Raw genomic sequence first — 115,343 nt, 5'->3', positions numbered from 1 at the left:
CCATCGAGAAAGGGGCGGGGTGCCATCCTAAACCTTGCTGCAATCCCTCCCGTGGACGGGAGCTCCACTGCGACATGGGTCGATCCGGCGATCGGTCGGCATGCTGTTTGATGCTCAGTAAGCCTTCAATATCGAACGGGCTCAGGAAGCCACACGAGGCGGATCGTCCGGCCTTGGCGATCAAGCAGGGCTGAAGATTACATAAAGGAGAATTGCCACGACGATGGCTGTCCAGCCCACCGATGATAGGAAAAGTGCTACTCGCGTCGGCATGTGTCGGTCTCTCATGTATCAGTCGACGAGGAGGCCGCCAGTGTTGGAACCGCAGCCTCGTCGAATTTGTGTTGAGCTCACGTGCGCCGCATAAAGCGGCACTAATGCGTAAGGACATCGTGATCACCGATCGGAGAGGAACGATTTGCACGCGCCAGAGCATCCCTCGGATATCGTTTACCGATCCGGATATCGGCCTCACGTCATGATTTTGCGACGTCACCGTACCCCTCACCCCAAGTCTCTTCGACCAACGCATCAATCATATCGGATACATCATCTTGCCCGACATTAAGCGTCAGCGAGATCCGCAACCTTGCCGTTCCCACAGGCACTGTTGGTGGCCGTATGCCGCGGATATCAAAGCCGCGCGCCTGCAGTGCAGCGGCGAGCCGCATCGCGCGGGCGTTGTCACCCACGATGTAAGGAACGATCTGTGAGCTCGAACGGATCGGGCGGCCGCACATGGCGAACTGCCGATGCGCAAAATCGACAAGATCGGTCAGGCGTTGCTGCCGATCAGGCTCCTCCTGTAGGATCAAGAGCGCTTCCCGAGCAGCGACAGCCATCAGGGGCGATGGCGCGGTGGCGAAAATGAATGGACGGCACCGATTGACCATGAAATCGCGCAATACGCCGGAAGCGGTAACAAGCGCGCCCTCCGTCCCCAACGCCTTCCCGCAGGTGTGGACCACCAGGATATCTTCGCGACCCTCATAGGGCGCGGTGAGCCCCCGTCCCTGGTCGCCGTAAACACCTGTGGCATGAGCCTCGTCCACGACCAAGAACGCCTCGTAGCGCTCGGCGATTGCGACCAGATCCTTGAGGGGCGCGAAGTCGCCGTCCATACTGTACAGGCTCTCCACCACGATCCACACGCGTCCCCTTCCGCCCTTGGCGCGCCAGTCGCCAATCGTATCGTCGACCGACTGCAGGTCATTATGAGCGCTTATCCGGAACTCGGCTCGGCCCGCTCGTACGCCTTCATGAATACTGGCGTGCACGAGCGAATCGAGAATAAGCAGATCGCCCCGCTGCGGCAGCGTTGTCAAAAGAGCGAAATTTGCGATGTAACCGCCGCCGAAGAACAGCGCTGTCTCAGCGTGGAAGAACCGCGCCGCCTCCGCTTCAAGAGCTTCGTGCTCCTCACAATTGCCGCGCAGGAGCCGTGACCCACCAGCACCGATCGGCGTGCCGGCATCGAGCGCCGTGAGCAGCGCCTTCTTCATACGCGGCGGGCTCGCCAGCGCCAGATAATCGTTCGAAGCAAAATCAGTTCCTGCGCGCGGCTTCAGGCCGCGCAGCCGATCGTCTTCTTTCAAGGCTTGCAGGGCCGCGACATAGCCATTAAGCGGCGTGTTCATTGATCAATTTCCTGCCGCCCCGCAGCAGGGCTGCGATCAATCGGTTCTTCGTGGCACAGATCTCGGCTTTTGTCACCGACACGCGAGTCGATTCGCAAGCAGATCGAGGCGCGCAGGCCGAAGAAGCACCGCGCCTCCAGCCCGCCGGTCACGGACTGCCGTCCAGAGAAAACAAGCCTCATACTTGGCTCAATCACGACTCTGACCGTCGCGACCAAGTGCACCAGGATCGCTCAGCGGCGCCCCCAATCGCACGCCCTTGACTTTGTTCCACAACATGAGTCAGCAAGCAGGACGAGCATGGCGACCCGATTCTCAACATGCCCGCTCTTGCCGGTGATGCCGACGCTGCTCACTTGGATGCCAAAGTCACGCGGAGACATCTGCGCCCTTCCGTTTGTCCGCACCTAAAGGTCCTCCCCGAACGGCCGCTGAGAGAGTGCATACGGACATTCTGCCCTCGCGTAGCTATTTGGCAGATTGGGCACCCTCATGCGCGCGCAAAGTCTGTACAGAACGGACAAACTCGCGCGCGTTCAGCGAGCGTGATCTAATTGCATCATAAGCGCACGCTCCGTACCCCCCCCCCAACGATCGCGACATCACTCCCAATTTCGGCGCATCAAGTGACGACCTCCTTTGCGCGCCTCGCGGCACCCGCACCAGCGTTGCGGCGCGGCCAATCTCACGATAGTTATTTGACCGATTTGCAACACAAGCTTCGGGTCATCCATGATTCGTCACATCGTCTTGTTCTCAGCCATAGATGCGACTCACATCGATGAGATCATCGAAGGCCTGGCGGTTCTTACCACAATTCCACATGCGCGCCGGCTCGAGATCGCGCGCAATCGCAAGACCGACCGCTTCGATAACGATATCGATATCGTGGTCTATGCCGAGTTTGACAACGAGACGGAACTCGCAGCTTACAAGGCGCATGGCCTGTACCAGGAGGCAATCAGGCTGGTACGGCCACTTCGGGAGCTGCGCTTTGCGGCCGACTACGATGTGTCCACAGATTTGCGCTTCGCCGCGATTGGAGGAGTGATTCAGCTTAGCCGGCGTGCCGCGTCCACGTGCGGGCGTTAACCCGACAGTCGATAGCAAGAGCCTGCGGAATCCAAGGGAGCGGCTCTCTCATTGGAACGGAGATCATCATCGGAGCGCACGCGAGGCCAATAATCGTTCGGTGACTAATCGTTCAATGCACGTATGGAACGGGTCGAGCCTGTCACTGCATTGTCAGTCTGGCGGATCGACCGCATCTTACGTTTCTCGATAGACCAGAGCAGCAAGAGAATATCGCCTAGCTGAACGTACGTTTCATACCGTGGCCTGCCTTGCGTGCGATCGAACGGGCTGTCGTCGCCGTCATGATGCTTACCCCTATTGTCTCACCGGCTCAAACGCCTGACCTCTGGCGGAGCTTGCTTTCGCCACCGCCCTCCCCAGTTGGAGATGAACCCGAACATACGCATTTGAACTGGATCGAGTCACGCCAGATCAGCGGATCGATGCGATCTGGCAGCGGACGGCTGTCTCAAGTTCGATAAACTTGCTTGATGATTTCGTTTCGCGCCTATGTTCTGCACCGCACTTAACCGGAACTCGCCGCGCTCTATGGCTTGCACAGCGTCGATGGACGACTCCTCCACATAGGGGAGCCCGACGATTTCGCCGCCACCAGCGTCTGCCGACAGTGGTGATATTCCGTGTGATTATCCGCGAGCGTCTTCTTGATTTCGTATCGCGAAACAGTGGACGGACTTCTGAAGGCGAAGGCGCCCATCGCGGTTCAAGCCGCCATCAGTCGCGACCTTCGTGGCTCCACTGGCGTCGTAGCCCGCCAAATATCTGCGATCCTCGGCATTCGGGTTAGATAAAGAACACGCGCGCGCCAACCGGCCACGCCCGTTGTTCTCCAATCGGACTTGCTCCAATTTCCCAACCCGCACCTCCCGAAAGGATATCAACCACTCCGAGGACGCCCATAACATCACGGACAAAGAATATGTTGGGAGCAGAGTTGGTCTGCAATGCGCCGCTTTCACCGTTGGCCTGCCGTCTTAAGATGCGCCAGATATCTGCCAACACCGTGGCGTAGATCGAAATTTCTTCTTGCGGCTTTACCTCGTGAACCACCGCTCCCTTGGGATGAGCTCCATCAAAAACAGGCACTCAAAGGCCGATTTCAAGCGACCCGTGGGGACAACTTGCATTTAAACATCGCGCTCAGTGAAGATAATGATGCGATCAAATGCGTCTCGTTGGCTCGTTGGCGAAAATCGACGAAAATCGAGCAGGAACAGGAACATGGTCAGTCATTTCTACCGACTGCTTTACCGATTCCGCATGCGCGCGTATACCGAAGCACTGTTTCGGCGTAGCAGGCACGAGAAGCAGGAAAAACTCTGGCTGCAGTGCAGCCTGATGCGCCTTGGGAGCGAACTACGGCAATCCGAGCACTGGTCCAGTGCAGCGGTTCGGCCAGTCCAGGACGCGGCCGAAGCTATCGGTAGCTCCATCTGAGGACGCGGCAACTCGCCCTGCCGAGAACAGCGCGTTACGGCAGCAACAAGCGGCGCTGATGGCCGTGGATCAACGTGCACAACAGCATGAACAGACGCGACCAGCACCGACAGGAGGAAGTCATCGTTGAGATGGTCGTGCTGTTGGACGGAGCGGGCGCGTCGCGGGTATCACGGCCACTTGCCATCAACCTGCACCGCATCACCGCATGCGCTATTCCGCGCTGACCGGCTCTCGCTTGCCAACACCGGTCGCGGGCCCGAGCCGTACGGTCGGATCGCGCCCCAGCTTCGGCTTCAGCTGCGCTAGTTCAATAAAGTCGTCCGCTTGCCGCCGAAGCTCGTCTGCGATCATCGCCGGCTGGATCGCAATGGTGGAGATGACGGTGACACTGACGCCGCGGCGCTGCACCGCTTCAACCAACGAGCGGAAGTCGCCGTCACCAGAGAATCGGACCATCTGATCGATATGCTCCGCGAGTTCCATGGCATCGACTACAAGCTCGATGTTCATGTTGCCCTTCACCTTACGCCGGCCGCTGGTATCGAGGAATTCCTTGGTTGCCTTGGTGACGACAGTGTAGCCGTTGTAGTCCAGCCAATCGATGAGCGGCCGGATCGACGAATACTCCTGATCCTCAGCAATCGTCGTGTAATAGAACGCCCGCAGCAGCGGGCCCCGCCTCCGATACTCCTCGAGCAGGCGCTTGTAGTCGATCTCGAAGCCAAGCGCCTTGGAGGTAGCGTGGAGGTTTGGACCGTCGATAAAGAGGGCAAGCTTTTCGACTCGGGACATTCCTGCTCCAACCTCCAAAATGGATGCGCGGGGCAGCGCAGGCCATGGACTGTCCGTCTGCAAGGAAAGCTGGAGGGTTGGCAGCCAAGGGCTGCCTTCCAATAACCCGGAACGAGCTTTATGTCGAACTCATGCACCGCGGCTCTCCTGTTTCATCCACTTCATGTCATCGGTTCAAGGATCAAGCGGAGGCACCCCAGCTCTGGCCGGCCAAAACCGCAGCAAAGCAGATGGTCTCATGACAATGTCATGTCTGGCGCCTCCCCCCGCTTGGAATTCTGACCCAGCAATTACGTTCACTCTCAGCACTTTTCGCCAGGTCACGTGCGGTTATCTCAGATCGCGGTGGCGATTTCCGTTCCGCTTATCCTTACGCTCAACGGCCTTCGTACAAGCCGCAGCGTGGATTGCAATTCTGCACCTGCGCCCAGCGTTTCGACCTATCCGCTAGACAAGCTGGATCTCGCACGTGAGCCCGGTGCAGGCAAGCATCAGAGGCCGGCTGGTCCGCGGCTGAGGTCTATTTCAGCTCGTTCGCCTCGCGCCGTGTCCGCTTGATGACACAGTGACTGGAACCAGACACAGAGCGCGAACGCATTCTGCTGACGCAGTTCGTGCCATGCGATCTCGCCCCGTGCAAACACAGCCGGCGGACCATGTTTGATGGCACGTCGATTGCTGGGGAAGTGGTAAGGGATCCGCGGGTTCGACCGCGCCAAGTCAGGAATTGACGACGTGGGCTGGAGTGGCCCGCCGCCAAGTGTGAAAAATCGCCAGTCGAGAAGACATGCCAAGATATGCGCTGACGTCAGCGCTCGCAGTGCAGCTGAGTTGGATGGATCTCGCCGCCGCATATGGTTTGATTTGCCGCTTCGGCTTCAATGACAATGCCGAGGCCACATCTTGGCCAGCTTTCACGGCCCTCAAGACCGCCTTAGACCCAATCCGTTCGGGATGTCGCTTGGAGAGGAGACTGCCTGCAATTCGATCACGATCGATATCAACGCAATCGACGATCTTCTCCGGCTGGAATCAATCCGGCCCCCCCATGCGTGCGCAATCCGCATCAATCACGCTGGTGCGCCCCTGATCGTCTCAAGACACCGAGGACAAAAATGAACACGCCGCCAGAGATGATCGCGCCAGAAACCGATGTTTCGGCAGCGACGAGGGATAATCTGTCGCCGCTGCTGGCCGATATCCGCGCGCGTCGGAACGAGTTCGCCCGCGCGCAGAAGCTTCCAGACGACATCATCGACGCTTTCAAGCGCGCTGGCGTCTACAGGGCTATGGCCGCCAAGCGCTTCGGCGGCGAGGAGCGAACGCCGGCCGATTTTTGTCGCCTGATCGAGCGCATTTCCGAAGCGGACGGATCGGCAGGTTGGGTCGCCAGCTTCGGTGACGGAGCTTGCTATCTCTCCGCTCTTCCAGACGACACGCTTTGCGAAGTATACGCAAATGGACCTGACGTGGTGTACGCAGGTGCGGTTTTCCCGCTCCAGACCGCCAAGCGAAGCGCCGACGGGTTTGTCGTGAACGGCGTGTGGCCATTCGCCAGCGGCTCACCGGGAGCGGAGCTGATAGGCGTTGGGATCACTGTGGAGGATGATCCAACAGGTGGTCTTGCACGTGTAGCCGTGATGCCGGCCGAGAAGGTGAAAATCCGTCCCAATTGGGACGTCATCGGCCTGCAAGGCACCGGCAGCCATGACGTCGTTGTCGACGATGTCATTGTGCCGGAGAAGTGGACCCTCATCCGCGGCGGTCCGCCGACACTCGACGGGCCGATCTACCGTTATCCGCCGGTGGCTTTCGCTGCGCAGGCGCATGCGATTGTCGGCATCGGTATTGCGCGCTCCGCGCTAGACGAGGTAGTCGCCATGGCCCGAAGCCGCGCCTCGATTACTGGAGCGCCCGTGATGGCGGAGCGCGGCTACATCCAACTGGAGGTGGCCAGAGCCGAAGCCATGCTGCGCTCCGCTCGCTCTTTCTTCTATGATGCAACCGAGGAGCTATGGAAGGAAGCGTTGAAGGGAGCGGTCCGAGCGAACACGACGACGCTGATGCGGCTCGCCGCGACCAACGCCGCCCGACAGAGCGCTGAGGTCTGCAAGATCGCGAGCGGTCTCGCCGGAACCGGGTCGCTCTATACGACGAGCAACCTGGCGCGCGCGATGTGCGACAGTTTCGTGGTTGCCCAGCACGCCGCTTTAAACGAAGGCACGCTTCAGAGCGCCGGCCGCCTCTTGCTCGGAAGTCCAGCACCGCCGGGCTTTCCATGAAGTCGTATTCACGGGAATCCGCACGGCCCGCATCAACGGATCGTCGGACCCGCGTCATGATGCGGGAACGCACAGCATCGATCCCGCGCGATCGCGCCAAATCTAGCCGCCTCTGCGCTTGGCCACTGCTATACAGATCAAAGTGGATCAGAACGCCCATGCGAGCGAGTAGATACCAAATCGAAGACACGTCAACAGGCTACGGGAACAGTCCGCGTGTCTCCTTTGCACCGCGTACCCGCTCCACACCAATGGCCATAGCAGCAGTGCGATTGGAAACCCCGTCCCGCTTGCTTCGCGACAACACCCGATCAAACGCCCGGTCCAATATCTGATACTCCCGACGCATGACCTCTTCCTCCTCCCAGAACAATTGCTGAAGGTCCTGCACCCATTCGAAATAACTAACCACCACACCTCCAGCGTTGCACAGAATATCCGGGATCACAAACAACTCTTTCTGGCGTTTTTCGAGAACTCGATCGGCTTCTGGCGTGGTCGGACCATTGGCTCCTTCAGCTAGTATTCGGCAACGCAGGTTGCCTGCCAATTTGTCGTTGATCACCCGTTCAACCGCGGCCGGAACAAGTATGTCGCAATGCAATGCGAGCATCTCCATCGAATCGAAAGCGAGCTCACTGGAATAACCGATCAAGCTGCCGTGCCAGGCGGTATGCCTGACCAGCTCGGGAATATCGAGACCCGAGGGCCGGTAGAGCGCGCCGGGTGTGATCACTTACTGCGATCACTTTAACTCCCATATTGTGCAGCTCGAGTGCAGCGATCGAGCCGACGTTTCCGAATCCCTGTACAATCGCAGTTGCGCCATCGAGACGGATGTTGCGCTCATCTGCAGCACGACGGGCCAGATGAGCAACACCTCTGCCTGTGGCTTCCCGATGCCCCAGGGTTCCGCCGGCGCTGATAGGCTTTCCCGTCACGATTTCCGTAACCCTTCGTCCCTGATACATGGAGTACGTATCCATGAACCAGGCCATGATCTGCTCGTTGGTTCCCATATCGGGCGCCATCACGTCTGTGTGGGGCCCGACGAACGGGATCATCTCCTGCATATTTCGACGAGAAAGCACCTCGAGTTCGCGCCTAGACAAGCTCGCCGGATCGACGTCGATTCCTCCCTTCGCGCCGCCATACGGCAGTCCGACCAATGCGCACTTCCAGCTCATCGAGACGGCCAGTGCCGCGACTTCGCCGAGATCAACGCTTGCTGCGAACCGTGTGCCCCCTTCGTGGGGCCAAGCGTCAGGTGATGCTGCACGCGATAGCCTTCGAACACGGCGGTCGTGCCGTCATCGCGATGAATCGGACAAGAGACCGTGACCGCGCGCTTCGGCATCAGAATCCTGGCTCTCGCGTCCTGCGGTATGGATAGATAGTCTGCGATGACCTCGAATTGCCTTACGGCCATGTCAAAGACTGGCCCATGGTATGCCGTCACGTTCGCTTCCCTGGTTCGCGGTTAGATGCTGGATCAGGTGGTGGATTCGGTATTGTCGCTTTGTAATATTTCATCCGGTCTGCGACAGACCCACTCCTGTGAAATAACAATTGTTGGCCCGGGCCCGGATGGCCCATCTGTTGCCCCACATTGCTTCTCGATGGAAATCCTTGGCCGCAGCATCCGCCGCGCGGGACGGGGACAGACCGGGCGCCCTACAACGACGGGCATCAATTTGCCGACCGAAAGCAAGTTCTGCCAAACGCCGTATCGCTATGTGCGCTATCGATAGTCCGTGATATGGACTTTCGGCCCCCCAGCAGTGAAGGAGCGTTCACCGTATCTCGCGACGAGTGATTCCGCACTCGTGGACTTCGCCCATTTGTCCGTTACGTACAAAGTTTGCGTTCAAAGCCATGTATCGTCTGTCAATGTGGCCATGCAAGCGACGCACTGGAGCGAATAGGCACGAAGCGGACCTCACTCATCCGATCGACAGCGCCCCGTAAGTCAGGAAAGCGTTCTTACTGAAATTGAGAGATCGGAAAGCGAGCCGAGCACCGCCATGCGAGCGATATCGCGCCAGGAACATCCTTGTGATCCGCATCAGAATCAAATCATGGTAGATCATCACGATCTGACATGACCGACCCAACCACAGTCCAGTCGCGTAGCGCCGACGGCATCACGGCGCCTCTGCGGCACACGACGTTTCGCCGTATCTGGCTTGCGAGCCTCCTGTCCAATATCGGCAGCTTGATTCAAGGTGTCGGTGCAGCCTGGGCGATGACGCAGATGACGTCCTCGGCTGACAAAGTCGCGTTGGTGCAGACCGCGCTATTGCTGCCAGTGATGCTGATTTCGATGCCAGCCGGCGCGATCGCCGATATGTACGATCGCCGCATCGTGGCGCTGGTTTCGCTTGGCATCGCGCTCGCCGGCGCAACCGGCCTGACGGTGGCCGCCTGGCTTGGCTTGGCCACACCGAACGTCTTGCTCGTACTCTGCTTCGTGGTCGGCAGCGGCATGGCACTTATGGGACCGGCGTGGCAATCGTCCGTAAGCGAACAAGTGCCGTTGGAAGCGCAGCTGCCTGCGGCGGTTGCGCTGAATGGCATCAGCTACAATATCGCACGGAGCGTCGGCCCGGCGATCGGCGGCGTGGTGGTAGCTAGCGCCGGTGCAGTGGCCGCATTCGCGCTCAACACGCTGCTCTATCTGCCGTTGATGACCGCGTTGTTCCTTTGGAAGCGCGTCAGCGCCCCCTCACGCCTGCCGCCTGAAAGATTGAGCCGCGCAATGGTGTCTGGCGTGCGCTACATCAGCAATTCGCCATCGATCAAAGTCGTATTGCTTCGCACCCTTGTAACCGGCGTCGGAAGCGGCGCGATTACTGCGCTGATGCCTCTGGTGGTGCGGGATGTGTTGCATGGCGATGCCCAGACCTACGGCATCATGCTCGGCGCCTTCGGCCTGGGTGCCGTGGTCGGCGCGCTGAACATCGCCGAGATCCGCAAACGAATGAGCGGCGAGGCTGCGATTCGTGCCTGCGCGTTGTCCATGGGCGCGGCGATGGCTGCGGTCGCGCTCAGCCGCCAACCGGTGTTGACTGCGGCGGCACTCGCCCTGGCTGGAGCCGTGTGGATGATGACATGGGCGGTGTTCAACATCGGGGTGCAGCTGTCGGCGCCACGCTGGGTGACCGGACGCTCGCTTGCGGCCTATCAAGCGGCGAGCTCAGGTGGGATCGCCGTCGGCAGCTGGGGTTGGGGCCATCTGACCGACGCGGCCGGCGTTGAAACCGCGCTGCTGGTGTCGGCCGCCCTGATGCTCGCCTCACCACTCATCGGCCGTTGGCTACCCATGCCCCGTGTTGGCGCGCGCGGCGAAGAGCCCGAGCTGCTCGCCGATCCCGAAATACGGCTCGCCTTGACCGGACGCAGCGGGCCGCTCGTCGTCGAGATCGAATACCGAATTGCACAAGAGAATGCCCGCGCGTTTCACAACGTCATGCAAGATGTGCAATTGTCCCGCCAGCGCAACGGCGCCTATGGCTGGTCGATTGCGCGCGACATCGCCGATCCCGAGCTCTGGACCGAGCGTTATCACTTTCCGACGTGGTTCGATTATTTGCGCTGGCGCAACCGCCCGACCCAGTCGGAACGTGCCCTGGAACGGCGGGCCATTCACTTCCACATCGGTCCCGCGCCGGTACGTGTTCGGCGCATGCTGGAGAGGCCATTCGGCTCGGTACGCTGGAAGGACGACACGCCCGGGCACGCTAGCCCGTCTTGTTCATGATTGCCGGGCGGGGGCAGCTGGAACATTTCCGGTCGGGGTGAAGGCGCGCGCGAACGCTTCGGCTTTTTCGCCGCTTTTCGACCCGACTTCGTGAATGCGTTGGAGGACGGCAGCGGGGTGACCGGGGGCTCATGCCCCGCGCGTCAGGGTGCTTGCGGGACCAGAGCGTTTGCCAAGCCGCGGAACAGGTCGGCGTCGGGGCACGCCGCAGCGAAGGCGAGACGGACGCGGGTGGCGGTCTCGATGACGCGGGCTGCGATCTTGAGAAGCCTGAGCCTGATCGTGTTGAACTCGGCCGTTGCCAGATCGCGCGGCTTTGGGATGGCATCGCGCACGGCGAGGATGAGCCAATAGGCGGCGGTGTGGAAGACGAGGCGGACCTGGTTGGCGAGCGCCGAGCGGCAACTGGTGCGATCGGAGGCGAGCTGGGTCTTGCGCAGCTTGATCGGGTTCTCGGCCTGTCCGCGAGCGCAATAGAGGCTGTCATAGATCCACTCAGCCGAGCCGATATGCAGGCTGGTGACGACGTAGCGGACGTCGAGCCCTTGTTGGGTTGCCTCGATGCGGGCGACGACGCGGCGCTCACGATGCCAGGAGCCGGCCGCGTGGCGGGTCTCGGTGTAGCCGCGAGCCACGATCTTGTTCTCGATCGCACGTTCGGTTCGAACTGCATCACAGACCTCGTCGAGCTTTCTAGCTACTTCGTGCCGGCTAGCGCGAAGATGTAATCGACGCCGTCTTGCTCGCAAAAAGTCATCGCCTCGAGGCCGGCGTAATGGCTGTCGCCGCGGAAGGTGATACGCGTATCGGGCCGGCGCCGGCGAATGCGCCGAACCAGGCGGCGCAGGTGTGCCCGCACCTCGCGGCCGCTCGGCGTCGTGCCGGGGCGCAGCATGACCGCAACGGCCGGCTGTGCTCGGTGTCGTAGACGTGGATCGGCAGGAAGCAGTGTTCGTCATGATGGGCGTTGAACAGCGAGAGTTGCTGACGGCCATGCACCACGTCGACCGTGTCGTCGATGTCGAGCGTGATTGCGCTTGGCGCTCGCGCGTAGCTGTCCATCCATAGGTCAACCAGCACAGAGCTCAGCCGGATCACCTCGCGCAGGTGTGGTGCATTCTCCAGGCGCGATAGGGTCGGCTGCGAACACAGATCCCGGCCAGTGTCCGGCAGTCGGCAGCAAGCCAGCTTGAACGCCGAATCGCCGCGTAAACGATCGAGATCATTGCCATCTTCGTAGCCACACGCGATGGCGAAGATGCGGGCGCGGATCATATCCGCAAAGCCGTGCACGATGCGTCCCGGATCGCGCCGCTCGGGGAATCCGCAGGACAACTTCGCGGCCAAGCCGAGGCCGCCGGTCCGCCATGGCCAGAAGCATGACGCCGTCATCCGACGTCAGCTTGCCGCCGTCGAACGAGGCTGTGATCTTCTTGCGGGAAACGGCTGGAAATGACAACGGCAGACTCGTATCGCCCGTCATGGCGAGTGTGGCGGCCCGGATGCGCGGACGGTGGGTGTCAGCAACCAACTCCTACGCCACCTCAGCGGCTTACGCCACGCTCGCCAGCCTCTCAACAATCCGCTGATGAATAAGACGGGCTAGGTCGTGTGGACACTTACCGCATCCAAAGGACGATGGCTGCGAGAGTGACGACGGCGCGATAATTTCGAGCGGTCTTTTCGAAGCGGGTTGCAACGCGGCGGAACTGCTTGAGCTTTGAGAAGCAGCATTCGACGAGGTGACGCTGGGTATAGAGGTGCTTGTCCAGCGGGTATTTGAGTGCGCGTGACGGGTTGTTGGGGATGACGGCGAGCGCGCCCTTGGCGGCGATGGCTTGACGCAAATGATCGGCGTCATAGGCCGTATCGGCCATGACGACCTCGGCAGGTAGTCCCTCGATCAATGCGGCAGCTTGCGGTGCATCGCCCTTCTGGCCTGCGGTCAGCGCGAACCGTACGGGACATCCCAAGCCACGAACGGCCATATGTATCTTGGTGCTCAGCCCCCCGCGCGAGCGGCCGATCGCCTGATCTTCAGACCCCCTTTTTTGGCGCCGGCGGCGTGCTGATGCGCCCGGACGATGGTTGAATCGACGATCAGATATTCGAAGTCCGGATCATCGGACATCGCCTCGAAGATCCGCCACCAGACGCCCTTGATGCTCCATCGACTGAAGCGCCGGAACACGCTGTTCCAATCCCCGAACGCCTCCGGGAGATCACGCCAGGGAGAGCCCGTGCGAACAATCCAAAGCACACCTTCCACGAACATCCGATTGTCGCGCCCAGTGGAGCCCTTCTGGTCGGGGCGACCTATAATCAGCGGTGCCATCCGCTCCCAAGCCGCGTCGCTCAATACCAAACGGTCCATCACACCCAAGACTGCCTCCCCAAAAGCAGTCTTGAATCTGATTTGCGCTTAAAAGGGAATCCTTAGAGTCCACACCACCTAGGGAGTCAGTGCCACGTCGTTGCTTCTGCGCGGTGGTCAAATGCAACGATCCGATTTGGGCATCCTAACTGTTTCACGCGCATGTGCCGCTGGCTCACATCCCCCTCAAGGACTCCGACTAGAAATTGGTGGCCCCGCACCCGCCCCATGGAGACGAAGGCGGGGCCTGCCCCCTTCCGCTGAGAGCGGTAAGCCACGCTATGCCAGAGACTCACGCGAGTTCCGCTATTTGGGCCAGCGCGTTTTACGACGTCGCGTTTTGAGTGCTTCGACAAACACTGTACGCAAGGAACGAATAATTTCAATTCTCGCCCTGTGTGTGTCATCTCGGGCTCAGATTGAATCGTTTCGTACAAAAGGTCCTCGCGTTGGGCGCTCTCGATTGTGCTAATTGTTGCCAACGCAGGCTTTGGCGCCCTGCGGTTTTTGATCGCAACTGTTCTGATGGCCGGTCATACAGTTCGTACGTTCAAGGTGCTTCTTGCACCACTCAGCGCATGATATTTCCCTTCGGGGCACATAACCTTGGCTTTTTTGGCTGCGTCCGATGATTGTATTGACGTTGCGAGAATGGCCAAACCTAAACTTGCAATTAAGGGGATTAGCCTCATTCGTTTTCCCTCCAAATTTGCCCGTCCGCATGATGAGGAAGAACTACTTAGCTTTCTAGCTGCTACGCAGGCACCAAGTCCCAAGTCCGGTAGTCCAGTCGCTACATTCGTTAATCCGCGCCGTGAGAGAAAACGCGAGTGCCAGGAGGCCATGTCCGTTGGTTTCCGATCGGACTAGCTCCAATTTCCCAGCCCGCGCCTCCCCATAGGACATCAACCACACCAACGTCGCCCGCACCGTCACGAACAAAGAATAAATTGGGAATAGAATTGGTCTGCAGTGCCCCGCCTTCTCCATTAGCCTGCAGCCTTAAGAGGCACCACACATTCGCGAGCGTGGTCACATCGCGAGCGCCTAATTCTCTGCTGATGTCGACCGCACTGGACGCGCTTCTCAAGGTGTACGGTTGCAGAGATGGCTCGCCCTCGGCTTCGACCTTGATTGCGTACCGGCGCACAAAAGTCGCGCCAAGCCACGAGATCCTGACTTGGGCCGTTGGCGCTCCGATACTTCAGGGCGGCTGCTGTTACTGTCTGCCATGATCCGTAATCAGATACCTGATTCGCCGGTTTGCGCTCCGACCAACTAGGGAAGGAATGGCCGGCGATCGCGTTCTTCTTCACGTAGCCGACGCCGTTCTCCGTCTTGCCCTTCGTGCGCGCCCGATATGGCGCGCACGCGCGAGGACGGAAGCCCCAATGTTTTGCGAAGGCTATCAGCTTGTCGTTGAACTGAACCGGCTCACCGCGTCGTGGCGCACGACAAGCGCGCGTGGATTGTCCATCAGCACTTCCTCCGGCACACCGCTGAAGGTCGTGAACGTGCTCTCGAGCCCGGCTAACCAATGCTCCTGCCTCTCGGCCCGGAACGCACGCGCATGGAGCCGTCGTGAGTGTCAAAGCGTTGCCACGAACACGAATGCCTCGACTTTCGACCCTCCGATCTCGACCAGACGCTCCCCGAAGTCGATCTGCAGCTCCCGTCCGGCGGCGTCTCAAACCGCGTCGTCGCCAGCGCCTCCGCCTTCAGCGCCTGGCGATAGGGCTGCACGGCGCGTTGCAGTGTCCGCCGGCTGACGGCCACGCCTTTCTCGGCCAACAGGTCCTGGCGCACCACGTCGGCATTGCCGCGATGCCGAATGAGCCTCTCGCGCAGCCAGCCCTCAAGGCCGTCGAGACGCTTCGGCCGCTCAGGCGACTTGAACGGCTTCACCCCGCCCGCCGGCACGTAGTCCTTCACCGTGTGATGGCTGCAGCCCAGCTGCCGCGCAATTCGCTTCACGCCCCACCCGCACGCTCTCAGGCGCATCATTTCCGCCACGTCATCCGGCGTCTTCATCACCTGCCCCCGTGGATCATTCCACGGCGAGCCTTCAGTCATTCGTTCCCGCTTCATTCACTCTCTCCTCAGCTATCCGAGGAGGGGGCAATTCCTCGTGACGCTGAGGGGGCAGTTTTCCATGGCGCGCGACAGCCCGGCCGTATCGCCCCTGCCTAGCTCGCCTGCAGGCACCTCCGAGCGTCACGCTCCAACACAAGGCAGCTCAAGCGACCACTCGCAAAAGCACCCGTATCTATGTTAATTCGGTTGGGACGTATCTCGGGCTGAGTGACAGGATTGTGCCCGTGAATGACAATCCTTCCAAAGTCCGCTTTGCTGTTGAGGAACTCGTCGCGAATCCAGAGCAAATCGGTAGGTCGCTGCCATTCGAGTGGGATGCCCGGCCGCACGCCTGCGTGGCATAAAAAATATTTACCGACGGAGATCGAAAGCTTCAATGATGCGAGAAACGCACTATGCTCATCGGGGAACGCGGCACGAAAGGCGTAAGATACCCGCTCGATTTCCTTTCCGACCATGAGCGTGCCGACTCCTACGCCATAGGACTGAATCGTCTCCAGCCCACCCCAGCGTCTCCAGTCGGCACCGATCTCCGGGTCCATCAGGAACAGCTGCAGCAGTTCCTCATGATTGCCTTTGAGCGGGATGTACGGGGTGGGAAACACGTTTCGCGCAAGCCGGTCGAGGACGCCCCGCGAATCCGGACCCCGGTCCACGTAATCGCCTAACGTCACCGTGAGCGCTTCGGCGACCGGACGCTCGGCAAGATCCTGTCTGATGAGATCGGCAATCCTGTCGAGCAAATCCGAACGACCGTGGATGTCGCCCACGACATAAACCCTGACATCGTCGGTTAATGTAACAGAACCATCGCCTACCATCGCTCTCTCGGACTTTCCGACCCCGCTGCCGCGGAGAGTGCGAGGCGGTTGGCATAACGAGTTGACGTTCGAGCCGAACCGGTATTGCGCCACCTGTATTTCCCCCAAGACGTGAACGCGACCTGCGTCCTCGCAGTCAGTCCGAGATTCTTCGACGCCTCACCAAACGCTCGGCGGCGAAGCTTACCTATGATTCATCAAGCCTTGATTCGTGCTGATCGGCCTCGAAACGCCACATGCGTTCCACCGCATGCGGGAAACCTCCTCGCCGCCCCGACAAAATGCTAAATCAAGGGGCAGTCTATTTTTGAAATCCCAATCAGCACTCGCTTCGCACAGATTTTACTACCCACGACCGACAGCTTCTCTGACTGCAAGAGGGCTACGCACATTCGGCAGCATTTGATCGTGCAAAGACAGCACAAATTGTATGAAAGCGCTCCGGCTCAATAGGGTGTGTCTTCCCGGCAGCAGATCGGTTCGTTATGAACAAAAAATATGTTGTACCGTTATCAGTTCCAGAGCGGGCATTCTTTCGCTTTGCTCCCGGCGGAAATCGTCAAGCTCTCTCTGCGGCGTGCCTTATGATCCTGGCCTTCGCAGCATTGGCGCGTCGCGGAAATCATCCGGTAAGCAGGACGGCGACGGGGGGTGAGTAGAGAAGCCACGAAGCGGGTTAGTTCAACAAGTATTCAGTTGTAGTCGGAGGCCGGCGTAGAATGGAGAGAAAGTAGTTGCTGTATCGAAGACCTGCTGATCAAACCCCTGACGACAACTTTCTGCACAGGGAATGTGGCACATGCGTATTCGGCTTAAGCATCCGGTGAGGCTTCACCGGACGGATACCGCGCCAAGCACTGCTTCGCGTTTAGGGCGATGTGTACTGCAACGCGAAGGCCCACCTTAATGTCAACGCAACGGTGACGTGAGCAGATTCAACCAATGCATCTGGATCGAGCCAAGAGTCAGCCAGTAGCGATAGAACTGTACTATCGTATCATCGACCGCGATCGATCCCCCTCACTGGTGGACCGCTCTGCCGAAGCATGCTTCTTTGTCCTGTAAGCATTGAAATCGATGACTATTGCTGACTTCCCGGCCACTTTAGTACCTCCGTGCTATACGTTGGAGTACCAGATTCAAAGAGCTGCAAGCATCGGCTAGCGTTTGCTGTCTGCTTTCGTATTCCGAAGGATAACCTGGTGCCACGACCTGCGCCGCTAATGTCCGACGAAGCCATCTTTGATCAGCCTCCCGGCGAGCCTTGAACTGATCTAGGCATTTCTTTGAGCAAAGGGCTGTTCGCCAACAATAATGGCGGATTAGGCCAAATTTTCCGGTGCACATGGCGCAGCACTTAGTCGAGTTGTTGCGGGACGGATGGGAGTTTTTGAACATTCTCGCCTCCTGTCGGCATTGGTGATGAGACCTGCCTCTTGCATTGCCGGCCGCCAACGCGCAGCGCCCAGGCGAACGGCGCCTGTCTACATTCTCGCGACATGCTTGGGTACCAGGCGCAATCGAATATGCGCCTCCTTGGCGATCCAGAGCGCTACATCAGAGCGCGTCGTCAAGATTCTTCCACGATAGTGGATTGTTGATCTGTTTATATGCGTTGATCGGACTATGCCGGTCAAATCCTGCGTTCTGGCGCCGCCCCTGAAGAATTTCAATCTTCGAGGCGCCTCCGACTGTTCTTCCCATTATTGCCGCTTCGCTGAGCTGTCAGATGTAACGGCGCTCGTTGCGCGACACAGCACAGGGCACTATGGATGGGTAACGCGGATCCGATCCCAAGTTTGGGCTGCTCCACCCTCGTACACAATCCCAAGGCCTTCCATGGTTCGTCACATCGTCTTCTTCATCTGCAAGGACAGGTCCTGACCTGCTCCCCAATTTGCCCCCGTTTATAAGTAGAGTCTGTTCTGGGTTTGGCCCCTGTCGGGGTGGGTTGCAAACTCGGTTGGCGTGAGCCCGTTGAGGCTCGTGTGCGGTCGGTTGGTGTTGTACAACGACGTTTGAGAACGCCCACAGGACCGTTCTTCGCGAGGTTCTTTATCGGCATCATCCCTGGTTTGGTCGCCGAGTTTGCGTTCATGGGGCGGTCGACAAGGCTGACGATGTCGTTTTTCGCTGCACCCTGGACGGATCGCAAGCAGACCGTTGGCTGGAAGTTCCAGCATGGATGTTCGACCGGACGGCCTGCCCTGACGCCGAGCTTCTGACAGCTCAGCCGTTTGTTAGCATCGATGCACTTGCGGCGCTCGCTGCGCTTCTCGATCTGGCATTGAAGGATCGAACGCCATCAGCTGCCCCGCTTTCTGGCGCATCCAGAGGCTCTCACGACCAGAATCGGGGAGCGACTCATGTCACGCGAGACGGCAATGCCAGGGTGCGGATACCGACACAATCGACAGCAACAGATGGATTTGTTCGGGAGCGGCCTATCGAACGGCACCCTCGGCGCGCCGGCATGGTCGGAGCTGCCGGCGGAAGCGCGGGAGGCGCTGACCAGTCTGATGACGCAGTTGATCCTCGGCCATGCTGCGACGACAGCGACGCCGCGCGCGAAGGAGGTCGGCCATGATCTCTGACAAGGTCAGGCCTCATCATCTCGAGCGCAAGGCAATTCTTTACGTGCGTCAGTCCTCGGCGCATCAGGTGTTGCACAATCGCGAGAGCAGCGCGTTGCAATACGCCATGCGGGACCGGCTGACGGCGCTCGGGTGGTCAGAGATCGACGTGATTGACGATGATCTCGGTCGTTCGGCCGCCGGCGGGGTCCAACGCGCCGGCTTCGAGCGGATGGTCGCGGAGGTTTGCCTCGGTAAGGTTGGTGCGGTTTGCGCCCGCGAGGTCTCGCGCTTCGCTCGCAACAGCCGGGATTGGCAGCAACTCATCGAGATGTGCCGCGTGGTCGATACCGTTCTCGTCGATCAGGAGACCATCTATGCGCCAAGGCACGGCAACGATCGCCTGTTGCTCGGGCTCAAGGGCAGCCTCAACGAGTACGAACTGGATCTGTTGCGCCAGCGCTCGCTCTCGGCCCGCTACGAGAAGGCGCGCCGGGGCGAGCTGGTTGTGGCGGCGCCGGTCGGATTCGTGAAGTCCGGGGACCGTTATGAGAAAGATCCGGATCGGCGGGTCCAGGAAGCGATCAAGCTGGTGTTCGACAAGGTCGAGGAGCTGGGCAGCGCGCGACAGGCGCTCTGCTGGCTCCACGAGTACAATCTCGATCTGCCGGTAAAGCGGATCAATGGCGACACGGCCTGGCGGCGACCGAGCTACTCAGCCATCCACCGGATCATTGAGAACCCGGTCTACGGCGGCGCCTATGCCTATGGTAAGACGGCTGTCGCGGCGGGATACGGTGCCGAGGGCGTGAGCGTGAAGATCCGCCGCAAGGCGCGGAACGAATGGTTGGCGCTGAAGCCCAACACCCACGATGGGTACGTGAGCTGGGAGAGGTTCGAGTCGATCCGCACCATGGTCAGCAGCAACGTTCCCACCGGTCGGCATCACGGCGCGCCCAAGCATGGTGACGCGCTGCTGGCCGGTCTGATCCGCTGCAGGCGCTGTGGCCGCAAGCTCACACTTCGGTACTCCGGCATGAAGCGCCATATTCCGCGCTACAGCTGCAGCCGCGCCTGGATGGACAATGGCGGTCCTCATTGCATCGGCTTCGGCGGACTGCGCGTCGATGATGCAATCGAGGAGGCACTGCTCGTCGTCGTCGGTCCGGGCGCTATCGCCGCGGCGACCGCTGCCGCCAGGGAAGCCGGGGAACGGCGGGATCAGGTGCGCGAGGCCGTCAGTCGCGACCTCGAAGCGGCGCGCTATGCCGTCGACCGGGCCTTCCGGCAATACGATGCCGCTGACCCCGCGAACCGGCTGGTGGCGGGCGAGCTTGAAGCGCGCTGGAACAGGGCGCTCGCCCACGTGGCGGAGGTCGAGGGCAAGCTCGCCATGCATGAGGCGGCGATGCCCGCCCCCATTGCCGATCCAGCCTCGCTTGGCGTTCTGGCCTCGAACCTCAAAACGGTCTGGGATGCGCCGACGACGGATGCGCGCCTCAAGAAGCGGGTTGTACGCACCGTCATCCATGAGGTCGTGGCCGATATCGACGATGCGGCCTCCGAGATCGTCCTCATCGTCCACTGGGTCGGCGGCGTTCACAGCGAGATACGCCTGCCCAAGCGCCGGCGCGGGCAGCGCAACAGCACCTCCGCCAACATCATCGAAGCTGTGCGCCAACTGGTGCTGATCGCCAGCGACGATCTGATCGCCGGCCTCCTCAACCGCAACGGCCTCAAGACCGGTAACGGCAATCGCTGGACGCGCGAGCGTGTCACCTCGATGCGCTCGAACTATCGCATTCCGGTGTTCAAGCCCGCCGAGGACGGGATCGAGCCCTGGCTCAACCTCAGCAACGCCGCAAAGCTCCTCAAGATCGCGCCCAAGACGCTCCGGCTCGCCGCCGAAACCGGCGAGATCGCAGCCATCCACCCGCTATCGGACGGCCCGTGGATCTTTGCTCGCGCCTCGCTGATAACAGCTGCCGCTCAATCTATCGCTGAACGAGCGCGACAGAACCCAAGATACCCCACAGGATCGCATCCCGATCAGCAAACTCTCTTCTCTTCAACAACATAGACAGATGGGTGTTCTGATGCGCGGTTGTAGTATCTGCGCCAAGTCTCTACCTTTTCCTGGGCGTCCGCAAGGGACGGGAACCAGTGCGTGTTGAGGCATTCGGCCCGGAAGCGAGCGTTGAAGGCTCCGATGAACGCGTTGTCGGTTGGCTTGCCGGCACGTGAGAAGTCCAGTGTGACGCCGCGCTGGTAGGCCCAGAGGTCGACGTCACGCGACACGAACTCGCTGCCTTGGTCGACGCGGATCGTCGCCGGGAAGCCCACTTCGTTGCAAACCCTTTCCAGAACGTCCACGACATCGGTGCCGCGGAAGGTGAAACGCACTTTCCTGTCGAGCCGCGCGCGCGTCGCCGCGCCACGGAGAACCTGATAATCGTCCTTGCTCATCGCTATGAGCGCATCACTCGTGATGCTGTGTATCGATGCAAGGTCAACTACCCCGACGCGCTATCGATCATTAACCGCCCTTCGGCGAAGAACCGATTCTTTCCGGTGCGGACACCTGACGGCCGCCATGCCAGGCTAACAATCGGTGGCGCCGCGAGTTGCGGCTTCGGCCCCGCCGTCGGTCATGCCGTCGGCTCGGACTTCCGTGAGGCGCCAAGCGATCTTCCATGGCACGCGTCCCGCAAATGCTCAATGATCACGCCGGAGAAAGGGAGCTTCGGTAGATGGTCGAGGTGCTTCTCCGAAGGACTCTCAAGAGGGCGCGGTGAAGACGCGGTTGCGCGCATAGCCGGTACGCTCGTTCAAGATTTTATGCTCGACCAGTTGTTCTACCGCTTGCGAGGCTGCAGGCACCGTAATGCTGAGAAGCGAGGCCAGACGCTTGACGGTCAGCACCGGATAGTGCGGCAGAACATCGAGTGCGCACAGGCTGGCTGAGCCCTGGCGAAACTTCCGCCGCTTCCGCCATAGATCGCCAAGTGCAGATAAGGCGTCGCGAGTCTTCAGGAGCTCATTAATCGTTCCCGCACGGCGTGAGTGAGATGATCGCGGTTCAATGGAAACCAGGCGCTCCTCCTGTCATGCATTTCCCCTACAAGTCGCCGCGCAATGGATTGATGATCTGAAGTCCAGCAAAGTCTTTTTCGTTGTCCGTCACCACCACGCAGTCATTGGCATCCGCGACAGCGGCAATGATCATATCGAGTCCGCTGCGAGGCCGTCCGACGGCCTTCCCTTCCGCCATCAGCCGCGCCCAAACCAGGCCTGCTTTGTCGTCGAACGACAAAATACGCCCCGCAAACAGCGCTTGCGGTCCCTCTTGACCAACGAACCAGGCGTCGAGCGCATCGCGCTTCTTGCCGTGCGGCTTCTCCAGAATACCGCGTCGGATTTCGGCGACTGTCAGCGAAGCAATGAACAAATCCTCATCGCGCTGCTGGCCCATCCAGGCCAACAGTGACTCTGACGGCTTTGGCTTGACGATGTCGCTGATGATGTTGGTGTCGAGAAGATAACGCGTCACAGATCGGCCTTACGCCCTTCTTCACGGGGGCGCGTCAGGTCGAGATCGGCACCAACGAGCGGCGAGCGACGCAACGCACTCAAGATGCCACCGGGCTTCGGTGGCTCGCCAGAAACGGCCTGTTGCACGGCGCGTCGGAGATGCCCGGCTTCCGGCCCTTCCTCGGTCAACTTCCGGGCGAGCGTTCTGATGAGATCACGATCGGTCGCGAGGGCTTGGAGCTCAAACCGCACGATACCGCGCTTGGTCAGCCGGGATCGGTAATTTTCGATCGCCCTTTTCTGCGCATCATTGCTCACGGATCGCCTCACTGGTATATCTGGATATATAGCCGAACCTTCGGCTAGCCGCAAGACTGCGACGGTCTCTTGTGACGTCAGCAGCAGTAATAAAGGTCGGTGTGTTGTCCGGCGTGGCCATCAAACAGATTGCATCTAGCAGAGGCAATCACGAGAATATCTTCCGTGCGCTCGAATTTGCGATTTCCCGATCCGGTACGCTTCGCATCTCGGATCAGCGCACGACCACCACACAAGATACTGATATCGCTGGATATTTTCCCTCGCGTTGCGGCCGCAACTCGCTTCACGATGCGGAGCGATACGCGCAACGACAGGGGCGCCGCGGTGGCCCGACCAAGAGGAACAACAGCCGAAAAACTTCGCGTGGTCGCCGATACGGCGCCCGGAGCCCCGGCTGTAACCGTGGCCACATCGAAATCCGATCCGCGCCTGGTCAATCTGGTGCGCCTGCTTGCTCGGCAGGCCGCATGGGACTTTGTCCAAGCGGAAACAGTCAGACGGAAGCGTGACCGTCTCCCGGAATAGGGAGACGTCATGAAGGTCGCGCTCTACGCCCGTTACTCATCAGGCAACCAGCGCGACGCTTCGATCGAGGATTCAATTGCGTCTATGCCGCCTCCACGCCGAGAAGCAAGATTGGACTGTCGTCAACAGCTATACAGACCGGGCCATCTCTGGTGCATTGCTGCTTCGCCCCGGCATCCAGGAACTGATCAGCGACGCTTTTCGCGCCGTAGAATGATGGCAATGCGCCCGGGATAGTGCGGGGCCGGGACTTCGCACCATCTTCAGGTACTTGGAAAATGAGTCGGCAACGATGGCCGTCTGCTCTCCGAGATTGTTATCGATTGCCTTCAGGTGGTCTCGGAATTCGCCTTCGCTCAGGGAAAGAAAAGCGGGCTCGGACGAGGCTTGATTCCAGCTTTTGCCGCTCGCCAGTCTTTGCCGTTAAAGCAGCAATTGCGGGCGGTCTTCTGCGAACCGCACGGACAGGGGCCGTTTAAAACCGCTTCCCGCCTTCGCTTCCGCTCGCCCATCACGTACCCGCATGTTACGCCCCCTCAAACTTGTTTGTCTCATCTTCTCAGCACTACGGGTCAAATGCCGCACCCATCTTGGGTAGGGGACGGGCGATAGTTGGCGTCAAGCCACTTCATGCTGTACGCCGATCAGACCGGGCCTTCCTGCGGCGCCGCCGCGACCTGCGACGACGATCGCAGGGAGCAGCATTTGGCTTAGCGGCATCCAACGCATGCGCATGAAGTTCGTTGGACGAGGGATCGATGGTTGATTGGGGCCGCTCTCTTTGATCGGCGACCGCTCTTTCGAGCGCAGAGAGGAATTGCCTCCCCTCTTGCGTGATTTCCCAGCCGAGAGCGTCACGAATGACAAACTTCGCCGAAAAGATATTCAGATCCGGGGCATGTTCGGCCAACCGCTTCATGCGATCGGTCCAGTCGCGGCCGCTGTTCATCAGGATCTCCACGGCGCGTCGGACTTCACCAACAGAGGCCCGCCCGGTGGGCTGACCGGCCAGCACTTTCAGGACGGTCAGCTGGAAGGACACTTGCCGTGTCTCCGATGGGCTGTGTGTGCAGTTCCCGTCCAATGGGACAAGATCAGGAAAACGTCGTCAACAACATGCCGCCGTTAACCTCAACTATATTGGCTAACTACGAGCGCCGGCGTCCTGGGATTGCTCGCCAGCTGATGCGCGAGGAGTCCTCGAGCGGGCACGCTATCAGCATGCCGCAGGCTCGTATCGTCCATAACGTACGAACTCGCCTCGGTGAGCTCCTTCAGAACAAGCTTTGCGTCGGCCGGTGCAGCAAGTTGCTACAAGGACATGCGCGGCGTACACCTCCTGGCCCGCTGGGCGGGAGTGTACGGTTCGGACCATTCATGGCACCGAGGATATTGTGTCAGGTCCATACTGCTCCAAGGCGGGCAGAATCCGGAACTGCTGTGGCATCGGCGATGCAATGCCTTGATTGAAGCCGCCACGGGGCTTGCGGCAAAGCCTCAGTTGGAAGCGACGGTCGTGAAGGACCGCCCGGCTCACCAGATACAAGGCATCGCCGGACAGGTGCGAGATCACAAGTTGCAGAGGGCAGCCCGGAGGTGCGCTTCAATCAGCCAACCCGAAGATCCTCAGCTGACGTCTTGCCCGAGCGCCCGGCCTTGAGTTCGTAGCTGACCCGAGCCCCCTCCTCAAGGGTGGTGTAACCGGCCTTTTCCACGGCACTGATGTGCACGAAGACATCGGCACTTCCGTCCTCCGGCCGAATAAAGCCATAACCTTTACTGGAATTGAACCACTTCACAATACCCATTGCCACGGCGGCATCTCCATCAGTGAACCTTCGTGATCTAGCGAAGAGTCTCGCAGCCATCAAGATGGGCGGCAAAACGACGCTCGTCCGCCGCGGCAGTCACGTCCGCAACTTTCTTGCCCGATGACTGAGATGCTGACTCTTTTGTGCAGCCGCCGACAGCAACACCCTGACGTCGGAGATCCTCCCTTCAGGGGAGCGGGATTCGGATAGCCGTTCGGCCTGCGGCTCAATCATCGCGCGCCACCTTCTTACAGGAGAGCTGCAGGGCCGACGACGTCGCATGCGCATCCGGAGCCGAGCTAGAGTGAATGCTGCGGTCTCCGTTGCAGAACCAGGCGACGGCAAACTCCTTTGCGCAACCCGGCGCAGGATCGGCAATCCGTGCCGCCTCTGTACGAAAGGTACACTCGCTCTTACCATTACACGCTTCTGCAAGCGCATCCGTGGCGTTGCCGCGCGCTGACATCCAGCGGCAATTGCCGCCATACGTACCGGAAACAACCGAAATACCCGATTGCGTGATGGCATTCCCGCCCGCACCCCGCAGTGCATACACGGCCGCCGCACCAACAAGTGCGGCAAAGCCGACAGTTGCCAATCGCATCAGGAGCCTGCGCTGTTCCGTCGAGGCCGCCTGATAGGCGCCGCGAATTCGCCTGCGGGCCGGCACCTCGAAGCCGAAATGCAACAGGATCGCGGCGCAAGTTGCCAGGCCGAAAGCAAGAGCGAGTGCACCGAGATGGCCAACCAGTTGACTCGCCGTTTCCCAACGCACCACCGGAAAACGCCGGAAGATGATGACGTGTATAAGATAGAGGGCAAAGCTGGCCTCGCCCAGAAAGACAAGCCACCTTGCTGACAACAGCCGTCCTGCAGTGCTGGCGGGCTGAGCCGCCGCGACAACGATAAGCGCCACCGGCGCCGCCAGGGCGATATTGTTGCGTGCGATATCGAACAGGCTCATGGTAGCCCCAAATGGCGACTTGTGGGCGGTAAACCAGAACACCCAGCTAATCGCTCCGACGCCAACAATTGTCGCGACGTCGAGCAGAGCGCGAGACGGTCTAAAATCTTGCGCCGACCACACTTCATGGAGCCGCGCCAGGCAACAGCCCAGAACAAACTCCCACACCCTGCAAAACGGTGAAAAGTAGACGATCCAGAGGATCAGCGTGTTCTTCCAGTTCGGCAGAGCCGCCTCCGTTCCATAGGCATGAAGCGCAAACAGGTTGATGCGGCCCTGCAGCATGAGCACCGCAAGGTCGATGCCAAGCTCGATTGCGACGGCTCCGACGGCGCAAACAACCGCGGCGGGCATAGTTCTGATCCGCGCAAGCAGAGGGCAAACGAGCGGAAAAACGAGATAGAAAAACCACTCGGTGCTCACCGACCAGGAGACGATGCCGACCTCCTCGTACTGCCAGACGGGAGCTACACCGGCGATATTTGCGAAAAACCAAGTTTGAACCAGCCCGAGTTGAAACGGGACAAGATGCGTTGAGAATCCTTCGGCCGGCGCCTCGGTTCCGAGGAGCCGCGGCCAGACCATCGGTCCGGTCAGTAATTCGACGAGAAACAGAACAACAAAAAGAGGGTAGATTCGCGCTATGCGCGCCACGAGAAAGTCCGGGATCGCTTTCCGCGGGCTGCTCACAATCGAGCTGCCATAGTTGTATTGAATGACAAAGCCACTCAGCGTGAAGAAGACCGACATCCCGAGCAGGCCGAGTGTCCCGACGCTGATGTCGAGCCCGAGGCTGGGCCCCTGCAAGAACAGGCTGCCGCCGTGAGATATCGCGACCGCTGCTGCCGCGACAAACCGGATACCGGTCAGTGCGGGTATCTGCTTAACCATCGATGTCGCTCGTCATTTGCGAGTGGGTACAAATCCTGGGCGATCGATGGCACCAAAAGCACGCAGTTGGACACGTGCTAAAGGCAGGGAAGACTGATCGCATCACGCGAGCGTGCCTTGCGATCAGTCAAACTTCTTCGGAAGCTCAAATCGGTTATCGGAGCGCCCTCGCACCTTATTGGGAAGCCGGGCAGCGCTGAAACTCTGACTTCTGGTAGGGCGGCTCGGATTCGAGGTCCATATTCCGACCGGTTCTGGCCCATGCCACGTTCCCTGACGTCATATTTGAACCGCGCCATTGTCTCACCGGAAGCCTTCCTGAATGGGTTGGCGCCAGCTGCTCCCTCTGCGAAGGGAGCTTGGGGCGCAGGTACCCGATGAAAGCCCAGATCGAAGCACATGCTGTCGTAACTGGCAGCCTCACAACGGATACATGCACCAGTTCACGTCCTGTGTGGGGACCGCGAGGCTATCATCAGCCAGCCACACTAGGAGATTCACGTGCATCAGCGGAGCGTACAAGGTGCCTATCCTCGTGACACTCCTTGCGACGAGGCTCATCCTTACGCCCCCGCCACCAGCCGGCGCATGGCTGCCGATCCTGAGATCGCGATACCTGAACGCATCGCAAACGGAATGGGCAGCCAATCCGAGCCGCGCGTTCAATCTTTTTGACAGCGACTGCCAAGGAATCTCGCTGCGGATTGATGCAGAAATTTACTATTCTTGTCCGGCACGGCTGGCCGCGCTTTCGCTTGGGTCTGGCGTGCGAGAGAAGGAAAGGAACACGTGATGAAAAAGAAGATCGCTGAGATCAAGACCACGATCCGCACCACCACTCCGTACACGGGTACGCTCTAGGTTGGTGCGGCAGATGCCTTGGATGCATCTACCTGATGAGAGCATAGCGGCATCGGAGGGTGGTCGTTTCGGCCACCCTCTTTTGCGATAATTCGGGAGAGTAAAATGGTTGATCTGATCCAGCAGCGCGTGGTTTCAGCCATATCAGCATCCGTCGAGCTCAGTGCGATCACGATTTTGAAGGCGGAAGCGGGCATGGCACCGCTGCCGACGATCAAATCGGCACTCACAAGCTCCAATTCTAACTTCTCGATCACTGACGGCGACTGGCGGACCGGCGGCTATCTTGCCGGGCTGCAAGCGCTCATTGACGCCGAACTAAGGTGGGCCAAAGAAAATAGGCCCAAACTGGTTGAGGCGGCACAACAATCCTTGAAGCGGCTATTCCCTCTCCTAAACAGCGACGCCTTTACCGTGCCGAAGGATCTCACCAATACCTCGAGCAAAGAGGAGCGTACCCGATTCTATCATCATGAATATCAAAACAAGCTCCTGGTCGGACTAGCCGAATTCCTGATCAACTGCGCCCGACAGCTCAACGAGCGTCACATCATCGTCATCGATCGGGCGGCTGCCCTGTCCGGTTCGGCCAAGAACCTGATCAAACTGCTCGTCAGACTGGACGACGATGCGCGGCTGTTTCGGTTCATTCTGATCGATTATGAACAACGGCTCTATTTCCCGGACGCCAGCGAGGTTCATTTCGGCAGATATAGCTCGCAAGAGCTGGGGCCAACCTTTGATCCGGATCTTCCCGCGGAAAAGCACCGGCAGATCTATGAGGCAAGTGGCGGCAATCCGTTGATTGCAGAGGCTTTGAGCAAATGCACAGCGGCAGGGCTACCAGTTGTCGGCTATCTCGACCCGACCGCGACCGTGGACCTCCATCTGGCCAGTCTCAATACCGGGGAACGCCACAGCCTTCTCAAATCATACATCGAATCCAACTGCACGACGCCTGACCTGATCGCGCAACGAAACTATGCAACCTTCGATCCGGCGACGGCAGATCATCTACACGAGCAGCTGCACCACGCGTGCCTGGAGCGTTATCTGGCGGGCAAGGCGCCTCTCGTGATGCTTCATGCGCTATCGATACGGAACAAGTACAAGCGCTTGGAGTTGCTTGCGGAACCAAGTCAGATCCTCCAGAGCATTGGCCTGTACGATCTCTGGTTTGGATACTTCGGGGAAATTTTCGCCGACCCTGCGCTTCGCACCTACGGCTCCGGGGATGCCAGCGTGAATGCCGCCTTCATCAACGCGGCTTTTGTGCTGTACTCACTCGGCTGCGGGCGGGTGTCGGTTCCCTATTTGGACGAATTCTACAAAACGTTCCCAAAGAGCCGATACACGCCAACGGTTCTGTATGCCCAATCAATGACCTATGGACGCTACCAGCAGCCGGTCAACCTCACGCTGGCCGAAGAGTACGCGTTAAGGAACCTGGAGACCATTGAGCGGGATTTCAGGGGGCACGACAAGTATGATTACATCAAGGTGTTTGCAGAGAACGCCTATGCTTACATCAAGGCCAAACAGCAGAAGTACGGCGAAGCCCTCGCGCTTTGCGCCGAGGGCCTTGGCAAGATGCTCAAGGCGTATGGCGACGAGCGATTCAAGCTTCACCAATCGATTCTGGTCTACAACACCAGCCAGGTCTATGAACTCATCGACGAACTTCCTCGGGCCGAGAAGCAGTTGCGTGAGGCCATTGCGTATGATCCCTACTATGGAGAGTATCACAACGACCTGGGGAACCTGCTTTCGAAAGTGGCTGGAAGGGAAGCTGAGGCTCTGGAGGTCTATGCGCGCGCCATTGAACTTTGCCCACCCTATTATGAGGCTCACCTGAACAGGGCCGCACTTCGCAGCAGAATGGGGGATGCCGTTGGCGCGCTGGCCGATCTCGACAGGACACTTGTCATCAAGCCAAACGAATGGCGAGCTCATTTCGAGAAGGGCAACATCTTGATGCGGCAGGACAGGCCTAAAGCCGCTCTGGAGTCCTATATAGCGGCGGCCGAGATCAGTCCCAAAAACCCCGACCTACAGAGCAATCTCGGCCTCGCCTATTCCGAGCTTGGCAAGGCGCACGAGAGCATCGCACACTATCTTCGAGCCCTGGAACTCAACCCTCGGCATGCGCCGACCCACAACAATCTCGCCATCGAGTACTTCAACGAGGGCCGGCCAGATATGTCACTGAACCACGCGACTGTCGCTGTCGAGATCGGGGGAGATCCAGACTACCTCCTCACCCGTGAGCACATCGAGAAAAGCCTGCAAGCTGACCTGGCTTCGCGGCGGGACCGAGCTTCTGCACGTTCCGCGAAGGCGACGTGAGCTAGCGGCTCAGAGCACTCTTGCCATCGAGCCCGAGCGACGTGAGACAGGATCGCTAAGGACATGGGTGTTGCACCTCAAAGCTCCGGCGGGTCTAGCGGATGCTGTTGCGGCAAGCGCTGCAACTCAGGCTGACCGGCAAACAAGCGCACCTCGGCCGGCATAGTTGCGAATGGGCCGAACGCCACATGAGGTAAAGGGAGGTATATAGGTAAATAAGATGCCTTTTGCCAAGCCGTCATATTGCGAGAACGTTCGTCGTGGCTTGCGGGCTCGTCACACCGATGTCGCGTCACAAGACCTATGCCATCCACCTTCCCTTCCGAGTCAAGCGATATCCGCTCGATGATCCTCGATGAGTTAAGTCGACAATGAGCGGGGCGAGCACACGGCAGTTTGTCTACCTCTCGCATTTGATCATTCAGATCGGCGGCTGGGCGTTCCGTATCGGCATCCTGATCGGCCTTCTGCAATCCGGCATGAGCGCCGCGGGTCTCGGCATTGCGGTCACTTTTGCGCCGATCATGCTTGGCAGCCTCTTCCTGTCGCCCTTGGTCGACAGAGGCGATCCGATCTCAGCCATGATGATCGTCAATGCTGTTCGCATATGCGCGCTGCTCGCCATCTTCGGCAGCGACGGAGCCGATTCCTTTCAGAGCTATGCCGCAATGGCCGTCCTGAGCCTGGTCCAGCCGGTCTATTTGTCTGCGGAGGTTGCTTTCTTTCGTCGTATTACATCGGAAGATGGCATGATCTCGGTGCTGCGCAATATCGCCAATATCGACTGGCTGACCTATCTCTTGGGAATGTTTGCAGGCGCCATGCTGTCCGACCAATTGCACTTGCCCGGCGTTTTGGCCTTCAACATATCCGCTATCATCCTGTCCTTGATCGTGCTGCTTGGCATCAAGCAGCAGTTCAGAAGGACGCCAGCAGTGCTTGAGGCGCGCCCCTCCGGAACGGTGCTGGACTTGGCACCCCTCTATCCCGCATTCTTGGCTGTCTTTCTGCTCAACCTCGGCGCCGGCATCATCAACGTCTATCCTGCGATACATGCCACAGCTGACGGGGCTCTCGACAAAAGCGTACTACTGACGATCGTCATGGCTAATGGCGTATTGGCCTTGCTGGGCGCGCTGGCCGTCAAGCCGATTTACGACCTGCTAGGCGCTTTGCCAACTATTGCCGGAGCCGCGATGCTGCTTGCGGCATGCCTTGCAATGATGTCACTCGATGCCGGCCTGGCCTTGGTGATCGCGTCCAGCAGCGCGATGCTTGGTTTCGGCCAGATATTTGCGGCTGCCGCTCACGCGCACATGGTGTCTTCAGTGGCTCCGGACCGCGCCGGTCGCCTCTCCGGGTTATTTCAATGTTGCACCTATAGCGGCGTTGCAGGAAATGGCATTGCCTTGTCGCTTCTAGGTGATCGGCTTGCTCTCGGAACGATCGTTCTCCTATGTGCGGCGAGCGCATTTGTTGCCTTCGCCGTTGCGACCTTCGCGGTGGTCAGATCAAGGGATTCTCAAGCTTCATGCCCAGCCGATCGCTAGATCAGGGATCCACACCATGCCATGGGATCAGCTGTTCCTGTTAGAACACCCTTTTGAGGATCCGGCCTTGCCGGGACGACAATTCTATTGCTGGCAATGCTTGCTATTGGACGGGTTGCTGTCCGCGTTTCCAAGCCGCGCTGCGAGGCTCGACGTTCGTCGGATTTCCTGGGCGAGGCCACGAGCCGCGCTCATCGAGAGGCTTGGGCGGGATCATCAGTCCGCGCCGGTTCTGATTTTGGAAAAGGAAGGCCCTTTACCAGAGCATGCGAAGTACGCAAACGGGCTCGCCTATGTCGACGATGTGTTTGCAATCCTTGATCTTCTGGCTGCGCGCCACGGATTTCCGGCGCCTTGCGCTCGAACAGTCGGCACCTTGTAGGCCATGGTGGTCATCAACGACTTGATGCCAGCAGGAACCGATCGGGAATCTTCAATCGAGCGGCTTGCTTGATCTGCCGGGTTGTAGCTTCAAAAGCCGATGGCTGATGATCCCGGCCCAGTAGTTCTGACAGCGCCCAGCGCTCAAACTGTTTGATAGCCGCGCTATTGCGGGCTTGCGCGTTGACAAACATGTAGATTGAGCGATTTACCGGCACGAAGCCGAATGGAGCCACCAGCTCTCCTTTCTCAAGGTTGCTTCTGACCAGAATCTGCGAGGATATTGCGGCTCCCAGCCCACTTTTTGCCGCCTCCATAGTCAAAGAAAATGTATCGAAGACGACCTTGCGCGATTCTTGCAAGCATATTGCAGCTGCGCTGGCCCATTCGCTCCAGGCGTCCAGCCTGTCGGCCTCGTGCAACAGAGAGAGCGACAGAATATCTTCCGGGCTTTTGATGGCCTCGAGCGCAGCTGGCGCACAGACCGGGCCAATCATCTCATTTGAAGCGTGCACCTCGCGGTCGGGAAACGGCCGCTTCAGTGGGCCGGCGACAAACAATATGTCCAACGCACCAACAGCGAGCGCGTCAAGATCGGTTTCGGTTTCAAAGACAAGGTCAATGTCCGGATAGAGTTTGCGGAATCGACCGATACGGGGCAACAGGCCGTGCGACAAAAACGTGGTCGAGCACCCGACCACGACGGAGGGCCCTGCATGGCGCCTTCGTAGCTCGTAGCATCCCTTCTCGAGCATGGTGAACGCGCTCGCGCAGCTGCGCTTGAGCTGTTCGCCGTCGGATGTCAGCCGCACGCCCGAACTATGGCGCACGAATAGTTTCCTGCCGAACCAATCCTCAAGCAGGCGCATTTGGTAGCTTACCGCGCCTGTCGTCATATTTAACCGCTCGGCCGCCCTTGAGAAGCTTGGAAACTCGCTGACTGCCTCAAACAGATGGAGGCTTTTCAGGATCGGTAGCTTGCGCATCTTTCTTTCCTGCCTCTCACTGGGATAGCTGTTGTGGAGCCCTGCAGTGCACCGATTTCTCCCGCACCGCCACCGCCATCGCTGACTGCCGGGACCGCGCGCGACCGAGACTTCTTTCGGATCGGCCTGTCACGGCGAACTCAACGGCCTGGCTCCCTGCCCAGCCGGTCGACCAGCTATCGGTCGAGGCACATAACCCATGAGATCCGGTGCCCCTGAGGCGCAGTTAGATTCCATATTCATTTGGTACAGGGTTCATCCCTGCGCGATTTCTCCAGAAAAGCCAGAACGGAGCTTGAGATTTAGAATGCCAACTCGTGGGTCAATTTGGCTCAGCAAAACGTCGACCTTTCGTTGGGAGACGCCTTGCCAGCCATATTGCATGACGAGTTGGAAATTGCGGGCTCGTGTTCGAACACCTCTAGCGCTGCGGGAAATTCGTCCAGTCCCCTTGAAATCTGCAGCATCCGGTCCGTCGATTGGCTGGTTCTGTGTATCGCCTCGCATCTCGCCTCGATGATTCAGCTGACGGACGGGGTGACTAGGGATCATGAATGGTCTGGAGCCTGGTTCGATTAGCCCGTCCGCCGGTTTATTCAGAACAAAGCCGCCTCGATGCGTAGGTGTATTCAAGGGCTAGTCGACGCGCCACTTCGATGAGGTTGGCCGCCGCGCTGTGTCCCCCATCGATGTTCTCGTAATAGAAGTAAGGCTGGCCCAGGGCGGCGAGCTTTGCTGCGGCCTTGCGGCCGTGCGCGGGATGCACACGATCGTCCTTGGTGGAGGTAAGAATTAAAGGCGCAGGGTATGGCTTGCCCGGCACCAGTTTCTGATAGGGCGAGTAGGCTTCGATCCACGCGCGCTGCTCGGGAAGAGCGGGATCGCCGTACTCGCCGATCCAGGAGGCGCCGGCGCCCAATTTGGTGTATCGAAGCATGTCAAACAGCGGCACCTGAATGATGGCCGCGTTGAAGAGCTCGGGGCGTTGGGTGATTGCGGTGCCAACGAGTAGCCCGCCCTGGCTGCCGCCAATGACTCCGAGCCGGCGCGGACTTGTGATCTTGCGGCGGATCAGGTCCTCGGCAACGGCGATGAAATCATCCCACGTCGTCTGCTTCGTTGCCCCCTGGGCCGCTTGATGCCATTGCGGGCCAAACTCGCCCCCCCCGCGCAGATTTGCAACGACATAGGCATTGCCCTGTTCAAGCCACAGCCGCCCCACAGGGCCTAGATAAGTGGGCAGAAGCGAAGCCTGGAACCCGCCATAGCCATAAAGAAGTGTCGGAATGGCGCCGTCAAACCTTGCGCTTTTCGGTCTCACCAAGGAATAGGGAATTGTGGTGCCATCACGCGAAGTCGCGTCGAACTGCTCTACGACATGCTTGGAGGCATCGAACGCAGTAGGTGTCGTCTTCAATTCTTCGAGTTTTTGAGTTTCGGCATCAAAATACCAGACTGACGTTGGCCTGAGATAGTTTTCGACCGAGAACATGGCCTGGTCCGCTTCGTCGGAGGTGGCTGTCACGTTGACATTTGTATGTTCCGGCAGCTCGATCGGCGTCGCCGACCAGGCTCCCTGATCGTACTTGTAGACGAACGCTTTACTCTGAACGTTCTCAAGGATTGTCAAGATCAGCAAGTTCCTGGTCGGACAGACCTCGCTTAGCGCCTGGCGGGGTCCGGGCTTAAAGACAAGTGATGCTTTGGCGCGCAGCGGATCCTGTTTCCATTCGGCCAGATCATAGGAGATCAGCGAGCCGGCACTGAAGCTGACATCGTTGGACGGCCTCCATTCCTCATCGAGCGTCACTAATAGACGGCCACTCACGAGGCCTATGATCTCCGCTTTCTTCGGCAGATCGAGCTTGACGGGCCCATCCGGCCGGAAGACCACGTACTCGTGCTCGAAAAACCCGATCGCGCGAATGGCCCCCGTCGCATGAACATGACCTTCACTGTCTCGAAGTACCAAGGGGTCCGCCCGAACATCGTTGGGGTCGCAGCGAAAGATCTCGCGCGCCTCGCTGAGTGGTTGAGCGCGTTTGAGCTCCTTGACCACAAAGGGGTAGCCGGCCTGCGTCAAGGAGCCCTCGCCCCAGTCCCGTGCAACTAGGAGCGTGTCACGATCGACCCAGCTGACGTTCTGCTTGCCCTCTGGAAGATAAAAGCCGTCAACGAAGGTCTTTGCCTCGCAGTCGAACTCGCGTATGGACGCAGCATCCTTGCCGCCATCGGAAAGACTAATCAGGCAAAGCCGTTCTTCAGGCGGAAGGCAGCTGGCGCCTTGAAAGATCCAGTTCTTGTTCTCGGCAACCGCCAAGGCATCCACGTCAAGGATGGTTTCCCACTGTGGGTCTTGGCGACGATAGCTCTCAAACGTGGTGCGCCGCCAGATGCCGCGCACATGGGCCTCATCTTTCCAAAAATTCCCCAACCCGAGACGCCCCAGCGAAACGTATGGAATTCGATCCTTGGCTTGCATGATAGAGAGCGCCTGTTCGTAGAAGACCCGATAGCGGGAATCTGCCTGGAGTACCCCGAGTGTCTTCTCGTTCTCGGCACGCGCCCATGCCAATGCGCCCTGTCCTTCGATCTCCTCGAGCCACAGGAATGGATCGTCAGTGACCGCCGCAGCCTTTGGCTCCTGTGAAAGCGAACGTCGCTGTGAAAGCGCAGTGGAGGTGAAGCAGGCAATCGAAAGCAGCGCTGCGGAGAGGACTGAGGTGTTCATGGACTTGCTCCGGCTGAGGTCGAGCGGCCACGCGGGCCTGGCGCGTCACGCAGGAGCCGCGGAAAGTACGCAACGCATGACATGGCTCGGCTCGCGCTCCCTCGCGGACCGTTCACTGCAAGCTGCATGCCGACCAAGGCACCGCAAGTTTCCGCCGCTTAGGGTGCACCACGATGTCCGCTTGCCGACATTGGTTGCCAAGCAGACAGGGCGATGTCGGCAGGACCGAGTGTCAGACAGCACGTCTGATCTTTGCGGCCAAGTACCGGAACAGAGGACCGCTCGCCGCCCGGCGTCGGAACGCTTACCTCCAAATGCGAGGTACAATCTTCCGAGCTATTTCATCGGGCAGACTTATCGACGCGCGTCAGCATGACATAGAGCAGTACGTTGATCAGCAGCCAGATCGCGATCAAGCTGAGGGCAGTGCGCATGGCGATCTCCGTTTCGTGACTGCAAGGATCCGCTGAGACGTTCCGTTCATCATGCGGGCCAGCCCGGGCCGAAAGCACCGCGCCAGCCGCCAGTCCTGTATTGTGCCTCTCGCCTGCTACAGAAAAGCAATCCGCCGTGTGCTGTTCGCCCCGTCGGTCCCTCTTCGGCACCGGACTGTTAGGCGACCAGCACTAGGTCAAGCTGTCCGGTTCCGGCAGGACCCAGAGTCTGTCCTGCGTATGCCTCAGTGCAGTCAAAGTCTCGGCATCTGTCCTGTACAGTGGCACTTGAGCTTCGTTGGTCCAGCCAAGGCCAAGATGGTGGAACTGATCAGCCGGAACAGTGACGCGGCTTTTGTCCAGTTCGCTAACGTAGTCCGCCGCCCAGTCGTGGATAGTATAGGATTCAATCTTGTCCATCATCGAGCGCCAGCGGGTGACACGCTCCTCAAGCGGCATGTGAATCGCCCTCGAAATAGCGGCTGCGATTTCTTCAGGGTGGTTCGGATCCACCAGAAGCGCTTCGTTCTCGTTGAAGTCTTCAGCTGCGCCCGCAAACTTGGATAGGACCAGCACGCCGGGGTCCTTCGGGTCTTGTGCCGCAACATATTCTTTCGCCACGAGATTCATGCCGTCGCGCAACGGGGTCACGACGCCGACATGGGCGGCGCGGTAAAACCGCGCGAGTGCCGCCTGGCTGAACGAATCGTTCTTGTAGTGGATCGGGCTCCACCGGTCTGAGCCATGCTCGGCATTGACCCGATTGATCGCGCTCTCCACGTCTTCTTTGCTGATACTGCTCGACATCGGCGCGTGAGGACGGTGCGATCTGCAACAGCGAGATGCTGTGGGGTTCCATCCTTAGAAGCTGATTGAACCCTTCGACCCGCTTGTCGATACCCTTGGTGTAATCAAGCCGGTCCACGCCGATCGCAAACTTGGATCCCTCGAAGCTTTTCAATATTGACGAGACTGTTTCTTGCTCTGCAGAAGAGAGATCTGCAGCGAGATAGTCTGCGAACTGCTCAGGATCGATCCCGATTGGGAACTTTTTCAGTCGCGTCTGACCGCGCTCCGTGGTGACGACGCCATCCTTGGTTTCCAATCCGAAATGAGTTCGGAGATACGCCGAGTAGTTGTTCAGATCCCGGTTCGTCTGGAATCCGAGCAGGTCATACTTCAGCGTCGATTTCATCAGTTCGCGATGATTGGGCACGCGCTCAACCATGTCGGGCTCGGACCACGGCGTGTGAAGGAAGAAACCGGTCGGCCGGTCGATGCCGAGTTCATGCAGTCGGGCTCCGAGCGGGAGCAAATGATAGTCATGCACCCAGAATGCGTCCCGATCCCGTACGTCGTTGACCGCACCCGCAATATAACTGTTGGTCCTTTGATAGCATTCATAATCGTCTTCCGAGACCGACATCCGGTCCGGCAGGGAGTGCAATGCCGGCCACAGCGTCGAATTCGAAAAACCACGATAATAGCCAGCATGGTCAGCGGCCGGCAGATCGAGCCTGGCGACAAATCCCGCACCAGTCTCGACCAGTGGCAGGGGCACCTGGGTCCCGTCGCCGTGGTTTTCCGAGGAGCCGACCCACACAGCGCCGGACCGTTGCACGACCGGCTCGAGGGCGGCGGCAAGGCCGCCGGTCTGGGGTTTACTGGGGTCGAAGGGCGCAACGCGGTTCGAAATGACGACAAGCTTCAAATCAGGTTGCTGGTTGACCGCACCCGCCACCTCGTCCGAGGCAATAGAATGGGCGGGACCTGCACCAGTTGGTTCATGCAGCTCCGGCGATATCTCGTCCAGTTGCTGGTCAAAGGCGTGCTGGTTTATGGTTTCATCTTGCTGGGCAGCGCCTGATGTACTGCCATAAGCCAACGTTGCCGTGTCGAGCGCATCATGAATTCGAACCATCTCAAAACTCCGTTTGACGATGTTTGCGTTTGATTCAGTCGCAGATCAGCCCCGGATATCCCCACCACGCCAGGATGGCAGGTCCAGCTTTCCGGAAGCTGACCAGTCGGGAGCCAAATAGCCGCACCGATGCCCTTATCCAGGACTTCGGCGCGATGGTTGCGCATGAGACACCGGCATCGAAGTCAGATGAAGACGTTCAGCTTCATTGCGTTGATAAGCGCACGCAGGACCTGCCCGTCAACTCGCCCCCACACGGTCGCCCTCGAAGCCACGATGTGCTCAGGTGCTCTGAGTAAGAACATATTCGCTCCCTTCGGGCTGTTGATTGGGGCATGGCACGCAGCTGACATCATCCAGAGCTCAACTGGTATCATCACTGCCCTTGCTCTTGTGACGAAGCAAATCACGATAGCCGCCGCGAACGAGGCGCAGTCCCATCTGGACCAGGCGAATGGTTCGGCTGCGCAGATCATGTGTCTTCCAGCCTCGATCCGGCATGCGAGACTTGCCGAACAGGCCTTCAGCGATCGTGCGGTAGCTGTTGCCTTCGAGCCAGCCATCTACGGCACGCAGGCCAAGTATGTGCCTGTCCCGGGTGCCACTCGACTGGGCGAGAGGGGGCCAACCGACGCGGCGCTGTTCCAGCGCCAGCCAAAATCGATGAGCAGCCCGCAAACGGACATCGAAGTTGCGGTCGAGCGGCAAGTCCATGGCAACGGGTGATCTATCTGGCGAAAGCTCACTTAGCCACAGCCGATGTTTCGCTCCTCCGAGCGGCACGATGGCATGCCAACCATCCGCCGCTTGCCGGAGCTCGCAGCCGGCCAGTTCGGCGAAATCCAGCCTGTATCGAAGCGAGTCGTCCAAACCGCTCGCCATGCCGATGGTCAGCACGGTCGGCAAGGCCTCAGGCGCCCAGAAAACAGCCTGTTCGTAGAACGGCTTTCTCGGATCAGCTGCGAAACGTCAGTCCCCACTTCCGCCGGAAGTGATCCGCACCGGACCGTCCCTTCCTGCTCAATGCCTTGAAGTGCTTTTGATACTCGCGATCGCGCCGCAGCCACTCCCAGGCTATGTCGGCAGCTTCTGCTTTTCTCAGATCCTGATATGCGCTTTCTGATCTCCAGTCGGCACCTGACATCACTGTTCCCCGCAAGCTCTGGAATGCAAAGCCAAGGAAACGGCCTGGTTGTGACGATTTGTAGTTGCACGCGCTCAGCAAATCGACATTTCGCGCATTTTGGTGATGGAACAATCAACTTTTGCGATCCCATGAAGCTCTGGTCCGCCCTCGATACCTTTGCTCTTCGTTTTTGCAGGTTCGGCCCTGCGATCGTGCCCGCCGCGACGTGCTCACCGGCGGTACCCAAACAAGCGAATGCTGGTGTGCTGATAAGGGGGGCGCTAGGAACAATCGAAACGACGGCAACTCGCCCAATATTCGCGACGCCTGCACGGCATCGCACTTGCCGGAGAGAGAGCACGAGCAGCTGTGTATAGGCCATCAGCGTTGCCCAGTCCTGCTCTGGCCTTGTTCAGAACCTTCATCCAGGGAACGGGGCTACTCCGATGCTACACCCGCTCCGATGGCCCGGGCCGCGTTTTCAGCCGCTGTGGCGATTACCACGCTTGCCCGTTCATTATATGGTTGTAGCAAACGCGACAAAACGTCCAGCGCCATCGGTTCGTGAACGAGCTTCGCCCTGAGTTCATAAGCGAGCCCCTCCAGAGCGTCGCAGGCTGCGACCACTGCTGAAGCATCAGCGTCAGTCGGCTCATTCTCGGCCAATGCCGGCGCAAGGTGAAGAAGCCATTCTACCGCGCAGGCGCGCGCCTTTTCCTGCTTGCTCGGCGGAAACAACTCGTCCCAACGCGCCTCCACCATGATTCGCAACTTGCCGAGACCGACGGCAAGCCCCTCATATCCCTCCGCTCGGAACAAGCCATAAGAGAGCCAGGAGCCAACCAGGATGTCCTGTGATCTCTTCGACAGAATATCGAGCGCCAGCATATTGACCTTGCCCCAGTCGACGGCGGTCGGTCCCTCCAGGTCCATGCGCCGGATCTCGGCTTCGAGCCGCCTGAAGATGGCAGCTCCACGAATATTATTGCCGGTAGGCACAGCCGTAGCGCCGCTACCTAAACGAGCAGCGATATTATCGCGGACTGCGAGCCAGTAATCGATCATGCCGGCAAGAAGGTTTTGATGGTGCGATCGGTCGCCTCATCGAAACAGCCGACCGCGTGACCAGCGCGGGCAATCCGCAAATGCTTGACGGCTGTGCGAGTCACCACTGCCTCTCCTTTAGCCGGTGATGCTGCTGACGTGTTTCAATCAAGAATCATGCCAACAGGCCTGGCCCGATCGTAAACGCGTTTAACGACGATATGAGGACTCTCACGTCGCTCATTCGACATCGGAACCTCGCCAGCGCTCTGGGTGCGCTTCGTCGTTTCGCTTCAGGCGCACCATGTCTACGCTCGTGCCAGAAGGCGCGACGTACGAGGGCGGGAGTCGCATTTGTGCGGCACAAAGCGAAACAAGATTCGTGCGCAGACGCGCTCTAAATCTCTTGCGGGGCTGCAAATTTCACCGGGCCGGATCGAACGCGCCAGCATCGGCCGGCACCTCCATTTTCGAGATCAGGTCAACTACCAACACTCGTCATTGATCCAGATGACGCCCACATGTCACCGTCGATCGCGAGCGACGGCCGGTCAGGCGCACCCGGCCGTTCAGATGCACAAGGGTTCGCATGCAGGTCCGAGCACGTACCGTCTCCGCAAATCGTCCTATTCCGTCCGCAAGAGAATCGTTTGCGGACATGATGCGCGTCCAGATCGGCTGCACCAGTGAAATATCGTTTCTCATGGAAGCGCACGATGGCCTCTCCGCCGCGATCGCCGGACGCGCAGGTTTCAAAGGGCTGTGGGCATCCGGCCTCTCGATCGCGTCCTGTCTTGGCTATCGCGACGCAAATGAAGCGTCCTGGAATCAGCTTGTCGGCGCAGTCGAGCGGATCGTGGACGCGAGCCAGTTGCCGGTTCTGGTCGACGGCGACGGAGGCTTCGGCAACTACAACAATGCTCGCCTGCTGGCCCGGAAGCTCCGTCAATGCGGCGCTGCCGGAGTCACGCTGGAAGACAGCTGTTTTCCGAAAACCAACTCGCTCATCGGCGATCGACACCCGCTCGCCGACATCAACGAGTTTTCGGGGCGGCTGCGCGCTGTAAGGACGCGGTCGCGGACGAGCTGGTCCTCGTTGCCCGTATCGAATCGTTCATCGCGGGGCATGACATCCAGGAAGCGATTTCGCGCGCCCACGCCTATGCGGACGCCGGATCCGACGCGATCCTCATTCACTCGCGCAGAAGCGCCGCCGACGAGATCCTCGCGTTCGCGGGAGCGAGGCGGAACAAACTGCCGGTCGTGATCGTGCCAACGAAGTACTATCGAACACCGGTCTCGGTGTACCGCAGAGCGGGCATCTCCACCGTGATCTGGGCCAATCACTCCATGCGAGCCGCGATGGCTGCGATGCGCCAGGTCTGCAGTCGCATCATCGCGGAGGAGAATACCGCCAGTGTCGAGCCCAATATCGCGACCCTCGACGAAGTCTTCGAATTGCTCGGGTATGACGAGCTCGCCCGCGCCGAAGCGAAATACTTTCATTCTCCGCACCATGATCAATGAGCCTCATCCATGCGGGCGAAAGGCCGTCTTGGGGCTCATCACGAGGCAAGAGGTGGCATGCCGCAGCGGTCGCACGCCTCCACGTCGCCGATCGGAGAGAACTCCCGGAGCCCGCGAGGGAAGTAGTTCTGCACTTCGCGACACCTGCGGCTGGGCGAAGCCGCCACCTGAAACCCTGCGCGCATCGGACGAACTGAAGGAGCTTCCGGATGACTGACATCGCTCCGAAAGATGCGATCATACTTGCCGCTGGGTCCGGCTCCCGCCTGCGGCCGCTCACGGATCTGCGACCAAAGCCCCTTGTCGAGGTCAATGGAACGCCGATCATTCTCAACGCCTTGCGACATCTGGAGGCCGTCGGCGTGGAACGCGCCGCGATCGTGGTCGGCTACCGCAAAGACGCCATCCAGTACGCTTGCGGGGCCCGGTTCGGCTCCGTCCGTATCGACTACATCGAGTCTTCTCTTTTCGACCAGACCGGCAGCGCGTATTCGCTCTGGCTGGCGCGCGACGTCCTGCTCCGCGGCGATCATTACCTGCTGGAGGGGGACGTCTTTTTCGAGCAGGCCGTCCTCGATCGTTTCGATCAAAGCGAGGCGTCCGCGGTCGCGGCGGTCGCGCCATTTGATGCGAGGATGCAGGGCTCCGCGGTTCTGCTCTCCGAAGCTGGTTTTATTTCGGGCTTTCGTCTGCAACAGTCTGGCGCCGACCTTTCGCGGAATCCAGCGCTTTTCAAGACGCTGAATCTGTTTCGCTTCTCGGCGTTCGCTCTGCGGACAACGATTGTTCCAGGCCTGGACGACATTATCAGATCAGGAGCCACCAGGTCCTACACGGAAGAACTTCTCGCATATTTGATCGAACGACGGGGCCTGCAACTCGCGGCAGCGCGATGTGACCATGAGCGCTGGTGGGAGATCGACACGGCTGACGATCTTCGAATAGCGAACGAGCTGTTCGCGGAACAGCATTCTCCCCAGCACCCCAGCCCCCGGACTTGAATTCACCAGCGAGCGAAGACGATGCTCCGCTATTTGCTTGACCCGGCCAACGCGATAACGGCATCCGGACTGATATTGTCGGGCATCGCCCTGTCTCTTGCGATCGACCGTCGCATTGAACTTGCTGTCGCGATAGCCCTGTGGGCGATGCTCGCAGATCACCTCGACGGGATTGTCGCGGGCCGGCTTCGGAATCGTTCGGAAACGGCCGGGAAGATGGGCAAGAATCTGGACGGCTTCTCCGATCTCGTTTACGGCGCGGTATTTCCCTCGATCACGTTGCTGCAGTTGCAAGGCGTAAGCCCCCTGTCTGCCGCTCTTGGCACGATGCTGCTTGTCGCAGGCGCGCTTCGTCTGAGCTATTTCGGGGTGTTTGGCCTGTCGGCAGATCGATACTTTTCGGGTTTGCCCCTGTCTTACGACGTTCCACAAGAACCGGACAATTGACCTCCTTGAACGTATCGCCCAAACGCTAGATGTTCATGTGTCTGAATTCTTTGTTGAACCTCCGGAAGGTGCGACACCTCCCAAGGCCTTGCCTAAAGGTCGAAAGCCGACGCGTCCACGTTGGAAGAAGAGATAGTGCGCTTCACATGAGAAGCACTTCATAGAGGCCTTATGGCACGGGTCCCCTGACGACATGGGGCGACGGTTCTGCTTGAGTTGAACGTTGCGCAACTCGCAGGGTCTGCCGCGCGGCAATCAGGATGGATGGAAGCGCTTCCCAGCCAGATTATTGCCCTATGCAGGGTCAAAAGTCGCAGAGCTACAGGAGCAGAACGGTTCGCGTGGAGCAGACCTTCCGGAGACATCGACCTTACTCGGCAACGAGATCAGCGAATTGAATCTGGTCGGCGTACCTTGGTATGGGGACGATGGGTCTGATCTACTCGAACTGCGGCTTTCCAATGCCAGGTGACCATTGCCGATCAGGACAATTGTCAGCAGGAGAGAGACACTTGGACGTCTTAGCGCCAGATACATATCGGTTGGTCGCCGGTTCGCAAGCTGGAGAAGGTTGTTAGCATCGTGGTTGAGCTTTCGAACTCAGTGAATTCCAAGCCCCACAGCCTCACGAGATCCATCTGTACCTGACGTACAGAACCGCACGTCATTTCGTCCAAAACGTACGGAAGATTTTATCATAGGTCACTCGCTCCACCAGGCCGCCCCGGCTGACATCACTCTTGATGTCGCGCCGTCGAGAATTAGCCCCGCACGAGGATGTCGCTCACACCGGAGCTCACCTCACTGCCGATCGACATTCCATGTCCCCAGCCGAAATAGTTATCGACGATGGAGACATAGCGAGTGGGACCGTTATTGCCGGCCTTGATTGCCACATTGTCGTCTCCGGTACGGATGACGCTATGGGTAATGGTCACATCCTGGCTGGCGCCAGGATCGATGCCGTCGGTGTTGCGGGCGTCGGCAGGTGTAGATGCCGCCACCGCGTTCTAGAAAAGCTGATGAACGGGCGGCAGCCGTCACCTTTACCTGCGATGCGACCGCAATGTCCCGAGCCCCTGTCATACGCGTTCGGGTCGGACATCGCAAAAAGCGTGGCACCTCGCTCGATCCATAGCGTGACGTCCGATTTCATCTCGAGTGGACCTGACAGGAACTCGCCATGCGCCAAATAGACCGCTGCACCGGCGGGGCAATGGGCAATGGCGGCCTGCAACGAGGCGGTGTCGTTCGTTCCAGAGGCCATCGGGCGGGCGCAAACATCACGCGGCGCAATTGGTTTAGCGACAATGCTGCGGTCTTTCGCCTGGGCGGCTAGGCAAAAAGCCATAGATCGCGATGAACAGTAGAGCCCGTTAGCGGGAAAGGTTTGTCATCTAACATTCTCATGCATTATTGCGGGCACTTTGCCGCGCGAACTGTTTCCGAGCCGAACGCGAGCTCGAGTAGCGCCGCCCTTATCCGTGGCGCGCGCAAGGTGTCCCTAATAAGACAACACCAGGATAGCGCTCCCGCCCAGTTAAGACTGCGGATGAGTCGGATACGGTTCGAGGCGCTGGCGACGAGTGTCGCAGCGGCCGGCGAACCGGTGGTCCAGCCAGCGTTCTCGCCACTATCATCCGAAGTGCACCCCTGAGGCGAATTGTCTTCAGCCGCGCCTTGCTGGCTTTCGTACGCTATTCAGCTGCGTCTCGAATATTGCCGAGCAAGTCAAAATCATGGACCGCGTTGGCCAGGACGTTCTTCCTTGCAAATTTGAGTGGTTGCGGAGTTCGCAATCACCGACACCGACATTCCCTGGCCACATCTAGGGCCATCATCGGAAAACGAACCCATCACGGCTCCAGCGCGACCTGCAAGCCCTCATTCCCCTCAACGTGAACAAAACGTGGCCCGATCGGCCGTCCCCTGCCGCTGGCGACGGTGACAATGTCTTCCAGTGGGTTGGCGCGCGCGTCCGCCTCGGGTCGGGACAAGATCAGATCGGCGTGAAACAGCCCTTCCGATTCAAGGCCGGTGGCATCGACGCCAAGCCTCGCCAAAGTAGCCAAACAACTTTCAAACTCTTCAGCATCGCGAAAGCGACGCTGAATGAACGTTGCGCCGGTAAGACGTTCAGTCACAAGGCCATACTTCGCGAACGTCGCAGCCAAGGAGTCAAATGGGAACATTCTTAGCACGAAGGAGATGATCCATGGACGCTTCTCCGTCGCATCGAGAATCTTGCTGAACGTCTTCTCGGTAACGTAGCCGATGCAGCCCGTCGACATGATGACATCCGCGGATCTAACAACAGGCGCGCTGTCGGTCGATAGCGCCTCCGTTTCAAGATCGGCGACAATTCCTTGCTCAATCAGACCAACACCCGTTGCATAGCCGATCGCCGGTGCCGATACATCCAGGCCGATGAATCGTGCCAAGCCGACATCAGGCCAAGCTGCATAGAAATTGCGATCGAGACGCACCAGTGTCTCAGAACTAATCGCCCTCATCTCGCGTCGGGCATAGCGGTGACGCAAGCCCCCGAAGGTCAGTGGAAACCGATGCACCGCGGCGTTGATGCCGTATGAACAGCCAACATCAAGCACGACCGGCTTACGGCCGGTTGCCGAGGTTTTCGCTGCCAGAATCTGGCGCACAACCGGCTCAGCCACGTCCGGGATCATATAATCCAAGTCTCCCAGGACAGAGAAATATGCTCTCGGATCATCCAAAGCGTAAATATCATCGAAGATAGCTTTAGACTGGTTGATACGCGCAAAATCTGTTCGCAACTCAACGTCCCCCATTTCATTTTACAGGCCGCTCGACGGTTGCGGCCTTCAGTCACCCGGTGCCTTATCGCAGAGATCAGCCGACGCTTAAATCCCATCTGGCCGATACGGATCTACTCCGAGCGATCAGGACCATCAAGAGGCCCATCATCATCGATGCGCAACCGCGAACCCAAGGCAAATGACTAGATTTCCGTACCGCGCTGACGTGTTCGCGCGTGACTCCATGCCGCTCTTGCAATCGGCGGTGCTGCGACGGCGCGGCTTGGCTCACTCGGTAACTCCCCTGATACTTTTCAACGCTGGGCTCACGGAACCCCAAGCCATCGCGCGTCTCGCAGCTGACCTCGCGAAAGATCAGATTTCGCGCGCGAGTCCTATTGATGTCGGGGGTTGGAGCAACTCATACCTTGGTTTAGACATCCGAGGCGGATATCTGCCGCATTTTGCTGATGATTTGATCGCTCAAAGCTCACACATTTTGGCCGGACGGAGACGGGCGGACGCGCTTTAGAGCATGATGTGTTTATACGGAAACGTACCCTGAATTTTTGAGATAGTTGGCGCACTCCTCCTTGGAGAAGACGTCGAGGAGTTCGCCGACCTTGCGCCAAGTCGCTTCGACATCACGCGGCTGCGCGGCTCGCATCAGGTGTTTGAGCTTGGCGAAGACCTGCTCGATCGGATTGAGGTCGGGGCTATAGGGCGGCAGGAAGAGCAGATGGGCTCCTGTGGCGCGGATGGCGTTGCGCGCCGCCTTGCCCTTGTGACTGCCGAGATTGTCGAGAATGACGAGTTCACCCTTTGCGAGGGTCGGCGCCAGCACCTGCTCGACATAGAGGGTGAAGAGCTCGCCATTGATGGGGCCGTCGATGACCCATGGCGCGCTGATCCGGTCGTGGCACAGCGCCGCGATGAAGGTCATGGTCTTCCAATGGCCGAAAGGCGCAGACGCCTGGAGACGTTGCCCACTCGGTCCCCAGCCTCGCAGCGGCGCCATGTTGGTTTTGATCCAGGTCTCGTCGATAAAGACCAGGCGCGAAGCGTCGATCCTGCCCTGATGGGTCTTCCAGCGCGTCCGTTTACGCGCGATATCGGGGCGATCTTGTTCGGCCGGCAGGATCGTTTTTTTTGAAGCTCAGCCCTTCGGCATGGACGAACGTCCACACTGCCCGCACGTCGGTCTTGATCCCGCGCGCAGCCAGTTCCTGCGTCAGCTTCCGCAAAGTGAATGGGCCGGAGCGAATGCGTTTGCGCAGCCAGTCGGCATTGGTGCCGGACAGAACCGGCTTCTTGTGACCGCCGATCTTGCCGGGAGAAACGCCTCCGGTCTCCCGCCGCAGATTCTTCCACTTCGTCACACAGGAAGGACTGATCTGAAGCGCTTCTGCAATCGAACGAACGGTCTCGCCCGCGTCAGCCCGCGCCAGAGCGAGTTCACGAAGATCTTCCGAATAGGGTCGCGTCATCCATGCTGGCCCCCGTTCCAGCATGGAGTTTGAATCAGAAATTGTCCCTTCTGGGAATCCCGATTCCGGCAAAAAACAACATGCACTAGCGATCGATCAGGCCTCGTAGGATGGCTTCCGCGCGCATCGAGACGGCCGTGTAAAGCTGCGCGGCCTTGATGGATTTGAGCCTTCCTGGGTCATTCTGAGCGATGTTGGGATCAGATAGAAGGCGCTGGAAGCGAGCTCTGCGCCACGCTTGCACGCGGCGAAGGCGCGGCAGTATCGCCGACTGCTCCTCAATATTGACCCGCTTCTCACTCGCCACGCGGCCGCTCCTCTTGAGGTTGCAAGCGTAGCGCAACCTCGGCGCGCGTGGAAGCGGTTTCCGGAATCCTACGGGTAGGCGCACTCCACGCCTTTTTGCCATGTAGCTAACCAGCGTTAGGTAAGACGCGGGATCGTGCGAGAGCATCGTCGTGTCGTCATATCCGCCAGTCGTCCGAACGCAGATCGGTAAAGCTGGGCGATCGGTGGCCGGCGGATATTCTGGCAGGTTTTGTGCCGGCAAGAGCCGTTCTGGTGCGCTCCATCAGCCCGAGTTCTTATGGAGTTCGGCGTTACCAGAGCGATCTCAAAATCGTCCGCGTTAAAGTCACTGCGCGCGATACCGCTGTCGTGCGCATGCCTTGCGTCAGAGCAGCAGCGACACATAGTTCGATTCAAAAATCCGTTGTTCGGATTCGATCACCAACCGCAAATGGCAATAGAGCGCCCAGTATTTGCGCCACACCGGATCGGTCGACGGCATATACGTGATCGTCAGACCCATCTCGTTGGCGGTCTCCCATCCGATCATCTGGCCGTGCGACTGATATTTGTTAATGTCCATCAGTTCGCTGGCGATCTTCGAGAAATTCTTGCCACGGCGCTTGAGCAGATTCTCGGCGAACGAGCGCGCCCGGTCCCTTACCGACTGGAACTTACGCACAATCGTCGGATCGAATTTTTCGAAGGTAATCCGCGCCGCGAGATCGTCTGGCGTGTCGCGCAGCGTCGTTCGCGCGGCGTCATAGGCGTTGAGGTAGGTCAGCACGGAATAGACGACGTCTGAGCCGTTCCCGTCCCGGGACGACACCTGCGGGTCGATCGGACCGAGCTCGGACGAGTCGCTCATCACGATCGCATTGGCGCCGAGCGCCATCAGCGTGCCGGCGCTCTTGGCGTAGTCCGGAATGATGACCCTAAGTTGCCCCTCCTCGCCCGTCGCACTACGGACCAGCCCGATCAACTTCTCAGCCGCATCGACATCGCCGCCCGGCGTGTGCAGCAGGAGATCGATCGGATCGCCGGGGTTGACGTTGTGGAGCATGTCGACGAAGCCCAGCGTGTCGATGCGGTCGACCTGTGCCTTGTTGCCGGCGACATAGCATAGCAATTTGGGATGCTCAGTCTCAATGTCCTTGATGAGCGTCTGGCGCTGATAGCGCGCCGCGTTCATCGCGGTGAACATCGGAGTCTTCTCAATCGCTCGCGGCGGCTGCGGCGCGATCGACTGCGGTTCTTCTATTCCCTCTTCACTGTCATTCATCGATCACTGTCCCTGGCCCATTCGATCCGACCGCGGCTAATAGAGTAATGGCAGCGCCGCTCGCTCCCGCGATAGTCAATGCTTGGAGAGATGGTTAGTCGCTGGACTTGATTCAACGTCCAATGCGGCCTCCGCGCCAGGTCGGTGTTGAGCATAATCCGGTGGCCGGTCCGGCACGGGCAGTCGAAGACGATCCACTTGGTGCGGCCGGCGTCGCCGACGAGCGCGACCGCGTTGCGCGGCAGCTGATCGGGCACCTCGTCGACCGAGCCGGCCTGACCGATCACGCGCCAGCGCCAAAAGGGAAGCCATTCCCACAAGGAGATCTTCATTGCGTGCCCCAGAGCTGGCCGAGAAACGGCTCCTCGTCGCCAGCGCCCCATTTTCCCGCGCCCGGATGACAATAATGCCCGCTGCGGGGCGCTGCGCGGTTGGTGGAGATCTCGCGCTCGTGCAGCCTCAGCAGCGTCTCGGTCGGCCGCTCGGGCGGGCCATAGCCGATCAGGCGGTCGAGCAGCTCGTTGACGGCGGCGGCCGCCACAGCGGTGGTGAAGGCCACGACCGCGGGCTCCACCTGACCGAGCGCCGGCGCATAGCCTTCGTCGGCCAGCTTCTGGCGCTCCTCTGGCGTTCGAATCTCCGCCGCCGCGCGCGCCATGTCGACCCGGTTGCGGCAGACCAGGCAACCGGCGCCGGGCGTCAGGGTTGTGATTCGGCCGTCGATGCCGGTCAGAGCGCCGCTGCGGTCGCTGCTCAGGAGGACGCCGACATCGATCACCGGCGTCAGCAGGAAGGTTGATAGGCGCGACAGGATGAGACGCCCGGCATTGTCGTCAGTGCAGCCGAATACCAGATCGACCGCACGCAGCGCCTTGGCAACCGACTTGACCGTCGTCATCCCCTCTATCGTCGAGCCGACGAGGTCGGGCGCGATCCGCCTCAAATGGGCGTGTAGCAGGTCGACCTTGGCTTGCCCGACATCGCCCGGCGTCGAGCCATAGACACGGGTCACATTGCTGGCCGAGAGCTTATCATTATCGATCAGCAGGAGATGGCGCACCCCGAGCCGCACCAGCTGTTCGGCGACTGCCGATCCGGTGCCGCCAGACCCGACGATTGCGACCCGCAGATCGCCGATCACACTCTGAATATCCGGGCCGAAGGCGCGCACATTGCGGTCGAAGATCGCATCCGGCGCCGACGACTCGCGCGCGAAATTCTGGATCAGTCGCCAGCGTTCGCCGACGATCCAAACGCGATCGATTGATGTCGTGGCCTCGTCCTCGGGCGTCAGCTCGCCACTGAACACGAAGCTTTCGCCGCGGGGCGAGGCGATCAGCGACGCGTAGATGCCGGAGCCGCTGCGCAACTGGAAGAGATCGGCGATATCACGATCGACTTGCCGGTCGAGCTTGCTCGGCAACGGCACGCCGCCTTCGCCGGGATGGGTATGGAACCAGATCGGCACGGCGCCGTCGGCTTCCGCCGCGCTGAGCGCGCCGACATAGCCTCCGGAGCCGATCAGCATGTGATGGGGGCTCTGCTCGATATAGGCCCCCTGCGACACCCAATGCAGCGACCGCCCGAGGAGACGGAGCTCAGCGCCGACATCGACGCGACGCGCAAGCAGCACGCCGGCACATTCGAGCGGGTTGCGGGTAGCAGAGGCAATCTCGTCGGCGAGCGGACCGGGAAGGACGAGGGTCGTGATCATGCGGCGCGCGCCCTTGCGGCGGCCTCGAGCTCCTTCCGGACCAGTGCCAGAAAGCTTTCGAGCGAGTCGATGCCGGACCGCCACTGGCCGGGATTGAGATGACGCGACCAGCGCTGCCAGGTGCGGCCGAGATAGACCTCCTGCAATTCAGTCGCGGCGATCACGTGACCGTCCGCGCGCCGGATCGCCGGCGCGAACCACCACATGTCCGGCTGCATGTCGGGATAGCCGGGCGCGAGCCGAAGCAGGAGATCCGCGGCTGTGCCAGCAAACCCGTTCGGCAGCGGAAAGGATGGAATGACGATCGCGATCATGCCGCCATCAAGCGACACGGCATGTCCGGGCGCCCGCGCCTGCAAATACTCGTGGTCAATGGGCGGCAGCATCGGCCCCTCCCCTCAAGCGCGGCCCGGGTTGATTTGCGCCGGCGCGGTGAAAAAGCGCAAGCCATTGCGCATCTCGACCATGGCGTCGGCCTCGATCTTCAGATCGGAGCCGCCCGGCACGACCTCGAACAAGTCGCGATCCGGGCCGATGTCGGGTTCCGGCAAACGCCGCAGCTGCGCGCCGGTGAGAACCGGCTCCGAGACCTTGTGGGTCGTGCGATCGATCTTGATCTCAAAGGTCTTTGAGCGGTCGGGCCGCTCCTTGTCGTCGTTGTCGACGTGCTTGTCGTCCATAGCCACCTCCGCATATTGCCACCGTGATACCACGGAACCATGCCGATTGACAAGGGCGGCGATATGGTGCAAAAAAGCGCTATGAAACAAGCTAAAGCCATGACCGTCCGTCTCTCCGAAGAGCAGGCGCAAGCTCTAGAGATGGTCGCCAGTGTCGAGAATCTGCCCGTCTCCGACATCATCCGCGCCGCAATCACGACCCATATCGAGACCCGCCGGCGTGACCCTGGGTTCCAAGCGGGCCTAAAGGACCGGATCTCCCAGGCGCGCAAGCTGCTCGACCGTTAGACTTCGGCCGGCGAGGTTCGACACGACAAGGACTCATGAAAAAGACCACCAAGGGGCTGAAGCCCAGCACGACCGGCCATGTCCTCGGCCAGCGCACCTTCGCTGCGATCACCGCAGTTGAGGGGATTAGCCTGAGCGCCGCCAGCCGCAAGCGGCTCGCCGACATGAGCAAGCGGAAGCTCTCGCCCGACGATCAGCGCTCCGAGGTGATCCGGGCCTATCGGGACGCCAAGTCGCGCGGCTGATGGCGGCCGGCTACGACGCCTTCGATGACCCCTACGCCTACAAGGGCACGACCACCCTCAAGAACAAGCTCGGCCTGCGCGACGCGGCGCAGCTCGAAGCGTTTGAACTCGAAATGACCACGCTGCGCGCCCGCGAGCCGCTGCCGCGCGGCAAGCTAAACGCTCGCCATTATTGCAGCGTGCACCGCCATCTCTTCCAGGATGTCTACAGCTGGGCCGGCAAATATCGCAGGGTACGCACCGCAAAGGGCGGCAATCCCTTCTGCTATCCTGAGTATATTGACGGCGAGATGACCAAGCTCTTCGCCACCCTGCCCGCAGCGCTCGGCGCGGACGGCCCCGAGGACTTCATCGCGGAGGCCTCGCGGTTCCTCGGCGAGCTCAACGCCATTCACCCCTTTCGTGAAGGCAATGGCCGCTCGCAGCTCGCATTTATGGCGATGCTCGGCGAGACTGCGGGTTTTGCGTTCGACTTCGCGCGCGTCCGGCGCGACAGCTTCATGCCGGCTATGATCGCGAGCTACGCAGGCAATCTGGTGCCGCTTTCGGCCGAGCTGAGGTCCCTGCTGTGCTGATGTTTCGATGCGCATCAGTTCGGCCGTCGTCCAAAAAGGTCAAGTGGCCCTTCCCGCGCTCCTGGACTCCATTGCAAAAGGCGGGACGCACTTGAAGCCACTCGGCGCGAAAAGGCGGCAGCGGACCGTGAACCAGCGGCTGTCTTTCGATTATTTGCACTTGTCGAAGCTTCAAACTTGAAAAATGCCCAAGCCCGCGACCGGTTACTTCAGCTCGCGGTTGCGATCCCGGAAGCACAATCTGCAGTCAAGCGTCCCAGTTCGGACTAAGCGAACGAAAATCAAAGCTTGCCGGCGTTCGAGACGCGGTTACTGAGAGGCATAGTAAAGTTCTAGACCCATCATTACTATAGGTCGCGATCCGTTCTTGTCGCTCGGCGAGCGGAATGTGCCGTCGTTCTCCGTGGTGAACGGAGCTTATCGCGGCACAAATCGCACTAGCAGTCTGCTGAAAAACCTTGAAATGGAGAGCTTTCTTGTTGTTGTGGCCGTTGTTGGGGCCGCGCGGTGGAGTTGGTTATAGTTTTCCAGGCTGGTGTTGGGTGTACCCTGACGCGGGGTGGCTACGCGGCAAGCAGTTTGGGAATGCGGATCAGGTTATAGGCGATCAGATTGAGCAGGAAATCGGCGGCGACGCGGCCGATGCCACGATGTTTGGTCTTGCGCATGGTGCCGTGCTGCTTGCCCCATCCGAAGATGCACTCGACCATCGCCCGGCGTGATTGCGACATGCCATATCCCGGATGCCGCGTGGTTCGTTCGTCGATGGCGCTGTTGCGGGTCTTGCCGGTTTTGGTGACGGCCTGGTTCTGCGTCACATGCGGCGTCACGCCGATGGCGCGAAGATTGTCGACATGATCGACGGTATCGTACGCCTTGTCCTCACCGGCGGTGATACGGCGGCCTGCGGCTTTGCGTCTCGCCCTCAGCATGGTCTCCGAAGCCCGGCGTTCGGCGGTGCCATCGGCATGTGTGACCCTGCCGGCCACCGCCAGCCCATGCCGATTCTCCATGGTGACGTGGCCCATATAGCAAAGCTTGGCCTCCCGTCCGGCCGCCTTGCGATAAAGCCTGCTGTCCGGATCGCTGGTGCTCGCATGGGTGTCGTTCTTGCGCTTCTGGCCGTGGAAGTTGGCGCCGTCCTCATCGTCGCCGCTGCCGTCCTTGGGGCGAAAGCTCTTCTGTGAAGCCCAGGCTTCGATCAGCGTTCCATCCACCGAGAAGTGCTCGTCCGACAGCAGCGGTTTGACCTGCGGATGGTTCAGAAGCCTGGTCATGAACTTCGTGAACACATCGCCGTTCTGCAGCCGCTCCCGGTTCTTGGTGAAGGTGGTCGGGTCCCACACCGGATCGTCCGGCGACAGTCCCACGAACCAGCGGTACAAAAGATTGTAGTCCAGTTGCTCCATCAACTGGCGTTCCGAGCGGATGCCGTAGAACACCTGCAGCAGCAAGGCGCTCAACAATTGCTCTGGAGGGATCGAAGGGCGTCCCTCGCTGGCGTAGAGCCTCCCAAGGCTGCGGTTCAAATCACTCAAAACGTCCCGGACAAGTTCCCGAACCTGCCGCAGCGGATGGTTCGCTGGCACACGCTTATCCGGCGCAATGTACGAAAACAGGCCGCCCTGATCCGTAAACCTGCCGCGCATCATCATCTCCACCGAATCGAGATGATAAAGTGAATCATCAAGCCCCCTCCGTGGCGAGGGGTTCTTCAGCAGACTGCTAGAGCGTTTTCCGATCACGTTGCGTCGTAACCAGCCGCGACGAGATAATTTTGACATTCCTCGGGTGAGAAGCGTTTGAGAGCGTTGGCGATTGCTTGCCAGAGATCGGGCATGGTGCGCGCTGCGGCGGCCCGCAACAGCGCTTTCAGTTTGGAGAAGGCCATTTCGATCGTCTCAGAGAAGAAGCAAGCCCGCGAGTCTAAGAACCACTCTTTTTCATCGCGCCTGGAACACTCGCTTTTTCATATTCGCGCCTTGTTCTTTGAACTCTCTCACTCACGAAGATCTTCGCGACTCAAGGCCAAAAAAGATCACGATAGTTATTCCTTTCGTGAGACAGCGATTACAAGAGACATTTTCCTTCACAAGGCACTTGAGCATTCTGCTTCCGCGCGAGCCCGGTCCAACCCCAAACATTGCATTGCCCCCCTCATCCCGTGTGCCGCCCCATAATCGTTGCCAGCTGTCATCGCGACTGCAAGCCTTCAGACGAGATGCGCCCGCTCAACTACCAATCCAAGTCGTTGATCCAGGGGACGCAACGATGTCACACCTATCGACGACAAACATCGGCCGGCCACACAAGCCGGCAAGGACTCTGCATGCAAAATCAATTACAACAATCTGCTCTTGCTAATGGCTCTTATCCTCGCGCCGGCTCCTCACTTCCCGAAATGTTGCGCGATCAAATTTGCTCCAGCAGCGAGCTCACCTTTCTCATGGAGGCGCACGACGGGCTCTCCGCCGCGATCGCCGACCGCGCCGGCTTCAAGGGTCTCTGGGCGTCGGGCTTGTCCATTGCCTGCTCGCTCGGATACCGCGACGCCAATGAAGCCTCATGGAGCCAACTCGTCGACGCAGTCGAGCGGATCGTTGACTCGACCGAACTGCCTGTTTTGGTTGATGGGGATGGAGGCTTTGGGAACTTCAACAATGCACGTCTCTTAGCTCGGAAACTGCGTCAGCGTGGCGCGGCCGGCGTCGCGCTGGAGGACAGCTGCTTTCCCAAGATGAACTCGCTTATAGGCGACCGGCATCCCCTCGCCGATATCGACGAATTCTCCGGTCGTTTGCGTGCCGTAAAGGACACGGTCGCGGACGATCTGATCCTCGTGGCACGTATCGAGGCGTTGATTGCCGGCCACGACATGGATGAAGCCATTCTGCGCGCTCACGCTTACGCCGATGCGGGAGCCGATGCGATCCTCATTCACTCGCGAAGAACTGCCGCGGACGAGATCGTTGCGTTCATGCGCGCCTGGCAAACCAGATTGCCAGTCGTGATCGTTCCAACGAAATACTATCGAACTCCGGTCTCCGTTTATCGTAAAGCCCGCATCTCGACGGTAATCTGGGCCAACCAGTCCCTTCGCGCGGCAATGATGGCGATGCGACAAGTCTGCGCTCGCATCTTCGCAGAAGAGAACACCGCAGGAATAGAACCCAATATTGCGACGCTCGACGAGATCTTCGAAATGTTCAAATACAATGAACTCGCACGCGCGGAATTGCGATACCAATCTCCCGATAACCCACGGCAATAGCTTTCCACCCATACAACAGCTTATCGAAAGACCGCTCGTCATGCGACCCTCCGCCTTACTGTCACACTTCAGGAGATTTTTGCGCGGAACATATGTTCTCCGCGCTGATACTGAACATAGGATCAAATGGCGCGACGAAATGATCGACCTGTGCACTGCTGCGTATCTCGGCTCGATCCCCCACATATCTCGATGACCAGTCACGAGGGCCACCAGGTCATGTCTCCCCTGGAGAGAAGTCAACGCGGACAGTGGTAGCAGCCCTCTTGAATGGCGAAGTCTCCTTTCCAAGGAACCCGTAGACCTTACGTCAGTAGCGACCATAAGCCAGAGTTTCGATCACGGAGGGCGCTCATTTGGCGCAATGGACCTCTTCAGCACTTCGTGCGGCGACGAAACGGTGCTCAATGACAAATGATGACCTGCTGAGCACGGAGAGTCCTGAAGCTAGGCGCCAACGGATTTTCGACGCCTCAGAACAAAGGAACATTGAGATGTCCCTCGGTGGTAGAGCGAACTGAAATGGTTATCAATGTGCCCAAGAAAGCCGTCATGCTCGCCGCGGGCATCGGCTCTCGCCTGCGACCGCTGACGGATCTGCGGCCGAAGCCCCTGGTCGAGGTCAACGGCACGCCGATCCTCCATAATGCGCTGCGACATTTGGAGGCAGTCGGCGTCGAAGAGGTGACGATCGTCGTCGGCTATCGCAAGGATGCCATTCAATACGCATGCGGTCGCCGCTTCGGCGCGCTCAAGGTCAACTATGTCGAGTCGACGGTCTTTGACCGAACCGGCAGTGCTTATTCGCTATGGCTAGCGCGCGATACTCTGCTTTCTGGCGACTGTTATCTTCTCGAGGGTGACGTTTTCTTCGAGGAGGATGCATTGCGCATTCTGATGGCTGTCCCAGCGAATGATGCCGCAGCAGTTGCCCCCTTCACTGAATTGATGGAAGGTTCGGCAGTTCTGTTATCGGATACCGGACTCATTTCCGGATTCCGGATGAAGCAATCCGCGGCAAACCTTCTTGAGGCCGGACCACGCCTCTTCAAAACGATCAACTTGTTGCGATTCTCTGCTCCGACCCCCAGATCAACGATCGTTCCGGCACTCGATGATATCATCGGCGTCTGGTGCAATGCAGGCATACACGGAGGAACTCCTTGCCTACCTAGTGCAGCAACGTGGACTGCAGCTTGCGGCCGCTCGGTGTGACCGCCTCAAGTGGTATGAAATCGATAGCAGCAATGATTTGTTGATCGCGGAGGACATCTTCGCAACTTGGCGAGTGCCAACGTCTGCTGTCAATGCTGCACAATAGCCAGGAGGATCAAATGCTTCGATATCTCCTCGACCCAGCCAACGCCATCACGAGTCTCGGCATTTTGTTCTCGGGACTCGCGCTCCATGCGGTGGTTAGTGGACAACTAGAACTGGCTGTAGCGATTGGCCTATGGTCGATGCTGGCCGACCAACTGGACGGGATCGTTGCGAAGAGAACCCCGAGCCGAGGCTTAGACGCAGCTGAAATCGGGAAGAGCCTCGATAGCCTCGGCGACGTGATCTACGGAGCGGTGCTACCGGCTGTCGTGATCATGGCGCTCGGAAAAGGAGGCCTCCTCGCAACCTCGCTCGGCGTTTGCATGATTTGCGCTGGCGCTTTGCGGCTGAGCCACTTTAGTCGCTCCGGCTTGACGGGAGGATACTTTACCGGCGTACCGCTTTCCTACGACGTGCCGCTTCTCGCCATTTTCTTTCTGACAAGGGGCTGGATTCCAGAAGAAGTCTTCAATCCGGCGGTCATTATTTCGTTCTTCTCGCTCACGTGCCTGCACGTGAGCTCAATACGGGTGCCTGCTCCCAGGCGCGCGATGTATTTTGTCATTGCCGCGTTCAGCGCAGTTTCATCTGCCGTGCTCGTTAGCCAAGCTCTTAATTCTGATTGATACCGGTCCTGCGTGGGAGGATTTGCTATGAACGAAGTTGCGATTGAGCCTGCGGTTCGTTGGGGGGATTTCTCCCTCAACGCCGCTGATTATGGTCAGAATCCACCCTATTCGCATGCTGTGCTTTCATCTCTCCTGAGAACTATGCGCGCTCATTTCGATATCGTGCGGATTGTTGAGCTCGGCGCGGGGACTGGGAATTTGCTACGATCTTTCACTGACGACGATATCCGCGGATTTGCGGTCGAGCCAAACAAAGAAATGCGAGCGGTTGCGCGCTCGCTGGCCCCTGATGATACGCGGTTCGAATGGCTCGAAGGAGCGGCCGAAGAGACTAATTTGCCCCCAAGGTCAGCCAACTGGGTACTGCTCGGAAACGCGTATCAGTTCGTTCAACCTCCAGCAATGTTCAAGGAAGTAAGCCGGATTCTTGTACCCGGTGGATTCCTAACGATCATTTGGAACGTCCGACACCTTAAGAGAGATACCCTGCAGCGCTCTATCGAAGAGATGGTCCAGCGAACGGTCGGCGCTCTGAAACGAACAGGAAGCTCGGTTGTTGAGCTCATGGAAACCGTGGACACCAATGGTTGCTTCAATGAATATATATATATGGAAAGTAGTCACAAACAGGTGTTTTCGCCCGAACGACTTCTTGCAAGCTGGAAAGCAGGCCATGACATTCCCAGCCAAGTCTCAGCCGAAATCTGGCAACACGTCATCAGCGAAATAGCTCGCGCGATCCCAAAGCAAGATTCTATCGAGACAACTTGGCTCACCCGGGCGTGGACCTTTCAGGCCGCCTAACTCTCAGGTGATGAACGTCTCACAGCCGTGATCAGTCAGAACTGTCGATCACCGTCATGGAGACGACGGAATGGAGTCCAGCTCCGCTCATCGTTGCGGCTCTGATGTCTGTGTTGGCACGACTCTTGAAGTTAGCCGGATATCGCGTTGGCGAAGCCGGCGCCGTAACATCATCAGACTGTTTTCAGCTCGGATTTGCGGTTTTGATAGATTTGCCAATATTCGACAGAACGCCCCGGCACCCAACATTATTTGGCGTCGGGCTAATTCGCGGCTTCCGCTTACGCTCTTTATTTTGAACGGAAAGCAGCCAATACACCTGTCAAGTTGAGCGGCGGACGACCGCCAGGAAGATAGAGATGTTGCTCGGATGACTGTTTCGTATCGCGCTAGATCGGGAGGACATATGGGTACGACGATCATTGAGCGGGTTACGCTGAGGGACGTCGTGAAAGTGCGCCATGAAGTGCTGCGCCCGAACCAAGATCGAGCGGCCACTGTAACCAAGGTAGACCATCATCCGCGCACCGTTCACTTCGGGGCTGTGATCGCAGATGAAATTGTTGGCGTTGTCTCAAGCGGTCCGGAAGCGTTTCCCGTTGACAATTCCACTATAGGTTGGCGCTTGCGCGGTTTTGCCGTTTATCCGCAGTATAGATGCAAGGGAATTGGCACCGCGTTATTGAACGCTCTAAAACTGCACCTCAGTGGGACTGAATGCGAGCTCTTATGGGCTTATGCGCGATGTACCGCTCTCACAACTTATTTAAGATCTGGATTTGAATGTTTTGGTCCGCAATTCGACATTCCACCGACTGGTCTCCACAACATCATCCGAATGAAGGATTTAGGTCGGGAGAACGACGGCATGAATAGCAATCGCTAACAGCCACGTTTACGTTACCACGTGCGCTCCGTGTGCACACGAAACCGGCCAAATACAGGAGACTCTAGCGCTCGAAATGGCGTTCTGTCCCAAGCGAAACACATCTGAAAGGATCAGACGATGCCGACGACATCAAGTAACACAAAGCGGCTCGCTGAAGCACGATCGCCAATAGACATGACGAGAACAATGGCACCGGCAGTGCCAGGCTTTCGTGAGTACGTCATTGAGGGACTGAGAAAAATAGAAGCTCTTCCGGAATTGTCAGACATAATTCAACGGCATCGCTTCCATGGAACCGCACATGATAAAACAGTTGCGGCTCAATGGCTCGGCAAGCGGCTTGGTTTTGTGCCTGACTCGTCACGGCTGCTTCTGACGGGCGGCACTCAAAACGTCCTAATGATTTTGCTCTCTCGTCTCGTGCCTAAAGGATCAGTAATAGCAGCGGAGAGGCTCACATATGCTGCGATCGGGCAGCTTGCGATGCTGGCAGGCGTGTCGGTGTTGCCAGTCGATATAGATAGCGACGGCATGCGGGCAGATGCGCTCGAAGAGATCTGCGGGTCACACAGCGTCGCTGCAGTTTATACCAACCCGACGGGTCACAACCCGACAACGTCTATCATGTCCAATGAACGTCGCCAACGCGTCGCCGAAGTGGCTCGCAGGCATGGCTTGGCTATCATTGAGGACGACGTCCACGGGTTTATCACAAAGCACGCCCCCCCTCCTATTGCGACGATCGCACCTGAGCTCACCTGGTATGTGATGACGGTCTCGAAATGTTTGGGAATTGGGCTTAGAGCCGCATATCTCATTGCCCCAAATGCAGAAATGCTTACGCAGCTTGTAGCTGCCATTCCGAGCATCTCGGCATGGTTTGTCCCTGGGCTCTCGGCGGCGCTCATCACGAATTTGATTGAAACGGGCGCAGCAGATGAAATCGCCAATCGTATCTCTGCTGAAATAGGCTTTCGGCAGGAGATTGCCCAAGAGATTCTGGGACCGTTGGCGGGTATGCACACAAACATCTCTTCGTTGCATGTATGGCTGGATTTGCCGAATGCATGGACAATTGAGGATTTTGTCGACGCGGCCGCCGTAGCAGGCGTCGCCCTTCGTCATCCCAATATTTTCGCAGTGCCGGGGACTGAGATCAAAAGAAACATTCGCCTCTCCTTGATCGCCCCCGCGACACACTCAGATTTGCGAGAGGGTCTCTACAGAATCGAGGCTCTACTTCGATCGCGGATGTAATTTGGCGCATTATGTCAAGAACAAGGGAATCCCAAATGTGTTCTGCAGAGTTCGCATATTTGAACGGAGAGATTCTGCCGTGGAGTGACGCCAAGATTCATGTATTTTCGCCCGCCGCAAAGTACGGCATTGGCATCTTTGAGGGGGTACGTGGTTATTGGAATGAACACGAGAAGCAACTTTTCTTGTTCCGGCTCAACGAGCATCTAGATAGGTACGCTTTCTCGCAGAAGGCGATGCGATTCGACGAGGGGGGACCATCTAGCGAGGAATTGACGCAAGCTCTTATCGCTCTTTGTCGCGCAAACCAATTCTGCACCACCGTTCATATTCGGATGATGGCTTTCGTGGACGGCTCGGGAGAGATGGGTGCGACTGGACCTGTTGGAACAGCTATTACTGCACTTCCCCGGCCGACGACACGAGAAGTCGCCAGAGGCGCTTCTGCTCAGATCAGCTCCTGGATGCGAATGCCGGACAACGTCATGCCGGCGCGAATTAAGTGCAACGCTAACTACCACAATTCCCGACTAGCCGTAATGCAAGCTAGATGCGATGGATATGACATCGCGTTTCTTCTGAATTCGAGAAGTAAGCTTGCTGAAGCGCCGGCAATGTGCATTTTTCTGGTGCGCCATGGACATCTTGTAACTCCGAGCGGAACCAACGATATTCTGGAGTCGATCACACGAGGGACGGTAATTGAGATAGCCGAGGAATATCTGCAACTAGAGACGGTTGAGCGCGACGTGGACCGCACTGAACTTCTTCTTGCAGATGAAGTATTTTATTGCGGTACAGGCGCTGAAATAACTCCCGTGACCTCGGTTGACAGGATCTCTGTCGGTGATGGCAAACCTGGGCCGGTGACAAGCAAGCTACGCGAGCTTTACCTCGCTATCGTTACGGGCGAGACGAAAGATCATTCCGAATGGAGAACAGCAGCGTATTGAGATCAGCTGGGAGAAGCGCTGGTCGATTCATCGTATAGGGCGGTGGGTAAGCGACTTAAGGCGCTTAACCAATGACGAGCTGTCCTTCGGAATTCGACACGCAGCTCGCTTCACTAGCTCTGACGAGCCTCTGCATCACATGCTTCGATACTCAAAATCACTATCGAACCAGCTGCGATCAGCATGTCCGACCACTATTTGGACCTCTTGCCTCTCCGGGCCATTTCCACTCGAGCTCCCAGCCAATCGTGTCTTGGCAGTGACATTGTGTTGCCGGTCCGCGGGTAGTGCACCAGCTTATTGAGCAAGCTGCTTCAGCCGGCGCACCTTCGTCGCTAACAGATCGTGATGCCTTCTTCTTCCAATTGAATAGGTCGTCCAGCTGATCTCGGCGTTCCGGCAAATCTCGAGAACAAGCACGCCTCATCACCTGCTGCGAGTTGATGCCTTCTAAACAGGGTATCCCTCCGGCGGAGGCCGCCTTGTGTAGTTTGCGAGGCGGGCTGAGGATTTGACCTTAAGTCTAGCTGTAAGGTCACGTCGGGAATGCAGGTCAATGTGTTAGGCGCCGAGCGTCGGCGGCGATGGAGTTACGACGAGAAGGTTCGCCTTGTCGAGGAGACCTTGCAGCCAGGGGAGACGGTCTGCGGCGTGGCGTCGGCACGGGGTAGCTCACAGCCTGCTGTTCACCTGGCGTCGACAAGCGCGCCAGGGGCGACTTGGCGGAGATGCCCCATCTGCTCTTGTGCCCGTCGAGATCACGCCCGTGGCGGCTCCGATCTCAAGCAGTGCGTCACAACCGGCGTCTTCTCCGCCAGCGCAGCGCGCAAGGGCTGGAATCATCGAGATTGAGCTCGGGGGCGGATGTCGTGTTCGCGTTGACCGTGACGTGGATGTTGAGGCGCTGCAGCAGGTTCTTGAGCTCTTGCGACGACGATGATCCCGATTCCGAACGGCGTCAGGGTCTGGATCGCGACCGGCCACACCGATATGCGTCGCGGCATGCGAAGCTTGGCTCTCACGGTTCAGGAAAGCCTGAAGCGCGATCCCCATGCCGGCGATCTCTACATCTTCCGGGGCCGCAGCGGCGGTCTGATCAAGATACTTTGGCATGATGGGTTGGGCATGTCGCTCTATGCGAAGCGCCTCGACCGCGGCAAGTTCATCTGGCCTTCGGCGTCGGACGGCGCGGTATCGATCTCTGCGGCGCAGATGGCCTATATGCTGGAAGGGATCGACTGGCGTAATCCGCAATTGAGCTGGCGGCCATTGAGCGCTGGCTGAGCGCAGGAATCTGCGGCTTTTGGCGTTTTGGGGAATCACAACTCGTCTAATCTGTGATTCACTGCGCCGCATGAACGCTGATCGCGACGCTGCTCCGGATGAGGTTGCCGCCTTGAAAGAGGCGCTGGCAGCCGAGCGCGCGAAGGGTTTGGAGGTCGCCGCTGAACTCGCGGTTGCCCGTGCCAAGGCCTCGGAAGACGGCGCCCTGATCGCCCAGCAGAAGCTTAGGATCGCCAAGCTTGAGCGTCAGATCTATGGCCGGCGGTCGGAGCGTTCGTCGCACCTGATCGAGCAGTTGGCCTTGACGTTCGAAGAGTTGGAAAGTGACGCCACTGAAGACGACCTGGCGGCAGAGCGCGCTGTGGCCAAGGCGACGACGGTGCACGGATTTGCGCGCAAACGCCGCGAACGCCAGACGTTCCCTGAGCATTTACCGCGCGAACGAGTGGTGATCGACCCGCCGACGGCCTGCGAGTGCTGTGGCAGCAACCATCTGCGCAAGCTTGGCGAGGACGTGACTCGGACACTGGAAGTGGTGCCGCGCCAGTGGAAAGTGATCGAGACGGTGCGGGAGAAGTTCTCTTGCCGCGACTGCGAGAAGGTCAGCCAGGCGCCGGCGCCGTTCCATGCCGTCGCCCGGGGATGGGCCGGCCCGAGCCTGTTGGCCATGATCATGTTCGAGAAGTTCGGCCAACATCAGCCCTTAAACCGACAGGCTGAGCGCTACGCCCTGGAAGGCGTGCCGATCGCGCTGTCGACCATGGCGGATGCCGTGGGATCGGTCTGTTCGTCGCTGGATCCCCTCCTGCGCCTAGTCGAAGCCCATGTCATGGCCGCCGAGCGCCTGCATGCCGATGATACGACCGTGCCAGTGCTGGCCAAGGGCAAAACCGATACGGCTCGATGCTGGATCTACGTCCGGGATGACCGGCCGTTTGGTGGCTCGGATCCACCGGCGGCGATGTTCTACTACTCCCGCAACCGCAGGGGCGAGCATCCCCAGGCGCATCTAGCTCGATATGCCGGCATCCTGCAGGCCGACGCCTATGACGGGTACAACCACCTCTATCTGGCGGGGCGCCAGCCCGGACCGATCCGGGAGGCGGCGTGTTGGGTCCATGCGCGGCGCCCATTCTTCGCCATGGCTGACATCGAAGAGAATGCGCGTCGCAAGGCCGTCGGCAAGAAGGAGATCCCGCTCTCGCCCATCGCGGTCGAGGTTGTGCGGCGGATCGATGCGCTGTTCGAGATCGAACGGTCCATCAATGGCAGGAGTGCCGAGGAACGCGTTCAGGTTCGGCAGACCCTGAGCCGGCCTCTGATCGAGGACCTTCAGGTCTATATGCGGGAGCAGCTCGCCAAGCTGTCCCGTGGGCACGACCTAGCCAAGGCGCTCAACTACATCCTGAAGCGCTGGGCGAGCTTCACTCTCTTCCTGGAGGATGGCCGCGTCTGTCTCTCGAACAATGCTGCCGAGCGAGGGTTAAGAGGTATAGCTCTTGGACGAAAATCCTGGTTGTTCTGCGGCTCTGATCGCGGTGGACGGCGCGCCGCTTCCATGTACAGCTTGATCGTTACCTGCCTATGCCGAGCGCGGCATAGGCAGGTTTATGCCGGCCGCCGAACTATGCCGAGTTGGGTCGTTTTCCCCAGATTTCTCGCTGACCGGCGTTTGGTCCGTTCGGCATAGTTCGTTCTGTGCCTCCGCTTTCAACAGCGGAGAACAGGAAGATGGAAGTTGAAGAGTACTTGGGCAGCACAGCCGGCTGTACCGGCGTCTCAGAAGCGGGCCGCACGGACAACTCGTCGAGCGCTACGCCGCTCGTCTCGTCGAAGAGAGGCTCGTTCGGCATGGCGCGTGGCGTTGCCTCAACGTGGTCAGCGGGCTCCTGAGTTGGATCGCCGGCCGTCGCTACAAGCTGGTCGATCTCGATGAACAGGTCGTTGAGCGGTACCTCCGACATCGAGGCGGGAGGCAGTCTATCCAACCCGGCGACCGAGCCGCGCTCAAGCGATGGCTGTCGGTGCTGCGCGCGGAAGGCGCGATCGCGCCGTTGGTGCTACTGCCTCTCACCCCGCACAAACGGATCTTCAAGGAGTTCGATGCCTACCTACGATCAGAGCGCGGCTTGGCCCCGAGGTCCATCGTCCGCCATCTCCCGGTCATCCGCAGGTTCCTGCACGAGGTGTGCCCCGGTGGCGCCGCCGCCCTCTGCAAGATCAGCCAAGAAGACGTGATCCGCTACATTGAGCGCCACGCCCAGGATTGGAGCCCGGGAACAGGCAAGGCGATGCGCTGGTCGTTGCGCGCCTTTCTTCGTTACCTCCACCATCGGGGGCTGAATGCGCGCCCGTTGGCGGATTGCGTTCCATCGATGCGGCGATGGAAGCTCGCAACTCTGCCGACCTATCTGCCTGCTGCACAGGTGCGGAAGGCTCTCGACGGTTGCGACCGAGAGACGGTGATGGGACGGCGGGACTACGCCATTCTGTTGTTGCTGGCCAAGCTCGGCCTGCGGGCCGACGAGGTCGCGACGCTCACCCTTGATGATATCGACTGGCGCGCCAGCGAGATACTCGTTCGCGCCAAGGGCCGACAGCGTGCACGGATGCCGATACCGCCAGACGTTGGCGCGGCCATCGTTGCATATCTCCGCAATGGCCGCCCAAAGTCGTCGTGCCGACGGTTGTTCGTCCGTACGCTCGCGTCACACGTCGGCTTTGCTTCCGGATGTGCGATCACCATGATCGCCAAGGCCGCTCTCGATCGCGTTGGAATCGAAGGTTGCGCACATCGCGGCGCCCATATCTTCCGACACAGTCTCGCTACCGAGCTTCTCCGATCTGGCGCGACCTTGTCGGAGATCGGACAGTTGCTGCGGCACGAGAACCACGACACTACCCGGATTTACGCGAAGGTCGACATCGATGCGCTGAGAACATTGAGCCTGCCCTGGCCGGGAGGCGTGCAATGACCAATCTGCGCGCCGCACTCGATAAGTACCTGAGCATGCGCAAGGGGTTTGGATACAAGTACGAGCACCAGACCCGTCGGCTCGCCGACTTCGTCGCCTTCATGGAGAAGCGCAAGGCCAGGAGCATCACGACGAAGCTGGCCATGGAATGGGCAACGCTGCCGCCTGATCGTCATGCATCCTGGGCGCTGCGATTGAGCGGCGTGCGCGGGTTCGCGCGCCATGTCGCCAACTTCGACCCGAGAACGGAGGTGCCGCCCGTCGGCATGCTGCCCGGATGGAAGCGCGCCAAGCCCTATGTTTACAGCGACGCGGAGATCGATGCGTTGCTGACGGCAGCGCTGGCTCTGCCACCAGCGGACGGGCTGCGCCGATGGACCTACCATGCCTTGTTCGGGCTGATCGCGGTGACGGGCAAGCGTATATCCGAGGCGATGGGCCTGGAGCGTGATGACGTCGACCTCGACGCCGGCGTGCTGACGGTCCGGCTGACCAAGTTCGGCAAGTCGCGGCTCGTGCCATTGCATCCGACGACGAGAATCGCGTTGCGCGACTACGCCCACCGGCGCGACGCGATGCTCGGATCACGCTGCGGCTCGACCTTCTTCGTTGCCGAACAGGGAGGCCGCTTGCTGCACCAGTACGTTCATCGCGTCTTCTGGCGATTGTCCCGAGAGATCGGGCTGCGGCGCCCAGGTGATCGTACCGGGCCACGCGTGCATGACTTCCGTCATCGCTTCGCCATCCGGACGCTGCTCAACTGGTATCGCGAAGGCAAGGACGTCGAGCAACAACTCCCAGTACTATCCACTTACCTCGGCCACGCCTGCGTGCGCGACACTTACTGGTATCTCTCGGCCTGCCCCGAGTTGATGGAAGAAGCCGCGCGGCGTCTCGATCGGCGATGGGAGGTGACGCCATGAAGCCCGCCTGCAATGTCGCCACGTTGATCGAGCGCTTCTTCACCGAGCACCTCATGCGCCAGCGCAATGTTAGCGGCAACACGATCGCCTCCTACAGAGACACGTTCCGGCTGCTGTTCATGTTCGCTCAGGTGCAGCTGCGGAAGTCCCCATCGGCCCTGACGCTCGCCGATCTGGATGCAACGTTCATCGGCGCGTTCCTCACCGATCTCGAGGTAACGCGCGGCGCCAGTGCGAAGACGCGTAACCTGCGTCTGACGGCCATCCGTTCCTTCTTCAGGTTCGTGTCCTTCGAGGAACCGGCACACAGTGCGCTGATCCAGCGCGTGCTCGCCATACCGAGCAAGCGTCACGACAAGCGACAGGTGCACTTCCTGACGCGCCCCGAGATCGAGGCGGTTCTCGCCGCGCCCGATCGAACGACGTGGCTTGGCCGCCGCGATCACACCTTGCTGCTGGTCGCGGCCCAGACGGGCTTACGCGTCTCAGAGCTGACTGGCCTTGACCGGGATGCCGTCCACCTCGGGTCTGGCGCACACGTGCGATGCGTCGGTAAAGGGCGGAAGGAGCGGACCACTCCGCTGACCACACTCGCTCGGTGTGCGCTCCAGGCATGGCTCAAGGAACCGTTGCGGAAAGGAGCAACAGCGTTGTTCCCGAACGTGCACGGGGGCCGGCTCAGTGCCGACAGCGTCCAGTCCCTGCTGGGAAAGCATGTTCGTGTCGCTCACAAGAGTTGCCCGTCTTTGAAGGCCAAGAGCGTGTCGCCGCACGTGCTGAGGCACAGCGCTGCGATGGAACTGCTGCAAGCCGGCGTCGACTGTTCTGTGATCGCGCTGTGGCTCGGTCATGAATCGGTCGAGACGACGCAGACGTACCTGCCCGCCCACCTCGCCCTCAAGGAAGCTGCCCTGGCGAAGCTCAAGCCTTACGAGCGCGGCAAGCGAACCCGCTTCCAGCCGAACGACCGCCTGCTCGCCTTTCTGGAGGCGCTCTGAACGCCAGACTATGCCGAATGGAGTGGGGCTGCCGCGCACGCAATCGACGCGTGCCAGCGTGACAACGGCGCGCCATACCAAACCCGTTCGGCATAGTTCGGCGGCCGGCATAAACGGCAAAAATGAACGGCGTCGATCCGCAGGCCTGGCTCACGGATATCCTTGCCTGCATCGCCGCCTACCCAGCTCATAGGCTGGACGAGCTGCTGCCCTGGAATTGGATGCCGGGATCAGCAGAAGCAGTTGCAGCATAGGGCAAGAAAATGGCTCACGGACGAAACAAGTATCAATCACGAGAGAACCGTGCTCGTGTCCGTGAGATATTGCTTCGCGACTGGGACCCCATCGGGGTCTACGGCATACCACAGGCCGCCGACGAGTATGACACCTACGCAAATAGGGCCTACGTCATGCTGATGGACGAAGGTGCGACCGCGAGCGAAATCGCCCGCTATCTCTATATTGTCGCCACCGAGCATATGGGATTAACCGACCACGGGCGCCTAGCCGAGAAGAGTGATCAGGTTGGTCAACTACTAGTCCAGCTTCGGCCTGAGTTCGGTACCCACTGAAACCATCGCCCGAAACTTTGCTAACCGCGGCCCTCACCGGAGGGTTACTAAACAGGAGACTTTCATCGTCTTTCGCTCCTCCCGCCGAGGGGAACCGACATCGCAAAGCTCTCGCCAAAATAGTGAACTTTGGTGGCCTCGGATCGATCTTCGGACTCGCAAAGGCTGGTCATTTCTCAGAGTAGGTAGTGTCTCCACCCTTGTTAGTTATCTACAATGAAACACGACTTCGCCGCGGAGCCCGTGGTGAGCCCCCCCCGCCATAAGGTGCAGCAATGAAACGCGTAATTAATCCCTGGTAGGCCGGCATATTTAAGTTTTGGGCCAGATTGCCGCTGATTAAGGGGTGGCGACGGATTTTGGGATGATGGGCATCGACAGGAATAGCGAGGTTGCATTTTCACCCACTGTTCGACTGTATGACCTTTCACGCGGAAGGTCTTCAAGCTTCGGATCACAGGCTTTGCGGAAAGGAAGTTGGTTTGACGGACTGGACGGCAAATCAGCTGAGCGGCGGGGTTCATGCTTTCACGCGCCGCCTTTTACGCCGATCTATGTCCCGGGCCGGGCGGTAATTTTGGCCGGTCTACCTCTTCGGCGCTGCAAGAGCGACGGCAGCGATCGCGGCCGAGAAGGCAAACTGTGACTCTTACTGCTCCATGAAGGAGATGGTGATGAATATCCCCGTGACATGGCAGCTCTACGATAGCTGCGCAGTTGGCTACGACGCGTATAGACCTAGGTATCCTGAGGACGTCTTCAGCATCCTGTCACGCTATCATGCGGCACATGCGCCGCTCCGGTCAGCTGCAGATGTAGGTGCCGGGACCGGAATCTTCAGTCGACAACTCATGGAGTCGGTGCCGAGCATTGAGAGATTGGCCTGCATTGAAGCGAACTCGGATATGGCCGCGATCGCCAAAGAGCATTCGGTCACCTTTCGGGGGCTCGACGTGCTGATCGGGGTTGCTGAAAGTCTCTCCTTACCGGATCGTTCATGCGATCTTATAACGGCAGCAACGTCGGCCCACTGGTTCGACAGGCCACTATTTTATGAAGAGGCCGCGCGGGTGCTGAAGCCTTTGGGAACATTGCTGCTCGTGCAAAACAAGCACCGGTACTGGGAGAGCGCATTCCTCGACGAGTTCGCAAGCTTTCAAGAGCGCCATTTCCCTGGATTTCGCCGGGGCCACTACTGGGGGTTCCCTGGCGATGGGAAAGCCGACTTTGAGGCGGAACTGGGTAAGCGTTCCGATCTCGTAGCTGTAGAGCGCCATAAGATAGAGTGGCGTCAGACGGTTACCGAAAATCAATTTCGCGGCTACTGTTATTCCATGTCACACATAAAGATGGCCATAAGTCAGTTCGGCGCGGCCGCAATCGCGCAGGAGATCGATACGATTCTGGAGCAACACCAGGATGCATCAGGCGATGTGACGGTTGAATGGCTCACCGATGTCGTTTTGAGTAGAGCCTCGCCTTAGAGGCGCCACCGCCACAACGGCAGCGCGATGGACCAGCCGGACCTGATTCCCGCCACATCGAGCTTGTCTTCCAAGTTTGCCTTGCGGTCCGTCGTCGTCATGATCTCGAGACCTGGGCGAACACCTCTTGCGTGTTCGGCGATAGGCCTCAAGCATCCATTCATGGTCGATCAGGCGATGCAGGGAGGTCAGCCTCCGCTCGGGAAGTTTTCCTTGCTAGATCGGCTATCTATTGTGGCTTTCATCCTAACGGGCTGGTCGGCGGCGCCGTCTCGTTGGCTAAAAGGGCCGAGATTTCGGCTTGCAGGGATGCGATGTCGGCGGCGACATCGACCATCTGATGCACGGTGGCCTCGGCGCCGCGCGCGCCTACAAAGAAGAAATGTCCTCCCGAAACGGTCCGGGTGAGACGCCGCGGTAGATCCAACATCAGCGCCCTCAGGCGGTCCCAGTGTTCGGGAGGCATAGCGGAGAGGTCGCGACAGCCCCTCACTTGGCGCTCGAAGATGTGCTGTGCGTTCAAGAAGCCCCAGGTGACGGAATCAGTCAGTGCGTGACGCGCGTCGGAGGGCCGGGTGGGCGCAATCACCCCGGTCAGTGGATGGGAAGCGAAATCAAAGGTGCCGAGCTCCTCCGTCACTTCGGCAACCGAAACAGCCGCGCCGCGCGTTCGCAGAAATTGCGGCTCCCCGCGCAACAGGAGTGGCGTGTTCGCACGATAGTCGCGCCGGTAGACGTCTTCGGGAATAACCACGCGGTCGTTATCGGCGGATTGGGCGGCAAGTTCGGCGCACCAATTTGAATCGCGGGGTGGCATTCCGGGTTGGCCAGCGGAGGGATTCCATAAGCCCGTTTCCGTCACCAGCTCGCCCGTCTCGAAGGCCGGCACCAAGCCGGGAAATGGCGCGCTCGCGGCGAGCGAGATGAACCCGATGGGCGGCACGCCGCCTCGCACGAGGCCCTGACAGACCGACCGCGCCACCCGGCCGGCCATGCTCCAACCAGCCACGACAACCTGGCGCGGCCGGGGACACGTGGCCAAGAGGCCAAGCGTAATCGCAGTGACCGAGGCACCCCAATCCCTGACGGTCATGTCGGGATAGACCCGCGAAAAGGCGGGGTGGTCACTGGGATAGGAGATAGCGAGAAGCCCCCATCCCGCCTCCCGCAGCCAGAAGTCGACGAAGTCCCGCGGATTTGCGCCAGGATGGCCATAGGCGACCCGGGCTAAATGGCCGCCGCCTGGCAGGAACAGCACAGTGGGATTCGTACCGGCCGGCGGGCGCCAGAAGACAATCGCGGGAAAGGCCGCGCCGTCTAGAAGACGTTCGTTCGGAAACAATGCGGCCACCGATCGCGGGTCGGCGTCTGACAGCGTCGGTCGGGAGCGAACCATGTCATCTCTCTAATCATCTTTCCAAGGGCGCCGCGACACTAGCGTTCAAACGGGTCCGCCCTCATCTCTTGTCGGCACTACGGCGCTCGCGATAGTGCGAGCAACCGCAATATCGTTGGGAAGCAACGATCTGGTGACAAGCATCGAATATTTCGATTGGATAGTCTGACTTGGCGATGGATTGCTATGAGAACTGGCCGTACCTCGCTTATCGCGGATTCGCCAGCGACCGTATCGACGCTGAGCGCGGCGACGAAAGTAGGCCATAAGCCGGCGAACAAAATAGAAATCAGGAAGCGGGCCAACAATGAGTATCGATTGGCCCGTGTAGAGCCGCTTCAGTTGACCTATGTTACGAGATTCTGCACCGCGTGGTGCGATCCTTACACTCACCATCGAGCCAATGTCCGGCAGCGATCAGCACGTCTAAGCACGGCTCGCACCCCTTCAAAAATCGTCTCTCCAGGCCATTTCCAATCGAGCTCTCTACCAATCGTCTCAGCAATGATATGTGTTGCCGCTCCGGATGTCGTGGCAATTGAAAGGATGTCACTACTCGACCCGCATGTATGCATGGCCCACGCCCGCGACCGGTGAGGACGACAAGTGTTCGTCAAGGTGCGCAATTTGTTTACCTCAGCTTGAGTCACTTCACCGGTGCACACTTCATGAGTGGTCCATGGAATTAATTGCGCGACCTGAAGACGCGTTACAGCGCCGCTACCCAAATACGCAAAAATTCCATCCAATGCCGGCTGTCCACATGCGACATAGGCGATACTAAGATCCGCACCTGTGGCCGCAAGAACACACTCCGCCATAAAGGCCGCCAAAGGTGCCTGCCCGCCCGAATATGCGCTCAATGCGTAAGGCAACGCGCCAAGGATATCTTGCCTGGCCTCACGGATGAGGTCCGCTCCAATGCCATCCCATTCCTCCGAGCCTGTGACAGGCACAGCGCTAGTTCTTGTGCAGACCTCGCTGCGGCGAAACTCGAAATCGACAAGCGCTATCTCCGCGCCAAATGGCCACGGCTGCACGAATTGCATACGTCCAATCGACCCGTAATATCGGCCAAGTGTATCGCCGCCTATAACGAGATCGACCGCTTCCTCCCATTTTTGGATTTTAGCAAACAACCTCTGCGGCTGAGGTGCATATTCGCCGCTTTCAAAGCGCCAATCTATTCCATCATGTAAGAGTACCACCACCAGGCGGGCGCCGGCCCGCCTAAGCTCTTTTGCCATCAAAGGTATGGCTGGTTCCATCCCTTGGACAGGAAGGGGATGGCACCGCTCAACCCTAAAGTTGCTCGAGGCGAGCAGGCTTGATGAGGTTAAGCCAATAAAGCCAATGTCGCCGACACTAGTCGGCAAAATCGTGGTCTTCGGCAGCGATACCTCGGCATTTGCACATAGTAGAGCGTAATTAACATCCTGCGCGACTTTCTCGAGAAAGCATTTACCGTAATCAAAGTCGTGGTTTCCTGCAACCGACACATCCAATCCGAGTTCACTTGATGCGCGAAAGCCGTCTCGACCTTGCGTCAACCATTCAAGCGGGCCACCTTGAATGAAATCACCACTATCGGCCCAAATTGCCGCGTCGTCGCCCCGCAGCCTACATATTTCTCGGCGCAGAGCCCGCCCACCCGGCAGATTCCCGTATGAGGTAGGCACCGGCGAGTAGGCTCCATAAAAATCATGAGTACAGAGGATTCTTATCGTTTCCACCTAGGCCCCCACAGACTTGAAGCATCAATTACCGAACTACAAGCGCAGCAACCTTCGATTTCATCTCTTGCATCGCTTCTTCAGGGGTCGCTTTGAGGGTGATTACCTTTTGCAGAATGTCCTTGATGGTGTTGAAGGCCTTGTTCGAATTAGGTCCTGGGACTGAATACCAACCGGTCACGCGATCCCGATTGAGCAATCCGACCGCAAACAAGGGGTCCGACGCGTACAAATTTCCAAGTGAGTTCGGATCGTTGATCGCCTTCTCGTTGAAAGGAATCATTCCGGTACTCTTCACGATGATTGCCTGTGAGGATGGCAGCATGGCGAACTTTAAGAATTTCCACCCTGCATCGGCTTTTGCTGGATCTTTCGAAAACACAATGGCGCTCAAACCGGCAACGGGCAGCCGACCGTTCGGTGAAGGAAGAGGAAACGGGGCAACTCCCAACCGAAAACGTCCGTCGATCTGCTTTTGGAATCCACCAATGGCAGAGCTGGCGGTGACGAGAGCCCCCAATTTACCGGCAGTGAACGCCTGACGAGCTTGATCTCTCGACATATCGGCGCGCGCCTGACCGGCTTCTCCGATCTGCCGAATTACCTCAAGTGCCCATAATCCTTGCTTGCTAGCAAAGGCAACGTCGTCTGATGGCGTAGCCATTTTTCCGCCGGCGCTCTCGAGCAGGGCCAAGTATGTCCAGTTTCCATTTGAATCATGCTCGAAAAACAACCCCATCGTGTCATTGCTGATGGCACCGATCTTCCTGCCCAGATTGATAATGTCCGGCCACTCCCTCGGAAATGCCGCAGGATCAGCACCGACTTTTGCAATTAGCTCCTTGTTGTAGACGATAACTGGCATCGACGCTGCTAGCGTTATACCGTATTGGTGTCCGTCGATGCGCCCGGTCTCCGCGGCTGCGGAACTATAGGCTATATCGCCCCAACCCCGATCGGTCGACATGAACTGGCCGAGGTCAATGGCGTAGCCGCGCTCGACAAATGCTCTAATTTGATTGCTGGCAGTGAGCGTTACATCTGGCAGATCGCCGGCGATCGCCTCACGCAATGTTTGCTCGGTCAAAGATTCAAAATTCCGGTTCTGCGCTTCAATCTTTACGGCGATATCTGGATTTTGGCTTTCAAACTGCGTCGCGAGCTCTCGGAACATTGTGGCCCAGCCCGCCGGTGCAGCGGTAACGCGGATGACAGTTTTGGCAAAGGTTGGTGAACCAGACATGGCACCAAGTAAAATGCTTGCGGCAAGGAGCGTGAGACGCATGGGTGAATTCCTCGTGTTTGGAAAGACTCAAACTAAGCCAGAGATTGCTTGAAGGGCGGCCCGCAGATCGTCGCGCGATGTTGGACCGCCCAGGCATAGTCGCACCGAGTTCGTTGGGCGGTCGGATGTTGTACTGAAGATGGAAGCAGAGCCGAGGACAATTCCTTCACGATGCGCGGCATTGAGAAGATCAACGGCTGACCGGTTGGCTGGAAGGCGAAGCCACAGATTCAACGCCCAAGGCTTTGAGACGACGTCCAACCCATTGAGCAGCCCCGACGCTATCAATTGCCTTTCGGCTATTTCTGCGCGCACCGCCGCAAGCACCTGCTTTGCTGCTCCATTCTTGACCCAGTGCGCAATGATTTCAGTCGACAGTGGCGATGGGACCCATGTTGTTGTCGATCTAAATCTCGCTATGAAGTCGCGAGCATGCTGGGGAGAGGGCGCGACAATATAGCCGAGACGAAATCCTGGGCTAAGAGACTTACCCACTCCGGTAACATACCAGGCGTTTGAAGGTTCGAGGCAAGCAAACGGCGGCGGAGCCTCCGGCATTAGCATGCCGCAAATGTCGTCCTCGATTATTGACACTCCGAACTTCTCGACAACGCGAGATATGCTCTTCCTTCTCGCTAAGCCAAGGACGTGAGTCGTCGGATTGTGGAGGGTCGGTACTGTGAACAGAGCTTTCGGCGCATGTTTTTTGCAGATACGCTCAAACGCATCGGGTATTATGCCGTCTGCATCAATCGGCGTTCCGATGACGCGTATTCCCAGAAGCCTTGGGATGTCCCAAGCAGCAAGTGCGCTAAGCTCTTCGGTGACTACCGTGTCGCCGGGACTTGCGACTAACGAAAGCAGCAACAGGACACCATTCTTGGCGCCATTCGTCAGGACGATCCGGCCACCGATATCAGCGTCGCCAAATCTTGCGCCAAGCCATTTGCTACCTGCGAATTGGTCGGTTTCATCTTCACCATACCGATGATGGCGCATAACGTCTGTTCGACCGCCATCTGCGATCTGAAGTAGCGTGGAACGCAATGCCTTTCTGAATTCTTCGGGCTCAGGTGGCAGATTTCGATTGAGATGAAATTGCTGACGCTTGTCCATGTACAGATTCTTCTTCGCCGGTGGTTAGCTACTGAGCGCCAATGAGCGATACTTTCGTCGGACACGGGGCTTCTCGGCGGCGCAATGCTCTCAGTACGCGAGAGCAATGCCATCACGCCTCGGATCTGCACCCCCCTGAAGAGAACCGCTGCGAGCATCTCTCACTACCCCGTGAGCGCCTCCGACAGCGACGGTCCACGCGGTCAATTCCTCGACCGCATGCCCCTTGCGCCGCAGCGCGTGGATAGTTTCGGATGAGAAGCGGCCCTCCATGCAGATTTCCCCACGGTCACCGAGATAAAATCGGGGGGCCTCTATCGCGGATTGTACGCTCTGCTTGAGTGCAAGGTGATTGAGTAGCAGTTGTGGCGTCGTTTGCAGGATACGCCAGGAGCCGGGTGTGCCTATGGCTCCGACGGCACCATGACGGCCCATAATGATCGAAGGTGCCAAACACATTTCGACTTTCTTGTTTGGGCCGATCGTGTTGGGGCTCTCTGGATCCCAATCGAACCAGTGAGCGAAATTGTTCATCAATATTCCGGTATTGCCGTAGACAACGCCGCTTCCAAATCCTTTGGCCGGGCCACCTCCGATGGTCTGCGTACAGGCTGCAATGTGACCTGCTCGATCCATCGCCACGAGATGAGTCGTGCTCTCGCGGCGCGCCGCTCTAAAGGTGTGATCCATTCCGATTTCGAAGTGCGGTTCTGCACCAACCCGATTTCCGGACCAAGGAGCCGAAGCATTGTGCTTGACGGCATGCAACATTTCACTCGCATAGGATGGCTCCAAGAATTTCTGCCAGCCTTTCGGCGTGTGAATTTCAACCCGAGTATCCTCACCGGCAATCTTAAATGCCTCAATCAAGCAATGTAGATAATCTGGCTGAACCTTGAGTTCGAGATCCTCGACGCCCGCAAGTATATTCAGCGAAATTAGATAACGCAGGCCAGTACAAGGAGGTGGCGGACAATATATCGTGTCGTCGCGAAATGCCGCATGGACCGGCGACTGCCAAGCGGGTTGATAGCTTTTCAGGTCTTCGTGGGATAGGAGCCCTCCATTGTTGTGAGCGAACGACACGATCTCATCCGCAACGCTCCCTTCATAGAAGACTCGTGCCCCTTCTTCAGCGACAAGGCGCAAGGTGCGGCCAAGATTACGTTGAACCAAAATGTCGCCGGCATCCGGTAGCTTGCCGTTTGGCGTAAAGATCGACCTTGTTGTTTCGTATTCCGAGAATGTGTACCAGGAAGCCTTAATTATCCGGGAGAGATATTGAGATATAGGGAACCCGTTTTCCGCAAGTTCGATTGCCGGTCGCAAGGCCTGACCAAGAGTGATCGTGCCACAGCGTTTAAGCGCCGCATCCCAGCCAGCGATCGCACCTGGCACTATGGCCGACTTGATGCCGTGGTCCTTATCTCCCGGCTGCGTGAATTGATCTCGAAAAGCTGATTTCGGCGACGAGCCTACGAAGTCAAGGACCTGAGGGGCTGTCATGTCTGGTGTTGCGGCAATGATGTAACCAACGCCCCCGATCCCAGACGAATTGGGTTCGACTACGCTCAAAACGGCAGCCATAGTGACTAGCGCGTCAATGGCGTTGCCACCGTTTCGTAAGCACATCAGTCCGCTTTGGCTGGCCAGTGGGTGAGCAGAAGATACTGCGCCGTTCAGACCGTAAGCCACTCCTCTGTGCTGGTACTGACCATGAGGCCAGTCACGGCAGTCGTTCTCACGCAGCAGCATAGATCATTCCCCTTTAACAAGACCAGAAACCACTCGGCTCGTTCGACTCGCGTCTAATCCAGTTGGCCCAGAGCATTGGCACAAGTCACCACACTCCGCGCGGCTGCTTCAGAGATCACAATTGACGCCGCCATTCACATGAGGTCGCCCTGCAAGATAATCTGCCGCTATTGTCGTCAGCTTTCTGCACTTCCGCTCTCGACGTAGCTGGCGCCACCTACTGCGACGCGCGTGATGACTTGTCGATAGCTTCCGAGTCGCGCCTCGAAAGTCTCGCTGCGGATGTTCGCCTCTGGAGGTGATGCGGTGCGCAAGACCTCATTGAGTACCCTTCCAGACATGCTTGACGGTGCCGCAACACCGAGCAGTTGCAGGATGGTCGGCGCGAAGTCGCAGATGCCAGAAGGGATTGCGGAAACGGTACCGTTTGCCGCAAAGGCAGCCCCCGCAGCGATGCCGACCGCCGCCAGCTCCTTTGGATGCAAGCCACCATGAAGACCGAGGCCAGGTCGACGGCCATTGTCATAGTAAGTTCCACCAACGAGGCCGAATGGATCGACCGTATCGTCCGTGCGGAATGAGAAAGCGATATCCGGTGCACGAGCATGATCGGCAAAGACAAGACGGTTTGAGAAGCTCCCGGGGGCGATGCCGTTTGTCTCGTCTTTCGCACGCGTGAACACGAGGCCGCACCATGGCTCGGGCGTGATGGCCGCAACTAACATGGCAACCGTCGTCTCATCTGGATCGGCAAGATAGAGAGCGCCGACCTGGCCGGGCACCACTACCACATCAACATCGGAAGCAGGCACGACACCGGGCCTTAACCCTGCCGCGCATAGGCTATCGGCAATCGAGATACGTGTATGGCCGGTGATGTGGCCGTGGTCTGAGATTGCGATGATCTGCACTCCGGCCTGTCGGCCGTCGGCCTCCCACCAGTCGAGCACGCGACCGAATTGGCGGTCGCAATGTTTAATTATGGAGCGCGTTGCGTCAGCTCCCGTCCCGTGAAAGTGAGAGGTAAAGTCCGGCTCGCCGTAGGAAAGCACAGTGACATTTGGCCGATATCTCGGCCAGACAACGTCGAGAAACGCCGTCGTGATCCAGTTCTGCCCAACGATGTCCGGTTCGGTGTTCGGCGGCGCCGGCGGCAGCGGCCCGACCCGCGCCTCGATCTCGGCGAGGATATCGTCCGGAGTACACGCCTCACGAAAATGGCCCGAGAGGCGAATATGGCCGAAATCCTCAGCCTTATGGTGGAAGAGCCGAGTCGTTCCCGGCGTATTGGTCGCGAGGACAGCGAGGCTCCGCCCGTTTGCCGCCAAGATTTCACCTAGCGAAGGCGCCGAATAAAGTCGGCCGCCGCTCTCGACGTCCAGCCGGCGAAGCAGAACAGCGTCAGAACTGTCGATGCAGCGCGGCGGCGTTACAGAGCGGTCGACATATATGTTGCCGACCATGCCGTGGCGTGCGGTCGGCGCTCCCGTAACAAGGCTAGGGAAAGCTGAGCGGGTCTCGCTAGGGTAAACCGTGCGATGACTGGCAAGCGTCACCCCGGCCGCCTTCAGACGCAAAAGATTGGGGGTCAGGTCCGGGCCAATCAGGTCGGAGCGCAATCCATCAAAGCTGGCAATGAGAAAGCGGAGATCACTATTCATATGTCTGCATCGGCGTATCGATATGGATTCGGATTTCCGGATGGTGCTTTTGGAATCCTGCTGGGATTACCGGCTTTGGGCCAACACCTCGCGAAACGTCGAACCAAGGCGACGGTCGCCTCCCGACATTTATGCGACATCGCCCCGCGACGTCCGACACCTTAAAAGCTCGAATTGCTACGATCGGATGACGCTCATCGAACAATGCGATAGGAACCTACGCAAAATGCGATGCATTCCGCTCCGGAGAGCTCAGCATCAGCGTCCTGTTGGGCCTCAAGCCATGCCAGCGATCACTCAACGGCGTGATTTGCAGACAAATCTCGGGGGCCCGTAGGCCTCGAGCCCGACGAAGCGGGCCACACTTGCCAGAGGAGGCGCGCGCTCGCGCCGTCAGTTAGAGCGAACGTAGTGCAAAGCTTGGTACTGCTGCCTCGGAAGTTAGAACCTCCGCAAAGATTGCGCGCCGACTAAGTGGAGGACGGCGCATTGAGCGACATCTCTTCCTGTCGCGTCATCGCTTTCCAACAGACCGCCACACACCATCGTATCTTGCAGAAGATCACATCGTATTATTCGATGGGTGTCATCTGCTTATCGCGATGTCAATGCGATGGACCACACGTCAAGAAGTCCTAACTGTTCTCGGGGGTCCTATGAGAGATGACGTAAGCAGCACTGATGTTGCCAGCGCACACGTTCTACACCAGTATCAAATGAAGCTATACTCAGCTGCGGACTCTGTCTTCAACTTTCGACCAACTACAAAGCAACGACCGCTTGCTATCGCAATGTCTCTAGCAGCAAGTCTTGTGGGCAGTTCGGCGCTGGCACAATCCGCCAACGTCGCTAACGTCAAAAGCGACACTCCGAATGAGGTTGCTAAAAGAACAGTTCAAAAGAAGACCGCCCCAGCCGCAAATTCAAAACCGACCGAAAAAAGCGGAGCAGCGAGTGTCGTTGACAACTCGGCGCGGGCACGAACTATTAACGTGCCCACCCGAAAGAGCGACATGGCGGATGAAGTTGCTAAATACCAGACTCAAAAGAAGACCGACCCATTCGCAAAATTCGAAAACCTCCGTCCAAAAGGGATGTGGCTCGGCATACCTGGCCCCGCCGATACGATAGATCAGGACAAAGGCGGCGTTAGGTCCGCGCTGGCAGAGGTGGGACTCGGTTATGTTGGCTGGACACAAAACACCTTTATCAACAATCAACTACCGAATGCAGCCAGAAGCACGATCGCCAATCAGCTATATAGCGGGCAGAATCCGACATTTAATACCGTAAATTACATGTGGGTGACCTACGACCTCAGCCGGTTCGGGATTCCTGATGGTCAAATCATCGTCGCAGCCGAGCAGCAATACTGGACATGGAAGCCTGGGGGACCGGATAGAGTTGGAATCGATACGCTTGCCTACTATCAGACTTTTTTCAACAGGAGACTCGAACTCAAGATGGGCTATCTCCCAAATCAAAATGAGTTCGCAGGAACATTGGTCGGAGGAAACGCAGGATCAAACGTTTTCGGTCCCTCGTCGAGCATCTTATTCCAAGGAGGCATGAGCAACAATCCCGCGCCGACGCCAGCTCTCGACCTCAAATACAATTTTGATGATCGCTTCTACAACAGAGCTACGATCCAACGCTCTCTCAGTCCAGATGGCCAATTCAAGCAGCTAACCGAAAATCCCACCGGCTTAAACTGGAGTACAGCCAACGCTGGCGTGCTTTTGCTTGATGAAATTGGCTATAAGAGCAAGGCGGCTCCCGGCTTACCCGATACGTGGCTGCGAGCGGGCGCTGGTTACAACAACAGCAACTACGTGAACTTGAAGTACCCGAACCAACCGAGAGCTGACGCGAATAGCTTCTATTACGTCGCTGCGGACAGGCAACTTTGGCAGACTGATGCCCAAGGCGCGGCATATCGTGGTATCTACGGTGGATTCTCGATTATGTACGCTCCGCCTGACCTAAACAAGGTCACTCAGTATTACGAGCTTCGTGTGTATGCAAAGGGACTTTTTGACAGCCGGCCCAGTGATCAACTCTCTATTGTTGCGACTGATACTGTCTGGAGCAACTTTGCGGTGGATGCTGCCTTGGCTAAAGGGAATCTTGTTCATTTGGACAGCAAGGCGATCTCGGCGACGTATACCGCACACCTTGCACCCGGAATATATACAAACATCGGCCTAGCATACATCGACCACCCGACGACCATTACATACACTCCCCAAACGGGACATGCGCTGAACTTCTCGCTGTCTACGTCGGTATTCTTCTAGATCCTCAAAGCTGGCATGCACTCATAAATCGCGGCGTTGCGGATCAAGGCGCGTTTATGTCCACTATGACAGCGACGCGCGAACGGACATCGCCTATGGACTGCGGCAGGGACGAGGATTTCTTCTCGCCCCCGCACAGATTCCGGCGCGCGCTGCTAACGCACCGGGCTCCTCCCTCGGGTCAGACGTCGCTCGATGAATGGTTTAGTCACGCTCGTCGCCCGACGCGCAGCCGTCATTCGGATCAAGGCGGCATGTCCGCTCAGTGTCCGAACAGCGGCCGTCTAGCGGCTGTTCCCTTGGGTGAGGCCATTCCCTCCACGACTTCCGCCGAGATTGCCTTCCCTTAGTTCGGTCGCTTCGCAAATACTATGTATCACGGTCTCATCCGACTTCTCACCCACGTGCATGCTCGGTGCGGCTTGCCGCCTTCCCGAGCCGCCCGGCACACGATTCCGGGCATGGATGAGACCAGATTCCGCCCAAAGAACGTCTCCACGGTCTCCGACAGTTCTTCCCACGCAAGCCGCATCATTCGGGGCGGGGCTGGTTGGCTAAACGTTCCATGTGGGGGACTTGCAGCTGCACGCTGCACGCGAGAGACCATAGCGATGTCGAAACAGAATCGAAGAGGTTGGCGCGGGTTCTCGCGGCTAGTCGGCTCACGTTACGCCGGATCTAGCCTCGGCATCGGTCTCAATCTGGCCAGCCGGGTACGTTGCCGTCCTCCAAAGTCATACTGCACATGCCCACGATAACCGAACGATTTGGAGGGCCTCTCAGTACTTTAGCCACTGCAGTTCGCAACGCTTTTCGCCCGAGCGTCAACAGTGAGAAACGGGCATCGCTGCATCGATAGAGGGACGATTACGAGGTCACTGCCGCTCGTCCCATCCATCTTCTTCGAGCCCAATAGTCTAAGAAATGAAATTCGGATTCGCACAACCAAAGAGGACCACCAGAAAGGCGGTCGTCGCGATCTCGGCGACAATATCAAGGGTCTTACAACGCCAGCACGGAGCAATGCTCCTCCTTTCAAACAAAGTCTACGACAGCCCTTTTCGTTGTGACGGCGGCACTTCGGGTGGAGCGAAGAGCAGAGTCTATCAAGTCCAGTGCAGCGCATCGAAACTGACGACGGCAAAGCGAGGCGCTGAACAGTCATCAAGATTTTATACTCCTCGGCCGGCGCCTGGTCCCCGCTAACGGCGCTCGGACTTTGATGCCGTCGTCGTCGGACGCGCGCTGCACGGACTCTCGGTCGCGGGAACAGCCGCCTCTAACTATCGGGACTACCGCACTTCTTACCGTCGCCGCCAGCGACACATGTGAACTGCAGGGACTACAAGCTAAGGCGACTACGCGTACGGAATTGGTGGCTCTCCCTCCGTCATGATATGCCACAAGATCCGTCTTTCGGTCGAACCGAAGGCTTCACGTCGATGAAGCGTGTAGCTATTATCAAAAACGAAGAGGTCATCGACGCCAATCACGTCCCCCCAAATGCTGCTGTAGCCTTCGATATAGGCCCATAGTAGGTCCGAGAGCTTCTCACTTTCTTCGATGGTTAGCCCTTCGATAAGACATTGTCGTTGGCGCGGGGGATATAGCGATGGCCTCCCGGTATTGGGGTTTACGCGCACCAGCGGAAAGCTAGGCCCAATATGCCGACGATCGGCTCCTTCGGGGAGCGCCGCGATCTGCTCAGCATACTCAGCAGCGAAATTATGCTCTGAGTAATGGATGCAACGCAGCTTGCTCAGATATGACGTCAGACAGCGAGGCAGGCGATCATAGACTTCGCAAAGGTTCATGAACATGGTCTTCGGCGGGTTGGTCTTGGGCGACTCCCGTCCATACAGAAACGTCAATTCAACCGGACACGGTAGATAGGTCCCATCCGTATGCCAATAGTTCTCTGAGGAACCACCGTCACCGATGGGCCGGCCATCATCGTTTGACACATTCGAAACAACCTTGATCTGAGGATGAGCACCCAAATGCCTAGTCGTTGTCGCTGTCGTGCGCTTAAGGGTTTTGGTCTGCCCGAAGGCAGACGCCAGGCTGACAAATTGTTCGGGCGTCAAGTGCTGGTAACGAAAGCGAAGCACAAGGTGCCTATGAATCGCGGTACGGAGCGCAGCAACAACCACGGCGTCCTTCAACTCGGCAATTTGGCCGAGATCAATATTTCCGACATCCGCTCCGATCGAGGGAGATAGCTCTGTTATCGTGAACACCTGGGCTCCTTTCCAGTCTCTGCCATCTGATTATGCCGACGATAGCCCGTAGCTCCGCCGAGCGGCATCTTTCTTTCTGAGATGTAAGCGGCCTGGGATGTAGTCTCTTCCGGAGCGTTATTGGAAGCTTTAGCAGGCTCGGCATCTTGTCGCGGCTCCCGAAAATGACGCATACAAGGCTGTCAACTTATAAGCTGGAAGGGCTTCTTGACGCCCGCGGTCGCGACATCGTCATAGAGAATGCCGCCTTTTCGTTCTGTAGGGGGCGTAAACGACAACTGAGGCGGGTTGCGGGAGGTCGCGCGGTTGCGGCGCGGAAGCCTCGAGCAAATTGTCAACGGCGGCCAGTCCACGCCGGTGAGAGGGCCTGTTCCTGGAGCGAGACGGATAAGCTGGTGAGATAGACTTCATCAGCGGAGATTGCTTCTCGGCAATCGATAGTCATACCTGCGGAACTGACAACGATTTACCCCTCTAGCGATGCCGTCGCGACCTTTGCCATCCACTGCGCGCCGATGGGAATAATTTGATCGTTAAAGTCATAACTTGCGTTGTGAAGCACGTGACCATTCTTCGCGGGACCCGATCCAATCCAAATGTATGCCCCAGGCACATATTTAAGATATTCTCCAAAGTCCTCGGCAGCCATACTCGGCGGGAGGTCATGTCGAACCGCCAGGCTGAGTTCATCCGCGGCTTTGCTTGCAATTTCGGCCTCTTGCAATGAGTTAGCCACAGGAGTGCCGGGACGAAAGTCCAAGTCGATTTCGACCTCGAAGGCCACGCTGAATCCTTTGGCCATCAGCCTGATGCGCTTCTCTACCAAAGAAAGAACCTCGTGAGACAAGGTTCTGACAGTACCGCTGAGTGTTGCAGACGCTGGAATTTGGTTACGCGTCGTCCCGGACTGAACAATACAAACAGAAACGACTGCCGACTCCAGTGGGTCAACATCACGCGACACAATTGATTGGAGTGCCCCGACCAGATAACCCAGCACCATATTTGGGTCGCTGCTCATGTGAGGCATGGCGGCGTGACCAGATTTTCCGGTAATACTAATATCCAAGGCCGAACTGGCCGCCATCACCGCGCCCCGGTGAATCCCAACTGCGCCAACGTCCAAACCTGGCCAGTTGTGCAGACCAAAAATTCGATGGATTTCGAACTTCCTGAAGAGGCCGTGATTGACCAAGATTCTCGCTCCACCGAAGCCCTCTTCCGCGGGCTGAAAAATGAGGTGGACAGTACCCATCCACTTCGGGCTCTTCAGCAGTAAAGCGGCGGCGCCGAGAAGCATAACGATATGGCCATCATGCCCGCAGGCATGCATGACGCCCGGCCGCCGCGATTTGTGGGAGAAACCGTTCTGTTCTTCTATGGGAAGACCGTCCGTGTCTGCGCGAAGTGCAACGCACCGCTCGGAGCCCTCACGCACAATAGCACCAACAACTCCCGTGTCACCGAGTCTCTCGATACGATTCACACCAAGCTCAGACAGCTTCTCGACAATGAAATCCGCCGTCTGATACTCCTTGGTCGACAACTCCGGATTCATGTGCAGTTGATGCCGCCACTGAGTCAGTTTAGCTATTAGATCAGAATGCATTTTGACGTTCTTTTATTGCTGACTTTTGAGCCATCGTTCTTCGGGTCGAAGCTCGCTGACCATCGCTCATAGGTTTCCCATTGCTTTGCCGCACATTTTTTCAGGCGGCAATAGAGTGTCCACGTCTTTTCTGAGGTTTGAAAGCGCTGTGACAGGATCCTGCTTCCGCAAGACAACAAGGCGGCAGTAGTCTTCGATGGTCTTGATGATCTTTGAGTTGTTTTGGCCCGGGAACGAGAACCAACCCGTCATCATCGGAATGCGCTGAGCAGCGACGAGGTGTTCTGGATGTTCCTCGTAGAACCTACCAAGCCCCCCTCGATCGTTTATCGCTGCGATGTTCACCGGCGCATACCCAGTGGCGTGGACCATGACGTTTTGACCGACCGGTCCGACAGCGAACTTGATGTATTCCCAGGCTGCCTTCTGTTTCTCCGGATCATCAGTCAGCATGACGATGCCGTTGCCGGCGGCGGGGAGCTTGGCATTTGCCGAAGAGACTGGGAACGGCCCGACTTTCAGGTCGAATTTGCCAGCCGCCGATTGCTGGTAGCCGCTCAGCGCGCTGCTTGCGGTAAAGATGATCCCGAGAGTTCCGGCCCGAAACGCCTGGCGGGCCTGGTCTCTTTCGAGCGCAGGTTGGCCTTCTCTCTCAAAGCGTTGCAATAGTTGCAGGGATTTAAGGCCAGCCGACCCGTCAAACTCGATCTTCCTTTCGTTTTCGCTCATCATGCGGCCATCAAAACTGCCCACAAGCGTTTGGAACGCCCATCCATTATTCGTGTATTCGACGTAGAAGCCGCTGATACCCGCCCCTAAGGCACCGATCTTCTTGCCAAGTTCGATCACGCCATCCCAGTCAGCAGGTAAGCTATTGGGGTCTCCGCCAACCTTCTTCACGAGATCTGCGTTGTAGAAGAGCACTGGAACGGAAATTGCGAACGGCAAGCCATAGGTTTTTCCACCGTATGACGCCAAAGATGTCATGACGTCGAGAACGCCGATCGTCTTCCAGGCAAGATCCCGCGCGATGAATTCATCGAGCGGTACGGCCATTCCACGATCCGCCAAAGGTCGGATCTGGTTCAATCCCTGGTGAGAAACGTCGGGCATTTGCTTCGTTATACTCTGCCTCAACGTTTGTTGAACGAGGTTGTCGTAGTCGGCGGCGGGAGTATCAAGAACGACCATGATATCTGGGTGCGTATCCATGAAACGCCGTGCGAGCGCCTCATACAGACTTTTCAGAGAGGCCGGAGCATAAGAAACCCGGATCGTTACTCGGTGCGCAACGGCCTTTAAGATCGGCATTGCCGCTACAGCCGTGGCTGTCGAGAGTAAGATCCTGCGTGAAGGAAGCATCGGTCGATTTCTGTTGGCCTATTGTTTGACAGCCCCTCCGGTCATTCCTTCGACAAACCACTTCTGAGCGGCAAGGAAGGTGATAACGAGAGGCAGCACGACGAGCGTGGATGCGGCCATGAGGGGGCCGTAGTCGTTACCGGCCTCTTCGTTCTTGAAGGTCATGATGCCGAGCGGCGGTGGCATCAGTGACTGGTCGCGCACCGCGATCAGCGGCCAGAACAGATCGTTCCAGTGCCCGACCACCGAGAAAATCGAGAAGGCGATGACGGCCGGCAGCGCCATCGGCACCATGATCCGCCAGACGATGGCCAATTCAGAAAGACCGTCGAGGCGAGCGGCGTGCACCACATCGTCGGGAATAGTCTTGAAGAACTGCCGGAACAGGAAGATGCCGAATGGCGAGACGACGTAGGGAAAGATGAGCGCCGCATAGGTGTTGAGGATGCCGAGCTGATATCCGAGAATGAAGAGAGGTAGTGAGAGCACCTGGTGCGGCAGCAGCAGGCCGATGAGCACCATGCCGAAAAGCAGGTCGCGTCCGAGAAACCGCAGCTTGGCAAGTGCATAGGCGCAAGGGGCGCAGACGAGAATCTGTAGCGCCAGGATCAGAGCGCATACGATCAGGCCGTTGCCCATATAGCGCAGCAACGGCGCTTCGGTCAGCGCCTTGGTATAGTTCTCAACGCCGTAGAATTGCGCGGGCCAGAGGGAGAAGGACGCGCGGAAGATCTCGCCCGGCGGCTTAATTGACAGCGACACCATCCACACGAACGGCACGAGAATGAGCGCTCCGGTGGCAAACAGCACGGCATGTCGAAGAATGGCGGCGGACGATGACAAGTGGTTGGTAGAGGTGGTGGCGCTCATTGGTAGTGCACCTTCCTGTCCATGACGCGGGCCTGAATGAGGGTAAGCGTCACGACGATGGCGAGAAAGACGACAGCAACGGCCGCACCATATCCGGTGCGCAGATATTCGAAGCTCTCCCGATATAGCGTGTAGAGCAGAACCTCAGAGGCGTGGCCGGGCCCGCCTTGAGTAAGCACTTTCACGATGTCGAAAGCCTCGAACGCTCTCAGCGCCACAACGATGACAACGAACATGGAGACGGGCCCGAGCATGGGCAGCGTGACGGTGCGCAGCCGGTCCAGGCAATAGTCAGCACCGTCGACATCGGCAGCATCATAAAGATCTTGCGGGATGCCCTTCAGACCGGCGAGAAACAAGACCATGGCATAGCCGAGGTTCTGCCAGATGCCGATAACGGCCAGCACCGGGAGGGCCGTATTCTCGTCGCGCAGCCAGTTGGCGGTCGGCAGGCCGAAGGCGGCGAGCGCCTGGTTGACGAGGCCGATCGTGGGATGCAGCAGCGCCTCCCAAGCGATCGCCATGGCCGTGAGCGTCGACATGAAGGGCAAGAAGTGGATGGCGCGGTAGAAGGCGCGCAAGCTCTGCCCGCTCTCGATGAGGAGCGCGATCAAGAGGCCGAGGACAACTGTGCCTGGCACAACGATCAGAACGTAGGAAACTGTGTTGACGAGTGAGGACATGAAAGCCGCGTCGGCGAAGACCTCGCGGAAGTTGGCGAGGCCGACGAAGGAAAGCGAACGCGCCCCGAATTGCCAGTCGGTGAGTGCGATGGCGAATACGCCAATCACCGGCAAAAGGAACAGAACGAGCAGAAAGAAGACTGCCGGGCCGGCCAGCGTCCAAGCCGCCAGCGCTTCCGTAAAGGCATGCCTGCGCGCCGATGAGTCGGGTGTGGATAGGAACGTTTGAACGCCACCGGTCGCGGACGAATCGTCGGAGGCGCCGGAAAGAGCAAGAGGCTCGCTCATCGAGCGATCTCCCGGATCGGCGTGACCGATGCCCGGCCGGATTCCACCTCCCGGCGTAAACGCCGCCCATCACGAGCGAAGAGAAGCACGCGGTCCGGCCGAACGCCAATATGCAGGGTCTGGCCGGGAGCGATATGAGGCGCCCGCTCGGCGAGGAGCCTGATGATCAAAGGATGATCGACGCCCGCGAGATCGAGATGGACGAATAGATCGGAGCCCATATGCTCGATCATGCGCACCGAACCAGTCAATGCGCTTTGCCCGCCGTGGTCAGCGAGATGAAAAGCCTCCGGGCGAATGCCAAGGGTGAGAGCCGCGCCAGGGAGTGCGTCGGCATCGATCGTGAGCGTCGAGCCGGCCACATCGATCAGGCGGCGCTCGCGCACCACACCGTCGAGCATGTTGATCTTGGGCGAACCGATGAATTCGGCGACGCGCCGGTCGTTGGGATCGGCATAGATGTCCTGTGGCGGCGCGACCTGCAGCAACTCGCCGTCGAGCATCACCGCGACGCGGTCGGACAGCGTCATGGCCTCGGCCTGATCATGGGTGACATAGACGAAAGTAACCCCGAGCCGCTGGTGCAACTCCTTGATCTCAGCACGCATTTGCACACGTAGCTTGGCATCGAGGTTAGACAGCGGCTCGTCCATCAGGAAGACAGCCGGATGGCGCACCATCGCGCGGCCGACCGCCACGCGCTGGCGCTGGCCACCGGAGAGCTGCCCCGGTTTGCGGGCCAGCAAGTGGCCGATGTCGAGGGACTTGGCCGTGCGGGTCACTTCGACGTCGATCTCGGCAGCGATCCGCGCCGTTCCTGGCAGCAGGCGGTCGAGTAGAGGAAGCCTCTGGAAGGCCGAGAGCCGGCGCATCCGGAGTGGTAGCGCCATGTTGGAGGCGACCGTCATATGGGGATAGAGCGCGTAGGACTGGAAAACCATGGCGACGTCTCGCCGCTTCGGCCGTAGTCCATCCACTCTCTGTTCGCCGATCGAAACCGAGCCCGCGTCCTGTATCTCGAGCCCCGCTAGGATACGCAACAGGGTCGATTTTCCACAGCCCGATGGACCCAACAACGTCAGGAACTCACCATCCGCTATCGACAGTGAAACGCCACGCAAGACCGACGTCGGGCCGTAATTCTTTCGGATGCTGTCAATCAATACGGATGCCATAGTCGTTACTTCCACATCATGATGAAGCCCTTGCGGAGCACAGCAACGAGACCATTATCACGTTTGAACGTGGTCGCCGGTGTGCGAGACCATAGAAACTCGAATTGCCACGGTCGGATGACATTCATCTAATAATTCGATATGAACTTGCGCAACTGCGATAATTTGTGGGCTTCGGGGAGCGAATTAGTCGCAAGATGAAGAAGTGTTCGGCGTGCCTTCGCGGCGATCGCTCTCGAATAGAGCGTGATGCGGGCGGTAAACAGCCTCGGCATTACCCTGAGTTCGCGGACTCGTTGTTCTGGAAGCCTATCTCGGCTCAAGCTCACCAAGCGGCGCGGTCGCAGCAGCAAATCGAACTGATTTCGGTCGACGCTTCGCGGAAGCAAGGGAGACGATCGCGCGAAACGTATGCGTCGGCGCGGCAGGACGGAAGCGAACCGCATCGTCGGGCGGACCGCTCTCACAACCCTTCCCTAAACGTGCTCGTTCAAACCTTCAGGCATTTTCATCCCAGAAGGGAGGTGCCGTGATCGACGTCATCACCTGATTGTCCATGCCGTGGACCACGGACAGCTTCGAGGTGCGGATCATGCGCCGGGTTGTGCCGTCCGTTCCTCAGAGCCTTGGGAGATCTATCATGATCAACTGGTGTGCGTGGGGGCGCCGCAATAGGTCGCCGGACGTAGGCTTGCCTCGCTAGAGCCATCCCGCTCCTGACCGTTACGTCCTGGCCTGATGCGCTCCCCACACGTCTGCGCGCCACGAACATCGAGGACGGCGCTATCGTGCTGGGCCGGGCGCTACAACCACCACTATCTCGCACTTCCGGTGGTGACGACTGGCAAATGCTTACTGGTCGCCCGCAAACTCTTCGCTCCAACCTGCTCGCCGGAGGCCTCTCGCCGTGTAGAACAGGCGCGTCCCCAGCGGCATACGGTACTGCGCCTATGCGATCGATCGCAGCCGAAATACCTATCTCGCCCGTGAGATATGCCGCTGGAAAACGCATTTGAAGGCATGCTGAGCTGCTATGCATAGCATCGAAACTTTCGATCATTCCTTTTGAAATCGCGATAACCCGATTGGTTAGGCCGTTTGAGGGCGAGTAGAAGTCCTTGCAAGTCCTCCTTCTAGTTCGCAGGTCTTCTACTTTGTCTCTCCTTGCAAAACGGCTCAATGTCGTCCGTCCCTCTGAAACCAAGGCCATGACAGCTCGTGCCGCCGAACTGCGAGATCAGGGCATCGATGTGATCACGCTCAGCCAGGGCGAGCCAGATTTCGACACGCCCCCCGCGATTCGCGAGGCCGGCATCCGCGCAATCCTCTACGGGCGGACAAAATATACGGCGGTCGCCGGTATCAAGCCGCTGCGCGAAGCGATCCGCAACAGCTTCTGTACCGATCACGGGCTCGATTACGGCATCGACCAGATCACCGTCGGCTGTGGCGCCAAGCAAGTCGTATTCAACGCGCTGTTCGCCAGCCTCGATCCGACCGACGAGGTGGTGATCCCAACGCCGTGCTGGGTCTCCTACCCCGACATGGTCTCACTCGCTGGCGGCAATCCAGTTCTTGTTGCCTGTGATGAATTGAATGGGTTTAAGCTACGCCCCGATGCGTTGGAGGCTGCGATCACACCACGCACGAAGTGGCTGATGCTGAACTCGCCGTGCAATCCGACCGGCTCGGTCTACAGCCGAAGCGAACTACTCGCGCTCGCTGCGGTGTTGCGCCGCTATACCCATGTCCATGTGCTTTCCGACGACATTTATGAGAAGCTCACTTATAACGTTGACTTCGCTACCATGGCTGCCGTCGCGCCGGATCTCTACCAGCGCACGCTGACGGTCAATGGCGTGTCCAAAGCGGATGCAATGACTGGATGGCGCGTCGGTTATGGCGCGGGGCCTTTGGCTCTGATCAAGGCCATGAATCTTATCCAGGGCCAGACCTCCTCGCACACCAGTTCGATTTCGCAACATGCCGCCGTCGAAGCGCTGTCTGGCGACCGAAATCATATCGAACAATTCGCGAACGCCTTTCTGCAGCGCCGCGACCTCGTTGTTGCAAAGCTGAATCAAGCCAAGGGGCTTTCGTGCCGCATTCCGGACGGTGCTTTCTATGTTTTCCCCTCCTGCGCAGGTGTCATCGGCAAGCGCACGCCGAACGGCGAGGTGATCGAAACCGACACCGATTTCGCCATGTACCTGCTCGACGGTTTCGGCGTGGCCGTCGTGCCCGGCAGCGGCTTCATGGCCTCGCCCTATATCCGCATCTCCTATGCCTCGTCGCTCGAGGACCTCACCCACGCCTGCGACCGCATCATCGCCGCTTGCGCTGCCCTGTCCTGAAGGATCTCCCGATGTCCCCCGCCAAACGCCTCCGCGCCCGCATGGCCGAGACCGGCCTCGTCCACATCATGGCTGCCCATAGCCCACTTTCAGCGATCCTCGCAGAAGAAGCCGGGTTTGATGGTCTGTGGGCCTCCGGCTTCGAGCTATCGGCGCTTTATGGCCTGCCTGACATGAGCCTGATCTCGATGACACAGCATCTGGAGATGCTGCGGGCGATCGCTGGACGCACAACACTGCCAATCGTCGCCGACATTGATACGGGCTACGGCAATGCCATCAATGTCATCCATGCCATCACCGAATACGAACAGGCCGGCGCCAGCGCGGTCGTCATTGAGGACAAGACCTTTCCAAAGGTAACAAGCCTTGTTGCCGAAGGGCGTCAGGAACTGACGCGCATCGAGGAGTTCCAGGGCAAGATCGAAGCTGCCATCACGACACGACGGGACCCGGATTTTCTCGTCATCGCCCGCACGGAAGCTTTGATCGCCGGCCTCGGCGAAGCGGAAGCCTTGGATCGGGCGCAAGCCTATGTGGAGGCTGGCGCCGACCTGATCCTGATCCACTCGAAAAAGAAAGATCCTTCTGAAATCGAAAGCTTTTCGCGCGCCTGGACGGGAGTGCCGCTGGTGATCGTTCCGAATGCCTACCCGGATCTCGACGCCGAGCGGGTCAAGACGCTGCGTAATGTCCGCATGATGATCTACGGCAACTACGGCATCCGCGCTGCCGCAACGGCGATGCAGGAGATGTTCCGCCGAATCATTGCCGATGGCGGGGTTCAAAAGGTGCACAAGGACATTTTGCCAGTGGAGGAGATCTTCAGGCTTCAGAAGATGCATGAAGTTAAGGCGGCCGAAGCTCGCTTCCTTCGCTGAACGCGGCCTTTGGCAGCTCCCTCCCCGGCTAGATCTCGAAATGATACTCAGCGCCCGAGCTCGGCTTAGGAGCCATCCTGGCGCTGTTGGGACAATTTGATTAAGCGGCCTTGTCCTCGGGACAGTCGCGACGCGCGCGCCAGCTGTCAACTGCAGAACAATGATCGCGCCACCACGCTCTCGTGCGCTTGAAAATGTACCTCTGCCGCCGACGGCAATTGAAGGAAGCTCAACCGTACGAATCGCACAAAGAAAGCGGGACTTTTCGCGCGAGACACTATCGATAAGCATTAATCCGGCTATACACATCGAATAATATGATGGAGCATTGTTTTGGCAATGGCCTGCCGTGGTCACCAGCAGACATAAAACACCGGAGCATAGGATGGCTGCTGACCACGATGAGGTGCCGCTCAATGCCATCCGGGCGTTCGTGACCATTGCGCGGGAAGGAAGCGTAACGCGAGCGGCTATCGCATTGGGAACAACACAGAGCTCGGTCAGCCGCTATCTGGCTGTGTTACAGGACTACTTCGGTGCAGACCTCGTGGAACGGAGAGGTCGGCGGAGCGAATTGACGGAATTCGGAAGGCTTTTCGTAAACACCGTTGCTGAACCGCTCGATACGGTGTGCTTTACCGCTAAGAGAATGCGGCGCCGGAATCGACCGGACGCCAATCGGATTGTCGTCCGCACGTCGCTTTCCACCTTCGCTTACTCCTTTTTGATTCCGAATCTGCAGGCGTTTTCAACCGAGATGGGTGGCGTAATCGTGGACGTGATCAGTTCATTGTCTCCGCCGACGTCCTCCGACAATTTCGACATCCTGATTACGCGGGATCTTTCCGTCATGGAGCCGGCTGACGACTGGGAAATCTACAGTGAGACGCTCGTATGCGTGGGCTCTCCGAACCACGTGGCCGGAAAAGCGCTCTCAATTGTTCGTTCAATGCCAATTCTGAACATCACATCCCGGCCCGACATACTGCCCACCTGGCTAAGGGCAATGAACCTGGCCGCAAAAGATATAAAGTCGGGGGCGCGATACGATCACAATTACCTTGCTCTGCCGGCAGTCATAACCGGAAAATGCCTATTGGTGGCACCTGAAATCATAGTCAGCGATCTCGTGCGCGAGGGCGTTCTGCACGTGATACCAGGATCGCGCACTCCCAGTGGCATGCAATATCGGGCCTATGCGGTCGACCGCAGTGACAATCCCGAAGTCGCTCGTGCTTTTTGTCGATGGGTCGCTCGGCTCTGTAAAAAGGCCGCAATTCCGGAAGCGGCCTGATATCGCATCAGGTTATATCAGAATTCAATCATTGGATCCGAATGCAGACGCGATAGCTCCGCTTGATGAGAGAAGCGGCTTGGCGGAATCTCTGGCCGAATGTGCTCGGGCAACCTGGTCGATCATCGATGGAAAAGAGAGCTTGACGCCTACGGCCATTGTTATCGAGGTTGCGCACGCCGACCTGATATTCACCCTACCCTACCTACCCTACCCTATCCTATCCTGCGCGCCCACTAACGAATTGGGCGCAAACGAGAAACCTCCTAGTGTCCCCGTCCCGCGCCTTGCCCTGCTCGGCCGCCGAACTGGTAAAACCCGGCCATAGCGGCTTGCCCGATACTGTCCCCGCAGCCAACACGGCGAAGGCTTCAGTGCGGCCAGGATTGGCCAAGAACTCAGGAATCGTAGTCCTTGTCTTTGCCCTTGTGACGTAGCAACGCGCGATAGCCGCCCCGGATGAGACGCAGTCCCATCTGGACCGAGCGAATGGTCCGACTGCGTAGATCGTGTGTTTTCCAGCCTCGATCGGGAATGCGATGCTCGCCAAACAGACCTTGCGCGATTTTGCGATAGCCGTTTCCTTCCAGCCATCCATCGGCCGCTCGCATAGCGAGGATGTGCCGATGCCGGGCCGGGATCGAAGGGGCAAGAGGCGACGGTCCGATGGAACGCCCTTCGAGGGCCAGCCAAAATCGATGTGCTGCCCGCAAACGAACGTCGAAATCGCCGTCAAGCGGCAGGTCGACGGCCACCAATGAGCCGCTTGATGGAAGCTCTCTTAGCCAAAGGCGATGCTGCGCTTCCCCAAGCGGCACGATAGCGTGCCATCCGTCGGGCGCGTGACGAAGCTCGCTGCCCGCCGGTTTGGCGATATCCAGATCGTTGCCTTTGGAGGTCGCCAAACCGATCGCCGCGCGGACGGGTAGCACGGTCGACAGCGCCTCAGGCGCCCAGAAAATGGCTTGCTCGTCGAACGTCCTTTGCGGATCGGCGACGAAACGTCAGCCCCCACTTCCGTCGGAACTGCTCCGCCATCGCGCTCGATTCTTCCCCGCTGACCAGGAGCTGATAGTCTCTTTGGTACTCACGATCGCGGCGTAACCACTCCCAGGCTATGTCCACACTTTCTGCTTTCCTGGCGTCAGGATATGCTTCCGCCGATCTCCAGTCAGCACCTACCATCATCACTGCTTTCCCCGTACGTTTGTCACGCTACGCGACGGAATTGCAGCCCGACAAATGTGACGATTTCTGGTTGCGCTCATGCTCCCATTCAGTGTGGATGCACTTGCGCGATGGAGTGATCTACTTTTGCGATTGGAGAGAAGGGGGTGTCCGTTCTAAACGCACTCACTGTTCACTCTTCGGCTAACCGCGGCGAAGGAGATCGCGATATCCATGACGCGCCACCCATTTGGCGCGAGCCAGATGACTGTCGAAAGCACGCCGCGCGCGATCCGGCTCGAGGGTCGGATCTACACCAAGCACAATGCGCGCGACTTCGCGCCAATCCGCATGATCGGCTCCGGCATCGAGAAGGCGCATATAGGTCACGGCCTGCTGCTCGTCGTATGGCGTAAGCTCGGGCGTACTGGGCGCCAAGTCTGCGATCTTGGAATCGGGCGGCACTGAGAACTCCTAACAAACCGAAAAAACCTCTATATATCTAAGCATGGTAGCCGTATTCATGGCATCTTGGTACCAACCGATTGTCGCGGGCTGCAGGAATATTTCCTGCCAACGTTGATTAATGACAGGCATCGGATATTCTGACCCTGCGCCCCTCGCCGTTCGCTTCAATTTGTTCACTCCGCCTTTCGCCAGAGCGCATATCGCAGTCCATATCGCTCGGAGCGCGATCCGCGGGCTTGCCGTCCAGCATGCATCGGCATCCCTTCTTGGTAGCAGACGGGATAGAAGCGAGCGGTTTGGCATGCTCGCTGGTAGATGTTTTGGCGGCGCGGCCCACCTATCGGGGCAGAACTCTGTTCTCAATTGCGAACTCCAGGTGACAGAAATGAGAGGAACATGCATCGAACAAGGGTGCAGCTGACTTGAAAATGTCTGCCTGAAAGCGTCGTGCGTTCATAGTTACCTCTCTCCCGCGGACCATTTTGTCGATTTAAAGCGGTGGGTCAATAAGCAACAACTCGCTCAGTTTGGCGCATGGACTGGCGCCAGGTTGTTGCGATGAACTTGCGGAGGATTCGGCGGGAACGTGGCTTCTCGCAGGAGACGCTTGCATATGAAGCCGACATCAATCGCACCTACGTCAGCAAGCTGGAGAAAGGAGCGACCTGGGTCGGCCTGGAGATTCTGGTGAAGCTCTCAACAGTGCTTCAGGTCGAGCCGAGCGAGTTCTTACAGCGTCCAGCTCGACGGGCGGCCAGGAAAAGTTAAGTCACTCGGTTCTTCTCCGGAGGCCGGCTGCAGAGCCGGAATAGCCGCACGATTAAGTTGCTTGTCGTGAGCTGCGGCGCAGTGACATTGGTGGCCAGAAACGTGCTCCCTTTCTCCAGTTGTTGCTCCCCAGCCAGGTGAGCGAAGGAGGCCGGTCGCACAACTGGTCGGCATTGCGAGCGCCGATGTCGCGCTCGGTCCTCGACCGAGCGCTTGCAAAGCCAACAGACCGATGACCGGACGTGGTCAAGGCCCCCTGCCGCCGAAGACGATGGCGCGTCACGCCCAGCCTTGAGCACGGTCGATCACCGGTCTACTTCATACCACCGCTGCTCCGTCGAGCAGCTGGGGCTTTTCCGGTGATGTGACGATCACGTCGGTTTGTGCCGCGATTTCCCCGGAGCCAAGCAACAGTGCGCTCGCTTGCTCGCTGCGCCACAATTTGAGACGACGTTGAAAGAGTTCGGAGTACTTTGCTCGGATACCTTGACGAGTGGATCGGGGCGTCGTCGCTCTCGCTTGGGCCAACTGCTCCTGCATGGCTCGGATGTCGCCCAGTAAGGCGACCGGATTCAGGCCGGCATAGATTTCGTTGACGCAAGCGCGGAGGCATCAGGTGTTCTTGCTTCGGCAATAAGCCGCTGATGTGGGGTCGTGGGGGCGCTTTACTTTTTGTGGACACGCGCTCCCTCGCGCTCCTTTCGGATCAATTTGGACGACGACTGGAAAAAGTTCACGAACAAGCCAGCCGAACGGTAAAGCTGAGCCAGCAAAGCAGCCGCTTCGAGCCCAAGCCCTCGAATCGATGGTAGCCGACCATTCGTCGGACCACCGCGCCGTTCTTCTGCTCGACAAAGGCCTGATCGTTCTTGCGATAAGGGCGACAGCGCGTGAAGAAGATACCAGCCTGTTCGCAATACATCTTCAAGCTCTCATTCATGAAACCGTTGTCACAAAAACGGCTGTACCGGTACCCGTCCGGATGCTCTGCAATGTACTCATCCCACAGCACCTGCAAGGTCACATGCTTGCGCTTGAGCTCGCGGGCAATAACGGACCAGTCAGGCTCGGCCACCTTGCGGCGACCCGGCCCCCCGTACAACAGTTGCTCCAGTCGGCGACCGCTTCGATCATATGGAAGGTTCTAGTTCCAGAACTAGGCGCAGACATAGAAGCTCACATCGGCTCACAAACTCAGCAGCCGATAGCCGATCGCTTACCACTCCGCCAGACGGGGTTTCCTTGCCGCTTACCAATGAGCATGAGTCGGTTAGGGTCGATTACACCGAGCCGCGCGTCCCAAACACGCACAGAAGCAACGCTCGGAACTCCCTTCAGCTGCTTCGGATTGCACATTGTCTCGTTGACGGACTGCAGCTCGCTTTCATTCAGGGGACCTGAGCCTATGCCGATGCCCGTATCACTCATCGATCACCCCACGAACAGGGAGCCGTTTTCGGCCGTTAGATTGAGTCGGCTGGATCGCCGACTGGCGTCGGACCAGTCCCTTGTTTCGCTGCCCCTCCGCATAATCGCTGTGAAGCCACTTTATAGAGCGCCAGCGTGCGGCTGCGTGCAGTTTATATGGGCTGAATTCGCGGAGCTGCAGCTCAAGGCTGCGCTTTTCCATCAACAAGACCAAGCGCAGAAGACGCGCAATTGACTGTTGTGGCTTAGCCCTGCTCGCCTCCTCTGAATTCAACAAACGATTGAAATGCAGACTCCCTCAGTCGCTTACTCGAAGTACACGTAAAAGCGAGCCTCGACACTCTCACGAGGCTTTGCATCCGGATACGCGCGACGATCGTCGAACGCCGAGTGAGGCGTCTTCGGATTGACCTGCCACTGAGTATTTCCTCCAGAAGGAGTTAGAGTCCGGCCCGAAGAAGGACGGACAGATGAAGCGAGCAAGGTTCACGGAAGAGCAGATTATCGCGGTATTGAAGGAGCATGAGGCTGGGGCGAAGACGGCTGACCTGGCTCGCAAGCATGGGATCTCCGAGGCGACGATCTATAGTTGGAAGGCCAAATTCGGCGGCATGGATGTCTCTGAGGCCAAGCGGCTAAAGGCGCTGGAAGAGGAGAACGCGAAGCTGAAGAAGCTTCTGGCGGAGCAGATGCTCGACGCGGCCGCCCTTTCGCGAGCTTCTTTCAAAAAAATGGTAGGGCCCGCCGCCAAGCGCGCTGCGGTCGCGCATCTACAGGCCGTCATGAGCCTGTCGGAACGGCGGGCCTGCTCGATCGTCGGCGCGGATCGGAAGATGATCCGTTATCACTCCAGCCGACCTGCGGACGCGGCTCTGCGCGGCCGGTTGCGCGACCTCGCCAACGAGCGGCGGCGGTTCGGCTACCGCCGGCTATTCGTCCTACTGCGACGGGAGGGAGAGCCCTCGGGGATCAATCGGATCTACCGGCTTTATCGCGAGGAAGGGCTCACCGTCCGCAAGCCGCGGGCTCGCCGCAAAGCTGTGGGGACCCGTGCCCCGATCCTGATCGAGGCGAGGCCCAACGCGCGCTGGTCGCTGGACTTCGTCCACGACCAGTTCGCCAACGGCCGGCGCTTCCGCATTCTCAACATCGTCGACGACGTCACTAAGGAATGCCTGGGCGCCATTCCGGAGACGTCGATCTCAGGACGGCGCGTCGCCCGTGAATTGACGGCAATCGTCGAGCGACGCGGCAAGCCAGGGATCGTGTCTGACCATGGCACCGAGTTCACCTGCAATGCCATGCTCGCCTGGAGCAAGGACACGGTCGTCGATTGGCACTTTATCGCGCCGGGAAAGCCGATGCAGAACGGCTTCATCGAGAGTTTTAATGGCCGGATGCGCGATGAACTGCTCAACGAGACCCTGTTCTTCGATCTGGATGACGCCCGCGCCAAGATCGCCAACTGGGTCGCCGACTACAATATCCGGCGGCCTCACTCGTCGCTGAAATACCTGACCCCCGCGGCCTATGCCGCCCACCTCACCGCAACGGACGATCGGCTGCGCAACCCCGACCAGCTCCGCCGATCGTCCGTTGCTCCACCCGCGCCACTTGGCGTACAAAGCCCCGAGACTCTAACCGCTGCCGGATGAAAATTCAGTGGCAGGTCAGTTCGCACCAGTATCCGTCGCCATCGTTTCGCAGCCGGGCAAATCCACCGTTCAGAGCGTCAGCGCCCCGCGACCAATGACGCGCATTGACCACCTCGCTAGAGGGGCCTTGAGCGGCTTTCGTCCTGGCGGTCGACTGACCGCCGTTGCATTTGCTACAAGTCAAGTCGCTTGAAAATCTGCTCTGGCATCAGCCGGATGATCAGCATCACAAAGAACCATATGGATCGAACGTAGATCACGTCTTGGCGTCGGTCGAGGCCTTTCAGTATAGCTTCCCCCAACTCGTTAGGGATGGCGGTGAGGATCGGTGGCAGTCTCATATTGTTGGTCATTCTGGTTCGTATGAAGCCGGGCTTGACCGTCATCACATGAATGCAGCTGCCGCTGATCGCCATGCGATTTCGTAAACCAGAGAGAAATGCTGTCAGCCCCGCTTTTGCGGAGCCGTAAACATAGTTGGAGCCTCGCCCCCGGGTTCCTGCAACAGATGAGATTCCGACAATGGACCCGTGTCCGCGTACGACAAATCGTTCGGCAAAGAGGCCGAGGATGAGCGACGGGCCCTCATAGTTTGTTCGCATAATCTCTCGAGCATAATCAGGGTCAATCTGAGCGCGAGGTTGCTCTCCAAGAAGGCCTATCGCTGACATGACGACGTCCGGAAGATCGGGCAGCGCGTCGACAAAGGCCACGAATGACCCGGAGTCGAGTACGTCAAATTGGTGGATTGTGACTTGACTACCCGTGCGAGCCGAAATGTCGTCGGCCTGACGCTGTAGTTCAGGCAGCGAGCGTCCCGCGAGCCGCACTGTCCAGCGATTGCCGGCGAAGGCAAGCGCTGTTGCCTTGGAAACGTCCGACGTGCCGCCCAGGATGAGAACAGTTTTTTCGGTTTGAGTCATGGGCTCCGCCCCTCAAATTCCAATTCGTCATGCAAGGTGCGACCTTGGTTTTTCGGTCACGTCGATCGTCCTTCACTTTACGGAAGAACGGGCGATCACTCGTCTGCTTCAAAGGTCCTCGTGACTGCCTGGCATCCTTTGCCAGATAACACCAGCTCCTGGGGGATGATGAGTATCGAGCTCGGCCAAATAGAAAACACATCGAGCGTGCTGCAAAGTCCACTCCAACGGCTGAAGGTGGCTCTATCCTTTCCAACGCAGGCTAAACGCACCTTCGGCGTACACCCGGACGAGTGACCAAGCGAGATCGCCTGGGCGAGTGCCGATTCGTAGCGTCTCCGTAGCCCAGCATTACGGCGGGCGCCCACCGGATCGCCCTGGCCGTCACGTCGGGTAGCATCAGCTGTGGATGGATCATTTTCGGTCTCGATGATAGGTTATCGACGCAAACCGAAATCGCCCTCACGGTTCGCTCAGTTCGCTACAAACAGAATTTGGCGCCTCGAAATCTTGGATGCATCAAATGGCTATGATGACTATGGCAATCATCGAAACGATGGCTATTGCGCTGGTACGGTCCCTCAATGCATAGACGACAGGGTCGTCGTCCATTAGGCGCCGGTGCGCCATCATGAGCGCCCTGCCTATCCAATAGAGAAGAATCGGACAGATGAGCCATAGTGACTTCGGGTGTCGATAGAGTAACTGCACATCGGGCGATGTAACATAAAGTGCAAAGATTGTGATCGCGTTCAAGCCAGCTGCAGCAGCTAGAGCGGCAACGACATCAAGGTCGCCAATCCGGTAGTCACGGTCTGGACGATCCGGGAGGCCGCGGTCGAGCCTCGTCGTCAATTCAACGTGGCGCTTGATTAGCGCGAGCGACGTGAAGACGAACATAGAGAAGATGAAGAGCCACTGCGAAATTAGAACTTCAGCTGCCACACCACCCGCGACAATGCGTATCGTGTAAAGCATTGCCAGCACAATGACGTCCACGAGCATCTTGCGCTTCAAATAGACAGAATAAGCGCTTGTTAGCAAAAAATAGCCAACCAGTACGCCGACGAACTCCGGCGAGATTGTGATTGCCAGCATTAAAGAAAGCAGGAGCAACGTCGGAACCAAAAGCAATCCGGTCTGAATTTGTAGGAGGCCACTTGCAAAGGGACGCGCGCGCTTACTAGAGTGTTCTCGGTCCGACTGAAGATCTACTAGATCGTTGAGAATGTAGACCGCTGATGCGCAAGCGCAAAAAGCTAGGAAGGCGATCAGATCATTGATGATGGTAGCCAACGAAAATTGATGCGAGGTCGCCAATGGCAAGAAGACAAGGAGATTTTTGACATAGTGATGGACGCGAAGGGCCTTGAGCCAGACCGACCTGCCGACATCTAGCGCGACGTAGTTCCCTTTGAGCGCGACGAGCCGGCTCTTTACCGAATTGGAGAGGTTGACGCCGTACGCTACATCGGCGATCTCCCACACTGGAAAATCTGAGGAACAGTTGCCGATGTAGTCAAATCCGTTCTTACCGAACGCAGCTATAAGGATCTCGGCCTTAGCGGGTCCCGACAAGTTCGTATTTGCGTCAGAAGCAAACCAACCATCGAAGATGGCCAAGTGATCTACGATGGCTTTTGCATGCTTTGCGTTGGCTGCCGTAGCTAGGTAAGTCTTTCTGCCCTGCGCTCTAGCAGCATGGACGAGGTCCATAACGCAGGTGTTGTAGGGGAGCGTTGTATAGTCCAGTTCGGACGCCTGGGCAAGGTGATGCTTTACGGCTGCCTTGCCGTTAATCAAAGCCCGGGCGGCTGCAAAATTCGCGTGGAGCCCACGAGGAAAGACATTCAAAAAAGACTCAAATAACACATCCGTCAGCAGCAAGGATCCGTCCAGATCCGCCACCAACGGCTTATCGCGGAGAAACTCCGTATCAGCGGCCTTAGCATCATCGCTGGAGCGCCGGGTGCCATTGAGAACCTTCGCTAGAACGTCATCGAGTTCGATCGCATCACCGATATAGACAATGTGGCCTTCTTGGTCGACGACGAAGGAGGTAGGAATTCGGCAAGAAGAGCCGGGTTCCATCCATTGGTTGGATATTTCGCCCGTATAGTCGAGCGCAATCAGAAAGTTTAGATTCGGGAAATTTTTGGTCAACCATGCGTCCAACTTCGTTTGGGCCTCGTCCGCCGTTCGAGCGCGCACATGGGCCATGACTCCGATAACCTGAAGTCCGGCGTCTTTGTGTTTCTCTTGCATCTGTATCAGATGAGACATCGTCGCCATACATGGCATGGACCAAGTTGCCCAAAATTCGATGACGTACACGTTTCCGAGTTGGAAGCTCGTGAGGGGCTGGCCGCGTAGCCAGTTCTCCACTTTGATCGGAGGAGCGAGTGACCCCATACGCAGCACCATGGTGCTCTCCATTGCCAAGCATTGAACAACTTCGTGAGCGAGCTCGCTTCTCTCTCAAACACGGGGCGCACCGTTTACAAGAGAAGGAGTTCATCGCTTCTTTGAGCGTCTAGGTGTAATCGCGCCTTAATCAGTGTTGCTGGTCTTATAGCAACGGCCATGCCAAGATCGCTGGCATGCGCTAAGCTTCTGATTCGCCTTGGACGAGTTTGTACATCGCAAACAGCGGTCCGCGTCTTTAACTGAACAGCCATTGTAATTTGTCAAATACCGGACATAGTGAATCGTTGTTGCGACATCAGCGCGGCGATCAGCATGTCTGGCGTGCCGCGCGGTAATGACGAAGCTGCTGAGGACCAGCAGAGGCATCAGGAAGAGCGCGCCTTGCAGGAAGCAAGGCACAACTAGAGTACTAAACAAACCGCCAGGAAGCTCCACGGAATCGGCTTTGCAGCCTGGATTGGCTCCGTCGGTGACGACAGGGGTGGATCGCCCCGAGCAGGGCGGTTTCATCTAGTACCGGCTGGAGACGAAATGCTCGCCATCGCGAAGCGCGCGCGGCGATAGTCGCCTGCCGTCGTTAGATGATGAATTCTTTGTCGGTCGTATTCTGTCTGAAAATTTTCGAGGTGGTCGCATGATAGCTCGGGCGCTTCTACTGGTCCTCAACCGTCAACGCGATATGACCACCATGTCCCGTTCGCGCTCCGGGACCTGGTCGCGATCGCGGCACGGTTATGATGAACAGCAGGAAAACGGCCGCGGAAAGCCTGTCGAAGACAATGGTTCTTATTCTTAACAAGTGCGCCGTGTTCCTCCTGTGGAAACGCACGACCTGGGCGGTGTGGAGTCTAAGGATTCTCTTTTGAAAGCAAATCAGATTAAAGGCTTCTTTTGAAAGGCCGCCTTGGGTGTGATGGATCGGTCGGTGTTGCGCGACGCGGCGCGGGAGCGGATGGCGCGGTTGATCATAGGTCGGCCAGACCAGAAGGGCTGAACCGGGCGCGACAACCGGATGTTCGTGAAGGGGGTGCCTTTGATCGCGCGTACAGGCTCTCCCTGGCGTGATCCTCGGGAGGCATTCGGGGAATGGAACAGCGTGTTCCGGCGCTTCAGCCGATGGAGCATCAAGGGAGTTTGGTGGCAGATCTTCGAGGCGATGTCCGATGATCCAGACTTCGAATATCTGATCGTCGATTCGACCATCGTCCGGGCGCATCAGCACGCCGCCGGGGCAAAAAAGAGAGGGTCTGATGATCAAGCGATCGGACGCTCACGCGTCGGCTTGAGCACCAAGATGCACATGGCCGTTCGAGGTTTGGGATGTCCCGTGCGCTTCACGCTCACCTCAGGCCAGAAGGGCGATGCACCGCAAGCCGCATTAATCGAGGGACTGCCCGCCGAGGTGGTCATGGCCGATACAGCTATAACGCGGATCACTTGCGCCGGGCCATCGCAGCCAAGGGCAGTCATCCCCAACAATCCCTCCTGCGCCCTCAAATATACGCTCGACAAACATCTTCTATGCCCAGCGCCATGTCGTCGAATGCTGCCTCTCAGAACTCAAACAGTTCCGGCGCCTCGCCACCCGCTTCGACAAAACCGCCCGAAACTACCGAGCCGTCGTTACGCTCGCTGCCATCGTCCTATGGATGCGACAAGTGTTCACACTGCCTAGTATGGTCGCCTGTCCCAGCGCAGGCTCCGCCCCTTATGCCTTCAGCCGACTTCGCTCTTCACGAAAGCCTTCACGACGGAGGTAACGCCGCGTGCGAGATGACTGGTTGAGTGCATCGATGAAAGGAATCGACATAATCGCGCGTGCAGATCCGTGGCGGCTCCAGACCGGATAGTTTAGGTTGTATTCGGTGAAGTCACCGGCACATCGTAGTCGCGCGGGAGCAGCGCTCCTACGAAGCCGGAGAGCGCTTGCCGACCACCGGCCGCAGCACCGTTAGCAATACTGGCCGAAGTATTGGAGCTCGCCCCGATCATCAGACTCATGTCCGGACCTCCTTGACCCAGTCGGTCGAGCACACAGGTGCCGATCTCGGCGGAATTCTATTGTCATAGAGGACGTTGATCACCTCGATCGCGATGCATGCCTCGCCGACGCCCCAGAAGGTACCTGAGCATGGTCATGGCCGTATTCGGCGTGCCGTAGGCATTCACGTAGACATCGCGCCTAGCTATTATCGCGCGATGGCACTTTGCCGGCGCCGAGCGACTTCGCCAGCGCCGTGATGTCCAGCCACCACGCCGCAATGCTCGAAGGCATAAAACCGGCAGGCTCAGCGTGCGCCTAGTCTTACTGAGTCAGAGTGTCGCGGCCCTTGTCGACAGGAATCATATATTTGAGAAGACTCACTTTTCGGCATGCGGGGGCTGAGATGAGTCTGACAAAATCGGGAGACGTAGCGTCGCGGTTTTCGGCATATATTGAGGGCCTTGCGAGTGTGATCGGCCATGCGGGACGCGCCAAACCGCTGCGCGACTACTGTACCGGGCTGATGATGCCTTGCGATCGCAAGAGCGTCGAGCCGATGGCGGCGATCACGGCACCTGAGCGGACAGCAGCGCAACATCAGTCGTTGTTGCATTTTGTCGGTCAAGGTGACTGGTCGGACCAGCAAGTGTTGGCCAAGGTCCGTGAGTTGGTGCTGCCGGGCATCGAACGCTGCGGGCCGATCGAAGCGTGGATCATTGATGATACGGGCTTTCCCAAGAAGGGGCGGCATTCGATCGGCGTTGCGCCGCAATATTGCGGCCAGTTGGGCAAGCAAGACAATTGTCAGGTGGCCGTATCTCTTTCGCTTGCGAACCATCATGCGAGCTTGCCGGTGGCCTATCGGCTCTATCTCCCAAAGGAGAGTGGGTGACGGACCGTACACGTCGGCGCAAAGCCGGAGTCCCCAAGGAAATCACCTTCAAGACCAAGCCGGCAATTGCACTTGATCATTTGCGCTGGGCCTGTGCGGTGGGCTTGCCACGCGGCGTGGTCCTGATGGACGCCGGCTACGGCACCGACACCGCTCTGCGTGGGAGTATTACCGAACTGGGCCTGAGCTACGTGGCCGGCATCTTGCCACAAACCTCGGTATGGGCGCCCGGAACCGGACCGAGGCCGCCGAAGGCATGGTCGGGGAACGGACGACCTCCGAAACTGCTACGGCATGACAGCAAACACCGACCGATTTCGGTCAAGAAGCTTGCGATCGGTCTGCCAGCGCATGCTTGGCACAAGATCACGTGGCGTGAGGGTACGGCAGAACCGTTGTCTTCGCGGTTTGCCCGTGTGCGCGTCCGTCCGGCACATCGAGATTACTGGCTCGCCGAAAGCCGGCCCGAGGAATGGCTGCTGATCGAGTGGCCAGAGGGCGAGGCAGCACCAACCAAATATTGGTTTTCAACGCTTGCGGCCAACATTGGATTTCGTCAGCTGGTCGATATTGCCAAGCTGCGCTGGCGCATCGAGCGCGACTACCACGAACTCAAACAGGAGGTTGGCCTTGGTCACTTCGAGGGACGAAGCTGGCGTGGCTTCCACCACCACGCAACATTGTGCATTGCCGCCTACGGTTTTCTAGTCTCCGAGCGAGAGACGATTCCCCCCTCAGAAACAGCCGCCACCAAGCTCTTCAAGGAAGCTGCTATTCCCGCAACCTATCGGCCGAGGGGATCCGCCATTGCGGCCTGAACGGCACGTTCCGAATTCGATTGCGACCGTCCGACGAAGATTGAGCGCTGCGCCCGTCGTCACACTATCTCGATGCCCTTGTTGCATAAGGGCAATCTCAAGTCAAAATGGCTATCGAAATTTATGACGCAGTAAGACTAGACGATGCTACCGCCGCCCTGGATCGTATCGAGCATTATTGCCCCATCTATCGCGGCGGAAGGCATCCTCCACCGCACGATATCACCGAACGATACGCGCAACGTGTTGTCGTTGAGCCGGAACTCGGCGCGATAGAGCGTGCCGTCAGTGACGGCGAGCGTTCCCTTGGTCTTCGAGCGTCCCCGCCCTCCCTCCGACAGGCTCGGGTGAGCTGAGCGCGGCTTCGATGGCCGTGGAACCTGTAAAGCCGAAGAACACCAGGTTAAGGTCGCTCGGCGAGCAGGCCGCGTGGCTATGCGCGAGCACAGCTCGGGTGCCGCGAGATAAATGGGATCACAATTCCCGCCGATTCTCCTCCGAGGATAATCTTATTTCGCGCCGCGACGATGCGCGGATGGTTTGTGGGGAGCGCTAGAGAGCCAAATCCTCCGAAGAAATCGAGCATCTCTTGGTGGTCCTAGTCGTAGTAATAAATGTTCTCGGCACGCTCGACCCTCACCTTGTGGAAGCCAAGCAGCTTCGTGAAGTGCAGCTGGCCGGGATTGATGTGCGTCTTGAAGTGGTCCGTCGTCTTGGTCTCGGACAGCGCCTTGGACGTTATCAGGTCCGGCCGCGCGATCGAGGCGTGCGGCAGTACGAGCGCCTCGGCCACCCAGGGCCGCCTCGTTCGTACGAACTGGTCTCGCAAACGCCTATTTCGACCGGAACGTGTTCAGGGGCTGCGAGGGCGTTTGCCGTCCCTCTTGGCGCGGTATTCGCTGTAGGCGGCGATCAGCATATCCTCGTCGCGGTATTGCGGTGCCCAACCCAGGTCCCGCTTGCCCTTGGAGACGTCGAGCACGCAAATCTCGTCGGCGATTAGATACTGCTCTGGGATCCATCAGCGGCATGTTGAAGAGATCGAGCAAGTCGAGCATGCGCTTCACCGCCCAGGCTGGTGTCGGCAGCAGGAATGATTTCGAGCGTGCGTGCCTAATCAGGTCGCCAAGCAGCTTGCGCACCGGTGGCGGGTTGAGCGAGCCCAGATTGTAGGTCTCATTCGGCACATTCGCTTTCCAGGCGAGTCGCGCGGCTTCCGCGCAGTCGAAGACGGAGATAAACTGGTAAGGGTTCTTGCCCGAGCCGATCACTGGCACCGGAAGGTTCCAGTCAATCAACTTGAACAGCTTCTCCAAGATACCGAGCCGGCCAGGGCCGATGATCAGGCGCGGCCGGAACAGCGAGATGCGCATGCCGCGCGTGCGCCATTCTTCTGCTAATTCCTCGGTCTTCAGTTTCGATAGACCATATTCGCCAAGCGGCCCGACCGGATGCTCCTCAGTCATTGGATAGACGATGGTGTGGCCGTAGATCATGTCCGTCGTGAATTGGACCAGCCGCGGCGCATCCACCTTCGCCATGGCCAAAATGATGTGCTCCGTGCCGTGATAGTTGACCGGCCAGAAGAACTCGTGCCGTCTGGCGCGCACTTGGATTGGCGACAGCATCTTGGCCGACAGGTTGTAGACCATGTCGTCAGGCTTGATGCCGACCGCCAAAACCGAAGCAGGGTCGGTCACATCGCAGTACACGAAGCGGACCTTTCCGTAATGCGGCAGGTCCCTCTTGTTGATATCGGCGACGACGACTTCACCGCCATCAGCCAGCAGCTTCTGGACAAGATAGCGACCGACGAAGCCGTCCCCGCCAAAAATGATGTGCCTCATCGTACGAGCTCGCTTGTCTTGACGGTTGCAGGAGTAGTCGTCGCCGGAGTCTCCGTAGGGCTCCCTCCGCTCTGGGCGATCAGCACGGTGCCAACACAAATGAAGCCGATGCCAGCCATGCGGAACGCGTTGAGTTCCTCGCGGAACATGAAATGGGCGAACACGGCCACCGCCACATAAGCAAGGCTGAGGAACGGATAGGCAAACGACAGCTCTACCTTCGACAACACGTAGAGGTGCGAAGCCATGGAGATGACGATGGTGGAGATGCCAAAGAAGATCCACGGGCTGAACGCGATCTGCAGGATCTTCAGGATCGGGTTTACGCCGGCGAAGGACAGCGATCCGAGCTGCATCACGCCGTATTTCAGCATCAGCTGTGCCGCGCCGTTCGTCAGAACCGTAAAGATCACAAAACCGATATATTTCACGTCTCCCCCTCCGCTGTGCCGTCTATCGCCGCTCCTGTAAATCGGTTCAATTTCAGCGAATTCGCGTTTATGTATCCCACCTGAATTCCTTCACTAGGACCCGAGCACCCTGCCTGCTCCGTCGACAGCCGCATCGCCGTGCGCCGCCAGAAATCGGACAGGAAGGCAGGATCGCGATGCGCCTCGAGGTCGCGCCAAGCCGGAAATGAGGCGGCGAAGACCTCCGGCGCCATCCGTGCGTCCTTGTAGGGATTTACCGCGCCGCCAGCCTCGATAGTGATCCGATCGAGCTGCTCCATTAGCGCTAACGTCTCGGCTCCGCGGTTCGGAAAGTCCAACGTCAGCGTGTAGCCTGACCTTGCGAATGAGATGAGCCCCGGCGAGGCGACGCCGCCAAAACGCTTGAGCACCGTCAGGAAGGAGCCGTGGCCGGCCTCTCGCGCTGCGGCAAGCAGAGTCGGAACGATCTTGCGCGCCTCAGCTTCCGGAATGACGCTCTGGTGTTGGTAGAGCCCTTTTGGCCCGTACAGCCGGTTCCAGTTGGCCACGCCGTCGAGCGGAAAGAAGAACCGCTGGTATCCGGCCTTGTGTTTTCCGCGCGCCTTGCTCTTCTTCCAGTAATAGACTCTGTTGAACAGTTTCAGGACTTGGCGGTTGAGTACGCCCACCGGCTTCCGGAACGGCACCCCGAGCCCCATTCCGGCTGCACTCGCCTTGTGCGCGCCGTACTCCGCGTGGTTGCCGGTGATCAACAGCCCGTGCCCTTCTTGCCGGCCAGTGGCCAGCTGGTCGGTCCAGGCAACAGCATACTCGTTGGCTGCATCGGCCGTCTCGGCGAGATCGAAATATTCATCAAGGCCGCGGAAAGGCGTGATCTCCTCCTCAATGTCGAGCGACGGCACGCGCATCAGGCGCACAGTGGCCGAGAGGATCAGGCCGTTCAGCCCCATACCGACGATGGTCGCAGCAAAAATCCGAGACTTCGAGCCCCGCGTCAGGCGGTGGGTTCGTCCGTCGGAGTTGAGCAGCGTCAGCCCCTCGACATGACACCCAAAAGTGCCGCGACGATGATGGTTCTTGCCGTGGACATCGTTGGCGATCGCACCTCCCAGCGTAACGAACTGTGTTCCAGGAACGACCGCCAAAAAAAAGCCGTGTGGTGCCACGTGGGCGATGATGTCCGATAGCAATATGCCCGCTTCGGCTTCAATCATCCCGGTCGCAGGATCGAAGCCGAGGATACTGTTCATCGATCGCATGTCGACCACCGCACCCTGCCCATTGAGGCAACTATCACCGTAGCTACGGCCGTTGCCATATCCGAGCAGCGAACCAGCTTCCGCCGTTCCAGTTTTTAGTAGCGCGATCGCCGCGTCGGGGCCGAGCACCTTCAGCATGGCCGGATTGGTCAGGCCAAAGCTACGATGGGAGATCATGGCATCATCACCGCGATCATGAGAAGCAACGTGCTTCCTTCGGTCATGAGTTGCCTGCGGCAGTCGCGGACAATGACGAGGATCAGGTGTATTTGATCAGATCTCGCCCGCTGCAAAGCGCATCGTGCTGGCATTTTCACATTCTCCGCGGGACTGTCGCCGTCAATGCCTCGTTTGCGGAGGAGACGAAGCAATATGCGTGCCCGAAGACAAAACTCATTTAGATAGAAGGCGATCGATCCGACCGGTGGTGTTGCATCTCCGACATTCGTCGAGCATCGCACATGCCAACCGACATTTACCCGTTGCAGGGTTGGTTGACAAAATGGACCGCCATCCAGTCAACGATGACATCAATCTACGACACTCAAGCGCGATATAGGATCGACGCAAAAGGAGCGATTGCCCGGCCATGGAACGGCGATCTCAATCAATTGCCAGGTCAGCGAACTGACTTGTTTACGGCGGGTATCGACCGCAACATCCACGAGCTAAGGGCGGCCGTTGCCCGGCCATGGAGCATCAGACCGGTCGAGGAATAATCGTCTCAAGACGATCAAGTGCCATATTTATACATAGCCATAACACCTCGCCAAAATGCAAAATGCTTGCCCACGCATGATGGGGCACCGGAACAAGCGGAATGCGGAAGACGCTACATTGGGGTGCTGATGCTCTCTCCCAGATTGATGTTGTCTAATTGCCTCGCTGACGTAAATTTTATTGCGCATTGAGACTGATCTGCTGGTGCAGAGTTGTCTTCGCGATCGGCATGGTCTGCCGCACGATAGAGCTTCCCGGAAGGAGCATTCAATGTGGACGAAGCACTTGCTGAGATAGCAGCGCAATCCCATCAGCGCAATGGCTCAGTGTCTGGCGCGGACCACCAAAGCGCTCAAATCTTGAAAGTTATCCGCGATGTGCACATCATGATCGCCAGTTGATGGGGCCAGCTCACTGTACCTGATCGCGAAAGCCAAGAAAACGGTGATCGCGATGCTCTGGAATGGTGATCACGACCGTCTGGAACGCGCATCAACGATGCTAACCATCGCGCGCTCAGCTAATGCAAGATATCCCAAATGGGATTTGAGCACGTGTTGACACGCACGAATTTCGGTCGGCGAGCGGATTTCCACGACGTTCCCCGCTGCAACGTAAGGGGCAAGGTGAGCCCGCGGCGTGGTTCCACGGTATAAGCGCGTCGATTTCGCTTCTCGGCCAGCCGTTGGCGATACGCTGAAGCGTTAGGCTCGCAAACTCAGCAACTGATAGCCGATCGCTCACCCACTCTGCCAGACGAGGTCTCTTTGCCCCCTATGGTGCACGGGGTAGTTGGCGACGTATTCCTTGATTAGACTAGCTTCTAACCGGAGCAGTTGACGCGATTGTTGATGCCGTGGTGCGAGCAGATTTGGAGGATGTGTCACAGATCGGCTTGCCGCCATCTCAATCGTAGGCTTGGGCCGAAGGTCAGTTTCCGCGGAGATTCGGCTTCCAAGGCCGCCTTCTACAGAGACTACAGCGTTCACCATTGACTCCATTTCGACCTGGGCGCGCGGTGTTGTCTGGCTTCACGGCAGGATTGCTCCGCCTTGGCGACAGGTCGCACGGGCTTCAACAGAAATTGTCTGTGAGCACTCGGAAAATCTCCGTCGTTGATAGGGGTTTCGAACGTAACCGCGGCGATGTAGTCCGCCTGCCCGGCTCCAAAGGAGGCCATGACACCGGCTTGGTCAAGATGGCGCGGACCGTCCGGTTCGATCAGTATCCACGCTTTGGCCAGGTCGACGCAGTTCTCAAGTCCGAGTGCTTCGACCGCGACTGCGTTAGTGCCGGGAAATCCTCCGATCAGCGATGGCAGACCGCTCCAATCGGCTGCTGCATAGTAACCGCTGGGAAAAGACCCGATCAGCCATGGAAGACCGAGCGCTCTCGTCTCGAGTACATACAGCAGGCCCGGCGAACGGCCTGAGAGATCGATCACCGGAGTACCAACCTCAAGGCCAGCTGTACGTGCCTGGGTTCTGGCCGTGGACAGATAGTCATGAAAGGATTGCGAGAGCAGCAACTTTCCGCCACCGGGCATGGACGTGACTGTGGTATAGCCGCGCAGATCTTTTACCTGACGGTGTGGGTTGAGGATACCACCGTTAACGACTGATGCAGTGAGCAACTGTGCCAACACCGTCAGTGGGATCAGGGTAGCGAGGCTACGTCCCAGTTGCGCAATAGGGCTCAGGAACGCAACGACCGCGAGCATCCAGAACAAGGCGTCCTTCGAACCCATGAACCAATAATTGCTATTAGAGCCTAGTGCAAACAAGTGCGGCAGGACCAAAAAGATTAGCGCGAAAGCGACGCTGGTGGAAGCCTGGGTACGCAGAACCAATCCCTCACGATAGAGGATCGCCCCCAGACATATGAACGCCGGGACCAAGAACAGGGTCGTGGGCTCGATGCTGATCGGATCAGCCCCCATCAGCGTAATCGCTATTGTTACAATCAACGCCGCAGCGAGAGCCAGAGTTGAGAGCAACTTATGCGTAGATGCTATGAGAATGGTTAGCAGAAATGCTGTTGCGACCGACACAGCGATGACGAGTTGCAAGCGACTGGTGGGTAGCCGGTTGATCCGGAGCATGAGAGACAGCTCGTGCCCGGCACCCAGCAGGGCTGTCACCTCAGCGCTATTCACCATGCGGATCACCAGCCCAATGATGCCGCCGTCGATCAAGTAAGCGGTCACGGTCAGTAGAGCGAGAGCGACTATCGCCGCGCCAAACATGGGCAGTAGCGACTTTCGGCGCACAACGACGACATAGAGCATAACGACGAGAGCAATGGCCGCAGCGGTGGTCGGCTTGGCAATGAAACAGCACCAGCCGCCAACGCCGACCAAGATCCACCCCAGGACTTGGCGGATGCGTCCTGGCCTTTCGGCGAGCAGCAAGCCGATCATCACCAGCATGAGCGATTGAAACGTCAGTGTGTAGTAGCTGGGGGTCAGCATCCAGTTGCGAAAATCGACTAACGCCAGACTGGAGATCCCAGCCGATAGCACAGCCGCCTGAGGCCGGCCCACTGTCCAAAGGCGCCGTATCACAAGGAAGCTGAGAATCCAGCCCGGAGCCATCGTGAGCGCGACGTTCGCCATGCGAAGAGCCGCGATGTCACCACCGGCCCACTGATATGGCCAGTGATAGACGAAGCCGAAAAGGGTCGGGGGAACACTGATTGCATAGGCAGACGGGTTCGCGATGGAGTTGAGGTGGGCACTTTCGTCACTGAGATCGAGACCGTAGCTCGAGTAGTATAGCACCCAAGTGAAAAGCATTGCTGTGGTTATAGCGGACAGAGCCAACAACGTCCGATCCAGCACCAACAGTTTCGTTCCGTCGGCAAAGCGGTTATCTGTTGACATGACCCCTTCCTGCCAGCCTCGTAGAGAGCCGCCCAATCCAATGGAAATCAGCATCAACAAGCTTCTAAGTGACCTGAGCTCCTTAATCTGCTCCTAAGATCGGTAGGGTTGATCACCCGGGTGGGATGAATGTGAGCGTCGCCGATAGGTCTGCCAAGTTCGCGGAGTTTACACGAGCTCGAGACGGTACCGAAGCGTATATTTTAAGTAGTCAGCTCCCGAGCCGGGAACGTCTCGATAGTTGGACCGCGCATCCGAGCCTTTCACGGTATCCTCCCGGCGGCGTCCGGCGGCGGCCGCCTTGTGTAGTTTGAGAGGCGGCCGCCCGAGGATTTGACCTTATGTATGGTCCGGCCGCGCGTTGCGAGAAGATTCGTCGAATTGGCGGCGGCGGTCTTGCATCAATGTATCCGGCCTCTGATTGGAGCGTTTGTGCTCCGGGCCATCATGGATATCAGCGCGCGTGCGTTCTGATTAGTCTACAGGCCTCGAACGGGCCATTAAGGTCACCAGTGTTCGCACACGCTCGGAAGACCGATCCTCCATTTTGTCTTGTCTTCTCGCAGACCTCGGCTGGAGACCGTTGATGCGGCTATGTCATCGCCTGCTCTCCTGATATTGCGTAGTTCCTTTGTTCGGACTAAAGGGCCGTTCCTTCGTCCCGGCCCGCAGATCGTCGATCGCGTCGCGCACAGGGGCGGTCAAGGCCGGCCGTCGCTCTTGGCTTACGGCTGACTGGACGTCGCCAGGCCGCGCCTTGACAGCGCCGAGCACGGCGCGAGGATCAGGCAGGTCGGGCGTCTGTATCGCCGATCCTCGTTATCTCGAAGGCGCGTCCTTTGGCCAGCACCGCCCAGGCGATGCGGGCAAGTTTGTTAGCGAGCGCGATTGCGAGCACATTGTGGTGTAGCCGCTTCTTGGCGGCTTCGATCCAGGACGTAAACCCGTAACGTTCCCAGTTTTTTATCCTGACCAGCACGACCATGCCGCTTGCACGCAGATAGCGATTGCCAGGCCTCTAGACTTTGCCAAGGATCGTACGGTCTCCCGTCAAGATCTGTTTGGGTACCAGTCCAAGCCAGGCGCCGAAGTCGCGGCCTTTGGAGAATACGTCTCCAGTGCCGATCGCGGCCACAATGGCGCTCGAAATAATTGGCTCGATGCCGGGCACCGTCATCAGGCGCGAACATGCCTGATCTTGACGGGCAAGAGTTTCGATCTCTTCAGATAGGCCATTGATGCGCTGATCCAGGCGGCGCTAATCGACTGCCAAATCCTCGATGACACGCAACATGCGTGGCGATAGGGCATCGGTGCGCGTCGCAAGAATGGTGGACAGTTCTGTGCGTAGGAATCCGATGCCGTGTCGCATGGCGATCCCGCGCTCCAGCATAAAGGCACGAATCTGGTTGATGATCGCGGTGCGTTGCGACACCAGTCGCTCGCGCCCCCGATGCAACGCCTGCACATCTGCTCGGCGGTCTTGGTCGCGACAAACTCGTCGGGCGTTGCACGGCCTCGGCAATCGCTTCGGCATCATTGAAGTCGTTCTTCTGTCCCTTGCTGTAGGGGCCGACGTATTTGGCCGGCATCAGCCTGGCATCGTGACCAAGCGATGCGAGTTTGCGGTTCAGGTGATGTGCGCCGACGCACGCTTCCATGCCGACGAGGCAACGCGGCATATTGGCGAGTCGTGCTTCTACTTAGCCACGCGA

The 115,343-nt window shown here is 58.5% G+C and carries 85 protein-coding genes and 15 pseudogenes (1 of these 100 cut by a window edge); 40 read left to right on the top strand and 60 right to left on the bottom strand.

Translation table 11 applies throughout. The features are described 5' to 3' along the window. Positions 1-476: 476 nt before the first annotated feature. Both ACVW1C_RS29945 and ACVW1C_RS29940 read right to left on the bottom strand, forming a co-directional pair. Positions 477-1,637 carry an 8-amino-7-oxononanoate synthase gene (locus ACVW1C_RS29945; protein ID WP_456761367.1) on the bottom strand — a complete coding sequence of 387 codons (1,161 nt, stop codon included), beginning with the start codon at positions 1,635-1,637 and terminating at the stop codon, positions 477-479. Continuing rightward, positions 1,634-1,819, bottom strand: coding sequence for a hypothetical protein (locus tag ACVW1C_RS29940; RefSeq protein ID WP_456761366.1), 186 nt, complete (start codon positions 1,817-1,819; stop codon positions 1,634-1,636). The genes ACVW1C_RS29945 and ACVW1C_RS29940 overlap by 4 nt, the downstream gene beginning before the upstream one ends. 550 nt (positions 1,820-2,369) lie before the next feature. Here ACVW1C_RS29940 and ACVW1C_RS29935 point away from each other — a divergent pair. Continuing rightward, a complete protein-coding gene (locus tag ACVW1C_RS29935) occupies positions 2,370-2,729 on the top strand; it encodes a Dabb family protein (RefSeq protein ID WP_456761365.1) in 360 nt (119 codons plus the stop codon). Positions 2,730-3,515: 786 nt separating this feature from the next. Here the strand turns inward: ACVW1C_RS29935 and ACVW1C_RS29930 are convergent. Together ACVW1C_RS29930 and ACVW1C_RS29925 are read right to left on the bottom strand one after the other, a co-directional pair. Next, on the bottom strand, positions 3,516-3,818 hold the full coding sequence (locus ACVW1C_RS29930) for a hypothetical protein (protein WP_456761364.1): 303 nt from the start codon (positions 3,816-3,818) through the stop codon (positions 3,516-3,518). Positions 3,819-4,382: 564 nt separating this feature from the next. After that, on the bottom strand, positions 4,383-4,964 hold the full coding sequence (locus ACVW1C_RS29925; protein WP_456761363.1) for a LabA-like NYN domain-containing protein: 582 nt from the start codon (positions 4,962-4,964) through the stop codon (positions 4,383-4,385). 1,115 nt (positions 4,965-6,079) lie between these two features. On the opposite strand from ACVW1C_RS29925, the gene ACVW1C_RS29920 reads away from it, so the two are divergent. Continuing rightward, positions 6,080-7,246, top strand: a complete 1,167-nt coding sequence (locus ACVW1C_RS29920; RefSeq protein WP_456727967.1) for an acyl-CoA dehydrogenase family protein — start codon at positions 6,080-6,082, stop codon at positions 7,244-7,246. 199 nt (positions 7,247-7,445) lie between these two features. Here ACVW1C_RS29920 and ACVW1C_RS29915 read toward each other — a convergent pair. Next, positions 7,446-8,705 (bottom strand): annotated as a pseudogene (locus ACVW1C_RS29915) (Glu/Leu/Phe/Val family dehydrogenase). Positions 8,706-9,347: 642 nt separating this feature from the next. Between ACVW1C_RS29915 and ACVW1C_RS29910 the strand changes: the two are divergent. Continuing rightward, the gene (locus ACVW1C_RS29910) at positions 9,348-11,006 is read left to right on the top strand and encodes an MFS transporter (RefSeq protein ID WP_456727968.1); all 1,659 of its coding nucleotides are present in this window, start codon (positions 9,348-9,350) and stop codon (positions 11,004-11,006) included. Positions 11,007-11,149: 143 nt separating this feature from the next. Here the strand turns inward: ACVW1C_RS29910 and ACVW1C_RS29905 are convergent. The 4 genes and pseudogenes from ACVW1C_RS29905 to ACVW1C_RS29890 form a co-directional block, all read right to left on the bottom strand. After that, positions 11,150-12,489, bottom strand: a pseudogene (locus ACVW1C_RS29905) (IS1380 family transposase). Positions 12,490-12,625: 136 nt separating this feature from the next. After that, positions 12,626-13,341 (bottom strand): annotated as a pseudogene (locus ACVW1C_RS29900) (IS5 family transposase). 1,569 nt (positions 13,342-14,910) lie between these two features. After that, entirely contained in the window at positions 14,911-15,468 is a 558-nt protein-coding gene (locus tag ACVW1C_RS29895; protein WP_456761362.1) for a helix-turn-helix domain-containing protein, read from the bottom strand. 98 nt (positions 15,469-15,566) lie between these two features. Further along, positions 15,567-16,295 (bottom strand): metallophosphoesterase family protein, encoded by a 729-nt coding sequence (locus ACVW1C_RS29890; protein ID WP_456761361.1) that lies wholly within the window; start codon positions 16,293-16,295, stop codon positions 15,567-15,569. 2,366 nt (positions 16,296-18,661) lie between these two features. Here ACVW1C_RS29890 and ACVW1C_RS29885 point away from each other — a divergent pair. Further along, the gene (locus tag ACVW1C_RS29885) at positions 18,662-18,889 is read left to right on the top strand and encodes a hypothetical protein (protein ID WP_456761360.1); all 228 of its coding nucleotides are present in this window, start codon (positions 18,662-18,664) and stop codon (positions 18,887-18,889) included. After that, positions 18,879-20,948 (top strand): recombinase family protein, encoded by a 2,070-nt coding sequence (locus tag ACVW1C_RS29880; protein WP_456761359.1) that lies wholly within the window; start codon positions 18,879-18,881, stop codon positions 20,946-20,948. The genes ACVW1C_RS29885 and ACVW1C_RS29880 overlap by 11 nt, the downstream gene beginning before the upstream one ends. On the opposite strand, the gene ACVW1C_RS29875 is transcribed toward ACVW1C_RS29880, so the two are convergent. From ACVW1C_RS29875 to ACVW1C_RS29855, 5 genes are all read right to left on the bottom strand, one after another. Further along, entirely contained in the window at positions 20,918-21,334 is a 417-nt protein-coding gene (locus ACVW1C_RS29875; protein ID WP_456761358.1) for an integrase core domain-containing protein, read from the bottom strand. The two genes, ACVW1C_RS29880 and ACVW1C_RS29875, sit on opposite strands and share 31 nt — an antisense overlap. Before the next feature lie 312 nt (positions 21,335-21,646). Then, the gene (locus ACVW1C_RS29870; protein WP_456761357.1) at positions 21,647-21,790 is read right to left on the bottom strand and encodes a hypothetical protein; all 144 of its coding nucleotides are present in this window, start codon (positions 21,788-21,790) and stop codon (positions 21,647-21,649) included. Between the two features lie 196 nt (positions 21,791-21,986). After that, a complete protein-coding gene (locus tag ACVW1C_RS29865) occupies positions 21,987-22,418 on the bottom strand; it encodes a PIN domain-containing protein (protein WP_456728056.1) in 432 nt (143 codons plus the stop codon). Beyond that, complete coding sequence (locus ACVW1C_RS29860) at positions 22,415-22,717, bottom strand: hypothetical protein (RefSeq protein ID WP_456761356.1); 303 nt, start codon at positions 22,715-22,717, stop codon at positions 22,415-22,417. Before ACVW1C_RS29860 ends, ACVW1C_RS29865 begins: the two co-directional genes overlap by 4 nt. 77 nt (positions 22,718-22,794) lie before the next feature. Next, a complete protein-coding gene (locus tag ACVW1C_RS29855) occupies positions 22,795-23,130 on the bottom strand; it encodes a hypothetical protein (protein ID WP_456761355.1) in 336 nt (111 codons plus the stop codon). 124 nt (positions 23,131-23,254) lie between these two features. Here ACVW1C_RS29855 and ACVW1C_RS29850 point away from each other — a divergent pair. After that, positions 23,255-23,444: pseudogene (locus ACVW1C_RS29850) on the top strand (recombinase family protein); the annotation flags it as partial. A gap of 157 nt (positions 23,445-23,601) precedes the next feature. Here the strand turns inward: ACVW1C_RS29850 and ACVW1C_RS29845 are convergent. From ACVW1C_RS29845 to ACVW1C_RS29830, 4 genes are all read right to left on the bottom strand, one after another. Continuing rightward, positions 23,602-23,757, bottom strand: coding sequence for an SEC-C metal-binding domain-containing protein (locus tag ACVW1C_RS29845; protein ID WP_456761354.1), 156 nt, complete (start codon positions 23,755-23,757; stop codon positions 23,602-23,604). A gap of 116 nt (positions 23,758-23,873) precedes the next feature. Further along, a complete protein-coding gene (locus tag ACVW1C_RS29840) occupies positions 23,874-24,287 on the bottom strand; it encodes a hypothetical protein (RefSeq protein WP_456761353.1) in 414 nt (137 codons plus the stop codon). Positions 24,288-24,852: 565 nt separating this feature from the next. Further along, on the bottom strand, positions 24,853-25,059 hold the full coding sequence (locus tag ACVW1C_RS29835; RefSeq protein ID WP_050424578.1) for a cold-shock protein: 207 nt from the start codon (positions 25,057-25,059) through the stop codon (positions 24,853-24,855). A gap of 223 nt (positions 25,060-25,282) precedes the next feature. Continuing rightward, the gene (locus ACVW1C_RS29830; RefSeq protein ID WP_456761352.1) at positions 25,283-26,911 is read right to left on the bottom strand and encodes an acyltransferase family protein; all 1,629 of its coding nucleotides are present in this window, start codon (positions 26,909-26,911) and stop codon (positions 25,283-25,285) included. Between the two features lie 966 nt (positions 26,912-27,877). Here ACVW1C_RS29830 and ACVW1C_RS29825 point away from each other — a divergent pair. The 3 genes from ACVW1C_RS29825 to ACVW1C_RS29815 all read left to right on the top strand — a co-directional run bounded on the left by ACVW1C_RS29825 (position 27,878) and on the right by ACVW1C_RS29815 (position 32,050). Further along, positions 27,878-30,118, top strand: a complete 2,241-nt coding sequence (locus ACVW1C_RS29825; protein ID WP_456761351.1) for a tetratricopeptide repeat protein — start codon at positions 27,878-27,880, stop codon at positions 30,116-30,118. 371 nt (positions 30,119-30,489) lie between these two features. Then, positions 30,490-31,668 (top strand): MFS transporter, encoded by a 1,179-nt coding sequence (locus ACVW1C_RS29820; RefSeq protein WP_456761350.1) that lies wholly within the window; start codon positions 30,490-30,492, stop codon positions 31,666-31,668. A gap of 16 nt (positions 31,669-31,684) precedes the next feature. Further along, on the top strand, positions 31,685-32,050 hold the full coding sequence (locus tag ACVW1C_RS29815; protein WP_456761349.1) for a DUF3088 domain-containing protein: 366 nt from the start codon (positions 31,685-31,687) through the stop codon (positions 32,048-32,050). A gap of 13 nt (positions 32,051-32,063) precedes the next feature. On the opposite strand, the gene ACVW1C_RS29810 is transcribed toward ACVW1C_RS29815, so the two are convergent. The 6 genes and pseudogenes from ACVW1C_RS29810 to ACVW1C_RS29785 form a co-directional block, all read right to left on the bottom strand. Beyond that, positions 32,064-33,035 (bottom strand): LysR substrate-binding domain-containing protein, encoded by a 972-nt coding sequence (locus tag ACVW1C_RS29810; protein ID WP_456761348.1) that lies wholly within the window; start codon positions 33,033-33,035, stop codon positions 32,064-32,066. Positions 33,036-33,627: 592 nt separating this feature from the next. After that, positions 33,628-35,766 (bottom strand): prolyl oligopeptidase family serine peptidase, encoded by a 2,139-nt coding sequence (locus ACVW1C_RS29805; RefSeq protein WP_456761347.1) that lies wholly within the window; start codon positions 35,764-35,766, stop codon positions 33,628-33,630. Between the two features lie 626 nt (positions 35,767-36,392). Then, positions 36,393-38,121: pseudogene (locus ACVW1C_RS29800) on the bottom strand (alpha,alpha-trehalose-phosphate synthase (UDP-forming)). Positions 38,122-38,484: 363 nt separating this feature from the next. Next, the gene (locus tag ACVW1C_RS29795; protein ID WP_456763212.1) at positions 38,485-39,018 is read right to left on the bottom strand and encodes a DUF2285 domain-containing protein; all 534 of its coding nucleotides are present in this window, start codon (positions 39,016-39,018) and stop codon (positions 38,485-38,487) included. 58 nt (positions 39,019-39,076) lie between these two features. Continuing rightward, positions 39,077-39,265, bottom strand: coding sequence for a transcriptional regulator domain-containing protein (locus tag ACVW1C_RS29790; protein ID WP_456761346.1), 189 nt, complete (start codon positions 39,263-39,265; stop codon positions 39,077-39,079). 420 nt (positions 39,266-39,685) lie between these two features. Beyond that, positions 39,686-40,312 carry a type VI secretion system ImpA family N-terminal domain-containing protein gene (locus ACVW1C_RS29785; protein WP_456761345.1) on the bottom strand — a complete coding sequence of 209 codons (627 nt, stop codon included), beginning with the start codon at positions 40,310-40,312 and terminating at the stop codon, positions 39,686-39,688. 568 nt (positions 40,313-40,880) lie between these two features. Between ACVW1C_RS29785 and ACVW1C_RS29780 the strand changes: the two are divergent. The 3 genes and pseudogenes from ACVW1C_RS29780 (at position 40,881) to ACVW1C_RS29770 (ending at position 43,266) form a co-directional block, all read left to right on the top strand. Beyond that, a pseudogene (locus tag ACVW1C_RS29780) lies at positions 40,881-41,818 on the top strand (isocitrate lyase/phosphoenolpyruvate mutase family protein). A gap of 209 nt (positions 41,819-42,027) precedes the next feature. Beyond that, positions 42,028-42,819 (top strand): phosphocholine cytidylyltransferase family protein, encoded by a 792-nt coding sequence (locus ACVW1C_RS29775; protein ID WP_456761344.1) that lies wholly within the window; start codon positions 42,028-42,030, stop codon positions 42,817-42,819. A gap of 21 nt (positions 42,820-42,840) precedes the next feature. Continuing rightward, positions 42,841-43,266 (top strand): CDP-alcohol phosphatidyltransferase family protein, encoded by a 426-nt coding sequence (locus tag ACVW1C_RS29770; protein ID WP_456761343.1) that lies wholly within the window; start codon positions 42,841-42,843, stop codon positions 43,264-43,266. A 761-nt stretch (positions 43,267-44,027) separates the two neighbouring features. Here the strand turns inward: ACVW1C_RS29770 and ACVW1C_RS29765 are convergent. From ACVW1C_RS29765 to ACVW1C_RS29725, 9 genes are all read right to left on the bottom strand, one after another. Then, positions 44,028-44,270 carry a glycosyl hydrolase family 28 protein gene (locus ACVW1C_RS29765; protein ID WP_456761342.1) on the bottom strand — a complete coding sequence of 81 codons (243 nt, stop codon included), beginning with the start codon at positions 44,268-44,270 and terminating at the stop codon, positions 44,028-44,030. A gap of 852 nt (positions 44,271-45,122) precedes the next feature. Further along, a complete protein-coding gene (locus tag ACVW1C_RS29760) occupies positions 45,123-46,076 on the bottom strand; it encodes a class I SAM-dependent methyltransferase (protein WP_456761341.1) in 954 nt (317 codons plus the stop codon). Positions 46,077-46,587: 511 nt separating this feature from the next. Further along, a protein-coding gene (locus tag ACVW1C_RS29755) for an IS630 family transposase (protein WP_456763211.1) occupies positions 46,588-47,530 on the bottom strand; the annotation gives its coding sequence in 2 pieces (ribosomal slippage) (positions 46,588-47,193 and positions 47,195-47,530; 942 coding nt in all). Positions 47,531-47,615: 85 nt separating this feature from the next. Continuing rightward, positions 47,616-47,837, bottom strand: coding sequence for a hypothetical protein (locus ACVW1C_RS29750; RefSeq protein WP_283088291.1), 222 nt, complete (start codon positions 47,835-47,837; stop codon positions 47,616-47,618). A 366-nt stretch (positions 47,838-48,203) separates the two neighbouring features. After that, complete coding sequence (locus ACVW1C_RS29745) at positions 48,204-49,100, bottom strand: SDH family Clp fold serine proteinase (protein WP_456761340.1); 897 nt, start codon at positions 49,098-49,100, stop codon at positions 48,204-48,206. Further along, positions 49,097-49,432: a DUF6527 family protein gene (locus ACVW1C_RS29740; protein ID WP_456761339.1), complete on the bottom strand. Its 336-nt coding sequence runs from the start codon at positions 49,430-49,432 to the stop codon at positions 49,097-49,099. Before ACVW1C_RS29740 ends, ACVW1C_RS29745 begins: the two co-directional genes overlap by 4 nt. Further along, complete coding sequence (locus tag ACVW1C_RS29735) at positions 49,429-50,814, bottom strand: ThiF family adenylyltransferase (RefSeq protein ID WP_456761338.1); 1,386 nt, start codon at positions 50,812-50,814, stop codon at positions 49,429-49,431. Before ACVW1C_RS29735 ends, ACVW1C_RS29740 begins: the two co-directional genes overlap by 4 nt. Then, positions 50,811-51,200 carry an E2/UBC family protein gene (locus ACVW1C_RS29730; protein ID WP_456761337.1) on the bottom strand — a complete coding sequence of 130 codons (390 nt, stop codon included), beginning with the start codon at positions 51,198-51,200 and terminating at the stop codon, positions 50,811-50,813. The genes ACVW1C_RS29735 and ACVW1C_RS29730 overlap by 4 nt, the downstream gene beginning before the upstream one ends. Positions 51,201-51,212: 12 nt before the next feature. Then, complete coding sequence (locus ACVW1C_RS29725) at positions 51,213-51,494, bottom strand: multiubiquitin domain-containing protein (protein ID WP_456761336.1); 282 nt, start codon at positions 51,492-51,494, stop codon at positions 51,213-51,215. 39 nt (positions 51,495-51,533) lie between these two features. Here ACVW1C_RS29725 and ACVW1C_RS29720 point away from each other — a divergent pair, with 39 nt between their 5' ends. The 3 genes from ACVW1C_RS29720 to ACVW1C_RS29710 are packed head-to-tail and all read left to right on the top strand — an operon-like array spanning position 51,534 to position 52,602. After that, positions 51,534-51,782, top strand: coding sequence for a DUF6290 family protein (locus ACVW1C_RS29720; RefSeq protein WP_456761335.1), 249 nt, complete (start codon positions 51,534-51,536; stop codon positions 51,780-51,782). Between the two features lie 35 nt (positions 51,783-51,817). After that, positions 51,818-52,027, top strand: coding sequence for a hypothetical protein (locus ACVW1C_RS29715; RefSeq protein ID WP_456761334.1), 210 nt, complete (start codon positions 51,818-51,820; stop codon positions 52,025-52,027). Then, complete coding sequence (locus tag ACVW1C_RS29710) at positions 52,027-52,602, top strand: Fic/DOC family protein (RefSeq protein WP_456761333.1); 576 nt, start codon at positions 52,027-52,029, stop codon at positions 52,600-52,602. Before ACVW1C_RS29715 ends, ACVW1C_RS29710 begins: the two co-directional genes overlap by 1 nt. Before the next feature lie 563 nt (positions 52,603-53,165). On the opposite strand, the gene ACVW1C_RS29705 is transcribed toward ACVW1C_RS29710, so the two are convergent. Together ACVW1C_RS29705 and ACVW1C_RS29700 are read right to left on the bottom strand one after the other, a co-directional pair. Then, complete coding sequence (locus ACVW1C_RS29705) at positions 53,166-54,251, bottom strand: IS5 family transposase (RefSeq protein ID WP_456761332.1); 1,086 nt, start codon at positions 54,249-54,251, stop codon at positions 53,166-53,168. A 92-nt stretch (positions 54,252-54,343) separates the two neighbouring features. Beyond that, positions 54,344-54,499, bottom strand: a pseudogene (locus ACVW1C_RS29700) (IS630 family transposase); the annotation flags it as partial. A 504-nt stretch (positions 54,500-55,003) separates the two neighbouring features. Here ACVW1C_RS29700 and aepX point away from each other — a divergent pair. The 15 genes and pseudogenes from aepX to ACVW1C_RS29625 all read left to right on the top strand — a co-directional run bounded on the left by aepX (position 55,004) and on the right by ACVW1C_RS29625 (position 69,961). Beyond that, entirely contained in the window at positions 55,004-55,873 is an 870-nt protein-coding gene (gene aepX / locus ACVW1C_RS29695) for a phosphoenolpyruvate mutase (RefSeq protein ID WP_456763210.1), read from the top strand. Between the two features lie 522 nt (positions 55,874-56,395). After that, positions 56,396-57,194: pseudogene (locus ACVW1C_RS29690) on the top strand (phosphocholine cytidylyltransferase family protein). Positions 57,195-57,207: 13 nt separating this feature from the next. Next, positions 57,208-57,819, top strand: a complete 612-nt coding sequence (locus tag ACVW1C_RS29685; protein WP_456761331.1) for a CDP-alcohol phosphatidyltransferase family protein — start codon at positions 57,208-57,210, stop codon at positions 57,817-57,819. Positions 57,820-57,846: 27 nt separating this feature from the next. Further along, positions 57,847-58,626 (top strand): class I SAM-dependent methyltransferase, encoded by a 780-nt coding sequence (locus ACVW1C_RS29680; protein ID WP_456761330.1) that lies wholly within the window; start codon positions 57,847-57,849, stop codon positions 58,624-58,626. Positions 58,627-59,032: 406 nt separating this feature from the next. Beyond that, positions 59,033-59,512: a GNAT family N-acetyltransferase gene (locus ACVW1C_RS29675; RefSeq protein WP_456761329.1), complete on the top strand. Its 480-nt coding sequence runs from the start codon at positions 59,033-59,035 to the stop codon at positions 59,510-59,512. Positions 59,513-59,632: 120 nt separating this feature from the next. Continuing rightward, complete coding sequence (locus ACVW1C_RS29670) at positions 59,633-60,772, top strand: aminotransferase-like domain-containing protein (protein WP_456761328.1); 1,140 nt, start codon at positions 59,633-59,635, stop codon at positions 60,770-60,772. A gap of 35 nt (positions 60,773-60,807) precedes the next feature. Beyond that, on the top strand, positions 60,808-61,725 hold the full coding sequence (locus ACVW1C_RS29665; protein WP_456761327.1) for a branched-chain amino acid transaminase: 918 nt from the start codon (positions 60,808-60,810) through the stop codon (positions 61,723-61,725). Positions 61,726-62,661: 936 nt separating this feature from the next. After that, positions 62,662-63,009: an IS66 family insertion sequence element accessory protein TnpB gene (gene tnpB / locus ACVW1C_RS29660; protein ID WP_212469045.1), complete on the top strand. Its 348-nt coding sequence runs from the start codon at positions 62,662-62,664 to the stop codon at positions 63,007-63,009. 70 nt (positions 63,010-63,079) lie between these two features. Beyond that, positions 63,080-64,588, top strand: a pseudogene (gene tnpC / locus ACVW1C_RS29655) (IS66 family transposase); the annotation flags it as partial. Positions 64,589-64,883: 295 nt separating this feature from the next. Further along, positions 64,884-65,984 (top strand): tyrosine-type recombinase/integrase, encoded by a 1,101-nt coding sequence (locus tag ACVW1C_RS29650; RefSeq protein ID WP_456761254.1) that lies wholly within the window; start codon positions 64,884-64,886, stop codon positions 65,982-65,984. After that, complete coding sequence (locus tag ACVW1C_RS29645) at positions 65,981-66,907, top strand: tyrosine-type recombinase/integrase (RefSeq protein WP_456761255.1); 927 nt, start codon at positions 65,981-65,983, stop codon at positions 66,905-66,907. The genes ACVW1C_RS29650 and ACVW1C_RS29645 overlap by 4 nt, the downstream gene beginning before the upstream one ends. Next, positions 66,904-67,905: a tyrosine-type recombinase/integrase gene (locus ACVW1C_RS29640; RefSeq protein ID WP_456761256.1), complete on the top strand. Its 1,002-nt coding sequence runs from the start codon at positions 66,904-66,906 to the stop codon at positions 67,903-67,905. The genes ACVW1C_RS29645 and ACVW1C_RS29640 overlap by 4 nt, the downstream gene beginning before the upstream one ends. Positions 67,906-68,018: 113 nt before the next feature. Beyond that, positions 68,019-68,159, top strand: a pseudogene (locus tag ACVW1C_RS29635) (transposase domain-containing protein); the annotation flags it as partial. A gap of 9 nt (positions 68,160-68,168) precedes the next feature. Continuing rightward, positions 68,169-68,477, top strand: a complete 309-nt coding sequence (locus tag ACVW1C_RS29630) for a hypothetical protein (RefSeq protein WP_249149292.1) — start codon at positions 68,169-68,171, stop codon at positions 68,475-68,477. Positions 68,478-69,151: 674 nt separating this feature from the next. Continuing rightward, positions 69,152-69,961: a class I SAM-dependent methyltransferase gene (locus ACVW1C_RS29625; protein ID WP_456761326.1), complete on the top strand. Its 810-nt coding sequence runs from the start codon at positions 69,152-69,154 to the stop codon at positions 69,959-69,961. A 241-nt stretch (positions 69,962-70,202) separates the two neighbouring features. On the opposite strand, the gene ACVW1C_RS29620 is transcribed toward ACVW1C_RS29625, so the two are convergent. The 6 genes from ACVW1C_RS29620 to ACVW1C_RS29595 all read right to left on the bottom strand — a co-directional run bounded on the left by ACVW1C_RS29620 (position 70,203) and on the right by ACVW1C_RS29595 (position 78,907). After that, the gene (locus ACVW1C_RS29620) at positions 70,203-71,357 is read right to left on the bottom strand and encodes a hypothetical protein (protein WP_456761325.1); all 1,155 of its coding nucleotides are present in this window, start codon (positions 71,355-71,357) and stop codon (positions 70,203-70,205) included. A 389-nt stretch (positions 71,358-71,746) separates the two neighbouring features. Next, positions 71,747-73,090, bottom strand: coding sequence for a hypothetical protein (locus tag ACVW1C_RS29615; RefSeq protein WP_456761324.1), 1,344 nt, complete (start codon positions 73,088-73,090; stop codon positions 71,747-71,749). Between the two features lie 28 nt (positions 73,091-73,118). Next, positions 73,119-74,375, bottom strand: coding sequence for an extracellular solute-binding protein (locus ACVW1C_RS29610; protein WP_456761323.1), 1,257 nt, complete (start codon positions 74,373-74,375; stop codon positions 73,119-73,121). Positions 74,376-74,402: 27 nt separating this feature from the next. Next, on the bottom strand, positions 74,403-75,491 hold the full coding sequence (locus ACVW1C_RS29605; RefSeq protein ID WP_456761322.1) for an aminotransferase-like domain-containing protein: 1,089 nt from the start codon (positions 75,489-75,491) through the stop codon (positions 74,403-74,405). Positions 75,492-75,581: 90 nt separating this feature from the next. Then, positions 75,582-77,246, bottom strand: a complete 1,665-nt coding sequence (locus ACVW1C_RS29600; RefSeq protein ID WP_456761321.1) for a gamma-glutamyltransferase family protein — start codon at positions 77,244-77,246, stop codon at positions 75,582-75,584. Between the two features lie 176 nt (positions 77,247-77,422). Continuing rightward, positions 77,423-78,907 carry an alkaline phosphatase family protein gene (locus ACVW1C_RS29595; RefSeq protein WP_456761320.1) on the bottom strand — a complete coding sequence of 495 codons (1,485 nt, stop codon included), beginning with the start codon at positions 78,905-78,907 and terminating at the stop codon, positions 77,423-77,425. Between the two features lie 656 nt (positions 78,908-79,563). Here ACVW1C_RS29595 and ACVW1C_RS29590 point away from each other — a divergent pair. Continuing rightward, positions 79,564-81,204 carry a carbohydrate porin gene (locus tag ACVW1C_RS29590; protein ID WP_456761319.1) on the top strand — a complete coding sequence of 547 codons (1,641 nt, stop codon included), beginning with the start codon at positions 79,564-79,566 and terminating at the stop codon, positions 81,202-81,204. Positions 81,205-82,562: 1,358 nt separating this feature from the next. Here ACVW1C_RS29590 and ACVW1C_RS29585 read toward each other — a convergent pair. The 6 genes from ACVW1C_RS29585 to ACVW1C_RS29560 all read right to left on the bottom strand — a co-directional run bounded on the left by ACVW1C_RS29585 (position 82,563) and on the right by ACVW1C_RS29560 (position 89,431). Then, complete coding sequence (locus tag ACVW1C_RS29585; protein WP_456761318.1) at positions 82,563-83,444, bottom strand: TauD/TfdA dioxygenase family protein; 882 nt, start codon at positions 83,442-83,444, stop codon at positions 82,563-82,565. A gap of 466 nt (positions 83,445-83,910) precedes the next feature. Continuing rightward, on the bottom strand, positions 83,911-85,053 hold the full coding sequence (locus ACVW1C_RS29580) for an amidohydrolase (protein ID WP_456761317.1): 1,143 nt from the start codon (positions 85,051-85,053) through the stop codon (positions 83,911-83,913). A 66-nt stretch (positions 85,054-85,119) separates the two neighbouring features. Next, a complete protein-coding gene (locus ACVW1C_RS29575; protein ID WP_456761316.1) occupies positions 85,120-86,364 on the bottom strand; it encodes an ABC transporter substrate-binding protein in 1,245 nt (414 codons plus the stop codon). Positions 86,365-86,433: 69 nt separating this feature from the next. Continuing rightward, positions 86,434-87,285: a carbohydrate ABC transporter permease gene (locus tag ACVW1C_RS29570; RefSeq protein ID WP_456761315.1), complete on the bottom strand. Its 852-nt coding sequence runs from the start codon at positions 87,283-87,285 to the stop codon at positions 86,434-86,436. Beyond that, positions 87,282-88,256, bottom strand: coding sequence for a carbohydrate ABC transporter permease (locus ACVW1C_RS29565; protein ID WP_456761314.1), 975 nt, complete (start codon positions 88,254-88,256; stop codon positions 87,282-87,284). The genes ACVW1C_RS29570 and ACVW1C_RS29565 overlap by 4 nt, the downstream gene beginning before the upstream one ends. Continuing rightward, positions 88,253-89,431 carry an ABC transporter ATP-binding protein gene (locus tag ACVW1C_RS29560; RefSeq protein ID WP_456761313.1) on the bottom strand — a complete coding sequence of 393 codons (1,179 nt, stop codon included), beginning with the start codon at positions 89,429-89,431 and terminating at the stop codon, positions 88,253-88,255. The genes ACVW1C_RS29565 and ACVW1C_RS29560 overlap by 4 nt, the downstream gene beginning before the upstream one ends. 1,208 nt (positions 89,432-90,639) lie before the next feature. Between ACVW1C_RS29560 and ACVW1C_RS29555 the strand changes: the two genes are divergently transcribed. The 3 genes from ACVW1C_RS29555 (at position 90,640) to ACVW1C_RS29545 (ending at position 93,960) form a co-directional block, all read left to right on the top strand. Continuing rightward, positions 90,640-91,785 carry a pyridoxal phosphate-dependent aminotransferase gene (locus ACVW1C_RS29555; RefSeq protein WP_456761312.1) on the top strand — a complete coding sequence of 382 codons (1,146 nt, stop codon included), beginning with the start codon at positions 90,640-90,642 and terminating at the stop codon, positions 91,783-91,785. An 11-nt stretch (positions 91,786-91,796) separates the two neighbouring features. Beyond that, complete coding sequence (locus ACVW1C_RS29550; protein ID WP_456761311.1) at positions 91,797-92,666, top strand: isocitrate lyase/phosphoenolpyruvate mutase family protein; 870 nt, start codon at positions 91,797-91,799, stop codon at positions 92,664-92,666. A 385-nt stretch (positions 92,667-93,051) separates the two neighbouring features. Further along, positions 93,052-93,960: a LysR family transcriptional regulator gene (locus ACVW1C_RS29545; RefSeq protein ID WP_456761310.1), complete on the top strand. Its 909-nt coding sequence runs from the start codon at positions 93,052-93,054 to the stop codon at positions 93,958-93,960. A gap of 398 nt (positions 93,961-94,358) precedes the next feature. Here ACVW1C_RS29545 and ACVW1C_RS29540 read toward each other — a convergent pair whose 3' ends face one another. The 3 genes from ACVW1C_RS29540 to ACVW1C_RS29530 all read right to left on the bottom strand — a co-directional run bounded on the left by ACVW1C_RS29540 (position 94,359) and on the right by ACVW1C_RS29530 (position 95,592). Then, positions 94,359-94,865 (bottom strand): DUF2285 domain-containing protein, encoded by a 507-nt coding sequence (locus ACVW1C_RS29540; RefSeq protein ID WP_456761309.1) that lies wholly within the window; start codon positions 94,863-94,865, stop codon positions 94,359-94,361. 40 nt (positions 94,866-94,905) lie between these two features. Next, complete coding sequence (locus ACVW1C_RS29535) at positions 94,906-95,145, bottom strand: transcriptional regulator domain-containing protein (RefSeq protein WP_456763209.1); 240 nt, start codon at positions 95,143-95,145, stop codon at positions 94,906-94,908. A 186-nt stretch (positions 95,146-95,331) separates the two neighbouring features. Further along, entirely contained in the window at positions 95,332-95,592 is a 261-nt protein-coding gene (locus ACVW1C_RS29530; protein ID WP_456761308.1) for a DNA -binding domain-containing protein, read from the bottom strand. Positions 95,593-96,129: 537 nt separating this feature from the next. Here ACVW1C_RS29530 and ACVW1C_RS29525 point away from each other — a divergent pair. After that, positions 96,130-96,363 carry a helix-turn-helix domain-containing protein gene (locus ACVW1C_RS29525; RefSeq protein WP_456761307.1) on the top strand — a complete coding sequence of 78 codons (234 nt, stop codon included), beginning with the start codon at positions 96,130-96,132 and terminating at the stop codon, positions 96,361-96,363. A gap of 318 nt (positions 96,364-96,681) precedes the next feature. On the opposite strand, the pseudogene ACVW1C_RS29520 reads toward ACVW1C_RS29525, so the two are convergent. Next, positions 96,682-97,315: pseudogene (locus ACVW1C_RS29520) on the bottom strand (ISNCY family transposase); the annotation flags it as partial. A gap of 946 nt (positions 97,316-98,261) precedes the next feature. Here ACVW1C_RS29520 and ACVW1C_RS29515 point away from each other — a divergent pair. Continuing rightward, on the top strand, positions 98,262-99,446 hold the full coding sequence (locus tag ACVW1C_RS29515) for an IS3 family transposase (protein WP_456761306.1): 1,185 nt from the start codon (positions 98,262-98,264) through the stop codon (positions 99,444-99,446). A 173-nt stretch (positions 99,447-99,619) separates the two neighbouring features. On the opposite strand, the gene ACVW1C_RS29510 is transcribed toward ACVW1C_RS29515, so the two are convergent. After that, positions 99,620-100,369 (bottom strand): SDR family oxidoreductase, encoded by a 750-nt coding sequence (locus ACVW1C_RS29510; RefSeq protein WP_456761305.1) that lies wholly within the window; start codon positions 100,367-100,369, stop codon positions 99,620-99,622. A 519-nt stretch (positions 100,370-100,888) separates the two neighbouring features. Next, a complete protein-coding gene (locus tag ACVW1C_RS29505; protein ID WP_456761304.1) occupies positions 100,889-102,793 on the bottom strand; it encodes a UbiA family prenyltransferase in 1,905 nt (634 codons plus the stop codon). A gap of 907 nt (positions 102,794-103,700) precedes the next feature. Between ACVW1C_RS29505 and ACVW1C_RS29500 the strand changes: the two are divergent. Beyond that, positions 103,701-104,451, top strand: a pseudogene (locus tag ACVW1C_RS29500) (IS5 family transposase); the annotation flags it as partial. A gap of 196 nt (positions 104,452-104,647) precedes the next feature. On the opposite strand, the gene ACVW1C_RS29495 reads toward ACVW1C_RS29500, so the two are convergent. Next, on the bottom strand, positions 104,648-104,797 hold the full coding sequence (locus ACVW1C_RS29495; protein WP_456761303.1) for a hypothetical protein: 150 nt from the start codon (positions 104,795-104,797) through the stop codon (positions 104,648-104,650). A gap of 386 nt (positions 104,798-105,183) precedes the next feature. Here ACVW1C_RS29495 and ACVW1C_RS29490 point away from each other — a divergent pair. Continuing rightward, positions 105,184-106,490 (top strand): annotated as a pseudogene (locus ACVW1C_RS29490) (IS701 family transposase). Positions 106,491-107,088: 598 nt separating this feature from the next. Here the strand turns inward: ACVW1C_RS29490 and ACVW1C_RS29485 are convergent. From ACVW1C_RS29485 to ACVW1C_RS29470, 4 genes and pseudogenes are all read right to left on the bottom strand, one after another. Continuing rightward, a complete protein-coding gene (locus tag ACVW1C_RS29485; protein WP_456761302.1) occupies positions 107,089-107,283 on the bottom strand; it encodes a hypothetical protein in 195 nt (64 codons plus the stop codon). A gap of 60 nt (positions 107,284-107,343) precedes the next feature. Beyond that, positions 107,344-108,337, bottom strand: a pseudogene (locus tag ACVW1C_RS29480) (NAD-dependent epimerase/dehydratase family protein). Then, positions 108,334-108,768, bottom strand: a complete 435-nt coding sequence (locus tag ACVW1C_RS29475) for an EamA family transporter (RefSeq protein WP_456761301.1) — start codon at positions 108,766-108,768, stop codon at positions 108,334-108,336. The pseudogene ACVW1C_RS29480 and the gene ACVW1C_RS29475 overlap by 4 nt, the downstream one beginning before the upstream one ends. Continuing rightward, positions 108,765-110,204 carry an FAD-binding oxidoreductase gene (locus ACVW1C_RS29470; protein WP_456761300.1) on the bottom strand — a complete coding sequence of 480 codons (1,440 nt, stop codon included), beginning with the start codon at positions 110,202-110,204 and terminating at the stop codon, positions 108,765-108,767. Before ACVW1C_RS29470 ends, ACVW1C_RS29475 begins: the two co-directional genes overlap by 4 nt. Positions 110,205-110,488: 284 nt before the next feature. On the opposite strand from ACVW1C_RS29470, the gene ACVW1C_RS29465 reads away from it, so the two are divergent. Then, complete coding sequence (locus tag ACVW1C_RS29465; protein WP_456761299.1) at positions 110,489-110,746, top strand: hypothetical protein; 258 nt, start codon at positions 110,489-110,491, stop codon at positions 110,744-110,746. Between the two features lie 273 nt (positions 110,747-111,019). Continuing rightward, on the top strand, positions 111,020-111,148 hold the full coding sequence (locus tag ACVW1C_RS29460; RefSeq protein WP_456761298.1) for a hypothetical protein: 129 nt from the start codon (positions 111,020-111,022) through the stop codon (positions 111,146-111,148). Between the two features lie 584 nt (positions 111,149-111,732). Here ACVW1C_RS29460 and ACVW1C_RS29455 read toward each other — a convergent pair. Both ACVW1C_RS29455 and ACVW1C_RS29450 read right to left on the bottom strand, forming a co-directional pair. Beyond that, positions 111,733-113,682, bottom strand: coding sequence for a hypothetical protein (locus tag ACVW1C_RS29455; RefSeq protein ID WP_456761297.1), 1,950 nt, complete (start codon positions 113,680-113,682; stop codon positions 111,733-111,735). Between the two features lie 730 nt (positions 113,683-114,412). Next, positions 114,413-115,343: pseudogene (locus ACVW1C_RS29450) on the bottom strand (IS110 family RNA-guided transposase) (it continues 111 nt past the right edge of the window).

The organism is Bradyrhizobium sp. USDA 4011, from assembly GCF_054063415.1.
This window is presented reverse-complemented; position numbering and strand designations above follow the sequence as displayed.

Excerpts from the sequence above, each read along its gene's own strand:
- ACVW1C_RS29595 (WP_456761320.1), bottom strand. The coding sequence starts at position 78,907 with ATGAATAGTGATCTCCGCTTTCTCATTGCCAGCTTTGATGGATTGCGC.
- ACVW1C_RS29630 (WP_249149292.1), top strand. The coding sequence starts at position 68,169 with ATGGCTCACGGACGAAACAAGTATCAATCACGAGAGAACCGTGCTCGT.
- ACVW1C_RS29675 (WP_456761329.1), top strand. The coding sequence starts at position 59,033 with ATGGGTACGACGATCATTGAGCGGGTTACGCTGAGGGACGTCGTGAAA.
- ACVW1C_RS29820 (WP_456761350.1), top strand. The coding sequence starts at position 30,490 with ATGAGCGGGGCGAGCACACGGCAGTTTGTCTACCTCTCGCATTTGATC.
- ACVW1C_RS29725 (WP_456761336.1), bottom strand. The coding sequence starts at position 51,494 with ATGGACGACAAGCACGTCGACAACGACGACAAGGAGCGGCCCGACCGC.
- ACVW1C_RS29735 (WP_456761338.1), bottom strand. The coding sequence starts at position 50,814 with ATGATCACGACCCTCGTCCTTCCCGGTCCGCTCGCCGACGAGATTGCC.
- ACVW1C_RS29770 (WP_456761343.1), top strand. The coding sequence starts at position 42,841 with ATGCTCCGCTATTTGCTTGACCCGGCCAACGCGATAACGGCATCCGGA.
- ACVW1C_RS29710 (WP_456761333.1), top strand. The coding sequence starts at position 52,027 with ATGGCGGCCGGCTACGACGCCTTCGATGACCCCTACGCCTACAAGGGC.
- ACVW1C_RS29590 (WP_456761319.1), top strand. The coding sequence starts at position 79,564 with ATGAGAGATGACGTAAGCAGCACTGATGTTGCCAGCGCACACGTTCTA.
- ACVW1C_RS29525 (WP_456761307.1), top strand. The coding sequence starts at position 96,130 with ATGGACTGGCGCCAGGTTGTTGCGATGAACTTGCGGAGGATTCGGCGG.
- ACVW1C_RS29465 (WP_456761299.1), top strand. The coding sequence starts at position 110,489 with ATGCCAACCGACATTTACCCGTTGCAGGGTTGGTTGACAAAATGGACC.
- ACVW1C_RS29620 (WP_456761325.1), bottom strand. The coding sequence starts at position 71,357 with ATGGTTCGCTCCCGACCGACGCTGTCAGACGCCGACCCGCGATCGGTG.
- ACVW1C_RS29910 (WP_456727968.1), top strand. The coding sequence starts at position 9,348 with ATGACCGACCCAACCACAGTCCAGTCGCGTAGCGCCGACGGCATCACG.
- tnpB (WP_212469045.1), top strand. The coding sequence starts at position 62,662 with ATGATCCCGATTCCGAACGGCGTCAGGGTCTGGATCGCGACCGGCCAC.
- ACVW1C_RS29680 (WP_456761330.1), top strand. The coding sequence starts at position 57,847 with ATGAACGAAGTTGCGATTGAGCCTGCGGTTCGTTGGGGGGATTTCTCC.
- ACVW1C_RS29895 (WP_456761362.1), bottom strand. The coding sequence starts at position 15,468 with ATGAAGCGGGAACGAATGACTGAAGGCTCGCCGTGGAATGATCCACGG.
- ACVW1C_RS29920 (WP_456727967.1), top strand. The coding sequence starts at position 6,080 with ATGAACACGCCGCCAGAGATGATCGCGCCAGAAACCGATGTTTCGGCA.
- ACVW1C_RS29670 (WP_456761328.1), top strand. The coding sequence starts at position 59,633 with ATGCCGACGACATCAAGTAACACAAAGCGGCTCGCTGAAGCACGATCG.
- ACVW1C_RS29805 (WP_456761347.1), bottom strand. The coding sequence starts at position 35,766 with ATGAACACCTCAGTCCTCTCCGCAGCGCTGCTTTCGATTGCCTGCTTC.
- ACVW1C_RS29790 (WP_456761346.1), bottom strand. The coding sequence starts at position 39,265 with ATGTCAGGTGCCGACTGGAGATCAGAAAGCGCATATCAGGATCTGAGA.
- ACVW1C_RS29535 (WP_456763209.1), bottom strand. The coding sequence starts at position 95,145 with ATGGTAGGTGCTGACTGGAGATCGGCGGAAGCATATCCTGACGCCAGG.
- ACVW1C_RS29600 (WP_456761321.1), bottom strand. The coding sequence starts at position 77,246 with ATGCTGCTGCGTGAGAACGACTGCCGTGACTGGCCTCATGGTCAGTAC.
- ACVW1C_RS29550 (WP_456761311.1), top strand. The coding sequence starts at position 91,797 with ATGTCCCCCGCCAAACGCCTCCGCGCCCGCATGGCCGAGACCGGCCTC.
- ACVW1C_RS29625 (WP_456761326.1), top strand. The coding sequence starts at position 69,152 with ATGAATATCCCCGTGACATGGCAGCTCTACGATAGCTGCGCAGTTGGC.
- ACVW1C_RS29575 (WP_456761316.1), bottom strand. The coding sequence starts at position 86,364 with ATGCCGATCTTAAAGGCCGTTGCGCACCGAGTAACGATCCGGGTTTCT.
- ACVW1C_RS29610 (WP_456761323.1), bottom strand. The coding sequence starts at position 74,375 with ATGCGTCTCACGCTCCTTGCCGCAAGCATTTTACTTGGTGCCATGTCT.
- ACVW1C_RS29885 (WP_456761360.1), top strand. The coding sequence starts at position 18,662 with ATGTCACGCGAGACGGCAATGCCAGGGTGCGGATACCGACACAATCGA.
- ACVW1C_RS29705 (WP_456761332.1), bottom strand. The coding sequence starts at position 54,251 with ATGCGCGGCAGGTTTACGGATCAGGGCGGCCTGTTTTCGTACATTGCG.
- ACVW1C_RS29720 (WP_456761335.1), top strand. The coding sequence starts at position 51,534 with ATGCCGATTGACAAGGGCGGCGATATGGTGCAAAAAAGCGCTATGAAA.
- ACVW1C_RS29455 (WP_456761297.1), bottom strand. The coding sequence starts at position 113,682 with ATGCTGATTTCCATTGGATTGGGCGGCTCTCTACGAGGCTGGCAGGAA.
- ACVW1C_RS29505 (WP_456761304.1), bottom strand. The coding sequence starts at position 102,793 with ATGGTGCTGCGTATGGGGTCACTCGCTCCTCCGATCAAAGTGGAGAAC.
- ACVW1C_RS29645 (WP_456761255.1), top strand. The coding sequence starts at position 65,981 with ATGACCAATCTGCGCGCCGCACTCGATAAGTACCTGAGCATGCGCAAG.
- ACVW1C_RS29940 (WP_456761366.1), bottom strand. The coding sequence starts at position 1,819 with ATGAGGCTTGTTTTCTCTGGACGGCAGTCCGTGACCGGCGGGCTGGAG.
- ACVW1C_RS29640 (WP_456761256.1), top strand. The coding sequence starts at position 66,904 with ATGAAGCCCGCCTGCAATGTCGCCACGTTGATCGAGCGCTTCTTCACC.
- ACVW1C_RS29815 (WP_456761349.1), top strand. The coding sequence starts at position 31,685 with ATGCCATGGGATCAGCTGTTCCTGTTAGAACACCCTTTTGAGGATCCG.
- ACVW1C_RS29880 (WP_456761359.1), top strand. The coding sequence starts at position 18,879 with ATGATCTCTGACAAGGTCAGGCCTCATCATCTCGAGCGCAAGGCAATT.
- ACVW1C_RS29470 (WP_456761300.1), bottom strand. The coding sequence starts at position 110,204 with ATGATCTCCCATCGTAGCTTTGGCCTGACCAATCCGGCCATGCTGAAG.
- ACVW1C_RS29495 (WP_456761303.1), bottom strand. The coding sequence starts at position 104,797 with ATGAGTCTGATGATCGGGGCGAGCTCCAATACTTCGGCCAGTATTGCT.
- ACVW1C_RS29845 (WP_456761354.1), bottom strand. The coding sequence starts at position 23,757 with ATGGGCGAGCGGAAGCGAAGGCGGGAAGCGGTTTTAAACGGCCCCTGT.
- ACVW1C_RS29875 (WP_456761358.1), bottom strand. The coding sequence starts at position 21,334 with ATGAGCAAGGACGATTATCAGGTTCTCCGTGGCGCGGCGACGCGCGCG.
- ACVW1C_RS29935 (WP_456761365.1), top strand. The coding sequence starts at position 2,370 with ATGATTCGTCACATCGTCTTGTTCTCAGCCATAGATGCGACTCACATC.
- ACVW1C_RS29810 (WP_456761348.1), bottom strand. The coding sequence starts at position 33,035 with ATGCGCAAGCTACCGATCCTGAAAAGCCTCCATCTGTTTGAGGCAGTC.
- ACVW1C_RS29510 (WP_456761305.1), bottom strand. The coding sequence starts at position 100,369 with ATGACTCAAACCGAAAAAACTGTTCTCATCCTGGGCGGCACGTCGGAC.
- ACVW1C_RS29560 (WP_456761313.1), bottom strand. The coding sequence starts at position 89,431 with ATGGCATCCGTATTGATTGACAGCATCCGAAAGAATTACGGCCCGACG.
- ACVW1C_RS29925 (WP_456761363.1), bottom strand. The coding sequence starts at position 4,964 with ATGTCCCGAGTCGAAAAGCTTGCCCTCTTTATCGACGGTCCAAACCTC.
- ACVW1C_RS29730 (WP_456761337.1), bottom strand. The coding sequence starts at position 51,200 with ATGCTGCCGCCCATTGACCACGAGTATTTGCAGGCGCGGGCGCCCGGA.
- ACVW1C_RS29605 (WP_456761322.1), bottom strand. The coding sequence starts at position 75,491 with ATGGACAAGCGTCAGCAATTTCATCTCAATCGAAATCTGCCACCTGAG.
- ACVW1C_RS29565 (WP_456761314.1), bottom strand. The coding sequence starts at position 88,256 with ATGAGCGAGCCTCTTGCTCTTTCCGGCGCCTCCGACGATTCGTCCGCG.
- ACVW1C_RS29785 (WP_456761345.1), bottom strand. The coding sequence starts at position 40,312 with ATGATCGATTACTGGCTCGCAGTCCGCGATAATATCGCTGCTCGTTTA.
- ACVW1C_RS29665 (WP_456761327.1), top strand. The coding sequence starts at position 60,808 with ATGTGTTCTGCAGAGTTCGCATATTTGAACGGAGAGATTCTGCCGTGG.
- ACVW1C_RS29825 (WP_456761351.1), top strand. The coding sequence starts at position 27,878 with ATGGTTGATCTGATCCAGCAGCGCGTGGTTTCAGCCATATCAGCATCC.
- ACVW1C_RS29685 (WP_456761331.1), top strand. The coding sequence starts at position 57,208 with ATGCTTCGATATCTCCTCGACCCAGCCAACGCCATCACGAGTCTCGGC.
- ACVW1C_RS29945 (WP_456761367.1), bottom strand. The coding sequence starts at position 1,637 with ATGAACACGCCGCTTAATGGCTATGTCGCGGCCCTGCAAGCCTTGAAA.
- aepX (WP_456763210.1), top strand. The coding sequence starts at position 55,004 with ATGTTGCGCGATCAAATTTGCTCCAGCAGCGAGCTCACCTTTCTCATG.
- ACVW1C_RS29890 (WP_456761361.1), bottom strand. The coding sequence starts at position 16,295 with ATGGTAGGCGATGGTTCTGTTACATTAACCGACGATGTCAGGGTTTAT.
- ACVW1C_RS29555 (WP_456761312.1), top strand. The coding sequence starts at position 90,640 with ATGACAGCTCGTGCCGCCGAACTGCGAGATCAGGGCATCGATGTGATC.
- ACVW1C_RS29715 (WP_456761334.1), top strand. The coding sequence starts at position 51,818 with ATGAAAAAGACCACCAAGGGGCTGAAGCCCAGCACGACCGGCCATGTC.
- ACVW1C_RS29545 (WP_456761310.1), top strand. The coding sequence starts at position 93,052 with ATGGCTGCTGACCACGATGAGGTGCCGCTCAATGCCATCCGGGCGTTC.
- ACVW1C_RS29760 (WP_456761341.1), bottom strand. The coding sequence starts at position 46,076 with ATGGGGGACGTTGAGTTGCGAACAGATTTTGCGCGTATCAACCAGTCT.
- ACVW1C_RS29775 (WP_456761344.1), top strand. The coding sequence starts at position 42,028 with ATGACTGACATCGCTCCGAAAGATGCGATCATACTTGCCGCTGGGTCC.
- ACVW1C_RS29570 (WP_456761315.1), bottom strand. The coding sequence starts at position 87,285 with ATGAGCGCCACCACCTCTACCAACCACTTGTCATCGTCCGCCGCCATT.
- ACVW1C_RS29740 (WP_456761339.1), bottom strand. The coding sequence starts at position 49,432 with ATGAAGATCTCCTTGTGGGAATGGCTTCCCTTTTGGCGCTGGCGCGTG.
- ACVW1C_RS29580 (WP_456761317.1), bottom strand. The coding sequence starts at position 85,053 with ATGCATTCTGATCTAATAGCTAAACTGACTCAGTGGCGGCATCAACTG.
- ACVW1C_RS29830 (WP_456761352.1), bottom strand. The coding sequence starts at position 26,911 with ATGGTTAAGCAGATACCCGCACTGACCGGTATCCGGTTTGTCGCGGCA.
- ACVW1C_RS29515 (WP_456761306.1), top strand. The coding sequence starts at position 98,262 with ATGAAGCGAGCAAGGTTCACGGAAGAGCAGATTATCGCGGTATTGAAG.
- ACVW1C_RS29745 (WP_456761340.1), bottom strand. The coding sequence starts at position 49,100 with ATGAATGACAGTGAAGAGGGAATAGAAGAACCGCAGTCGATCGCGCCG.